The sequence below is a fragment of the Rhizobium sp. 16-488-2b genome (genome assembly GCF_017741815.1).
GTDB lineage: Bacteria > Pseudomonadota > Alphaproteobacteria > Rhizobiales > Rhizobiaceae > Rhizobium.
Genome location: NZ_JAGHMF010000031.1, coordinates 1 through 115,343 on the forward strand (window position 1 = coordinate 1; position 115,343 = coordinate 115,343).

Annotated in this window: 102 protein-coding genes and 5 pseudogenes (1 of these 107 running past the window's edge); 73 read left to right on the forward strand and 34 right to left on the reverse strand. The window is 59.0% G+C overall.

What is annotated here, in order from left to right; all coding sequences use genetic code 11:
• On the forward strand, nucleotides 1-850 hold an 850-nt coding region (locus J5286_RS22320), incomplete at its 5' end, for a methyl-accepting chemotaxis protein (RefSeq protein ID WP_209215384.1).
• Nucleotides 851-970: 120 nt separating this feature from the next.
• Here J5286_RS22320 and J5286_RS22325 read toward each other — a convergent pair.
• Nucleotides 971-2,059 carry an ROK family transcriptional regulator gene (locus J5286_RS22325; protein ID WP_042474633.1) on the reverse strand — a complete coding sequence of 363 codons (1,089 nt, stop codon included), beginning with the start codon at nucleotides 2,057-2,059 and terminating at the stop codon, nucleotides 971-973.
• A gap of 81 nt (nucleotides 2,060-2,140) precedes the next feature.
• The gene (locus tag J5286_RS22330) at nucleotides 2,141-2,809 is read right to left on the reverse strand and encodes an SGNH/GDSL hydrolase family protein (protein ID WP_309568442.1); all 669 of its coding nucleotides are present in this window, start codon (nucleotides 2,807-2,809) and stop codon (nucleotides 2,141-2,143) included.
• A 325-nt stretch (nucleotides 2,810-3,134) separates the two neighbouring features.
• On the opposite strand from J5286_RS22330, the gene J5286_RS22335 reads away from it, so the two are divergent.
• From J5286_RS22335 to J5286_RS22465, 27 genes and pseudogenes are all read left to right on the forward strand, one after another.
• Complete coding sequence (locus J5286_RS22335) at nucleotides 3,135-4,166, forward strand: ABC transporter substrate-binding protein (RefSeq protein ID WP_374188768.1); 1,032 nt, start codon at nucleotides 3,135-3,137, stop codon at nucleotides 4,164-4,166.
• An 86-nt stretch (nucleotides 4,167-4,252) separates the two neighbouring features.
• Nucleotides 4,253-5,749, forward strand: a complete 1,497-nt coding sequence (locus J5286_RS22340; RefSeq protein ID WP_174158352.1) for a sugar ABC transporter ATP-binding protein — start codon at nucleotides 4,253-4,255, stop codon at nucleotides 5,747-5,749.
• Between the two features lie 24 nt (nucleotides 5,750-5,773).
• Nucleotides 5,774-6,736 (forward strand): ABC transporter permease, encoded by a 963-nt coding sequence (locus J5286_RS22345; RefSeq protein ID WP_209193604.1) that lies wholly within the window; start codon nucleotides 5,774-5,776, stop codon nucleotides 6,734-6,736.
• 1 nt (nucleotide 6,737) lies between these two features.
• A complete protein-coding gene (locus tag J5286_RS22350) occupies nucleotides 6,738-7,691 on the forward strand; it encodes an ABC transporter permease (protein ID WP_209193605.1) in 954 nt (317 codons plus the stop codon).
• Between the two features lie 19 nt (nucleotides 7,692-7,710).
• Nucleotides 7,711-8,394 carry an SGNH/GDSL hydrolase family protein gene (locus J5286_RS22355; protein WP_209193606.1) on the forward strand — a complete coding sequence of 228 codons (684 nt, stop codon included), beginning with the start codon at nucleotides 7,711-7,713 and terminating at the stop codon, nucleotides 8,392-8,394.
• A gap of 80 nt (nucleotides 8,395-8,474) precedes the next feature.
• On the forward strand, nucleotides 8,475-9,977 hold the full coding sequence (glpK, locus tag J5286_RS22360; RefSeq protein ID WP_174158356.1) for a glycerol kinase GlpK: 1,503 nt from the start codon (nucleotides 8,475-8,477) through the stop codon (nucleotides 9,975-9,977).
• A 17-nt stretch (nucleotides 9,978-9,994) separates the two neighbouring features.
• Nucleotides 9,995-11,530, forward strand: coding sequence for a glycerol-3-phosphate dehydrogenase (gene glpD / locus J5286_RS22365; protein ID WP_174158357.1), 1,536 nt, complete (start codon nucleotides 9,995-9,997; stop codon nucleotides 11,528-11,530).
• Nucleotides 11,531-11,593: 63 nt separating this feature from the next.
• Entirely contained in the window at nucleotides 11,594-13,552 is a 1,959-nt protein-coding gene (gene acs, locus J5286_RS22370) for an acetate--CoA ligase (RefSeq protein ID WP_209193607.1), read from the forward strand.
• A gap of 23 nt (nucleotides 13,553-13,575) precedes the next feature.
• Entirely contained in the window at nucleotides 13,576-14,160 is a 585-nt protein-coding gene (locus tag J5286_RS22375) for an adenylate kinase (RefSeq protein WP_209193608.1), read from the forward strand.
• 882 nt (nucleotides 14,161-15,042) lie between these two features.
• Nucleotides 15,043-16,419 (forward strand): annotated as a pseudogene (locus J5286_RS31760) (methyl-accepting chemotaxis protein); the annotation flags it as partial.
• A gap of 94 nt (nucleotides 16,420-16,513) precedes the next feature.
• Nucleotides 16,514-17,521, forward strand: a complete 1,008-nt coding sequence (locus J5286_RS22385; RefSeq protein WP_209215385.1) for a class 1 fructose-bisphosphatase — start codon at nucleotides 16,514-16,516, stop codon at nucleotides 17,519-17,521.
• Entirely contained in the window at nucleotides 17,522-18,562 is a 1,041-nt protein-coding gene (gene fba, locus J5286_RS22390) for a class II fructose-bisphosphate aldolase (RefSeq protein WP_174158364.1), read from the forward strand.
• 15 nt (nucleotides 18,563-18,577) lie between these two features.
• A complete protein-coding gene (gene tpiA, locus J5286_RS22395) occupies nucleotides 18,578-19,330 on the forward strand; it encodes a triose-phosphate isomerase (protein WP_174158365.1) in 753 nt (250 codons plus the stop codon).
• Nucleotides 19,331-19,445: 115 nt separating this feature from the next.
• Nucleotides 19,446-19,634 carry a helix-turn-helix transcriptional regulator gene (locus J5286_RS22400; protein WP_245206669.1) on the forward strand — a complete coding sequence of 63 codons (189 nt, stop codon included), beginning with the start codon at nucleotides 19,446-19,448 and terminating at the stop codon, nucleotides 19,632-19,634.
• Nucleotides 19,635-19,708: 74 nt separating this feature from the next.
• Nucleotides 19,709-20,118 (forward strand): annotated as a pseudogene (locus tag J5286_RS22405) (helix-turn-helix domain-containing protein).
• 50 nt (nucleotides 20,119-20,168) lie between these two features.
• Nucleotides 20,169-21,095: a helix-turn-helix transcriptional regulator gene (locus J5286_RS22410; protein ID WP_245206670.1), complete on the forward strand. Its 927-nt coding sequence runs from the start codon at nucleotides 20,169-20,171 to the stop codon at nucleotides 21,093-21,095.
• A gap of 293 nt (nucleotides 21,096-21,388) precedes the next feature.
• A complete protein-coding gene (locus J5286_RS22415) occupies nucleotides 21,389-21,565 on the forward strand; it encodes a hypothetical protein (protein WP_037126275.1) in 177 nt (58 codons plus the stop codon).
• 176 nt (nucleotides 21,566-21,741) lie between these two features.
• A complete protein-coding gene (locus J5286_RS22420; protein WP_209193610.1) occupies nucleotides 21,742-22,770 on the forward strand; it encodes a DUF3991 and toprim domain-containing protein in 1,029 nt (342 codons plus the stop codon).
• Nucleotides 22,771-22,835: 65 nt separating this feature from the next.
• Entirely contained in the window at nucleotides 22,836-23,441 is a 606-nt protein-coding gene (locus J5286_RS22425) for a DUF1419 domain-containing protein (RefSeq protein WP_174158368.1), read from the forward strand.
• A 12-nt stretch (nucleotides 23,442-23,453) separates the two neighbouring features.
• A complete protein-coding gene (locus J5286_RS22430; RefSeq protein WP_174158369.1) occupies nucleotides 23,454-23,855 on the forward strand; it encodes a DUF3085 domain-containing protein in 402 nt (133 codons plus the stop codon).
• A 119-nt stretch (nucleotides 23,856-23,974) separates the two neighbouring features.
• Entirely contained in the window at nucleotides 23,975-29,080 is a 5,106-nt protein-coding gene (locus J5286_RS22435) for a helicase-like domain-containing protein (RefSeq protein ID WP_209193611.1), read from the forward strand.
• Between the two features lie 674 nt (nucleotides 29,081-29,754).
• Nucleotides 29,755-31,509, forward strand: coding sequence for a ParB N-terminal domain-containing protein (locus J5286_RS22440; RefSeq protein WP_209193612.1), 1,755 nt, complete (start codon nucleotides 29,755-29,757; stop codon nucleotides 31,507-31,509).
• A 96-nt stretch (nucleotides 31,510-31,605) separates the two neighbouring features.
• Nucleotides 31,606-32,082, forward strand: coding sequence for a UCP036055 family protein (locus tag J5286_RS22445; RefSeq protein ID WP_015084474.1), 477 nt, complete (start codon nucleotides 31,606-31,608; stop codon nucleotides 32,080-32,082).
• A complete protein-coding gene (locus J5286_RS22450) occupies nucleotides 32,079-32,972 on the forward strand; it encodes a DUF7007 domain-containing protein (RefSeq protein ID WP_174158371.1) in 894 nt (297 codons plus the stop codon). The genes J5286_RS22445 and J5286_RS22450 overlap by 4 nt, the downstream gene beginning before the upstream one ends.
• A complete protein-coding gene (locus tag J5286_RS22455; protein ID WP_081043887.1) occupies nucleotides 32,969-33,304 on the forward strand; it encodes a hypothetical protein in 336 nt (111 codons plus the stop codon). The genes J5286_RS22450 and J5286_RS22455 overlap by 4 nt, the downstream gene beginning before the upstream one ends.
• A 393-nt stretch (nucleotides 33,305-33,697) precedes the next feature.
• Entirely contained in the window at nucleotides 33,698-34,285 is a 588-nt protein-coding gene (locus J5286_RS22460; RefSeq protein ID WP_034523062.1) for a hypothetical protein, read from the forward strand.
• 313 nt (nucleotides 34,286-34,598) lie between these two features.
• Nucleotides 34,599-35,525 carry an ArdC family protein gene (locus J5286_RS22465; RefSeq protein ID WP_174158372.1) on the forward strand — a complete coding sequence of 309 codons (927 nt, stop codon included), beginning with the start codon at nucleotides 34,599-34,601 and terminating at the stop codon, nucleotides 35,523-35,525.
• A gap of 12 nt (nucleotides 35,526-35,537) precedes the next feature.
• Here J5286_RS22465 and J5286_RS22470 read toward each other — a convergent pair whose 3' ends face one another.
• The gene (locus J5286_RS22470) at nucleotides 35,538-35,852 is read right to left on the reverse strand and encodes a hypothetical protein (protein ID WP_209193680.1); all 315 of its coding nucleotides are present in this window, start codon (nucleotides 35,850-35,852) and stop codon (nucleotides 35,538-35,540) included.
• 122 nt (nucleotides 35,853-35,974) lie between these two features.
• On the opposite strand from J5286_RS22470, the gene panD reads away from it, so the two are divergent.
• From panD to J5286_RS22490, 4 genes are all read left to right on the forward strand, one after another.
• Nucleotides 35,975-36,427, forward strand: a complete 453-nt coding sequence (gene panD, locus J5286_RS22475) for an aspartate 1-decarboxylase (RefSeq protein ID WP_174158374.1) — start codon at nucleotides 35,975-35,977, stop codon at nucleotides 36,425-36,427.
• A 570-nt stretch (nucleotides 36,428-36,997) separates the two neighbouring features.
• A complete protein-coding gene (locus J5286_RS22480) occupies nucleotides 36,998-37,306 on the forward strand; it encodes a DUF736 domain-containing protein (protein ID WP_209193613.1) in 309 nt (102 codons plus the stop codon).
• A 315-nt stretch (nucleotides 37,307-37,621) separates the two neighbouring features.
• Nucleotides 37,622-37,786 (forward strand): hypothetical protein, encoded by a 165-nt coding sequence (locus tag J5286_RS22485; RefSeq protein ID WP_174158376.1) that lies wholly within the window; start codon nucleotides 37,622-37,624, stop codon nucleotides 37,784-37,786.
• A gap of 325 nt (nucleotides 37,787-38,111) precedes the next feature.
• Nucleotides 38,112-38,285 carry a hypothetical protein gene (locus tag J5286_RS22490; protein ID WP_174158377.1) on the forward strand — a complete coding sequence of 58 codons (174 nt, stop codon included), beginning with the start codon at nucleotides 38,112-38,114 and terminating at the stop codon, nucleotides 38,283-38,285.
• 58 nt (nucleotides 38,286-38,343) lie between these two features.
• Here J5286_RS22490 and J5286_RS31640 read toward each other — a convergent pair whose 3' ends face one another.
• The gene (locus tag J5286_RS31640; RefSeq protein ID WP_309568445.1) at nucleotides 38,344-38,682 is read right to left on the reverse strand and encodes a WGR domain-containing protein; all 339 of its coding nucleotides are present in this window, start codon (nucleotides 38,680-38,682) and stop codon (nucleotides 38,344-38,346) included.
• 391 nt (nucleotides 38,683-39,073) lie between these two features.
• Between J5286_RS31640 and J5286_RS22500 the strand changes: the two genes are divergently transcribed.
• The 4 genes from J5286_RS22500 (at nucleotide 39,074) to J5286_RS22515 (ending at nucleotide 43,676) form a co-directional block, all read left to right on the forward strand.
• Nucleotides 39,074-39,364, forward strand: coding sequence for a hypothetical protein (locus tag J5286_RS22500; RefSeq protein ID WP_174158378.1), 291 nt, complete (start codon nucleotides 39,074-39,076; stop codon nucleotides 39,362-39,364).
• Nucleotides 39,365-39,421: 57 nt separating this feature from the next.
• Nucleotides 39,422-40,501, forward strand: a complete 1,080-nt coding sequence (locus tag J5286_RS22505) for a substrate-binding domain-containing protein (protein WP_348529307.1) — start codon at nucleotides 39,422-39,424, stop codon at nucleotides 40,499-40,501.
• A 140-nt stretch (nucleotides 40,502-40,641) separates the two neighbouring features.
• The gene (locus J5286_RS22510) at nucleotides 40,642-42,951 is read left to right on the forward strand and encodes a methyl-accepting chemotaxis protein (protein WP_234909968.1); all 2,310 of its coding nucleotides are present in this window, start codon (nucleotides 40,642-40,644) and stop codon (nucleotides 42,949-42,951) included.
• 410 nt (nucleotides 42,952-43,361) lie between these two features.
• Nucleotides 43,362-43,676, forward strand: coding sequence for a hypothetical protein (locus tag J5286_RS22515; RefSeq protein WP_174158379.1), 315 nt, complete (start codon nucleotides 43,362-43,364; stop codon nucleotides 43,674-43,676).
• 241 nt (nucleotides 43,677-43,917) lie between these two features.
• Here the strand turns inward: J5286_RS22515 and J5286_RS22520 are convergent, their stop codons facing one another.
• From J5286_RS22520 to traC, 4 genes are all read right to left on the reverse strand, one after another.
• On the reverse strand, nucleotides 43,918-44,343 hold the full coding sequence (locus J5286_RS22520) for a thermonuclease family protein (RefSeq protein WP_245206681.1): 426 nt from the start codon (nucleotides 44,341-44,343) through the stop codon (nucleotides 43,918-43,920).
• Nucleotides 44,344-44,587: 244 nt separating this feature from the next.
• Nucleotides 44,588-46,516, reverse strand: coding sequence for a Ti-type conjugative transfer system protein TraG (gene traG / locus J5286_RS22525; RefSeq protein WP_209193616.1), 1,929 nt, complete (start codon nucleotides 46,514-46,516; stop codon nucleotides 44,588-44,590).
• Nucleotides 46,503-46,718 carry a type IV conjugative transfer system coupling protein TraD gene (traD, locus tag J5286_RS22530; protein ID WP_174080901.1) on the reverse strand — a complete coding sequence of 72 codons (216 nt, stop codon included), beginning with the start codon at nucleotides 46,716-46,718 and terminating at the stop codon, nucleotides 46,503-46,505. Before traD ends, traG begins: the two co-directional genes overlap by 14 nt.
• 4 nt (nucleotides 46,719-46,722) lie before the next feature.
• The gene (gene traC / locus J5286_RS22535; RefSeq protein WP_209193617.1) at nucleotides 46,723-47,019 is read right to left on the reverse strand and encodes a conjugal transfer protein TraC; all 297 of its coding nucleotides are present in this window, start codon (nucleotides 47,017-47,019) and stop codon (nucleotides 46,723-46,725) included.
• 254 nt (nucleotides 47,020-47,273) lie between these two features.
• Between traC and traA the strand changes: the two genes are divergently transcribed.
• The 5 genes from traA to J5286_RS22560 all read left to right on the forward strand — a co-directional run bounded on the left by traA (nucleotide 47,274) and on the right by J5286_RS22560 (nucleotide 54,736).
• Nucleotides 47,274-50,600, forward strand: coding sequence for a Ti-type conjugative transfer relaxase TraA (traA, locus tag J5286_RS22540; RefSeq protein ID WP_209193618.1), 3,327 nt, complete (start codon nucleotides 47,274-47,276; stop codon nucleotides 50,598-50,600).
• 26 nt (nucleotides 50,601-50,626) lie between these two features.
• Complete coding sequence (traF, locus tag J5286_RS22545) at nucleotides 50,627-51,163, forward strand: conjugative transfer signal peptidase TraF (RefSeq protein ID WP_245206671.1); 537 nt, start codon at nucleotides 50,627-50,629, stop codon at nucleotides 51,161-51,163.
• Nucleotides 51,153-52,316 carry a conjugal transfer protein TraB gene (locus J5286_RS22550; RefSeq protein WP_209193620.1) on the forward strand — a complete coding sequence of 388 codons (1,164 nt, stop codon included), beginning with the start codon at nucleotides 51,153-51,155 and terminating at the stop codon, nucleotides 52,314-52,316. Before traF ends, J5286_RS22550 begins: the two co-directional genes overlap by 11 nt.
• 16 nt (nucleotides 52,317-52,332) lie before the next feature.
• Entirely contained in the window at nucleotides 52,333-52,950 is a 618-nt protein-coding gene (locus tag J5286_RS22555) for a TraH family protein (RefSeq protein ID WP_209193621.1), read from the forward strand.
• A gap of 205 nt (nucleotides 52,951-53,155) precedes the next feature.
• The gene (locus J5286_RS22560; protein WP_209193622.1) at nucleotides 53,156-54,736 is read left to right on the forward strand and encodes a Fic family protein; all 1,581 of its coding nucleotides are present in this window, start codon (nucleotides 53,156-53,158) and stop codon (nucleotides 54,734-54,736) included.
• A gap of 45 nt (nucleotides 54,737-54,781) precedes the next feature.
• Here J5286_RS22560 and J5286_RS22565 read toward each other — a convergent pair whose 3' ends face one another.
• Nucleotides 54,782-55,012 (reverse strand): helix-turn-helix domain-containing protein, encoded by a 231-nt coding sequence (locus J5286_RS22565; RefSeq protein WP_174080908.1) that lies wholly within the window; start codon nucleotides 55,010-55,012, stop codon nucleotides 54,782-54,784.
• A 212-nt stretch (nucleotides 55,013-55,224) separates the two neighbouring features.
• Here J5286_RS22565 and J5286_RS22570 point away from each other — a divergent pair, with 212 nt between their 5' ends.
• Nucleotides 55,225-55,548, forward strand: a complete 324-nt coding sequence (locus J5286_RS22570; protein WP_174080909.1) for a transcriptional repressor TraM — start codon at nucleotides 55,225-55,227, stop codon at nucleotides 55,546-55,548.
• Nucleotides 55,549-55,550: 2 nt separating this feature from the next.
• On the opposite strand, the gene J5286_RS22575 is transcribed toward J5286_RS22570, so the two are convergent.
• From J5286_RS22575 to traI, 13 genes are all read right to left on the reverse strand, one after another.
• A complete protein-coding gene (locus tag J5286_RS22575; RefSeq protein ID WP_174080910.1) occupies nucleotides 55,551-56,255 on the reverse strand; it encodes an autoinducer binding domain-containing protein in 705 nt (234 codons plus the stop codon).
• 329 nt (nucleotides 56,256-56,584) lie between these two features.
• A complete protein-coding gene (gene trbI / locus J5286_RS22580) occupies nucleotides 56,585-57,883 on the reverse strand; it encodes an IncP-type conjugal transfer protein TrbI (protein WP_209193623.1) in 1,299 nt (432 codons plus the stop codon).
• An 11-nt stretch (nucleotides 57,884-57,894) separates the two neighbouring features.
• Complete coding sequence (gene trbH / locus J5286_RS22585) at nucleotides 57,895-58,335, reverse strand: conjugal transfer protein TrbH (RefSeq protein ID WP_209193624.1); 441 nt, start codon at nucleotides 58,333-58,335, stop codon at nucleotides 57,895-57,897.
• A gap of 2 nt (nucleotides 58,336-58,337) precedes the next feature.
• Nucleotides 58,338-59,150 carry a P-type conjugative transfer protein TrbG gene (gene trbG / locus J5286_RS22590; RefSeq protein WP_097623599.1) on the reverse strand — a complete coding sequence of 271 codons (813 nt, stop codon included), beginning with the start codon at nucleotides 59,148-59,150 and terminating at the stop codon, nucleotides 58,338-58,340.
• A gap of 17 nt (nucleotides 59,151-59,167) precedes the next feature.
• A complete protein-coding gene (locus J5286_RS22595) occupies nucleotides 59,168-59,830 on the reverse strand; it encodes a conjugal transfer protein TrbF (protein ID WP_174158391.1) in 663 nt (220 codons plus the stop codon).
• A 20-nt stretch (nucleotides 59,831-59,850) separates the two neighbouring features.
• Complete coding sequence (gene trbL / locus J5286_RS22600) at nucleotides 59,851-61,038, reverse strand: P-type conjugative transfer protein TrbL (protein ID WP_174158392.1); 1,188 nt, start codon at nucleotides 61,036-61,038, stop codon at nucleotides 59,851-59,853.
• A 4-nt stretch (nucleotides 61,039-61,042) separates the two neighbouring features.
• On the reverse strand, nucleotides 61,043-61,216 hold the full coding sequence (gene trbK, locus J5286_RS22605; RefSeq protein WP_209193625.1) for an entry exclusion protein TrbK: 174 nt from the start codon (nucleotides 61,214-61,216) through the stop codon (nucleotides 61,043-61,045).
• Nucleotides 61,210-62,013 carry a P-type conjugative transfer protein TrbJ gene (gene trbJ / locus J5286_RS22610; RefSeq protein WP_209193626.1) on the reverse strand — a complete coding sequence of 268 codons (804 nt, stop codon included), beginning with the start codon at nucleotides 62,011-62,013 and terminating at the stop codon, nucleotides 61,210-61,212. The genes trbK and trbJ overlap by 7 nt, the downstream gene beginning before the upstream one ends.
• The gene (locus tag J5286_RS22615) at nucleotides 61,985-64,441 is read right to left on the reverse strand and encodes a conjugal transfer protein TrbE (RefSeq protein ID WP_209193627.1); all 2,457 of its coding nucleotides are present in this window, start codon (nucleotides 64,439-64,441) and stop codon (nucleotides 61,985-61,987) included. Before J5286_RS22615 ends, trbJ begins: the two co-directional genes overlap by 29 nt.
• Nucleotides 64,442-64,452: 11 nt before the next feature.
• Complete coding sequence (locus tag J5286_RS22620; protein ID WP_174158396.1) at nucleotides 64,453-64,752, reverse strand: conjugal transfer protein TrbD; 300 nt, start codon at nucleotides 64,750-64,752, stop codon at nucleotides 64,453-64,455.
• Nucleotides 64,745-65,128: a TrbC/VirB2 family protein gene (locus tag J5286_RS22625; RefSeq protein ID WP_174158397.1), complete on the reverse strand. Its 384-nt coding sequence runs from the start codon at nucleotides 65,126-65,128 to the stop codon at nucleotides 64,745-64,747. The genes J5286_RS22620 and J5286_RS22625 overlap by 8 nt, the downstream gene beginning before the upstream one ends.
• Nucleotides 65,118-66,095, reverse strand: a complete 978-nt coding sequence (gene trbB, locus J5286_RS22630) for a P-type conjugative transfer ATPase TrbB (protein WP_174158398.1) — start codon at nucleotides 66,093-66,095, stop codon at nucleotides 65,118-65,120. Before trbB ends, J5286_RS22625 begins: the two co-directional genes overlap by 11 nt.
• 10 nt (nucleotides 66,096-66,105) lie before the next feature.
• Complete coding sequence (gene traI, locus J5286_RS22635) at nucleotides 66,106-66,729, reverse strand: acyl-homoserine-lactone synthase (protein WP_209193628.1); 624 nt, start codon at nucleotides 66,727-66,729, stop codon at nucleotides 66,106-66,108.
• Nucleotides 66,730-67,116: 387 nt separating this feature from the next.
• Between traI and repA the strand changes: the two genes are divergently transcribed.
• The 5 genes from repA (at nucleotide 67,117) to J5286_RS22660 (ending at nucleotide 72,210) form a co-directional block, all read left to right on the forward strand.
• Nucleotides 67,117-68,331 carry a plasmid partitioning protein RepA gene (repA, locus tag J5286_RS22640; RefSeq protein ID WP_042474938.1) on the forward strand — a complete coding sequence of 405 codons (1,215 nt, stop codon included), beginning with the start codon at nucleotides 67,117-67,119 and terminating at the stop codon, nucleotides 68,329-68,331.
• On the forward strand, nucleotides 68,328-69,350 hold the full coding sequence (gene repB / locus J5286_RS22645; protein ID WP_209193629.1) for a plasmid partitioning protein RepB: 1,023 nt from the start codon (nucleotides 68,328-68,330) through the stop codon (nucleotides 69,348-69,350). Before repA ends, repB begins: the two co-directional genes overlap by 4 nt.
• Before the next feature lie 155 nt (nucleotides 69,351-69,505).
• Nucleotides 69,506-70,720 carry a plasmid replication protein RepC gene (gene repC / locus J5286_RS22650; RefSeq protein WP_174080960.1) on the forward strand — a complete coding sequence of 405 codons (1,215 nt, stop codon included), beginning with the start codon at nucleotides 69,506-69,508 and terminating at the stop codon, nucleotides 70,718-70,720.
• 341 nt (nucleotides 70,721-71,061) lie between these two features.
• On the forward strand, nucleotides 71,062-71,505 hold the full coding sequence (locus J5286_RS22655) for a transposase (RefSeq protein WP_042474931.1): 444 nt from the start codon (nucleotides 71,062-71,064) through the stop codon (nucleotides 71,503-71,505).
• An 84-nt stretch (nucleotides 71,506-71,589) separates the two neighbouring features.
• Nucleotides 71,590-72,210 carry a hypothetical protein gene (locus J5286_RS22660; protein ID WP_209193630.1) on the forward strand — a complete coding sequence of 207 codons (621 nt, stop codon included), beginning with the start codon at nucleotides 71,590-71,592 and terminating at the stop codon, nucleotides 72,208-72,210.
• A 300-nt stretch (nucleotides 72,211-72,510) separates the two neighbouring features.
• Here J5286_RS22660 and J5286_RS31320 read toward each other — a convergent pair.
• From J5286_RS31320 to J5286_RS22680, 5 genes and pseudogenes are all read right to left on the reverse strand, one after another.
• Nucleotides 72,511-72,921 (reverse strand): annotated as a pseudogene (locus tag J5286_RS31320) (site-specific integrase); the annotation flags it as partial.
• Between the two features lie 132 nt (nucleotides 72,922-73,053).
• The gene (locus tag J5286_RS22665) at nucleotides 73,054-74,010 is read right to left on the reverse strand and encodes a hypothetical protein (RefSeq protein ID WP_209193631.1); all 957 of its coding nucleotides are present in this window, start codon (nucleotides 74,008-74,010) and stop codon (nucleotides 73,054-73,056) included.
• A 566-nt stretch (nucleotides 74,011-74,576) separates the two neighbouring features.
• Nucleotides 74,577-75,641 (reverse strand): tyrosine-type recombinase/integrase, encoded by a 1,065-nt coding sequence (locus tag J5286_RS22670; protein ID WP_209193632.1) that lies wholly within the window; start codon nucleotides 75,639-75,641, stop codon nucleotides 74,577-74,579.
• The gene (locus tag J5286_RS22675; RefSeq protein ID WP_174080926.1) at nucleotides 75,641-76,027 is read right to left on the reverse strand and encodes a type II toxin-antitoxin system VapC family toxin; all 387 of its coding nucleotides are present in this window, start codon (nucleotides 76,025-76,027) and stop codon (nucleotides 75,641-75,643) included. The genes J5286_RS22670 and J5286_RS22675 overlap by 1 nt, the downstream gene beginning before the upstream one ends.
• Nucleotides 76,027-76,284, reverse strand: a complete 258-nt coding sequence (locus J5286_RS22680; RefSeq protein ID WP_042474909.1) for a type II toxin-antitoxin system VapB family antitoxin — start codon at nucleotides 76,282-76,284, stop codon at nucleotides 76,027-76,029. Before J5286_RS22680 ends, J5286_RS22675 begins: the two co-directional genes overlap by 1 nt.
• 169 nt (nucleotides 76,285-76,453) lie before the next feature.
• Here J5286_RS22680 and J5286_RS22685 point away from each other — a divergent pair, with 169 nt between their 5' ends.
• The 9 genes from J5286_RS22685 to J5286_RS22725 all read left to right on the forward strand — a co-directional run bounded on the left by J5286_RS22685 (nucleotide 76,454) and on the right by J5286_RS22725 (nucleotide 89,894).
• Complete coding sequence (locus tag J5286_RS22685) at nucleotides 76,454-77,407, forward strand: DUF1403 family protein (RefSeq protein WP_245206672.1); 954 nt, start codon at nucleotides 76,454-76,456, stop codon at nucleotides 77,405-77,407.
• Nucleotides 77,408-77,409: 2 nt separating this feature from the next.
• A complete protein-coding gene (gene scpB, locus J5286_RS22690; RefSeq protein WP_042474905.1) occupies nucleotides 77,410-78,096 on the forward strand; it encodes an SMC-Scp complex subunit ScpB in 687 nt (228 codons plus the stop codon).
• A gap of 272 nt (nucleotides 78,097-78,368) precedes the next feature.
• Complete coding sequence (locus J5286_RS22695) at nucleotides 78,369-79,430, forward strand: nitrilase-related carbon-nitrogen hydrolase (protein WP_209193634.1); 1,062 nt, start codon at nucleotides 78,369-78,371, stop codon at nucleotides 79,428-79,430.
• Between the two features lie 120 nt (nucleotides 79,431-79,550).
• Nucleotides 79,551-80,873 carry a M20 family metallopeptidase gene (locus J5286_RS22700; RefSeq protein WP_174158402.1) on the forward strand — a complete coding sequence of 441 codons (1,323 nt, stop codon included), beginning with the start codon at nucleotides 79,551-79,553 and terminating at the stop codon, nucleotides 80,871-80,873.
• A gap of 47 nt (nucleotides 80,874-80,920) precedes the next feature.
• Nucleotides 80,921-82,318: a hypothetical protein gene (locus J5286_RS22705; protein ID WP_209193635.1), complete on the forward strand. Its 1,398-nt coding sequence runs from the start codon at nucleotides 80,921-80,923 to the stop codon at nucleotides 82,316-82,318.
• 330 nt (nucleotides 82,319-82,648) lie between these two features.
• The gene (locus J5286_RS22710) at nucleotides 82,649-82,906 is read left to right on the forward strand and encodes a M20/M25/M40 family metallo-hydrolase (RefSeq protein WP_209193636.1); all 258 of its coding nucleotides are present in this window, start codon (nucleotides 82,649-82,651) and stop codon (nucleotides 82,904-82,906) included.
• Nucleotides 82,907-83,325: 419 nt separating this feature from the next.
• The gene (locus J5286_RS22715; protein WP_052365249.1) at nucleotides 83,326-83,961 is read left to right on the forward strand and encodes a hypothetical protein; all 636 of its coding nucleotides are present in this window, start codon (nucleotides 83,326-83,328) and stop codon (nucleotides 83,959-83,961) included.
• A 51-nt stretch (nucleotides 83,962-84,012) separates the two neighbouring features.
• Entirely contained in the window at nucleotides 84,013-86,619 is a 2,607-nt protein-coding gene (locus J5286_RS22720) for a PD-(D/E)XK nuclease family protein (protein WP_174158404.1), read from the forward strand.
• On the forward strand, nucleotides 86,616-89,894 hold the full coding sequence (locus J5286_RS22725) for a UvrD-helicase domain-containing protein (RefSeq protein ID WP_209193637.1): 3,279 nt from the start codon (nucleotides 86,616-86,618) through the stop codon (nucleotides 89,892-89,894). Before J5286_RS22720 ends, J5286_RS22725 begins: the two co-directional genes overlap by 4 nt.
• 9 nt (nucleotides 89,895-89,903) lie before the next feature.
• Here the strand turns inward: J5286_RS22725 and J5286_RS22730 are convergent, their stop codons facing one another.
• Nucleotides 89,904-91,322 carry a UvrD-helicase domain-containing protein gene (locus J5286_RS22730; protein ID WP_234909973.1) on the reverse strand — a complete coding sequence of 473 codons (1,419 nt, stop codon included), beginning with the start codon at nucleotides 91,320-91,322 and terminating at the stop codon, nucleotides 89,904-89,906.
• Entirely contained in the window at nucleotides 91,309-93,027 is a 1,719-nt protein-coding gene (locus J5286_RS22735; RefSeq protein WP_174158407.1) for an ATP-dependent nuclease, read from the reverse strand. The genes J5286_RS22730 and J5286_RS22735 overlap by 14 nt, the downstream gene beginning before the upstream one ends.
• A gap of 338 nt (nucleotides 93,028-93,365) precedes the next feature.
• Between J5286_RS22735 and J5286_RS22740 the strand changes: the two genes are divergently transcribed.
• Both J5286_RS22740 and J5286_RS22745 read left to right on the forward strand, forming a co-directional pair.
• Nucleotides 93,366-94,394: an AAA family ATPase gene (locus J5286_RS22740; RefSeq protein WP_165586813.1), complete on the forward strand. Its 1,029-nt coding sequence runs from the start codon at nucleotides 93,366-93,368 to the stop codon at nucleotides 94,392-94,394.
• Nucleotides 94,282-96,813 (forward strand): S8 family peptidase, encoded by a 2,532-nt coding sequence (locus J5286_RS22745; protein WP_178132793.1) that lies wholly within the window; start codon nucleotides 94,282-94,284, stop codon nucleotides 96,811-96,813. Before J5286_RS22740 ends, J5286_RS22745 begins: the two co-directional genes overlap by 113 nt.
• Before the next feature lie 51 nt (nucleotides 96,814-96,864).
• Here J5286_RS22745 and J5286_RS22750 read toward each other — a convergent pair whose 3' ends face one another.
• Nucleotides 96,865-97,185, reverse strand: a complete 321-nt coding sequence (locus J5286_RS22750; RefSeq protein WP_209193638.1) for a hypothetical protein — start codon at nucleotides 97,183-97,185, stop codon at nucleotides 96,865-96,867.
• Between the two features lie 329 nt (nucleotides 97,186-97,514).
• On the opposite strand from J5286_RS22750, the gene J5286_RS22755 reads away from it, so the two are divergent.
• The 5 genes and pseudogenes from J5286_RS22755 (at nucleotide 97,515) to J5286_RS22775 (ending at nucleotide 103,285) form a co-directional block, all read left to right on the forward strand.
• The gene (locus J5286_RS22755; RefSeq protein ID WP_042474879.1) at nucleotides 97,515-98,774 is read left to right on the forward strand and encodes a cytochrome P450; all 1,260 of its coding nucleotides are present in this window, start codon (nucleotides 97,515-97,517) and stop codon (nucleotides 98,772-98,774) included.
• 74 nt (nucleotides 98,775-98,848) lie between these two features.
• On the forward strand, nucleotides 98,849-100,024 hold the full coding sequence (locus tag J5286_RS22760) for a cytochrome P450 (RefSeq protein WP_174080940.1): 1,176 nt from the start codon (nucleotides 98,849-98,851) through the stop codon (nucleotides 100,022-100,024).
• Nucleotides 100,025-100,174: 150 nt separating this feature from the next.
• A pseudogene (locus tag J5286_RS31325) lies at nucleotides 100,175-100,835 on the forward strand (transposase); the annotation flags it as partial.
• 483 nt (nucleotides 100,836-101,318) lie between these two features.
• Entirely contained in the window at nucleotides 101,319-102,257 is a 939-nt protein-coding gene (locus J5286_RS22770) for a hypothetical protein (RefSeq protein WP_174080942.1), read from the forward strand.
• Nucleotides 102,258-102,847: 590 nt separating this feature from the next.
• Nucleotides 102,848-103,285, forward strand: a complete 438-nt coding sequence (locus J5286_RS22775; RefSeq protein ID WP_042474874.1) for a VirK family protein — start codon at nucleotides 102,848-102,850, stop codon at nucleotides 103,283-103,285.
• A gap of 1 nt (nucleotide 103,286) precedes the next feature.
• On the opposite strand, the pseudogene J5286_RS31765 reads toward J5286_RS22775, so the two are convergent.
• Nucleotides 103,287-103,437 (reverse strand): annotated as a pseudogene (locus J5286_RS31765) (type II toxin-antitoxin system HipA family toxin); the annotation flags it as partial.
• A gap of 354 nt (nucleotides 103,438-103,791) precedes the next feature.
• Complete coding sequence (locus J5286_RS22780) at nucleotides 103,792-104,046, reverse strand: hypothetical protein (protein WP_245206673.1); 255 nt, start codon at nucleotides 104,044-104,046, stop codon at nucleotides 103,792-103,794.
• 644 nt (nucleotides 104,047-104,690) lie between these two features.
• Between J5286_RS22780 and virA the strand changes: the two genes are divergently transcribed.
• Entirely contained in the window at nucleotides 104,691-107,180 is a 2,490-nt protein-coding gene (virA, locus tag J5286_RS22785; RefSeq protein WP_209193639.1) for a two-component system sensor kinase VirA, read from the forward strand.
• Nucleotides 107,181-107,283: 103 nt separating this feature from the next.
• Here virA and J5286_RS31330 read toward each other — a convergent pair whose 3' ends face one another.
• Complete coding sequence (locus J5286_RS31330) at nucleotides 107,284-107,844, reverse strand: plasmid pRiA4b ORF-3 family protein (RefSeq protein WP_234908540.1); 561 nt, start codon at nucleotides 107,842-107,844, stop codon at nucleotides 107,284-107,286.
• 8 nt (nucleotides 107,845-107,852) lie between these two features.
• The gene (locus J5286_RS31335) at nucleotides 107,853-108,218 is read right to left on the reverse strand and encodes a plasmid pRiA4b ORF-3 family protein (RefSeq protein WP_309568444.1); all 366 of its coding nucleotides are present in this window, start codon (nucleotides 108,216-108,218) and stop codon (nucleotides 107,853-107,855) included.
• Nucleotides 108,219-108,571: 353 nt separating this feature from the next.
• Between J5286_RS31335 and J5286_RS22795 the strand changes: the two genes are divergently transcribed.
• The 9 genes from J5286_RS22795 to virB9 form a co-directional block, all read left to right on the forward strand.
• A complete protein-coding gene (locus tag J5286_RS22795; protein WP_042474864.1) occupies nucleotides 108,572-109,309 on the forward strand; it encodes a type IV secretion system lytic transglycosylase VirB1 in 738 nt (245 codons plus the stop codon).
• Nucleotides 109,309-109,674 (forward strand): pilin major subunit VirB2, encoded by a 366-nt coding sequence (virB2, locus tag J5286_RS22800; protein WP_042474862.1) that lies wholly within the window; start codon nucleotides 109,309-109,311, stop codon nucleotides 109,672-109,674. Before J5286_RS22795 ends, virB2 begins: the two co-directional genes overlap by 1 nt.
• A complete protein-coding gene (locus tag J5286_RS22805) occupies nucleotides 109,674-110,000 on the forward strand; it encodes a type IV secretion system protein VirB3 (RefSeq protein ID WP_042474859.1) in 327 nt (108 codons plus the stop codon). The genes virB2 and J5286_RS22805 overlap by 1 nt, the downstream gene beginning before the upstream one ends.
• On the forward strand, nucleotides 110,000-112,369 hold the full coding sequence (gene virB4 / locus J5286_RS22810) for a type IV secretion/conjugal transfer ATPase VirB4 (RefSeq protein ID WP_042474854.1): 2,370 nt from the start codon (nucleotides 110,000-110,002) through the stop codon (nucleotides 112,367-112,369). Before J5286_RS22805 ends, virB4 begins: the two co-directional genes overlap by 1 nt.
• Before the next feature lie 16 nt (nucleotides 112,370-112,385).
• A complete protein-coding gene (virB5, locus tag J5286_RS22815; protein WP_042474851.1) occupies nucleotides 112,386-113,048 on the forward strand; it encodes a pilin minor subunit VirB5 in 663 nt (220 codons plus the stop codon).
• A gap of 100 nt (nucleotides 113,049-113,148) precedes the next feature.
• Nucleotides 113,149-114,036, forward strand: a complete 888-nt coding sequence (locus J5286_RS22820; RefSeq protein WP_042474849.1) for a type IV secretion system protein — start codon at nucleotides 113,149-113,151, stop codon at nucleotides 114,034-114,036.
• A 54-nt stretch (nucleotides 114,037-114,090) separates the two neighbouring features.
• Nucleotides 114,091-114,237, forward strand: coding sequence for a type IV secretion system lipoprotein VirB7 (locus J5286_RS22825; RefSeq protein ID WP_374190072.1), 147 nt, complete (start codon nucleotides 114,091-114,093; stop codon nucleotides 114,235-114,237).
• Nucleotides 114,224-114,937: a type IV secretion system protein VirB8 gene (locus J5286_RS22830; RefSeq protein WP_042475081.1), complete on the forward strand. Its 714-nt coding sequence runs from the start codon at nucleotides 114,224-114,226 to the stop codon at nucleotides 114,935-114,937. Before J5286_RS22825 ends, J5286_RS22830 begins: the two co-directional genes overlap by 14 nt.
• On the forward strand, nucleotides 114,934-115,343 hold the beginning of the coding sequence (virB9, locus tag J5286_RS22835) for a P-type conjugative transfer protein VirB9 (RefSeq protein WP_042474844.1). It continues 472 nt past the right edge of the window; only the first 410 of its 882 coding nucleotides appear in the window; its start codon is at nucleotides 114,934-114,936; its stop codon lies off the right edge, out of view. Before J5286_RS22830 ends, virB9 begins: the two co-directional genes overlap by 4 nt.

Consider the following 115,343-nt stretch of genomic DNA (forward strand, 5'->3'; position numbering starts at 1 on the left):
GCTCGATCAGCTGCGACAGGATTTCAACGGTTCGCTGACGCGGCTGCAGGCGACGATGCGCCAGATCCGCGACAATGTCGAAATGACCCAGGGCAACGGCAACCAGATGGGCTTGTCGGCTGCGGTTCTTTCCAAACGTACCGAACAGCAGGCTGCTTCGCTCGAAGAAACGGCCGCCGCCATCGACGAGATTACCGTCACGGTTCGCTCGTCGGCGGAGCGTGCCAAGGATGCCGACCAGATCGTCCGCCAGGCCAAGCGCAGCGCCGACGACTCGGCGATCGTCGTCAACAATGCGATCGACGCCATGGGCCGCATCGAAGAAGCCTCCCGTCAGATCGAACAGATTACCGGTGTCATCGACGAGATCGCCTTTCAGACCAATCTTCTTGCCCTGAACGCCGGCGTCGAGGCAGCTCGTGCCGGAGAGGCTGGCAAGGGCTTCGCTGTCGTTGCCCAGGAGGTGCGCGAACTGGCGCAACGCTCCGCCAAGGCAGCCAAGGAGATCAAGGTCCTCATCAACAAGTCGACGACCGAGGTCAATACCGGCTCGCATCTGGTGCAGGAAACCGGCGCGGTCCTTGCGAAGATCAGCACCCAGATTGTTACCATCAGCCAGCACGTCGAAACGATCGCCCGTGGCAGCCACGACCAGTCGAGTGCCCTGCAGGGGGTCAACTCCACCGTCAATCAGATGGACCAGATGACACAGCACAATGCGGCGATGGTCGAGGAGACGACGGCCGCAAGCCGCGAACTCGCCTCCCAGGCCGACAGCCTGCTGGGGCTGGTTCAGCAGTTCAAGATTGAAGGAAATGGACGAGAATTGGGCTTGCATAGGGCTGCCTGATTTGCGGTAGTCCAAATGGATTTAGCGCCCTCATCTTCGTCGAAGTCAGTTCTGGGGCCGGCAACCAAAGTTGCCGGCTGGATGAGAATTTGCCCGGACGCTGATGGCCGCCCCGATCAGTTAGACACCACTCTCGACCATGAACCTTGACATGAACGGCAGACTTGCCGCGCCGACTGCCTTTGGTGCGCTCAAGATACTCGTTGGCATGACCGCGACCTCGGGAACCAATTTCTGTAGCGAGGCGCACACATTCCGAGAGACACTCGCCGGCACAAATGAAGATACGATAACGGCTTCCAGCTCGACAAATTGGGTGAGCGACCTGACGATGCCGCGCATCTTTTCCGCGAGTCTGCCTTCCCATTCGAGAACCAGGCCGTTCTCCGGCCACGGTGCAAGTGGTTGCCAAAGATGATCCGTCGGCGCACCCGCGGCGGTCAACATGGTTTCCAGTGACGCCGCGCCCACATCGAAACTGACAACAGAATTGCCGTGATGAATCTGGTGCTTCAAAACCAGCCGGCTGTGGAGGTTCGCGCCAATGTAAAAATAGAGATAGTCGGAAAACGGCTTGGCAATGCCGAACATGCTCTCTCCGCTGGCTGCAGCGGTGATGTCGTTCTGCACGAACACCGAGTATCCGGTGAGCTCCTCGACTTCCTTTTGCAGAGAGTCGAAATAGGCTTTCTCCTCACGACCCTCCGATGCGCTCGACGGCAGAGCCAGGCCAATACCGGCCAGCCGCTTTTGAGCATTCTTCGGAACGATGTTCATCGCCTGCCGGATGGTGTCGATGAACATCGTTTGGTTGCTATCGCGCTCGGGTTGCGGATTGGGAAGCTGCATATGATAGCGAACGGCGCCAACGAAATCGATCAGAACGACGTCCGTCCGCTTCAGGCCAACGCTGATGCCAATCGAGAAGGCCCCCTCGGGGTTGAGGGCTACTGGAACGGTTGGCGGCCCAACACGTCCCTTTTGTGCTTCCCCTTTTTGAACCAACCCCTCTTGTTCCAGCGATCTGACGAGCACCGAAATCGTCTGGGCGGAGAGACCTGTCCGTTCGCCGATCTCCAATCTGGTTATCTCGCTGTTTTGAAGGAGCAGCGACAGCAGCAGGCGTTCGTTGTAGCTGCGCACGCTCACGGCGTTCAGGCCCGTCGCCCGATCGGCAATACGCAGGGGATTGGGTGGTGCAAAACGCATATCAGGCATCAATGCGATCCTCGCCGAGTAAGGCATAAAGATGAACCGGCATCCATTTGTCGTGTCGTTGCGGCAATATCATCATCTCCAACCGATCGCCTCGACTTCCCTGGCCAGCGCTGTTCCCAAGGCTTCATGCGCTTCCCGGTTGATGTGAAAACCATCGCGAGGATCACACGACGCGACGGTCGCGGCGTCAAAGAAGTGGACTTCGAGCGAATCGGCAATAATTTCAAACTCAAGGGCGAGACGCCGGGATTTCTCCTGGGCGCCGGAAAATATGGGTTCCCATTCCTTGATATCGTCCAGCATTGGGGGCGGAGCAACCACCATGATTTCGGGGGGCTTGCCGCCCGGGCCGGGCGCCAGTTCCCTGATATCGTAGACCAGGCAGCCAATACCCATCGCCACTTCCGAGGGTGGTTGGCCGAAGCGCGCCTTCAGGTCGTTCGTCCCGAGCATGATGATGACAAGGTCGAGGATCGCGTGGCTCATGAGGCACGGACGCAGGTAGGATCGGCCGTTCTTCATCGTTCCTTCGATCGGATCGTCGCGAACCGTTGTGCGGCCACTCAAGCCTTCCTCGATGACGTACCACGCGCTTCCAAGCTCCCGTCTCAAAACTCCAGGCCAGCGTTCGTTTGGCCCGTATCGGTCGAGCGGCGAACCCCCCGGAATTTGGCCATGCGTATTCGAGTCGCCGTAACATAAGACTGACCGCATTTCCTCCCCACCTTTATGGCAAATCATAAAGACGCATGAACATTCTCTGGGGATTATGGCCTTTGTCGATCTATGGCGCAAGTTTATTGATATTCATTCAATCTGAATAATTATTGACAGCGTTTTAGAGGTGTGGCATTTCTATGAATGGGAGAGCAAGATTTCCAGGAACTGAACATAGCCAACCCCAGTCATCCAATGGCGTTGGCCCGCGACTAAAGCCGCTTCAGCGGCCTGGATAAGTGCGTCTCCGTGTCAATGGAGATCCGACGTCGATGAGGACGACGGTGTTTGTGCAAGGGAGGAATTCTCAGTGAACGGCTATCTGAAATCTATTCTCGGGGCGACGCTTGTGGTGGCATCCACCGCGGGCCCGCTTTGGGCTGATGACGTCAAGTTCATGGACGGCATCACGCCGCGAGCTGGCGACAACCCGCAGACCGAAGCTGGCAAGTACAAGAAGGATTGCGGCTGGGTCATCGGCATGAGCGACTTTGGCGTCAACGCCAATACCTGGACGGTCCAGGTCGCTCACGAGTCCGAGGCTGCTGCTGCTGCCAACAAGTGCATCAAGAAGTTCATCCTGCTCGACGCCGGCTTTGACCAGAAGAAGCAGGTTGCCGACATCGAAGATCTGATCGCGCAGAAGGTCGACGCGATCATCGTCCAGCCGGTCACTTCCACCTCCGCCAACGCATCGATGAAGAAGGCGATTGCTGCTGGCATTCCGGTCATCGTCCATACCGGCCGCGTAGAGACGGACGATTACACGACAGAAATCCAGGGCGGCGCCGAGCACTTCGGCAAGGTGATGGGCGACTGGCTCGTCAAGACGGTCGGAAACGACGGCAAGATCTGGGTGCTGCGCGGTCTCGCCGGCCATCCGGAAGACACCAACCGCTACAATGGTCTTCTGGAAGCGCTGAAGGGCACGAACGTCAAGATCGTCGCCGAAGAGCATGGCGATTGGCAGTATGACAAGGGCAAGAGCGTCTGCGAGACCCTCTACCTGAACAACCCTGATGTGAACGGCATCTGGTCGTCGGGCGCCGACATGACGCGCGCCTGCGTCGACGTCTTCAAGCAGTTCGGCGCCAAGATCCCGCCGATCTCGGGCGAAGGCAACAACGGGTTCTTCGGCCAGTGGATCAACGACGGCTTCGAGTCGATCTCTGCAGAATATTCGCCGGCCCAGGGTGCCGAGGGCGTGCACGCCGCGATTGCTCTGCTTGAGGGCAAGCAGCTCTACAAGCACTACGACTACAATCCTCCGGGCTGGGATCTCGAGAAGGTCAAGAAGTATTACCGCGACGATCTCTCCGCGAACGTCTGGTGGCCGTCTCAGCTCTCCGAAGACGATCTGAAGAAGTATTATAGCAAGTAATCATTCTCCCGCGGCGCGTCCGCCGGTTTCGTTCCGGAACCGGCGGATGGCCACCGGAACGGAATTGCGTGATTTGGGAGGAAGCAATGGCCAACCTTGTGGAAATGTCGAACATTTCAAAATCGTTTGGCGGAAGTCTGGCACTTGACAGGGTGTCGCTGGAGCTCTTGCCGGGTTCGGTGCATGCCCTGATGGGCGAGAATGGCGCCGGTAAATCGACCCTCATGAAGATCCTTGCGGGTGTTCATCGGCCAGACAGTGGCGATATCTTCAAGAACGGCCACAAGATCTCCTTCGTCAATCCGAAAGAGGCACTTGATTTCGGCATATCGACCGTCTTCCAGGAAATGACGCTCCTGTCGAACCTCACGATCGCCGAAAACATGTTTCTCGGGCGTGAGCCGGTCACGCGCTTCGGCACTGTCGACTACAGGCGCATGAATGCCGAAACCAGCAAAGCGCTAAAGGAGCTTTCGCTCGACCTCGATCCGCGGACCCTTGTTTCGAATCTCAGCATCGCCGAACGGCAGTTCGTCGAGATCGCCCATGGCATCAAGGCCGATGCCTCGATTTTCATTCTCGATGAGCCGACGGCTGCTCTCAATGCCGCCGATGTCGAGATCATGAACAAGCATATCCGGCGACTGCGCGATGCGGGCAAGGCGATCGTCTATATCTCGCACCGGATGGATGAAATCTTCCAGATCTGCGACACGGTCACGGTCCTGAAAGACGGCAAGCTGGTGGGCACGCGCCCCCTTTCCGAAATGACGCCGACATCGCTCATCGCGATGATGGTCGGTCGGGAATTGAAAGATCTTTTCCCGGCAAGAAACCCATCGGCAGCCGGCGAACCGATGCTCGACATAAAGCACTTCAAGATCGGTGCGGCGACGAAGCCATTTTCGCTGCATGTTTCCAAGGGTGAGATTGTCGCTCTGGCGGGGCTGGAAGGACAAGGGCAGCAGAAGCTCATGCGCTCGCTCGTCGGCCAGTTCCAGCCGTTCTCCGGAACCGTCACATTCCAGGGAAAGTCACTTGCGTTGCCGGTGCCAAATGAGAACGGTATCCGCAAGCTGCAGCAGATGGGGGTGGGTTTCGTTCCTGAAGATCGCAAGGAAGAGGGTCTGTTTCTGAACCTTCCGATTGCGCACAATATCGAGATTGCCCTGCATTCGGCAAGGATGGGTTTTTCCGCCGCGAAGAATTATCGGAAGGTCGTTGCGGAGACGATCAAGCGGCTCAACGTGCGGACGATCAACGTGTCTGCGCCCGTTGGCGCCCTCTCCGGCGGCAATCAGCAGAAAGTTCTGCTCGGCCGCTATATCGCCGCCAATCTCGATATCCTCCTCATTGAGGAGCCGACGCGCGGCGTCGATATCGGAGCCAAATCGGAAATTTACAAGCTGCTTCGCGACTTCACGCAGAACGGCGGGGCCGTGCTGGTCCTGTCGAGGGAAACTGTCGAACTGATCGGCCTTTGCGATCGCATCTATGTCGTCCATGGCGACACGGTCGTTGCAGAGATGCCCGCCGCCAGGGCCACAGAGCACGACATCCTCGACGCCGCCCTGAGCGCGTAAGCGCCAAATTAGAGAACCAATCCGATGACCAAGACTCTTTCAAGACTATTTTCGGGAAGCCAGAATCGCCAAGGTCTCTGGATCGTTCCCTTGCTGATCACCATCGTCCTCAGTATTGCGCTGATCGTTCAGACAGACCAGTTCCTCAACAGTGAAAACCTGTTCAACCTGATCGCCCAGGCAATGCCGCTGATCATCACGGCGGTCGGCCAGCTGTTCGTCATCCTCGTCGGCGGCCTCGACCTTTCCGTCGGATCGCTGATCAGCTTCACGACAGCCATACTGGCGTTGGACGCCCCGGGCTACATTACGATACCGGCAGTCTTCCTGCTGGCGGCCTTGCTCGGCCTGACCAACGGCATTGTGATCACCCGTCTCAACGTCCATCCGATCATCGCGACGCTGGCGATGCAATATATCGTGCTCGGAGCTGCGCGCATCTTGCGTCCCGTCTCCGGCGGGACCATTCCGGATGTCGTCATCAGCTCGGTCTCGGGGTCGTTCCTCGGCATCCCCATGCCGATATTCTGGGGCATTTGCGTTGCCCTGGTCGCCTGGAAATTGCTCTACGGCTCACGGTTCGGACTTCATCTCTTCGCGATCGGCGGAGGCATTTCCAGCGGCATGGAAGACGCCACACGTAACTTCGGTGTGGCCGACAAGCGCAATGTCATCCTGGCCTATGTCGCCTGCTCGTGTTTTGCGGCTCTTGCCGGCGTGTTCCTGGCCGGCCGCATCGTGTCCGGCGATCCGAATGTCGGTCTTCTCTTCGAGCTCGATGCGATCACTGCCGTCGCCATTGGCGGCACGCAACTCTCCGGCGGCGTCGGCAGCCTGCAGGGAACGATTATCGGAGCCCTGGTGCTAGCGCTCCTCTCCAACGGCATGAATCTGGTCAACGTTTCGCCGTTCATTCAGACGGCGATCAAGGGCGGCATCCTGCTGCTTGTCGTCGGTTTCCAGACACGCAAGAAGATGGGGCTCTAAAATGTTAGGCTTCGCGAACAATCCCGCAATTCAGCGAATGCTCAGGGTCGCGCCTTCGTATTACGTTTTTGCATTGCTTCTGCTCGTTCTATTCGTCTCGCGCCCGCAGATGCTCAATGCAAATGTCATGGGGATCTTCATTCGCCAGGTCGCCCCTCTCGGCGTTCTCGTCCTCGGACAGCTGCTCGTCATGCGCGTCAAGAGCATTGACCTTGCAGGCGGCGGCATCATCCTGCTCGTCAACTATTTCATTTCGTCGAACCTTCTTCCTGGAATGTCGGCGACAGGTTTCGTCCTGCTGGCGCTCTTCACCGGCACCGCAATTGGCCTGTTCAACGGCTTCATGGTCGGCAAGCGGCGTGTCTCGGCGGTCATTGTGACCCTTGCCGTGAGCATCATCCTTGTGGGTGCCGTCCAGTTCCTGTCCAGCGGCAAGCCGCCGGGGAACGTGCCGACCTACTTCAACACCATCTACAATGTGAAACTTGGTCCCCTGCCGCTCCCGGTTCTGTTCTGGGTCGTGCTGACGGCGCTGTTGTCCCTGCTTCTGTCGAGAACGGTGTTCGGGCGCTACGTCACCTCCGTGGGTGCCAATGCGGAAGCCGCGCACTTCTCGGGCGTTCCCGTCGAACGCACGGTTGTCGTGGCGCACACACTCGCAGGCCTTATCGCCGGCATCGCCGCCCTCGTTCAAACGGCGTCGATTGCGGTCGGAAGCGTTCGTGTCGGCCTGGATCTTCCGATCCTGTCCGTTGCGGCGACCATTCTCGGCGGCGTGGTGTTCGGCCGGGGGGAAGGTGGCGTCTGGGGGCCGTTCTTCGGTGTCCTTTCTTTCGCGCTCCTCTTTGTCGTGATGACGTCCTTCGGCGTCAGCGACTCCGGGAAGCTCATCGCGCAAGGTCTCATCATCCTGCTTGCGGCCATTTTCTACGGCCTCAAGGCACGCAACTCGTAGTTATCGGAGGAATAACGATATGGCAGAGAGCCGCTCAATACTGTGTTTTGGGGATTCACTCACATGGGGATGGATTCCGGTGCCGGAATCGTCCCCTACCCTCAGATACCCCTTTGAGCAGCGCTGGACCGGCGCCATGGCAGCGGCGCTGGGTGACGGCTATGCGATCATCGAGGAGGGCTTAAGTGCCCGCACGACGAGCGTCGAGGACCCCAACGATCCCCGGCTGAACGGAAGCGCCTATCTGCCGATGGCGCTGGCCAGCCACCTGCCGCTCGATCTTGTGATCATTTTGCTCGGCACCAACGATACCAAGTCCTACTTCCGCCGCACGCCCTACGAGATCGCCAACGGCATGGGCAAGCTTGCAGGACAGGTTCTCACCTGTACCGGCGGTATCGGCACGCCCTACCCTGCGCCGAAGCTCCTGATCGTTTCGCCGCCGCCGCTCGCTCCCATGCCTGACCCATGGTTTGAAGGCATGTTTGGTGGCGGTTACGAAAAGTCCCTCGAGCTCGCAAAGCAGTACAAGGCGCTCGCCAATTTCTTGAAGATCGACTTCCTCGACGCTGGCGAGTTCGTCAAGACCGATGGCTGCGACGGGATCCATTTCTCTGCCGAGACGAACATCACGCTCGGCCGGGCAATCGCGGCGAAGGTCGAAGCGATTTTCTCACAAGAGGCGAAGAACGCTGCAGCTTAGCAGTCTTCCGCCGCCGGCCGCCAGCGTCTCCCTCCCAGGACGCTGGCGGTCCCCTTCCATCAACAAGATTTGAGGCTTCCATGACCGGCTATGTTCTGGCGATCGACCAGGGGACAACGTCCTCCCGTGCCATCGTTTACGGCCCCGATGCCCAGCCGATCGCGATCGATCAAAAAGAGATATCGCAGTCGTTTCCGAAGTCCGGCTGGGTCGAACACAACGCCACCGAAATCTGGGAGTCTGTGCTTGAGACCTCCCGCAATGCTCTAAAGCGGGCAGGCATCGAAGCGCGGGACGTTGCGGCAATCGGCATCACAAACCAACGCGAAACATGCCTTGTTTGGGAGCGGTTGACCGGCAAGCCAATTCATCCGGCGATCGTCTGGCAAGACCGACGGACCTACGGCGCATGCGAGGTTCTTCGCGCAGACGGGTTTGGTCCGCTGATACAGGAAAAAACCGGCCTTTTGCTGGATCCATATTTTTCCGCCACGAAGATCGCCTGGATCCTCGACAATGTCGAGGGCGCGCGACGGGCGGCCGAGGCCGGTCAGTTGCTCTGCGGCACGATCGACACCTATCTGACCTGGATGCTCACCGGCGGCGCTGTGCACGCGACGGACGCAACCAATGCGTCGCGAACGTCGTTGTTCGACATTCGCGAGAACCGCTGGGATGACGAATTGCTGGGCGCGTTCAGAGTCCCGCGGGCTCTCCTGCCCGAGGTGAAGGATTGTGCTGACGATTTCGGCCAGACGATTGCCGGCCACTTCGGCGCTCAAATTCCGATCCGGGCGCTTGCGGGCGACCAGCAGGCAGCCTTGATCGGCCAGGCCTGCCTCAAACCCGGGATGCTAAAGTCGACCTATGGAACGGGTTGCTTCGTGGTCCTGAATACCGGCGACAAGATCGTCCAATCAACCAACCGCCTGCTTTCGACCATCGCGTACCGTCTCGATGGCAAAACGACCTACGCGCTTGAGGGGTCGATCTTCATGGCGGGCGCTGCGGTTCAATGGCTCAGAGACTCCTTGAAACTCATCAAGGAAGCGGACGAAACAGGCCGCCTCGCGCATCTTGCTGACGAACAGGAAGACGTCTATCTCGTTCCAGCGTTCACCGGGCTCGGTGCGCCGCATTGGAATTCGCAAGCCCGGGGAGCAATTTTTGGCCTGACGAGAGGGACAGGAGTAGCCGAGCTTTCGCGGGCGACCCTGGAATCCGTCTGCTATCAAACGCGCGATCTCCTCGAGGCTATGGCGTCCGACTATCCGATGGACGTCCGAGGTGCGACCCTTCGCGTCGATGGTGGGTTATCCGGCAGCGATTGGGCCATGCAGGCATTGGCCGATTGCCTCGGAAGCGTCATTGAGCGATCCCCAACTCAAGAAGCCACTGCCTACGGAGTTGCAGCACTCGCGGGCTCGCGCGCGGGCGTTTGGCCAGATCTGACAGGCTTTGCAGCGAACTGGCAGGCCAAGAGCCGGTTCACCCCAAACCTCAACATTGACGAGCGGGCACGACGCTACCGGAAATGGCGTGCTGCCGTTGCAAGCACGCTTTCCTATGCGGCAACGGCGTGACGTCACGGGAGATCGATATGGAAGACAAAATCCACGACCTGTTCGTAATCGGCGGCGGTATCAACGGCTGCGGGATCGCGCGTGATGCGGTTGGTCGAGGCTATTCGGTGGCGTTGGCGGAGATGAACGACTTCGCTTCCGGCACCTCTTCAGGCGCCACCAAGCTCATCCATGGCGGCTTGCGCTATCTCGAACACTACGAGTTCCGACTGGTGCGTGAATCGCTGATGGAGCGCGAGGTGCTCTGGGCGATGGCGCCGCACATCATCTGGCCGATGCGCTTCGTGCTGCCCTACCAAAAGGGCGGCATCCGTCCGGCCTGGCTGATCCGGCTTGGACTGTTCCTTTATGACCATCTCGGCGGCCGCAAGCTGCTGCCCCCGACTGCGGTTCTCGACATGCGCCGCGACGAGGCGGCGAAGCCGTTGAAGGCGCTCTTCACCAAGGCCTTCGAATATTCCGACGGCTGGGTCGACGATGCCCGGCTTGTGGTCTTGAACGCCCGTGATGCCAGCGACAAGGGCGCGCTGGTCATGCCGCGCACCAAAGTGGTCTCGGCGCGGCGCGAGAACGGGCTCTGGACCATCGAGACGGTGGATACGGTCTCCGAGATCGCGACGGTTCACCGCGCGCGCATGCTCGTCAACGCGGCCGGTCCCTGGGTAGACCATGTCATCCGGGGAGCCTTCGGCAAGAACGAGGCCCGCAATGTGCGCCTCGTCCAGGGCAGCCATATCGTCGTGAAGAAGAAGTTCGAGGGGCCGCGGGCCTACTTCTTCCAGAACCCCGACAACCGCATCATTTTCGCCATTCCCTATGAGGACGAGTTCACGCTGATCGGCACCACCGACCGCGACTATTCCGGCGATCCGAAGGATGTCAGGATCTCGCAGGACGAGACGGACTATCTCTGCAAGGCGGCGACCGAATACTTCAAGGAGCCGGTCAGGCAAGAGGATATCGTTTGGACTTATTCAGGGATACGGCCGCTATTCAACGACGGCGCTTCGAAAGCGCAAGAGGCGACGCGCGACTATGTGCTTAAGCTCGAGGGGGCTGACGGCAAGGACGGCAGGACGGCGCCGCTTCTCAATGTCTTCGGCGGCAAGCTCACCACCTACCGGCGTCTGGCCGAACATGCGCTGGAGAAGATCGGCGAGGCGATCGGCGTGAAGGGTGCCCCGTGGACGGCAAAGAGCCATCTGCCGGGCGGCGACTTTCCGGTCCAAGGCTACGAGGCCGAGGTGACCAAGCTTCATAGCGCCTATCCGTTCCTCGCGGCTTCACATGCGCGCCGGCTTGTCCGCCGCTATGGCACAAAAGCACCCGTTCTTCTCGGCACTGCCAGGAAGATCGAGGATCTCGGCCGGCATTTCGGGTCGGACCTCTACGAAGCCGAAGTGCTCTACCTGATGGAGCACGAATGGGCACGCACAACGAATGACATTCTCTGGAGACGCTCGAAGAAGGGGCTGCATCTCAGCCACAGCGAAGTGTCCCTTCTTGACCATTTAATCTCTGAAGTCATCCAGCGGCAGGTCGCCGCGCAGTGAGATTTTTTGGTGGGCCATAGCATCGATCATGCTGGGCCGCCGCCTGACGTTTGAGGAGTTTTAATGTCGGAGAAGATTTATCCGGTTACCAAGCCGGTGCAGCGCCATGCGCTGATCGGCAAGACCGAGTACCAGGAATGGTACGAGGAGAGTGTTGCCGGCCCGGAGCAGTTCTGGGGCAAGCACGGCAAACGTATCGATTGGTTCAAGCCCTACACCAGCGTAAAGGAGACCTCGTTTACTGGCGACGTCTCGATCAAATGGTTCGAAGACGGTGAGACCAATGTCGCCTACAACTGCATTGATCGGCACCTGGAGACGAGGGGCGATCAGGTCGCTATCATCTGGGAAGGCGATGATCCCTCTGTCGACAAGAGGATCACCTATAACGAACTTTTCGAGCAAGTCTGCCGCTTCGCCAATGTGTTGAAGAAGCATGGTGTCCAGAAGGGCGACCGCGTCACCATCTACATGCCGATGGTGCCGGAAGCGGCCTATGCGATGCTCGCCTGCGCCCGTATCGGCGCGATCCATTCCGTGGTCTTCGGCGGCTTTTCGCCCGAGGCGTTGGGCGGCCGCATCGTCGACTGTGAATCGATCTTCGTGATCACTTGCGACGAGGGCATACGCGGCGGCAAGCCGGTTCCGCTGAAGGCCAATGTCGACAAGGCGATCGACATCGCTGCGCGCGGTCATGTCATGGTCAAGAACGTCCTGGTGATCCGCCGTACAGGCAGCGCGGTGGGCTGGGCGCCAGGCCGCGACCTCTGGCATCACGAGGAATCAATCACTGTTTCGGCCGACTGCCCGCCCGAGCCGATGAGTGCGGAAGATCCACTTTTCATCCTCTATACTTCGGGCTCTACAGGCAAACCGAAGGGTGTGTTGCATACGACCGGTGGCTATCTCGTCTACGCCTCGATGACGCACGAATATGTGTTCGACTACCAGGACGGTGACATCTACTGGTGCACGGCCGATGTGGGTTGGGTCACCGGCCACTCCTATATCGTCTACGGGCCGCTGGCGAATTGCGCCACAACGCTGATGTTCGAGGGGATCCCGACCTTCCCCGATGCCGGCCGCTTCTGGGACGTCATCGACAAGCACAAGGTCAATATCTTCTATACGGCGCCGACCGCGATCCGCTCGCTGATGGGCGCCGGCGATGATTTCGTCAAGCGCTCCAGCCGCTCGAGCCTGCGTCTCCTCGGCTCGGTCGGCGAGCCCATCAACCCCGAAGCCTGGGAATGGTACTATCATACGGTCGGCGCCGGGCGCTGCCCGATCGTCGACACCTGGTGGCAGACGGAAACCGGCGGCATCATGATCACGCCGCTGCCGGGCGCGACCGACCTCAAGCCCGGCTCCGCCACCCGCCCCTTCTTCGGCATCAAGCCGGAGCTCCTGGATGCGGAAGGCAAGCTTATCGAAGGTGCCGCCGACGGCAATCTCTGCATCGCCGACAGCTGGCCGGGTCAGGCACGTTCGGTCTATGGCGACCACGAGCGCTTCATCCAGACCTATTTCTCCACTTACGAGGGCAAGTATTTCACTGGCGACGGCTGTCGCCGTGATGCCGACGGCTACTACTGGATCACCGGCCGCGTTGACGACGTTCTCAACGTCTCGGGTCACCGGCTCGGCACGGCGGAAGTCGAGTCCGCCCTGGTTTCGCATCACCTCGTCTCTGAGGCAGCCGTCGTCGGCTATCCGCACAGTATTAAGGGTCAAGGCATCTATTGCTATGTCACGCTGATGGCGAGCGGCCAAGGGTCCGAAGAGTTGCGCCAGCAGCTGGTCAAGCACGTCCGAGCGGAAATCGGCCCGATTGCTTCGCCGGACAAGATCCAGTTCGCGCCGGGCCTGCCGAAGACTCGCTCAGGAAAGATCATGCGCCGCATCCTGCGCAAGATCGCCGAGGACGATTTCGGCTCGCTGGGCGACACTTCGACGCTTGCCGATCCGGCTGTCGTCGATGATCTGATCGCCAACCGGCAGAACAGGGCCGAGGCAGCGTGAGACCGAAGGAAAGGACTTACCCCATGAGATTGATACTAATGGGCCCGCCCGGCTCCGGCAAAGGGACGCAAGCCAAGCGCATCTGCGAAAAGCTCGGCATCCCGCATCTGTCGATGGGCGACATCCTCCGGGCCGAGGTAGAGGCGGGAACGCCTCTCGGTTCGGCGGTCGCGGCGACGATGGCAGCTGGCGGGCTCGTTTCCGATGACACCGTCTCGGCGATCGTTGCAAACAGGATTGCCAGTCCGGAAGCAGAGTGCGGATTCGTGCTCGATGGGTTTCCGCGCACGATCTCGCAGGCTGCCGCGTTGGATCAGTCGCTCGGTGAGCATTCCTTGACGGCCGTCATCGAGCTCGTCGTCCCGGAGGAAGAACTCTACGACCGTATCTGCCGAAGAGCGACGGAGTCCGCCGGCGCGCGACGCGCCGATGACAATGCCGCGACGTTGGAACTGCGCCTCCAGGCGTATCGGGCAGAGACCCTTTCGGTCAGTGAATTCTACAAGGGTCGGTGGCCGTACTTTCAGGTCGACGGTCTTGCCGCTCCTCAGGACGTAACCGCCCGGATTCTGGAAATCCTAGAGACGGCCGCGACGGAATATTCATGAAACATTACTAATTCAAGATCGATTTTACCGGATATTCATTCACTCAGAATAATTATTATTGGACCTCGTTATCTTGGGTGGAGAATCATGAGCATTCATTTTGACTTCCTGCTATTGCGCGGACCGATCCGGACCAAAATCTTCTGCCTGCTGACGCCGATACTTGTCGGCATCGCGGGCTTGAGCCTCGTCAACTATCTTTCCGGCAACATGCTGAATACCCAGCTTGCCAGCAGCTCGAGCGGGATGGTCACGCTGTCGGCGATCAAGCAGGCTCAGGACGGGATGAACTCCTTCCTGCTCGAGGCGACGGAAGCAAAGCGCGATGCGCTGAAGGCGCTGCTCGCCGACCAGAGCGCCAAGATATCGACGAGCTTGTCCTTCGCTCAAGAACAGGATGAACGACAGAGCCTGCTTGCCGCAGGGACGATTGCTGAAGAGGTCTCAAAGACAATCGACGGCCTCTGGGAAATGCACAGCGACGAAAGGAAACTTCGGGAGGGGATTTCCAGCGATCTCTCAACCTTGTCGGATGTGCAGTCCAAACTGCAAACCTATTTGAACATCCCCGCTGACCAAGCGGCAGCACAAGCGGCGACGGCGGAAACGCTGAACAAGATCAACTCCATGAACTATGAACTTCGGATCGCCTCCTCCGATTTTCTAGGTGGAATGAATGAAGACACCCTCAAGAAGGTAAAAGGTCGCCTCAAAGGGCTGGGCTTCTATCTCAGTAAGGTGAAGGAACAGCACGCGGCCAACGGTCCCATCCAGGAATTGTCCGATAAGGCCGTTGCGGTGATTGGTCAGGCGCAGGAGGCATTCGATCAGCTCCTCGTCAAAGTCGAGGCTCGTGACGCGGCATTCAAGGCGGCGAGCGCCAGGATGAACGACTCTTGGAACAAGATCCTCGAGTTCGCTCAAGTCCAGCGTGATCATGCCTCCGTCGCACAGGATCAGGCGCAACATATATCCGTCGTGACGACCGTGCTTGCCCTGCTCTTTGGTTGCATCGCTGCTTTCCTGCTGCTCAGAACCATCAAGTCTCCGATCGAAGCGCTGACCGCATCGATGAAGGCGGTTGCGTCCGGAAAACTCGACGAAAAGATCGGCAGCGTCGAAAAACGCGACGAGATCGGCGAAATGGCGAGGGCATTGGACGTATTCCGTAACAACGCGCTCGAAAAAATCCGCGTCGAAAGTGACGCGGAACAGTCGAGGTCGCTGATGCGGCAACAACGCCAGGAAGACGATCTGCGCAAGACCCGCGATGCGGCTGCCATCAGCAGCGCGGTCGAGGCGGTTGCGTCCGGCTTGCACAAACTTGCGGGCGGAGACCTCACGGTGACTATCGCTCTCCCTCTCGACGGAGAGCTCGATCAGCTGCGACAGGATTTCAACGGTTCGCTGACGCGGCTGCAGGCGACGATGCGCCAGATCCGCGACAATGTCGAAATGATCCAGGGCAACGGCAACCAGATGGCCGAGGCGGCTGAGGATCTTGCCAAACGTACCGAACAGCAGGCTGCTTCGCTCGAAGAAACGGCCGCCGCCATCGACGAGATTACCGTCACGGTTCGCTCGTCGGCGGAGCGTGCCAAGGATGCCGACCAGATCGTCCGCCAGGCCAAGCGCAGCGCCGACGACTCGGCGATCGTCGTCAACAATGCGATCGACGCCATGGGCCGCATCGAAGAAGCCTCCCGTCAGATCGAACAGATTACCGGTGTCATCGACGAGATCGCCTTTCAGACCAATCTTCTTGCCCTGAACGCCGGCGTCGAGGCAGCTCGTGCCGGAGAGGCTGGCAAGGGCTTCGCTGTCGTTGCCCAGGAGGTGCGCGAACTGGCGCAACGCTCCGCCAAGGCAGCCAAGGAGATCAAGGTCCTCATCAACAAGTCGACGACCGAGGTCAATACCGGCTCGCATCTGGTGCAGGAAACCGGCGCGGTCCTTGCGAAGATCAGCACCCAGATTGTTACCATCAGCCAGCACGTCGAAACGATCGCCCGTGGCAGCCACGACCAGTCGAGTGCCCTGCAGGGGGTCAACTCCACCGTCAATCAGATGGACCAGATGACACAGCACAATGCGGCGATGGTCGAGGAGACGACGGCCGCAAGCCGCGAACTCGCCTCCCAGGCCGACAGCCTGCTGGGGCTGGTTCAGCAGTTCAAGATTGAAGGAAATGGACGAGAATTGGGCTTCTCAAGCGCAGAGGAACTGTCGCACCAACCGGCCAGCCAAAGCGCGGCTTGAGGTTGCAACCGAATTGCACATGGCGGGACAGGAACAGCGTTTGAAGCGGAGTAGAGAAATCGGATCCCTCGGGATTCACATGACAGGTTGAAACATGACGATCCCACCAGACACCGAACTTGGCGCTTATCTGCTCCAGAGGAAAGTCGATCCTGACTTGGCAAGCTTGGTTGAAAGCATCGCAGCGTCTGCGACCGTAGTTGCCGACCATCTGAAGGAAGCAGCCTTTCAGAACCATATTGGCAGCGCCGGGACGACGAATATCCAGGGTGAAGATCAGAAGCTCCTCGACGTCTTGGCCGATCGGGTGTTTCGCGAAACATGCGGAGACGCGACGTCGCTCGCTGCCTATGTTTCGGAGGAGGCGGAGGAAGTCACGTGGTTGAAAGCCCCTGCCGCTGGCGACCTCATCCTTTACGTCGATCCATTGGACGGCTCATCGAACCTTGAGGTGAACCTTTCCGTCGGCTCGATCTTTGCCGTGAGCCAGGTCCAGGCAGACGGCGACACCAATGTTCTGCGCAAAGGCCGGGATTATCTCTGCGCCGGCTATGCCATCTATGGGCCGTCCACGCTCTTCGTGATCACATTCGGCCTCGGCGTGGTCGGTTTCACGCTGGATCCATCCGATGGGCAATTCAAACTAACCAATGCTCAGATGCGCGTGCCACCGGAAACGAACGAGTTTGCCGTGAACTCCTCGCGTCAACGTTTTTGGGACGAACCGATCCGCCGCTATGTCGACGAATGCCTTGCGGGATCGGCTGGGCCACGCGGCCAAGACTTCAACATGCGATGGACGGCCTCCATGGTCGCCGACGTCCATCGCATTCTCACGCGTGGAGGGGTGTTTCTCTATCCGGCGGACGAATCCAATCGTCGCGCCGGTGGCAAGCTGCGCCTGATGTACGAAGCCAATCCCATGGCGTTCCTCATCGAGGCGGCCGGCGGTGCAGCATCCACCGGAACCGAAGACATCCTTCGCATCCAACCACAGGCTCATCATCAGCGCGTGTCGGTCTTGCTCGGGTCGAGCAACGAAATCGAACGCCTGGTGCAACTTCACCAAATCCATCCCTCGCAAGAGAAGATCGGCTCTTAAATGGCTCTCATCACCCTTCGTCAATTGCTCGACCATGCCGCCGAGAATGGCTACGCCATCCCGGCTTTCAACGTGAACAACATGGAACAGATGCTTGCCATCATGAAGGCTGCGGCCCGCACCGACAGCCCGGTGATCATGCAGGCAAGCCGCGGCGCTCGTGCTTTCGCAGGCGACGCGACGCTGTCGCATCTGATCCGCGCCGCAATCGAGATGTATCCGCACATCCCAGTGTGCATGCATCAGGACCACGGGAATTCGGCGTCGACCTGTATGTCGGCTATTCTTGCAGGTTTCTCCTCCGTGATGATGGATGGATCCCTCTCGGAAGATGGCCGCACGCCTCTCAGCTTCGATGACAACGTCGCCGTCACCTCCAAGGTGTCGGAAATGGCGCACCTCGTCGGCGTGTCGGTCGAAGGCGAGATCGGCCATCTCGGCTCGTTGGAAAGCGGCCGCGGCGAAGCGGAGGACGGACATGGCTTTGACGGCGAGCTCAGCCGCGACATGCTGCTGACGGATCCCGAAGAGGCCGCCGAATTCGTACGCTTGACAAACGTGGATGCTCTCGCCATCGCCATCGGCACGTCGCACGGCGCTTACAAATTCTCCCGCAAACCGGACGGTGACATCCTTTCCATCAAGCGCCTGAAGGAGATCCACGTCCGTCTGCCCGATACCCATCTCGTCATGCATGGGTCGTCGTCGGTGCCGGCGGAACTCCAGGAACTGATCAACGCGCATGGTGGCGACGTGAAACCAACCTATGGCGTTCCGGTCGAAGAAATCCAGGAAGGCATCCGACACGGCGTTCGGAAGGTGAATGTCGACACGGACCTCAGATTGGCGTTTACGGGAGCGATCCGCCACGTCTTTGCCCTTCATCCTGGCGAGTTCGATCCCCGCAAATACCTCGCCCCAGGCATCGAGGCGATGGCAGCGGTCTGTAGCGACCGATACGAGCAGTTCGGCGCCGCCGGACATGCCTCCGGCATCAAACCCCTGCCGCTCGCCGAGATGGCGAAGCGCTATAGCCACTAATTTGGGGATAAGACCTTGAGCAACTCTCCCCGCCGGCTCATCGTCGGCAACTGGAAAATGAACGGACTTACGGCCGATCTCTCCGAGATCGAAGAGGTCGCATGGAACATCGGTGAACTGAGTGCAGACGTGGCTATATGTCCTCCGGCAACGCTTCTGCAATCCGCCGTGAGGATAACCGCCGGAAGCCGGATTCTTCTCGGCGCCCAGGATTGCAGCGCTCAGGAAGGTGGCGCTTACACCGGCGACATATCCGCCCGCATGATCGCCGACTGCCGCGCCCGCATCGTCATACTAGGTCATTCCGAGCGGCGGCAGTATCAGTGCGAGACGGATGCGATCGTCAGGCGCAAGGCCGAGATCGCGCTCAGCGCCGGCTTGATCCCCGTGATTTGCGTGGGCGAGACGGAAGCGGAGCATCTCCGCCAGGAGACCCTCGCCGTCCTAAAAAGCCAGCTGCAGGATTGCCTGCCCGCCGCGTTAAACGAAACCGCCGTGGTCATCGCCTATGAGCCGGTCTGGTCGATCGGGACCGGACGCGTGCCGGACCAAGGCGAAATCCTTGCCGCTCATACCTTCATCCGATCCAGTCTGATCGATGCCTATGGATCGGTCGGTGCTCAGCTGCGGATCCTCTACGGTGGATCAGTCAAGCCTGAGAATTCGGCCGAGATTCTTGCTCTTGAAAACGTCGACGGTGTTCTGGTCGGCGGCGCAAGCCTGCGCGCCGCGAGCTTTCTTCGGATCTGCGAGGCGACCGGGACATAGGCCACCCGCCCGTCTGTTGCAGAAGCCCGAGACAAACCAATAGGGCGGATCGTTCGCCCTATTGCTCGAGGATGAAATAAACACCAACGAAAGCAGGTTGGTCATGGAACATTGGATGCTTTCGCCCATCGAAAAGACCTGCCTTCGATGGGTGTCGATGGGAAAGACTGTTGATGAAATCGCCCTGCTCCAGGGCAGGAGCGTCATCGAAATTGAAGGATTTCTCGAGCAAGCGCTTGTCGCACTCGAGGCAAGCACGATGCAGGAGGCTCTCGAAAAGGCAAGCCTTTCGAAGCCCGACTGACGTTGGCCGCAGGATGGCGATCAGCAAACCCACGATCCTTCAACGACAGGTATGGCGATGAATTGACCAATCATGTGAAAAATCAGAATGCGACCAAAACACCGAGCCCGATCGATGTCGAGGTCGGGGCAAGGATCCGCACAAGGCCAAGCTTGCCGAGGCTTTGGGCGTGACGTTCCAGCAGGTCCAGAAATACGAAAAGGGCATGAACCGCGTCGGCGGGAGCGGGTTGCCCAACGTCGCGAATGTGCCGGGCGTGCCGGCGTCGTCCTTCTTCAATTCCGAGACCCGAGACGGACAAGCTAAAAGGCTGAGAGGTTCCACCGCGGAAACAGGACTGGGCGCCTTCCTCCAATCCGACGAAGGCAGGGATCTCAAGGGCGCATTCGCCAGGATTGCGGAACCTGCGGTTCGCCGGCAGGTCATATCCCTCGTCAAGGCAATGGCTGCGACGGCAGTGAACGGTCCCCGGGGGGACGTATAGGTTCGGGTCGATCCTGTTTCGCCGCGAGCTTGAAGATTTGGAGAGTTCTATTGCATCATACTGCACTCCGACACGGTGACATGGTGCAAGCCGGCCCGGCGGGTCCGCTGGACCGCGACCACGTGTGTTCCGCAGGAGATACACACTACATCCTCGGCCGTTTCAGCGCCTGGAAGGGAAAGTGCCGTTCAGCCCTGAAACTTGGCTTCGATGACGCGCCCGATGCATTCGTTCTTTACCTGCCCTCCTCGAGTGCATCGGAGATGCGTTCCGGTTCGCCGCGTTTCCTGTCCACCCGAGCAACAGGTTTTCTGGAAGATCTTGCGCACTTCGACGAGCTGACTCCTCATGAACATTCCAGCTATATCGGCTTGTCCTTCGAAAAGGCGGCAATGGTCCAGCAAGTGAGTGAACTGCTGGATGGTCCCGTCACGACGGATCTCGAATTCGATCGTATTGTCGATCTGACTTCCGAGAAAGGATTGCGGTTGGCGGCGCTCGGCCATCTTGTCTGGAGTTGCCTCAATCTTTCAGAAGCAGATCGACTGTCACCGGCTGCCATCGAGCGGCTGTTTCAGGCGACGATGATCGCACTTTTGGAGGTCGCTCCTAACAGCTACATGCCGCGACTGGAACAGTCGGTCTCGCCCGCTGTCCCATGGCATGTGAAACGCGCCATCGACTACATGCATGCAAACCTGGCCCAATCCATCACGGTCGCCCTGATCGCAGCCGAGACCGGTACGAGCGTCAGGGCATTGCAGGGGGCCTTCCAACGGTTCAAAGGCACCACGCCTTTGGGCTATCTCAGAGCGATTCGCCTCGAAGCTGCCCGTAGAGCTCTCATCGGCGATCGTGGCTCCCGATCGATTGCTGACGTTGCACGCAATGCAGGGTTCACCCACATGGGGCGGTTCGCGGCGGCCTATTATCAAGCTTTCGGCGAAACGCCTTCGGAAACGGTCCGGATGCGCTGAGTTTCCGGTCGAGCGGTAGCGAAGGCGGAAACGATCGTAGGTGCTGGGGCGGCGGGAAACTGCTGCAGATTCGATAGGCGTGCGTGGATCCTTTATCTCCAGCGGAAGCAGCCCAATCCCGCTCTTTTGTGATGGCGTCCTAGCCCGGCGCCGGATCTTCCACGATCAACCCGTAAAGGGTCCACTAGCAAGCTGCGGCCGCTTCGGCTTCGCCTCGCGGTGATCGCGCCCGCCGTCGGGCCTTTTGAGGAGCCATCGAGCGGGATTGGCCCGCTCCCGAAGGAGCCTCTCACATGTCGCACGATCTTTCCCTCGCTCAGTCCCACGCCTTCCAGCTCTCCCGCGACCTGATGGTCCCGGTCACCCTTTTCTCGGTCGATGGCGAGTACGGCGTGCTTCCTTCCGACGAGATCGACGCCGACGACGATCTCGAGATCGTCCACGAGTTCTTCCCTTGGCCGGCTCATTGAGCCGCTTTGCCGTTCGGGGTGCCGCTCGCGAGCGGCAGGCCGCAAGGGAGGCTGCGCCGCGGGCGGGTATTGCATGATCCGACAATTGTCAGCCGCGCCCTTGCCGCCTTTGCTCTTCGCGGCTGGTGGAAGCGCGCCCGCGAAATGACGGGCAAGGAAGGCAAAGAGGAAAAAGCATGAACAGAAAGGATATAGAGGCGCTGCGCGACCAGGTGAGTTGTGCCGCCGTTCTTGAGCATGCGGGCTTCGCCATCGATGCGAAGGAGAGTACCCGTCGGGCGGTCAAGTTTCGCCGAGGGAGCGAGATCATCATCGTCACCCATGAGGGGCGCGGATGGTTCGACCCGTTGAGTGATGCAAAAGGCGATGTGTTCGGACTTGTCGAGCATCTCGATCATGTCGGCTTTCTCGAAGGCGCCGGGAGGGTCGCCGACCTCGTCGGTTTCGCGATCACCGAGCCGGAATGGCTGCCTTCGAGGCACGATCAAGGATTCGATCTCGCTCTACCTGAGCGTTGGCAAGGACGTCGTCGTCCGTGGCCCGGCTCGTCGACATGGGCTTATCTCTACGGGGACCGTTTCCTGCCGGTCCCTTTGCTCCGCGCCGCGATCAGGCAGGACCGCCTTCGGGAGGGTCCATGTAGCAGCATGTGGGCGGCGCATACGGACCATGCCGGGATTGTCACCGGCTGGGAGGCGCGAGGGCCTGAGTATCGGGGCTTTGCCTCCGGAGGAACGAAGGTTCTCTTCCGTCTCGGGCCGGAGACAGCGTTGCGCCTGGCCGTCACTGAAGCTGCGATCGACGCCATGAGCCTTGCCGCCATCGAGGGGCCGCGGGACGGGACGCTGTATCTCAGCACGGGCGGCGGATGGTCGCCGTCAACGGAGGGGGCGTTGCGGCAGTTGGCCTCGCGGCCCGATGCTCTCCTCGTCGCCGCGACAGACGCCAATCCCCAAGGAGAGATGTTTGCCGAGCGGTTGCGGGCGCTCGCTCACGAAACCGGCTGCGACTGGTCGAGGCTCCGCCCGCCCGAGGAGGACTGGAACGAGACCCTGAAGATCAGGGAGAAAGAAAAACGGGAAAGAAAGGAAGGCGGCGTGCCGCATTCGCGCCGCCCGCGTCAAGGGAAGCTTCGCCCGGCGGAGCCGGCCCTTGACCCGGCCGGCCGCGATGCCGGCGGCCCGGAAGGTGTCATGAAGGACTGAAGAGGATGGCAAGGTCGGAAGGACAGTGCTGCGCTTCGGTCCGAAACCATCCGAAGGAGCCGCAGATGAATCCCTCTCCCACAATCCGCAAGGTTTTCCAGGGCGTGGCCTCACGCCAGCAAATGTTCCTCATGTTTGACCGGCACGCCCAGCGTCCGAACCGTTGGGAGGGTGACGCCTCGCCGCTCTATGCCGGCGAATGGTTTGAGATCGGCGAGGGCGAGCATGACTATATGTTCGAGATCCTGCCACCGCTCTGGATCCGCGGCGCGATGTTTGCAATGCGCGAGTTTCTGACTGGTTCGGTGACATCAGTGTTCTTCGCCTTGCCGATCGATGGCGCCATTCGACATTTTCATGGCTATTGCGACCTCTCCGACGGGCAAGCGGCCGAGCGCATGCGCGTGGCAATCATCGAGCGTGAGAGCCGGCCCGTGCGCGCCATGACTCGCGAGGAACGCCTGGAACACATCTGGAGCATCGCGGCGGACGACTATCGTGGCTTTGCCGGCGATAGCTGGGAGGAAGCCGCGCGCGGCAAGCGCACAATCGTGCTCTTCGGCAGCAAGATGGGCCGCACGGTAAAACTGCTGGACGATCTGACCGACGACGAGGTCGCAGGCAAGCTGCCGGTGCAGCTGCGCCACCTCCCCTCGCCAATCGCCGCGTGAAGGAGGTACACCATGCTTTCCTTCCCGCTCACATCCGTCCGCCAGGTCATCGCCCGCGGTCGTGCCGACGCGGAAGCCCATGGCGGCTTTCGCAATCCCTATTACGGCCTGCGCCCTGGCAAGGACGAAAAGCCGGGCCTCTGGCTCGTCGGCGACCAGGGCGTCTACCTCCTGTCGAACGGCAAATTGCCAGATGGTACCAAGCCTTTGGTCGTCTATGCCGAGGAATGCGATCCCCGCACCAATGATGACTGGTTCGACGTCAAACGCCGAACCTTCGGCGGCGACGACGGCGTCGATTTCATCGATGCGGAACAGCTGGAAGCCATGATGACGGCTGCTCCGGAGGCGACGCACCTTCGTATCGTATTTCGTCAAGACTCGATGCAGCTCAGCCTGATCGCGAAGTCTTAAGGCAATTCGCGACCAGTCCGGCCCGTTTGGCCACCAAACCCAAACCCCCTGAGTGTCCTTCAGTCCCGCAAGTAGCTCCCGCGGGGTGATGACGCTCGCCATTTCCCGAGGAAAATTTCATGAGCAACAATCCCTTCACTCTCGACGTGTTCGGCGGCAGCGCGCTCTCGTCCGGCCTCGGCCTTGGTGTCACAGCGTTCGGCGTCTTCGATACGGTCGCCGCCAATGACGACGACCCCGAACCGCCGCCGCCCTCTCCCGCGCCGGCCTTGCCGGTCGCGACGATAGAACATCCGGTGCCCCGGCGGCAGGGCAACCGGTGCAACTTCTACCTCGACGATGCGGATCGAGGCTTGGCCGCATCCTGGAAGGATCGCGCCCGCGTCAATGTTGCGGCGATCCTGATCGCGAGCAACATCGAGAAGCAGGATCGACCAGCCACTCCGAAGGAGCAGGCGCAACTCGTCCGCTTCACCGGCTTCGGCGCGAGCGAACTGGCGAACGGGATGTTCCGCCGTCCTGGCGAGCTCGATTTCCGGAAGGGCTGGAGTGAGCTCGGCGGCTCGCTCGAAAGTGCTGTTTCAGATGCTGACTACACCTCACTCGCCCGCTGCACGCAATATGCCCATTTCACGCCGGAGTTCATCATCCGGGCAATCTGGTCGGGCTTGCAGCGCATGGGCTGGCGTGGCGGCCGCGTGCTCGAGCCCGGTGTCGGTACGGGCCTGTTTCCAGCTCTCATGCCGGCGGCGCTTCGCGACAGGACCTTCCTCACCGGCGTCGAACTCGATCCCGTCACCGCCCGCATCGTCAAGCTGCTTCAGCCGAAGGCGCGGATCATCAACGGCGACTTTGTGCGAACCGATCTGGCGCCGATCTATGATCTCGCGATCGGCAATCCACCCTTCTCCGATCGGATTGTTCGCTCTGACCGGACTTATCGCTCGCTCGGGCTTCGGCTGCACGACTATTTCATCGCCCGTTCGATCGACCTGCTCAAACCCGGCGCGCTCGCCGCCTTTGTCACCAGTTCCGGGACGATGGACAAGGCGGACCCGACGGCGCGCGAGCACATCGCCAAGACCGCCGACCTGATCGCGGCGATCCGATTGCCGGAGGGTAGCTTCCGCCAGGACGCCGGCACGGATGTCGTGGTCGACCTTCTCTTCTTTCGCAAGCGCAAGGTCGGCGAACCGACAAGCGATCTGGCCTGGCTCGATCTCGAGGAGCTGCGGCCCGAAAGCGAGGACGAGGGCGCAATTCGCATCAACCGCTGGTTCGCACGGCATCCCGGTTTCGTTCTCGGTGATCATGCTCTCACGTCCGGACCCTTTGGCGAAACCTACACCTGCCGGCCGCGCGCCGAGGAAGACCTGCAGGCGGCTCTGCTGCAGGCCATCCGGCTCCTTCCCGAAGGCCGCTACGATGGCGAGCCGACCGCGATCGACATCGACCTCGAGGATGAGCTCGGCGAGATCATCGATCTTCGGCCCGAGAACCGACAGATCAGGGAAGGAAGCTTCTTCATCGACATCAAGCGCGGTCTCCTGCAGATGGTCGGCGGATCTCCGCAGGCGGTGAACGTACGAAAAGGGCGATCAGGGGAAGGCCTGTCCGAAAAGCACGTCGGCATGATCAAGAAGCTGATTCCGATCCGCGATGCGGTGCGCGAGGTGCTGAAGGCCCAGGAACAGGATCGCCCATGGCGGGATCTGCAGGTTCGCCTGCGCGTCGCCTGGTCGAGCTTCGTGCGCGATTTCGGACCGATCAACCACACCACGGTCTCGATCACCGAGGACGAATCCGGCGAGATGCGCGAAGCGCACCGCCGTCCGAACCTGCAGCCGTTCCTCGACGATCCCGATTGCTGGTTGGTCGCTTCGATCGAGGATTACGACCTCGACACCGATACGGCGAAACCGGGTCCAATCTTTTCCGAACGGGTCATCGCGCCCCCTGCCCCGCCGGAGATCACCAGCGCCGCGGACGCGCTAGCCGTCGTGCTCAACGAACGCGGTCGCGTCGACATCGAGCATATCGCCGAACTGCTGCACCGGAATGCCGATGCGGTCGTCGACGAACTCGGCGATGCGATCTTCAGGGATCCCGCGGACGGTTCCTGGCAGACCTCGGATGCCTATCTCTCCGGGCCGGTCCGCACCAAGCTTGCTGAGGCCGAAGCTGCTGCGGCGCTCGATCCCGTCTTCGGGCGGAATGTTCGCGCGCTTCAGGCGGTGCAGCCCGCCGATCTTCGTCCCTCCGACATCACCGCGCGCCTCGGTGCGCCGTGGATACCGGCGAGCGACGTCGTCGCGTTCGTGAAGGAGATGATGGGCGCCGAGATCAGGATCCACCATATGCCCGAACTCGGGAGCTGGACCGTGGAGGCCCGGCAGCTTGGGCTTACTGCGGCCGGCACATCGGAATGGGGCACCAGCCGCCGCTATGCTGGCGAGCTGCTGGCCGATGCGCTGAACAGCCGGGTTCCGCAGATCTTCGACATCTTCAAGGATGTGGGTGGCGAGCGGCGTGTTCTGAACGTCGTCGATACCGAGGCCGCGCGCGACAAGCTGCAGAAGATCAGGCAAGCCTTCCAGAACTGGGTCTGGACAGATCCGGATCGCACCGACCGCTTGGCGCGGGTCTACAACGACCGCTTCAACAATATCGCGCCTCGCAAATTCGACGGCTCTCATCTGAAACTTCCCGGCACCTCAGGCGCCTTTGTTCTTTATGGGCACCAGAAACGCGGCATCTGGCGGATCATCTCCTCCGGCTCGACCTATCTTGCGCACGCCGTCGGCGCCGGCAAGACGATGACGATGGCGGCTGCGATCATGGAGCAGCGCCGCCTGGGGCTTATCGCCAAGGCGATGCTCGTGGTCCCCGGCCATTGCCTGGCACAGGCTGCCCGCGAGTTTCTCGCGCTCTATCCAAACGCCCGCATTCTCGTTGCCGACGAGACGAATTTTACGAAGGACAAGCGCGCCCGCTTCCTGTCACGCGCGGCGACGGCCACCTGGGACGCGATCATCATCACGCATTCGGCGTTCAGATTCATCGCCGTGCCGTCTGCCTTCGAACAACAGATGATCCACGATGAGCTGGAACTCTACGAGGATCTGTTGACAAAGGTGGACAGCGAGGACCGCGTCTCGCGCAAGCGCCTCGAGCGGCTGAAGGAAGGCTTGCAGGAACGTCTGGAAGGGCTTGCGACCCGCAAGGATGATCTGCTCACCATCGCCGAAATCGGTGTCGATCAGATCATCGTCGATGAGGCGCAGGAATTCCGCAAGCTTTCCTTCCCCACAAACATGAGCACTTTGAAGGGTATCGACCCGAACGGCTCGCAGCGCGCCTGGGACCTCTATGTAAAGTCTCGCTACATCGAGACCAAAAACCCCGGCCGGGCGCTCGTGCTTGCCTCGGGCACGCCGATCACCAACACGCTCGGCGAGATGTTCTCGATCCAGCGCCTGCTCGGCCATGCAGCGCTGCTCGAGCGCGGGCTGCACGAGTTCGATGCCTGGGCGTCCTGCTTCGGCGATACCACGACCGAGCTGGAGATCCAACCGTCCGGTAAATACAAGCCGGTCAGCCGCTTCGCGAGTTTTGTCAATGTCCCGGAACTGATCGCCATGTTCCGAGCCTTTGCTGATGTCGTCCTGCCTGCGGATCTCCGCGAGTACGTCAAGGTGCCGGATATCTCCACGGGTCGACGGCAGATCCTCACAGCAAAGCCGACGCCTGCCTTCAAGGCCTATCAGCAGATCCTCGATGCCCGCATCAAGGCGATCGAGATGCGCGAGGGGCCGGCGCAGCCCGGCGACGATATCCTGCTCTCGGTCATCACCGACGGCCGCCATGCGGCGATCGATCTCCGCCTCGTGATACCGGCCAACGACAACGAGGAGGCCAATAAGCTCAACCTTCTCGTCCGCAATGCCTTCCGGATCTGGAAGGAGACGAGCGACGATACCTACGTCCGGCCGGACGAAAAACCCTTCGAGCTGCCGGGTGCCGCGCAGATGATCTTTAGCGATCTTGGAACCATCAACGTCGAGAAAACTCGCGGCTTTTCGGCCTACCGCTGGATCCGTGACGAGCTCGTGCGGCTCGGTGTTCCCTCGTCCGAAATCGCCTTCATGCAGGACTACAAGAAGACCGAGGCCAAGCAGCGGCTGTTCGCTGACGTGCGCGCCGGCCGAATTCGGTTCCTGATCGGATCGTCGGAGACGATGGGAACCGGTGTCAACGCCCAGCTCCGGCTCAAGGCGTTGCATCACCTCGACGTGCCGTGGTTGCCGTCGCACATCGAACAGCGCGAAGGCCGCATCGTCCGGCAGGGCAACCAGCATGATGTCGTCGACATTTTCGCCTACGCCACTGAGGGCAGTCTCGACGCTTCCATGTGGCAGAACAACGAGCGAAAGGCCCGCTTCATCGCCGCCGCGCTGAGCGGAGATACCTCGATCCGCCGGCTCGAAGACCTCGGTGAAGGGCAGGCCAACCAGTTCGCGATGGCCAAGGCGATCGCTTCCGGCGACGAGCGGCTGATGCAGAAGGCTGGCCTTGAGGCCGATATCGCGCGACTGGAAAGGCTGCGCGCCGCGCATGACGATGACCAGTACGCGGTCCGTCGGCAGATGCGCGATGCCGAGCGTGACATCGAGGTCTCAACCCGTTGCATCTCAGAGATCGACCAGGACATCCAGCGCCTTGTTCCGACAGGCGGTGATGCCTTCGCCATGACCGTGCTGGGCAAGGTCCACCATGAGCGTAAGGAGGCCGGTCGCGCGCTGATGAAGGAAATCCTCACGCTCCTCCAGCTCCAGCAAGAGGGCAAGGTACACCTCGCATCCATTGGCGGCTTCGATCTCGCCTACGACGGCGAGCGCTTCGGAAAGGGTGACGGGTATCGCTACGCCACCACGCTCCAGCGCACTGGTGCCGCCTACGAGATCGATCTTGCGGTCACCGTCACCCCGCTCGGCGCGATTTCCCGCCTCGAGCACGCGCTCGACGGTTTCGAAGAGGAGCGGGAGCGCTATCGCCATCGTCTGGATGAAGCGCACCGGCGGCTTGCCTCCTATCGTTCCCGCGAAGGCGGCACCTTCGCCTTCGCCGACGAACTTGCGGAAAAGCGCCGACAGCTTCGCGACGTCGACGATGCTCTTGCAACCGCGTCCGCTCAGAACGACGACGCCCCGGCGGAGGCTGCTTGATCTGGATCAGCGGTTTTGATGCAACGCAGCATTTGCATAGCTGCGTTGCACAATATTTGCTTTCCTTCCGATCGAAATTTGAGCATAGTGCTCACAGCTGATGCACATGGCGGATTTCCTCCCAGTGCCGCCGCAGCAGCTGTTCCCCTCTGGAGGTTTAAATTACCTTCACATCTAAAGGGCCCGAGTTTTCTCGTGGCCCTCTTTTTTTGTCCTGATTTTCGGCCTGTCGATGCGACGCCCATGACGTTCGCGTCGCCGACGGCCTCACCGCGCTCAGGACATCAGCTCGACACGCTCGATCGTTTGGATCAGTCGCGCTCTCGCATCCTCCGGGTGGTTCAGGACAGTCACGACGTCGGAGAGGCTTGAATCCTCCAAAAAGTGTGAGCGGCAGCGTCCCGAAGGATGGAGGACCAATAGAAGGAGGAGGAAAAAGAAACCGGTCGCTGACCGGTCCGACCGTCGCCGCTCGCGCTCAACCGCCGCCTCCGCATCCCGGCCCCTCGACCTGCGCAGGGCTGTCAGCCCCGCGTGTCCTTCGCGGCAGGGACGCTCGGCCGCAGTTGCGCCGGCCCGCCCGCCCTGCGGTCCGGGAGGTGTCTTCGAAAGAAATGAAGACAGGAAGGACCGGCAAGAGAGCCGCGTCCCGCATCCCGGAGAAGGAAAATCCCATGCACATCATGAAGGTCGATCCGCGCTCGTTGAAGGACAACCCGGACAACACCCGCCAGTCCAAATCCACTCCCCAAGCCGATGCCCTGTTGCTCGCCACGATCAAAGCCGTCGGCATCATCCAGCCGCCTGTCATCTTTCCGGAGGTCGGTGGCGGGAACGGCTACGTCATCGAAGCTGGCCATCGGCGCACCCGTATGGCCATTGCCGCAGGCCTCGAAGAGATCGAGGTTCTCGTCGTCGAAGCCGCTAACGACAATGGCGCCATGCGGTCGATGGTCGAGAACATTGCCAGGGAGCCGCTCAACCCCGTCGACCAGTGGCGCGGCATCGAACGCTTGATAGCGCTCGACTGGACCGAGGAAGCAATTGCAGTCGCGCTTGCCCTGCCCGTCCGGCAGATTCGCAAGTTGCGCCTGCTCGCCAACGTCTTGCCGGCAATGCTCGACCAGATGGCGCTCGGCGACATGCCGAACGAGCAGCAGCTTCGGACGATCGCGGCGGCACACCTCGATGAGCAGAAGGAGGTCTGGAAGGCGCACAAGCCGAAGAAGGGCCAGCCTGCCACGTGGTTCCAGATCGCCAACGCGCTGAGCAAGACCCGCATGTATGCAAAGGATGCGAGCTTCGGCGACGATCTCAAGGAAGCCTACGGCATCGAATGGATCGAGGATCTGTTTGCCCCCGCCAATGAGGACAGCCGCTATACCACCAACGTCGAAGCCTATCTCGGCGCCCAGCAGGAATGGATGACGAACAATCTGCCCAAGAAGGGCGTGATCGCCGAGGTTACGCAATGGGGCGAGGCGAAGCTGCCGCAGAAGGCAAGCCGCGTCTATGGCAAGCCAAGTAAGGGCGACCACACCGCCATATACCTCGATCGGAACGGCAAGGTTCAGACCGTGCACTACCGGATGCCGGAGGAAAAGAAGACCGGGGGGAAGGGAGCGCTCGTTGGAGGTGGTGCCACCGCTGGCGACGATGTGACCGACGCGCCGAAGCAGCGACCTGATGTCACGCAAAAGGGCCACGACATGATCGGTGACCTCAGGACCGACGCGCTGCACGAGGCGCTCGCCCGCGCACCGATCGAGGACGATACGCTGACGGCGCTCCTCGTGCTCGCTTTTGCCGGCCTGAATGTCCGGGTCGACTCCGGTGCAAACGACACCGTCTTCGGTCCGAAGCGGTTTGCGCGCCATGCGGTTCGGCTGCTCGACGGCGACGGCAAGCTGTCCTTCGACATCGACACGTTGCGGATTGCCGCCCGCACGATGCTGGTCGATGTGCTCTCTTGCCGCCGCGGCATGTCGAACAGCGGTATCGTCTCGCGCATTGCCGGCGAGGCCATCGGTGCGGATGGATATCTCCCGAACATGGGCACGGAGGACTTCCTGCTTTGCCTGTCGCGGCAGGCGCTTGAGACGTCGTGCAAGGATATCGCGGTTCTGCCGCGCCCAAAGGTCCGCGAGACCCGTGCCGCCCTCGTCGAGCACTTCAAGGAAGGGCATTTCGTCCATCCGGCAGCCCTGTTCGCTCCCGATCCGAAGGAACTTTCCGGACTGCTCAAGCAAGGCGAGATCGTCGAAGAGGAGGACACCGTCACCTCCGACGAAGCGACGGATGGTCTTGTAGACGAGCTTGCGGGCGGCAGGGTTGCCGGCGATGCGGCCGATCTCGACGTTGCCGATCCGCAGGTCGGTGACGACGCCGCCGACGAGGACGAAGCCGCCTACGGGATTGCGGCCGAATAGCCACCCTCCCCTTTTCATCCGATCGACACCCCGCCGCCGGCCATCACCGGCGGCGGTCTCGTCTCCATCAACAGCAGAATTTCAAGGAGATAACTGATGTCTGCGTCCCTGATCTATGACCTCGCTCCGATCGGCTCCATCGTCGCCTGGTCCGACGGCAACCCTCGCCCGCCCGAGCGTTTCAAGAAGAAGCTGGCTGCCTGGCAGACCCGAAACAGCAGCGGCCGCCTGATCCGCAAGGAAGGTCCGCGCCAATCCGGCAACTACGCCTCGCCGGGGTATTTCACGCTGCATGAGGCGGATTTTGGCGGCAGGAATACCGTCGTCATGCGCATTCACCGAACCTTCGGTCTCGATTCCGATCTGACCTTCAAGGTTCTGGAGCGCCCCGCGCTCGGTTCTATCCGCCTCTTCGATCGCGCTGGTGCGAACGCGGAGCTCGTCCATCTCGCCGACCATCGCGAAGCGGCCGTGGCCTGGCTGAAACAACACGGATATCCGAACGCTGTCCTCGGGGAGGTGACCGCCGACGAGGTTGCGGCTGCTCATGTCGAAGGGAGAGTTGCCGCATGAGCACGCCCGATCTTCAATACGACATGGTTCCGACCGCCGACGACGCGGCGGTGGAATTCGGCGTTAGCGCGGCAGGCTTTCCGGTCGCCCGGATCGCCGATATCCTCCTGGCAATGGTGCCGGCGCGTGATGGCGTCAGCTTCCTCGCCAGCGCCTGGCGGATCATCCGTCCACTTTCAGAGCTGACGCGGGAGGATTTCCACGGTCACGAAGGCCGCCTTGAAGATGAGGCGGCGTTTCGCACCCGTGTGGTCGAGACCGCACGGCACAAGCGCGAACTTTCCGATCTCGGGCGGATCCTGACCCGTATTGCGACGAATACGCCATGGGGTCCGTCGCAGCTCGCGACCATCTATGCCGAGGGGATTGTCTCCCATATGACGGCCGGCCATGGCGGGTTTCATCTGTCGGCCGAGCGGAATCTGCGGGTGTCTTCCTTATTGCGAAAATCCTCGCCCTGGTACGAGGAGGATGCCGAATGGGCCATCGTCGCTCACAGCTTCCCGGACCTGTTCACGGCCTATGAGCGCAAATGTGCCGAGGAGACGATCCGCAACAGCTGGCCGTCGGCCTGGGAGGCGATCCACGGCCGCGAACTGGCGCCCGGCCAATCCAGGACAAAGGACCGGGACGCCTTCGAGAGCGAGCATGCCCGTGACTGGATTGTGATCTCCGCGGTCTTTTCCAGCCACCATGCCGACATGACGGAGGTGATTGCCACACCGGGCGGCATCCGGGACCACCGCGCCGATGAACGGCGCTTTCTCGTGCCGAGCTGCGAATACGCAACCCGCGGGCCATTTCGCTTCGTCATCGAAGAGCGGCGTCACGCTGTCTATGACGGCCCTTCGGACTTCATCGGCTGGCGGCAGCGGAGGACCGGAGCATGAACCCGGTCAATCCGTGGGTGCTCCTTTCACGTATGGAGGTGGCGCGGCGCGAAACGCGCCATCACCTCGATCTCGTCCATCGGCAGATCGCCGCGCGCGCCGAGCGCCTGGCCGTAACCGAGAAAGCGAAAGCCAGGAACCGTAGGCACAAGCGCTCCGGCTCGCGATGGAGCCGGTCCGATGAGGTGCTGTTGCAGGATCACGTCGATCGGCTGACCTTCGGGCGTCGTGGCGAAATCGAGGCGCTCGCCCGGAAGCTGGAGCGTCAGGATCGCGCCATCACCACGATGCGGCTGAAGCTCGGCGAAGTTGCTTGGCGACAGGCTGCATGAGAGGCGGTCGCCGGAGGCGTATTGGCGGAGAGCACATCCCGCGTGTCCGGCGAGGGTCTTTGCGAGGATGGCCATCGGTTTCGGCATTCGGTTTCGGGGTGCAAGTTCCAACCACGTGTCGGCCTGCCCTTCGTGTTCGTTGCGGTCTGAACCGGCGGTCGGTCGTTTCAATGCCGCTATCGCGCCGCGGAGCGGCCAGGACAGCCTCACTTCGCAAAGCGAGCCCGCGCCCTGCGCAGGGTGCCCCCGCTTGGCCGCAAGCCAGCTCTGCTTGCTCAGCCGTCCCGGACCTGTGAAAGCGCCCGTCCCTCGCCGGTTCCTTTTGACCGCACCGAAGGGCAGACCGGCACGAGCCGGAGCCGCTTCGGACGAAACCGAAGAAAGGAAACCGATATGGCCAAGCCCGCGACTTCCAACCGCTCGTCCGCTCGCGTCGTGCAGCTCCGCAAGGGCGCCACCCTCGAAATGGTCCGCCTCACCTGCCCCGACAGCGCGCAAGCCCTCAAGATCGCTGAGAGCTTCGGGACCGCCGTGGTCGACAGCGACGGGATCCGCGATGAGCATGAGCGGATGGTCACTGCGAGTTCGGCAAGCCTCGCCGAAGGTCTCGGTGAGAAAGCGATGCAGATCCATCTCCAACGCATCGTCGGCGCCTTCGTTGGATCAGCGCATGGCGCCGGTCAGTTCTACTCCCGCGCGGTATCGGAGGCCCGCGACGCCACAGCCAAGGCATCGAACGATGCCCGGGACGAGGATCTCGACGGCCCGGTCGGATATGACAGCGCCGCTCAGCGCAAGCGTGAGTTCGCAGCCGATATGGGCGTTCAGGCCCATGCGCTTCGGATGGCAGCCGAAGGCGCCGTCGCGGCCTACGAGCACGTGGTCGGTGAAACCTGGAAGCCGTTCGATCGCCCGGTCGACAATCCGGGCGCTTCACTTGACCGCAAAGCGGCCGATGCGCAAATGGCGGCGCTCGGCTGAAGCCATCGAGCGGGGCATCCGCCCCGCCCTCCTTTTTTATTCCGGATTGCGTCAGCCGGCTCCACTCCGGGGCCGGCCTTTCCGCATGTCCATGCCTGAGCCTACGGAAAGGCGGAGAAAGGAGTTGAGGAGATGGCCGATCGCGGCCCGTCCCTGTCGCCGGTCCTGCAGGAGCCGGCCTGTCGCCGCAACGGCTTCGCCGTCCTCCACGCTGTTCCGGCCGTTCCGGTGCCCTGCAGGCCATTCCGCTCCTGCCTTCGGACCTCCGCGACGGGCCGCGATCGGCGCGGCCCCGGAAAAGGAGATTTTGGACATGAGCAGGAAAGCCGAAGGCGAGCGAGCCGACATCTATACGAGGATTACCGACCGGATCGTCGCCGATCTGGAGAAAGGGGTTCGTCCCTGGATGAAGCCATGGAATGCCGCGAACACCGAAAGTCGGATTACCCGGCCGCTACGGCACAACGGTCAGCCCTATTCGGGCATGAACGTGCTCCTCCTATGGTCCGAGGGGATGGCGAGAGGGTTTACCTCTCCGATGTGGATGACCTTCAAGCAGGCGCTGGAGCTCGGCGCCGCGGTTCGCAAAGGCGAAACCGGCTCGACCGTCGTGTTCGCCAGCCGCTTCACCAAGGCGGAGACCGACCGCAACGGCAACGATGTCGACCGGGAAATTCCCTTTCTCAAGGCATATTCCGTTTTCAACGTTGACCAGATCGACGGATTACCGGACCACTACTACCATCGTCCGACGCGAGCCCTCGATCCGGTTGATCGGATTGAAAATGCCGATCGTTTCTTCCGCAACACAGGGGCGGTCATCCGGCATGGCGGATCACAGGCATATTACTCCCCGGCGACCGACCACATCCAGATGCCGCCGTTCGAGAACTTTCGCGATGCGCCTTCCTATGTGGCGACCCTCAGCCATGAGAGCGTGCATTGGGTCGGCGCCCCGCTTCGGCTGAACAGGGATCTCAGCCGTTATCACAAGGATCGATCCGAACGCGCCCGCGAAGAGCTGATCGCCGAACTCGGTAGCTGCTTCTTATGCGCCGATCTCGGTATCGCTCCGGAGCTGGAGCCGCGACCGGATCACGCCTCGTACCTTCAATCCTGGTTGAAGGTTCTTTCAAATGACAGGCGTGCCATCTTCCAGGCGGCGGCGCATGCGCAGCGCGCTGTTACCTATCTTCACGATCTGCAGGGTACGACGGAAAACGCAAGCAAGGCAGCTTGAACGCGCCAGGCGTTAGCGACGGTCGTCGTCATCGGCGACGGCCGTCGGCGCTTTGTGTTTTGGTTCGGTTTGTGGATCCTCATTCCGTCTGAGGTCCAACTTTGCCCCATATCGATGCTCTCGTTGCATCGAATTTGGGTTTGCGGGACGATTTCCTCTCGACGAAGAACGGCTTTTCCTGCTGACGCATAAATCCTCCTGGGCGACGAATCGCGCCTGAACGATATCGCGCGCCATCAAACGCAACTGGCGGTCATTCCGACTTTTCATACCGACGGTTTCGAGGGCATGACGTCCAGCGCCATTGGCGACAAAGGGAATTTCCACCCTTCCCCACCTGTTCAGGTTGTTTGTAGGGAGCACAGTTCGCCGCGTGGGTTGTTGCGGAATGCTGCATCGCACAAATATAGGTAAGATTGCGAATATACTTACTGGAGAGGAGGCAGGTCGTGGAAAAGTACGTGGGCGCGAAGCTACATGGCATTCGAGTGACCGACGCGAAACTGAACTACCACGGCTCGATCACGATCGATGCGGACTTCTGCCGGGAGGTCGGTCTGAAACCGCTGGAATATGTGGAGATCTGGAACAAGATGTCCGGAGCGAGGATCAGCACGTACGTGCTCTATGGTGATCCCGGCTCCAAGTGCTGCATTCTCAACGGTGCGGCAGCTCGCACGTGCCAGCAAGGCGATGAGATTATCATCGCATCCAGCGTCTTTTGCGAAGTCGATGACATCATCAAGCTCAAGCCACGCGTGCTGGTCTTCGGAGAAAACAACGAAATAGTCGACAGGATCACCTACGAGGTCTTTCGCCGCGCGGACAACTCTTTGGATATGGCAGTGACGTCCGAGCTTTCCGATAATAGCTACGGATTTCCTGCCTCCATTTCCGCATAGCACTGCGACACCCGAAAATTGCAGAGCCCTGGTTATGGCCAGTCGACGCCGATTGCCTGCCACCTCGGCGTCCTGGATCGACATAGGCAGCTCAAGCTACTTCGTCCCTCGGTGATGGCGGCCATGACGCCCTGCGGGAACCAGGATCGTAGGCGTTGGCGTAATCGATATCGTGGCCGGCCGCTCGGAAGAATCTTATGCAGTAGGCCAGAGTTCCTCGACGTTTTCCGAGGCGGTTTGCCGTTCGTCCGTTTTCCGCCATTGCTGTTGACCTTCGAGGGGGACCATTGCCACGTCCCTTAGCCGGTTGTTAGCGGCGCTCCATTTGCGGGCTCGATGAGGCATGTCTGACCGGAGAGCGGCTTCGCCTCGATCGTCCTCCCGCAACGGCCGTCCGCAACTTTCTTCCCCTGTCGGCTCCGCCGCCATTCCTCGCGAAGCAAAAAAGCCGCTCCCGGCCGCCCTCCATTTCATTGCGGCCCTTCAGGTGCGGTCCGATCGTCCCCGGTCCTTGCGACAGCCATCGAGGCCGCAATGGCGCGGCCCGAAACAGCAAAAGGAACTTGGACAATGGCTACCATCGGCACCTTCACCTCCACCGAAAACGGCTTCTCCGGCTCGATCCGCACCCTCGCCCTCAACGTCAAGGCCCGCATCGCCCGCGTCGAAAACCCCTCCGACAAGGGGCCGCACTTCCGCATCTACGCCGGCAACGTCGAGCTCGGCGCCGCCTGGCAGAAGACCTCCGAACAGGGCCGCGACTACCTCTCGGTCAAGCTGGACGATCCGAGCTTCCCCGCTCCGATCTACGCCACGCTGGCGGAAGTCGAAGGCGAAGACGGCGTGCAGCTGATCTGGTCGCGCCCTAACCGCGACTGACCTCCTCAAGGCTCCGCCCGATCGGCGGAGCCTCCGCCGTCAAAATGCGAAGCCGGCACCAGGCGTCGAGCCCGGTCCCGGCTTTTTTTGTGCCACACGGAAACGGGAATAGCCGCACAGATCGCCCGATGGTGCCGGGCCGGGATGGCGGCCTCAAGGACGAGCGGTTCCCCCAATTTCGCGCCGCCGCCTGTGGCGCCAACACGAAATCGGCTCCCCCACCCGCCGGTTCCACCGGTCGCGTTGCGATCCCTCACCCCGCCATCCCGACCCGCCCTGCGAGCTCATCTTTCACGATCTCAAGGAGATGAGACCATGACGATCGAACAGCACATCGAAGAACTGCGGGCAGAGCTGAACAACGCATGCGGTGCGGCCGAGCGCCGCCAGATCGAGGGCGAGCTTGAACTTGCACGGGCCGAGCTCGTCGTGCAACTGGCCGAGCAGGTCGGTGCCATCGAAGCCGACCCGCCCTTCTGAGGCGGCTTCCCCTTCTCATTTTCAGAGCCGAGCTCCGTTCGGCAATCACCGTCCCCGATTTCAGTGCTTTCCGCCTGAGAAGCACCGCGCCGTCGCATCTCTCCTTCCGACACAGCTGTCATCTACGTCAGGGTATGTTGCAGCCCCTACCTCACGCCGCAACCTTGCGCCGCCAGAATTTTCCCCGCCGCATGCGGCTCCTCGCGCAATCAAAATTCAGGCGGCTCCAGGTTCTCCGCTCCCGCTTCGACCGTTCCGGTGCGGCCCTCTTTCGAGGTCTGCTTTCGATCCCCGCGATACCAGCAATTCGAAAGGAGAACCAACAATGCAACAACTCGCAAAGTTCCTCGCAGACACGGGCCGCCGGCTCCGCAATCTCGGCAAGGTGATCAGTCACTTCTTCCGCAAGGGAAAGCTCGGCCTGAAGCTCGCAATCAAGATCCCGTTCTTCGTCGAGATCGAGTTTTCGTTCGGGACCGACTGGGACCGGCGCAAATGACGCAAGGGTCGCCACGGCGACCCTTTTTTTACTGCTATCTGCCGCCGGTGGCCTGCTTTTAGCGCATAGCGCGATGGTCGGCCGCCCTCGGTCGGTAGCCACGTGTTCTCTTTTGCCGCGTCAGATCGAGGAACAGGCTGACCGCCTCTTCCTCCCGTTGGAAATGGTGGACCTTTGTCTGCCCTGACGTTCCTATCCTTCCCCACCTTCGCGTCAGACAAGTTTCCCCGAACAAGGAAACCGAAATCTGCATGGCATAGAAACGAGCCATGTTCCTGGCTGGATCCGATCGCTCGACATAGAGCTGGTAGGGTTGCGTGACCATGCACACAGAATCGCCGATCCCTGCCAATGCGTCCAACGACAGTTTTGAATCGGTGAAAGCCTGTCGATTCATCGCCGTGATGTTTCGCGAGACATGGGGGACTAGCTTGGCGAGACGGCTCAGCCGCACGGCTCTACTCGCTGGCGCTCCCGGAGCCCGAGACGGTCTCCGCGCATTCGCGTGACGCTCCTCTCGCGGATGGCACGGCGCCGTTCTAATCCGAGTAATCGTAATATCCCGGCTCCGACGCACCGGCCCTGAACGTCATTCCGGGAATGATCCGGCGACATCGTTAAGACTTTAATCTAATATTCATTCTCTCTGAATAACTATTATCCCACGATCGGGTTGGGCGGGACGAAGTCGTGCGGATCAGGCTCGATTCCTCTGTCGCAAGGGTCCATCCGGGATGGAGTTTTCGGCAACCGATCGGGATTTGCTGGGGAAATAGGAAGTCTAAGGCATGGCAGAAATTATCGACTTTCCCTTGGAACAAACGTACAGCGCGCAGCAACGCGCGCTGATCGAGAGTGCGGAGCGAGAGGGTGCACGCTTTCTCAAGGCGGCCGAAAGTTTGCTTGGGGTTCTCAAGCAAGCCCAACGAACGCAGGCGGCAATTCTCGCATATCAAGCCGAAATGAAGAGAAGTCGGAGTGAAATCACTCCGCACGTGGACAGTCGCAATGCGGGTGAAAGCCCTGCGTCTCTCGACGTCTGTCGCGGTAGCAACATCCGATATGCATCCGCTGACTGAAGTTGTTCAACCGGTTGGTGATCGCCGCCATCGTCAAGATACGTGAGGGAAAAGACCGTGCTCGGGTTCGAGAAAAAGAAACAATATGCTTTCCTACTAGGGGCAGCGCTTCTCCTCGGCCATGGTGCGAGAGCGGAAGACGTCGACTTGATGACCGGCGTAGTCGCTCGTTCAGGCGACGAGGGCACGATACCAGCCGATAAATTCAAGAAGGCGAGCCCCTGGAAAATCGGAATGAGCCACTTTGGTGTCAACGCCAATACATGGGCTACTCAAATGGCTGCCGAATCGCGGGCGGCTGCCAAGAGCGATCCGCGCATCTCGCAGTTCGTGGTGCTCGATGCCAATCTCAGCCAGGCCAAGCAAATTGCCGATATCGATGAGCTAATCGCCCAGAAAGTCGACGCCATCATAATAACGCCGGTTTCACCGACTTCCGCGGACGCGGGCATCGAAAAAGCAATCAATGCCGGCATTCCGGTCATCGTCCACACGGGTCTCACCAAAACCGACAAGTACACCGTCGATATTCAGGGCGGCGGCGAGAACTTCGGAAAGGTCTCGGGCGAGTTCCTGGTCAAGGAACTGGGAGGCAAGGGCGATATCTGGGTCCTGCGCGGACTTCCAACCCATCCGGAAGACATCAATCGCTACAAGGGACTCCTCGAAGCCATCAAGGGCACAGATATCAAGATCGTTGCCGAGGACGCCGGGCTTTGGTCGTATGATTACGGCCACAAGGTTTGCGAGACATTCTATCTCGAAAACCCCAAGGTCGACGGCATCTGGTCGTCGGGCGCTGACATGAGCCGCGCCTGCATGGATGTCTTCCAGCAATATGGCGCAAAGGTTCCGCCGATCACCGGCGAGGTGAACAACGGCTTTCTTCAGAAATGGATCGAAAGCGGAGTTGATGCTGTCGCCACCGAATACGGGCCGGAACAAGGAGCCGCGGCTGTTCGCGCCGCCGCCGCGCTGCTCGAGGGCAAAGCCATCCACAAACGCTATGTTTATGAGCCGGACGGCTGGGACATCCAGAAGGCAAAAGCGAATTACCGTGCTGACCTGTCAGAAAAATTCTGGATGCCAAGCAGTCTGACCGACACCGACCTCAAGGCCTTGTACGGCAAGCCCTGAACGCTTGCCTACCCCCGACGTTGGCTTGGTCCGGCGAACGTCAGAAGTCGAGGTCATCAGTGTAATTACTCAACCCACTCTATCGAGCGTGGCGGGATCAGTGTGCCCGCGGTCGCTCCGATTCCAAGGAGCCGTCTCCCATGACACCAGCAGCAACGAAATCCAACGACCGACGTAATTTCGGGATTGCCGGACGCTTGACGGCGGCTTTTGTCGGCATTGCGGCCCTCGCAGCCATCGCCGGGGCCTCTTCGTCCTGGTATTCGATGAAAAGCTCCGGCATCGTCAAGGAGCTCGGCGATCGAACACTCCCGACCGTCACCGAATCCCTCGCCTTCGCGCAAGAAAGCGCCATCCTTCTCGCAGAGGCGCCCAATCTCGTCTATGAGCCGGATCTCGCTTCGCTCGACGCAAGTTCGAAGCGCCTGGAAGCAATCCTCGCCGGTCAAAGCCGTCGACTGACGGCTTTGCGCGACCTTGGAGTGACGGCGGAACTACTTGATTCGGTGGAAAAGACGAGCCAAAGCCTCCAACCAAAGCTCAATCAGCTGACATCCATATCTTCCGACCGGATCAAGTCGAAGTTTCACATGCAGGAGGGCGTGGCCAGCGCTCTGTCCCGTTACAAGTCTCTGGCGTCCATGCTACGCAACGCACAGGCCGGAACGGCGGACACCAGCATCGATCGATCCCGCGCCCTGACCGACCTCCAGATGGCGGCCGCCCAGATATCGACGCTGATATCGGCCATACCAGATGCGCCAGAGACCGAACTACCCGCTATCAAAGATCAATATGATACCTCCGCCAAGGAGATTGACAGCATACTGGCTCGCCTGAAAGCCTCAGGCGGCAGTGCAGCGCTGCAACAGCTTGCCACGGCTCTCCTGAACGAGGGCGGAGGTCCCGAAGGGCTGTTTGCGCTTCGAGCCGACCAGGCCAAGCTCAATGGCCAGATCGCAGATATGCTGAATGATTTGACGGTGACCTCCATCATTCTTGGAGTCGACGTCAAATTGATTGCGGCGAAGGAAAAGCAAGCTGCCCGAAATGCCGCGGAACTGTCTCGGGGAGTGACCCAGCAGACTGTCGCCGTCAATGCGGCAACGAGCTTCCTCGTGATTGCAGCCGCCCTCAGCGCCCTATTCTACGTCCGGCGCTCCGTCACGCGGCGGCTGATCAGGCTCGCGACCGTTATGGGCCGTATCGCCTCCGGTGATCATTCCACTCAAGTCCCCATGTCCGGCCGCGACGAGATCACCGACATGGCCGGCGCCGTCGAAGTGTTCCGTGCCAATGCCGTCGCCAATATCCGCCTCGAACAGGAAGCAGAGGAGCAGCGCAACCTGACAGAAGAGGATCGGCAGCGTAAGGCCGAGAGCGATCGCGTCCGGGCAGAGGCAATGGCACAAGCCACGCAGGGTCTCGGCGAAGGGCTGAAGCACCTTGCCAACGGAGATTTGACCTATCGGCTTTCGCAGACTTTTGCTGCCGAATTCGAGACGCTGCGCGCCGATTTCAACGGTGCCGTCGGCCAGCTTGCCGAGACCCTGAGTGCCGTCGCGGACGCGGCAAACGCCATTGACAGTGGCAGCCGCGAAGTCAGCGGCAGCGCCGATGACCTGTCCAAGCGCACCGAGCAGCAGGCGGCGTCGCTCGAAGAAACGGCAGCTGCCCTCGACGAGATCACGGTGAATGTGGCCAATTCGTCCAAGCGCGCCGATGAAGCTCGCAAGATCGCCGCCCAGGCCAATACCAGTGCCGCCCAGTCGGGCCAAGTGGTGGCGAGCGCTGTCGACGCCATGGAAAAGATCGAACAATCGTCGAAGCAGGTCTCCAACATTATCGGCGTCATCGACGAAATCGCATTCCAGACCAATCTCCTTGCGCTCAATGCCGGCGTTGAGGCGGCCCGAGCCGGCGACGCCGGCAAAGGCTTCGCCGTCGTCGCACAGGAAGTTCGCGAACTGGCGCAGCGCTCCGCGAAGGCTGCGAGGGAGATCAAAGAGCTGATCCGAAACTCCTCGGTCGAGGTGCAGAATGGCGTCAAGCTCGTCAGCGAGACCGGTGCCGCCCTGAAAACAATCGAGGGATACATTGTTACCGTCAACCGGCATATGGACTCGATCGCGACATCGGCCCGGGAACAGTCGGTCGGTCTCGTGGAGGTGAATACCGCCGTCAACCAGATGGATCAAGTCACCCAGCAGAATGCTGCCATGGTCGAGGAAAGCAATGCCGCGAGCGCGACACTCGCTGGGGAGGCCCGCCGGCTTCGCGACCTGATCAGCCAGTTCCAGTTTGGCGAGCAGATGCGCCGGCAGGCTTCCGTCACCGAGGCCGGCCCATCCAACCGGCCCGTCGCATCGCCGGCGCGCCGAATTGCGGGTGCCGTGGCGAGGGCCTTTTCCGGCAACGTCGCCGTCAAGCAGACCTGGGAAGAATTCTGAGCAAAGGCGCCGACCGCACCTTCATCTGGCGAGCGGGAGGCGCCGCTCGGTTCCATTTGCCGTGCTCCCAAAGGCCGAACGTCGTTTGGGAGCACCGATCCTCTGGCGGCAGGAAACCCCGCCAGTGACCAATGTCGTTGTACGGAGCCAGCCAGAGCGTCCTATCGCCAGCAGTGCTGGCAAGCGGTCGCGTCCCTTCAGGACGCGGTTCTATCTCTCTCAGACACCCCATTTTGCACCCGCCGTTCCGGCGTCAAGGACATCGCGGCCACTCCAATTTTCCCTGCGCCGTAAGCGGCACAGGGAAAATCGGTTCCTCCGCTCGCCGCACGGCGGCCGCGTTCCGCGCTCCCTGACCCCTCACGGCTACGGTGCAGACACCTTTCGTCAGAAACGAAAAGGAGACTCTGATGACAAAGCATCAAAACACCCACCTGGTTGGCGAAGACAAGAAGCTACCGGATCAACGGCCGAACTGGCTTGAAAGTTTGCGCCGAAATTTCGATGCGGAGGTGCATCTTCCCGCCGATATCTCTCGCGAGTTTCTGTCTGCGGCGCTGCTTTGGGCGATCGGCAACAAGGTCGATTTCGGGTTGTTCCACGAGGCCGACGAGATCATCATTGCGCACTTCGGCGGTGATGAGATCTACCTCCCGTCCCGGTGGTCCGACAAACGATGGCACATCGGCCTTGAGGACAAAGAGCCTTTTGACCCGGGAGATTGAGGCCGAGACCAGAGGCGGCTCGCCGCCTCGGGTCTTTGCCTTTCGCGTGAGCCGTTTCCAGCCGGATCGACCGGCCGAAGCGGCTATGAAAGAGGGGCTTTTGCGCCCCTCTCAACCTCACCCCATGAAGGAAGGGCGATGCCCCTCCTTCAAACTTCCTCGCATGGGGAAAGGGGACGGTTCCCTCCTCCCTTCCCCAAACCCCTATCCCTCTCCCGTGCAGGAAAAACGATGATGGCTGTCACAGCCCCTGGCACCATCCGTGTCGCGCCCCATCCCATGACCGGGCGAGGCCTTCCTTGATCAAAACATCGCCCAGCGAGTTGCCCGCGCGAGACACGGTTCGAAGTTTGCGTCCATACTTGTCCTCGTCACGGAACCCGGCCGCCAGAGAGAATTTTCCAGCGTTGAGCAGCGTCAACAGGCGGGATTTCGCCGCTTCACCTTTCATCCGTTCAGCCTCGCAGCGGGGCGGGCTGAGTTCAGGCGTATCGATATCGGCAATGCGGATTTTCTCGCCCCCGAACCAGAAGGTGTCGCCATCGACGATGCAGTTCGTCCGATGGCTGTCGCCGCACAACACGAATGGCGCAGACAGCATATCTTGCCCCGGCGTTCTGGCGAAGGCTGCGATGCTGTCGAGATGGCCGCTGCGCTCGAGATACAGCCAACCGGCGGCGCCGATCACCACGGCCCAGACAATCGCGGTCGGAATGCCTCTGCCGCGATCGGGACGGTGAAGACCCGGCGTCGAGCGCGACGCGTTGAAGCCGGCGCGATTGTTCGCGATCTTCCGGTTTTTCCTGAACGGTAAGACGTTCTTTTGCACCAAGCTTTTATCCCCCTTCGCCAGCAGACGTTACAGTCGGTTTGGTTTCATCGGCGTTTACCGCAGGCGTCGAATTTGAAGCTTACTTCCCCCTTCCGCCGATCGCATGAAACCGGTTCTCGCCGACGCAGGCCCTCATATCAACCCGCCGGAACCAGATGGCCCGGCCGCATCTGAGCGGCGCATTGCCGGCTGTGAAGACGATCTGTTCGTCCGCCCGCATGCGTAGGACTTCGTGCGGCTGAATCAGCGGTCGAGCCGCGAGCTGCTTCGAGCGCGTTCGTGACGACCCTTTCGCTTGGAAACTGCGGCTGACCTGGTCGATCTCGACCGTGGTCATGCCGCAGCGTTTCGATATGTACTCGGCAGTCTCCGGATCGTTGATCGCGGCGAACGAAATCCAGCTGGCACTCTCAAACCATTTGCTTGCTGCGTCCCGGCCGCCATAGGTCTCACGCATCTGGCCGATCGACTGATAAATCATCGTCAGCGTAATCCCGTATTTGCGGCCGGCGTCGCGCGCGGTCTCGATGATCCGCATGTAGCCGAGGCGCGCGACCTCATCGAGCAGAAACAGCGCGCGCCCATTGAGCTGTCCGTCGCAATTGTAAATCGCATTCAGGAACGAGCCGATGATGACTCGCGCAAGACCCGAATGGGTCTCCAACGTCTTGAGGTCGATGTTGATGAAGACGTCGGTGTTTCCCGCGGCGATATCGCTGGTCGAGAATTTCTTTCCCGACACGAGGGCGGCATAGTTCGGATAGGAAAGCCAGTGCGTTTCCTTGACCGCATTGGCATAGACGCCGGAGAAGGTTTCCGGCGTCATGTTGACGAAGGCGGCGACGTTCTCCTTCACGAAATCCGAGCCGGAATTGTCGTAGATGTCTTGCAGCCGCTTGCGCAATGTCGGCTCCGGCTCCGAGAGATTCATGCGCACCTGCCGAAGCGTCTGCTCCGTCTCATCCGTGTGACCAGACAAGCAGACATCGGCGATGAGCGCCGTGAGCAACTGCAGCGCCGATGCGCGAAAGAAGTCGTCACGGACGCCGCGCGCGCCGCCGCTGTCGCTCATGATCCATGACGCGACGGAGGCGATATCCTCTTCCTTCGTTCCGCCGAAACGGCCGACCCAGTCCAGGACATTAAAGCCGATGTCTGGCTTCTTGGGATCGAGGACGAACACGTCTCTCCCCGCTCCGCCGCGATGCGCGGAGACCATCGGTGCGACCTCGTTCGACGGATCGAGCACGATCAATGTACCACCCCATTTGAGTGCCGTCGGGATCGTCACCGACGTTGTCTTGAAACCGCCGGAACCGGCAAAGACGATTCCGTGCGACGAGCCGAAAGAGCCATCGAAGCATAGTAACGGCGACTTGCCGCCGGCGCCCCAGGTTTCCGCGTTGTCGGATCGAAACGCTTGTGATGCAACGCTGTCCTTGTCGACCCGATAATGCTCGCCAATGACGATACCGCCAGTATCGGGAAACAGCTTCGCCGCTTCCGTCAGTTTCATCCAATCCGCTTCGCCATGGAGCGCCCGCTTGCCCTGAATGCGTTTCGGCTCGACACGTGCGAACGCCGCATTGCCGATGAGCACAACGCGGAGTGCGAAGCAGGCACACATGAGTGCTACGCCCGCTCCGATCGCCGTTGCTGGATCGAGATAGACCAAGACCGACTTGTCGGCGTTAAGCGCCTTCGTGAAATCGGCAAGGCGCATCGTTTCGCGGGTAGCCGCGATCAGGATCGTCCCGCTGCATCCGGCAAGGACACCCCAACCTGCCTGCTTGACGTTGATCGAGCCGGCGCTCGCGAACAGGAACAGAATTCCGATCGCCGCACTGGCACCATAGGGCAAGGCGATCCCCGCCCGCCCCCATGCCAGTCGCGCAGCCTCGGTCTTGCCGAAGCCTGAAAGCCACTGCTCGATCCCGGTCATTCCGATGACGACCAGGATCATCAACGTCCCTGGCACGACGACGAGCGCAATCCTATTGATCGTCATTGCCGAAGGCCTCCACGCCGATTGCCGTGAGCCTGGACCGCTCGCCCTCGTCGCCTTTGATCCGGCGGGCGGCATCGAGAAGCGCGCCCAGCAACAGCGCGCGCTTCTCGTAGCGCAGCCCGGCTTTGACGATCAGCCCGCCGAGCTCGATCTTTTCGCGCGTGTCCTTCTTGCGGGCATCGGATGTCATCGTCCTCGCCATGCGCTCAAGCCTCGCCAGCGCTGCCCGCGCCCGCGCCAGACGCGTCCTCCGTGGTCGACGCTTGTCCGCTGCTGTCGCCGGCGCCCTTCTTCCCTCCGGTCGTAGCGCCATGCCCTCCCCGAAATCGCTTGGTCAGTTGCTCAAACGCTGCCTGAAGTTCCGCCTCGTCGATTTCGATCTCGCCAAGGCCCGCCTTGAGCGCGACCCTACCTATCCGCTCGGCTTCCCTGGTCTCGGCGAGCTTGAGCTGTTCCTGCAGTTTTGCGATTTCGTCGCGGATTTTCGAGGAAGGCTTCTTCATGTCCGATCGTCTCCTGGGTGAGAAAGCTTGTCTTTCGAACCCAGTTTTTCGGAACAGAGTGCGGAACGCACTACTGTGAATCCTACAATCGCCAAGGGCGATGCTTTCGGGAATGATCCCGGCCGTTCCGAAGGAGCGGCTTCCAAGGGCGCAATTATACGTCGCTGGCGCGACGTGTTGCTGAGAGAGGCTGGTGGGGCCGCCGCTCCTGACGAACCCTTTGATTTCGTTCGCAACCGGGAAAGAATTCCGCCGTGGCCGTCCCTCACTTCTCCGTCAGCGTCGTCGCCCGTGGCTCCGGCCGCAGCGCCGTCCTGTCGGCGGCCTACCGGCACTGCGCCAAGATGGAGTTTGAGCGGGAAGCCCGGACGATCGACTACACGCGAAAACAGGGGCTCCTGCATGAGGAGTTTGTGATCCCCGCCGACGCGCCGGATTGGGTTCGCAGCATGATTGCCGATCGCTCGGTGGCCGGCGCATCCGAGGCCTTCTGGAACAAAGTGGAGGGCTTCGAGAAGCGATCCGACGCGCAGCTCGCCAAGGACGTCACCATAGCCCTGCCGCTTGAGCTGACGGCGGAGCAGAACATCGCGCTCATGCGCGACTTTGTGGAGCGGCACATCACCGCGGACGGCATGGTCGCCGACTGGGTCTATCACGACGCCCCCGGCAATCCCCACGTCCACCTCATGATCACATTGCGCCCGCTGACCGAAGACGGTTTTGGTTCGAAGAAGGTCGCGGTGCTCGGCCCGGATGGCAAGCCAATCCGAAATGACGCCGGCAAAATCGTCTATCAGCTGTGGGCCGGTGGCACTGAGGATTTCAATGCGTTTCGCGACGGCTGGTTCACCTGCCAGAACAGGCATCTGGCGCTTGCGGGTCTCGACATCCGCATCGATGGCCGTTCCTTCGAAAAGCAGGGTATCGACCTCGAGCCAACCATTCACCTCGGCGTCGGCGCTAAAGCCATCGAGCGCAAGGCCGAGCAATCCAACCACAAGTCGGAGACCTCGACTCCCAAACTCGAACGCATCGAGCTTCAGGAGGAGCGCCGTTGCGAGAACGCCCGCCGCATCCAGCACCGTCCGGAGATCGTGCTCGACCTGATCACGCGGGAGAAGAGCGTCTTCGACGAACGCGATGTTGCGAAGGTGTTGTATCGCTATATCGACGATGTCGCTCTGTTCCAAAGTCTGATGGTCCGCATTCTGCAAAGTCCGGAAGCGCTCCGGCTCGAACGCGAGCGGATCAACTTTGCGACAGGTATTCGGACCCCCGCGAAGCACACCACGCGCGAGATGATCCGGCTTGAAGCCGAGATGGCCAATCGCGCGATCTGGCTCTCCGGTCGCGCCTCCCATGGCGTCCATGAGGCGGTGCTGCAGGCGACCTTTGCGCGCCATTCCCATCTGTCGGATGAGCAGCGAACGGCAATCGAGCATATCGCCGGGGCCACGCGGATCGCCGCCGTCATCGGCCGTGCGGGCGCCGGCAAGACCACGATGATGAAGGCTGCGCGCGAGGCATGGGAAGCAGCAGGCTATCGTGTCGTCGGCGGCGCCTTGGCGGGCAAAGCGGCCGAGGGATTGGAGAAGGAAGCGGGCATCGGCTCCCGCACATTGTCGTCGTGGGAGCTTCGCTGGAACCAGGGTCGCAACCAGCTCGACCACAAGACGGTGTTCGTGCTGGACGAGGCCGGCATGGTGTCGTCACGGCAGATGGCGCTGTTGGTCGAAGCCGTCACCAAGGCCGGCGCCAAACTCGTACTTGTCGGCGATCCGGAACAGCTTCAACCGATCGAAGCGGGTGCCGCCTTCCGCGCCATTGCCGATCGCATCGGCTATGCAGAACTCGAAACAATCTATCGTCAGCGCCAACAATGGATGCGCGATGCCTCGCTCAATCTCGCTCGTGGCAATATCCGCAAGGCTGTCGACGCCTACACCGCTCATGGTCGAATGATTGGTTTGAGACTGAAGGACGACGCGGTCGAAAGCCTGATCGCAGCGTGGGACCGCGACTACGACCCTTCGAAGACCAGCCTGATTCTCGCACACCTCCGCCGCGACGTCCGAATGCTTAACGATATGGCGCGCGCCAAGCTGGTCGACCGCGGTGTCGTCGAAGACGGATTACCGTTCAAGACCGAGGACGGAACCCGCATGTTTGCCACAGGCGACCAGATCGTGTTCCTCAAGAACGAGGGCAGCCTTGGCGTCAAAAACGGCATGCTCGCAAAGGTGCTTGAAGCCGCACCTGGCAGGATCTTTGCGGAGATTGGTGACGGCGTGCACCGCCGCCAGGTCACGATCGAGCAGCGCTTCTATAACAGCCTCGATCACGGCTATGCGACGACGATCCACAAGAGCCAGGGCGCGACGGTCGACCGGGTGAAGGTGCTTGCTTCCCTCTCGTTGGACCGGCATCTCACCTATGTGGCTATGACGCGCCATCGTGAGGATCTCGCCGTCTACTACGGCAGTCGGTCGTTCGCCAAATCCGGCGGCCTCATCCCGATCCTGTCGCGTCGCAACGCCAAGGAGACGACCCTCGATTACGAGAAGGCGTCGTTCTACGCCCAAGCGCTGCGCTTTGCGGAAGCGCGGGGCCTTCATCTTGTCAACGTCGCCCGCACGATCGCACACGATCGCCTCCAATGGGCCGTCCGGCAAAGCTCGAGGCTCGCCGACCTCGGCGCCCGACTTGCCGCCATCGGCGCGGCAATCGGACTGGTCCGTGGCGGCAACAACCAATCCATCCCGAACACGATCAAGGAGGCCAAGCCCATGGTGTCAGGTATCACCACCTTCCCGAAATCGCTTGAGCAGGCTGTCGAGGACAAGCTCGCCGCCGATCCCGGGCTCAAGAAGCAATGGGAGGACGTCTCGACCCGCTTCCAGCTCGTCTACGCGAAGCCGGAAGCTGCCTTCAAGGCGATCAATGTCGATACCATGTTGAAGGACCAGTCGGTCGCGCAGTCCATCCTGGCAAGGATTGCCGGCGAGCCAGAGAGCTTTGGCGCGCTCAAGGGCAAGACCGGTCTTCTCGCCAGCCGTGGCGACAAGCAAGACCGGGAAAAAGCGGTCGCCAATGTGCCGGCGCTCGTCCGAAATCTTGAACGTTACCTTCGTGAGCTGGCCGAGGCCGAATTGAAACATGAGACGGAGGAGCGCGCGGTCCGGCTCAAGGTTTCGGTCGACATCCCGGCGCTCTCACCATCTGCCAAACAAACGCTCGAACGCGTTCGTGATGCGATCGATCGCAACGATCTCCCGGCTGGCCTCGAATACGCGCTCGCCGACAAAATGGTGAAGGCAGAACTCGAAGGTTTCGCCAAGGCGGTTTCCGAACGTTTCGGGGAACGGACCTTCCTGCCTTTGGCTGCGAAAGACACGAGCGGCAAGACTTTCGAGACCGTCACAGCAGGAATGACGGCCGGCCAGAAGGCGGAGGTCCAGTCTGCGTGGAATTCCATGCGGACGGTCCAGCAACTTGCTGCTCATGAACGGACGACCGAAGCGCTTAAACAGGCGGAGACGATGCGTCAGACGAAGAGCCAAGGGCTCTCCCTGAAATGACGGCGGGAACTGGAACGCGCCGGTCGATGACTACGCAGCAGCGACGAGCCGTTGTGGTTCTGCCGATGGCGGCAGTGGCCGCCATCCTGCTGGTGGTGACTGCCGTCGTCGGCGGCTACCGCATCAATCTGACACCGAGCGAGCCACTCGGCCTGTGGCGCATTATGCCGCTTCATCGACCGGCAGCGGTCGGCGACCTCCTGTTCATCTGCCCGCCGGAAACGGCGGCAATGCGGGCAGCGAGGGCTCGCGGCTATCTCCGTTCCGGTTCCTGCCCGGGTGGGGTCGCACCGTTGATCAAGACAGTGATCGCCGTCGCAGGACAACACGTCGAAATCGGCGCCAGCGTAAACGTGGAAGGTCGGGAAGTTCCCTCTTCCAGTCTTGCCCAACGAGACGGAAAGGGACGGCCGTTGGCGCCGTTTATGAGCGGCACCATACCGCCTGGATATGTCTTTCTGCATTCCGCGTTCCCCGGCTCCTACGATTCCCGATACTTCGGTCCGGTGCCTACTCCGGGGATTCTCGGTCTGGCGCAGGAGGTCCTCACCTATGCGCCGTGATTACCTTCGGCCGGCGCTGCTGATATTCGCTTCGATCGCGATCGGCGTAGTGGGCTGGAGCGGCCATGTGTTGCTTCTACCCGTCGCGCTGGGGTTTCCGCTTCTGTGGTCGATCTCGCGAACGAGATTTGTGGCGGCACTTGTCTCTGCCGGATATTTCCTGGCAGCAGCACGTGGTTTGCCGCAAGGCGTAGCGGCGTTCTATTCGTCGGACATCTGGCCGGGCCTTCTGCTTTGGCTGTGTGCGTCTTTGAGCTTCGTTGCCGTGCATACGGTCGTCTGGACGGAGAACAGCGGAGTTCGTCCGTTTCGCTATCTTCTGGCAGCCATCATCATGTCGATCCCGCCTTTCGGTATCACGGGCTGGGCGCATCCTGTCACCGCCGCGGGTGTTCTGTTCCCAGGGTGGGGATGGTGGGGACTTGGGCTTATGACAGCTGGCCTTGCGGGCCTCGTAACCCGCATCTGGCCAGCTGTCGCCATCGCCTTCGCAGGCCTTTGGCTGTGGTCCGCCGCATCGTGGACCGAGCCGGGTCTACCCAATGGCTGGCGCGGTGTCGACCTCGAATTGGGCGCTTCGCTCGGTCGGGACGCCGGTCTTCACCGCCAGCGTGACCTGATCGCAACGGTGCGGAATGCGGCCAGCGATGGCGCACGCTTTGTGGTGCTGCCGGAAACTGCGCTCGGTTTCTGGACACCGACCGTGGCGCGGCTTTGGACGAGCGCGTCCGGCGATACCGATGCGACGGTCATCGCCGGCGCAACGGTGCTCGATGCCGCCGGCTACGACAATGTCCTCGTCGCGATCGACAGGAAGGGCGGCCGCATCCTTTATCGCGAACGTATGCCGGTTCCCGGATCGATGTGGCAACCGTGGCGGTCCTGGTTCGGGGAAAGTGGCGGCGCAAGGGCGGATTTTTTTGCGAATCCGGTCGTCCCGATCGGTGCCAGCCGGGCAGCGCCGCTGATCTGCTACGAGCAACTGATCGTTTGGCCGATCCTTCAGTCCATACTCCACGATCCGGATTTTGTCGTCGCCGTGGGAAACGGATGGTGGACCGAAGGGACGTCGATTGTCGCCATTCAGCGCGCCTCTGCCACCGCATGGGCAACGCTCTTCGGAAAACCGCTTGTTATTGCCTTCAACACCTGACTGCCTAGGAGACACCATGCTCGACGCCGCCCTGATAAAAGAATGCGCAGACCCTTCCCTCAAGCCCGCGATCGTCGAGCAGTTCGTGATGGCAGCGGGCTCGGATGATCCCCTCGCCGTTACCGTCAAATCGGGCGGCCGATTGATACTCGTTCCGAAAGCGGCATCGACTGAGGAGGCGCTGGCAATCGTACGCCAATATGCTGGTCAGGCCGTCGTCCGCGTCGGCCTGACGCAGTTTCCCGCTGGGGTTGGAGTCAAGGAAGCGACCGATTTGAAGCCCGATTTAGTCGACCCCTGCCAGAATCTTCGCAAAGGCACGGCGATGTTCGCCAAGGTCCTCAGGATCGTTGCGAAATGGTATGGCAACCCCACGAGCAAAGACGTCTTCCCGCAGATTTTTGAGGATGCGGTTTACGCATGGAAAACCGGTGAGTTCGAGGGCGTGAGCGTGTTTCAGGCGGAGGATCCAGGAACAACGGTTGGTGTTTCGCAGCAAAGTAGAGAGAAGATCCCCGCCGAGGAGGGGGAGGACGTTGACGCAAAAGCAAGAGAGGAACAGCCAGAGGCGGAGCAGGATGCTGGGCGCGCGGGGATACGGATCGATCTGTCGCGCATTGGTGGTCAGCAATAGCATTGAGTTCAAGGCGGAATCTTAGTTTGAGTCCAATGCATAAAATTAGTGGGACTCAAACGCATTAAACTAGTGCGATTCAAAAGCGTGAAACTAGTGTGACTAAAATGCAGGATATTAGTGTTTGTCAAAGGCGTCAAATTAGTGCAACAACAATGCACGGAAGTAGTGGTCCACTACTCACACATCGTCGCCGGAGGCCAACGTGGCGAAACCCAACGAACTGCTCGCGGCATCCCTGGCTGAACTGAGGGGAGTGACGCAGAACGGCACCCGATCGGTGGTAAAATCCGAAGAGCTCAGCCGTGTCCACCGGGAACGACTACAGGGCAACGGGTTCCTTGAAGAAATCATGAAGGGCTGGCTGGCGGTGAACTCGCGACCATCGGCCAACAACAGGATAGATGCGGCCTGGAGCACCGTCTACTGGGAGTTCGTTGCCAGATACCTGGACGACCGTTTTGCCGACGCATGGCGGCTCTCCGCGGAGGCATCCGTGGCTCTATGGTCCGAAAACCATTCCATTCCTGGGCAGGTCATCGTCAGAAGCCCGAAGGCGAACAACCAACTTGTGAAACTACCGAGCAATACGTCGCTCTATCTGCTGCGCTCAAAGGAAAACGAGCCCGCCGAGACGAGAGAACGATTGAGATTGATGCCGATGGAGGAGGCGATTTGCAATCTCTCGCCGGAGTCGTGGAGAACGTTAGCGACCGATGTCATCGCGGTCATTGGCTCGATCCGTGGAACAAGCACGCTGCTGCAATATCTTCTGGACGGCGGCCGGAGCCACGTTGGCGGTCGCATCGCAGGAGCCCTGCGCCATCTTGGCCGCACAAGGGACGCGGACACGATCATCAAGACCCTGGAATCGGCCGGCTACAACCCGCACGAGGACAACCCTTTCGACCCGGCAGTCGATCTGGTCACGCTGGATGCGAGACGAACTCAGGCGCCGTCCGCTACCCGGATCAAGAACCTCTGGGCGAAAATGGGGAAAGACGCCCTCAATCACATCGGATTCGAGCAAGTGCGTATCAACGACCGGGACGGATACATCTCGGACATTGATGAGCGCTATGTGGCCGACGCCCTGAACTCGCTTTCGATCGAGGGTTACGAGGTGTCGGAAGAGCTGATCCGGAGGGTACAGGACGGTCAATGGAAACCGGACGAGGACGCGCAGGACTACGAGACCAAGAACGCACTCGCCGCCAAGGGATACAGATTGGCCTTTGAGGAGGTGCGCGATGACATCAGAAAGATTCTTGATGGAGCACCTACCGGCGAACTGCTCGAGGCACGGCACCAGGATTGGTTCCGAGCCATGTTCAGCCCTTCGGTAACCGCGGGTATCATCAAGGCGCACCAACTCGCGGGTTACCGACCACACAATGTGTATTTGCGGGGATCCTCGCATGTCCCCTTACCGCCAAACGCAATCGCCGACGCCATGGACGCACTGTTCGAGAGCATTTTGCAGGAATCCGACGCGCGCGTGAAGGCAATCCTCGCTCCGTTCCTGTTCACCTATATCCACCCATTCCCGGACGGGAACGGACGCACGGCGCGCTTTATCATGAACGCGCTTCTTGCCGAATGCGGAGCGCCGTGGACGGTCATTCCTGTCGCGCGCCGTGACGAGTACATGAATGCCCTGGAAGAGGCGAGCGGGCACGAAAACATCGCGCCGCTGACGAGATTTGTGTCGGAACTCGTCAACGCGCCGCCACCTTCCACAGAAGCCGGTGCCAGCCACAAAAGCACCCAGAGAAAAAGGGCATAAGTGGCCGCTCCTTGCCGCGTCTCTTTAAACGGGGATGACCCCGAGCTAAGAGCTGATGCCCATGTCGTTTGATCTTGTCACAAGCTCCGCAGGTTCGACACTCAGCGCCTGTGCGATCTGGCCGAGGACTGTGATCGTGGCGGACATTTCGGCGCGCTCGATTGCCCCTATGTGCCGAACGCTCAGGCCCGTTCGGTGCGCGAGTTCCTCTTGCGTCAATTTTTTGACATGACGTATTCGACGCAGATTGATCGCCATGACCTCTCTGAGATCCATGACTAGAGCGGAGCCTGAAATGGAACTATTATTCCAGGAACTATAGTTCCGATTCGACGTTGCACGTGCTATTGCTCGTCCTGCCTGTCGCCAGGACCGCTAAGACGGCCAAAGGAACTATGAGAGACATATCAGGCATTATAGCCTAGACGACTGTTGCGCAGAGCGATTTCGTCTCGAGCGTCGGGTGATTAAAAAAGGGAGTAGAACGGGTGAGCGACGTCAACTCGTCTGAGATCAACGACGAAACAAAAAAACGCCGATCCTGTTTTGGTTCTATGGAGAAGTCAGAACTGGAGACTCTGGCGATCGCCGCGATCAGAGAGCACCGCCGACTTATTGTCGCCGACGAAGCTGTCTACGAAGAGTGGACGAGCGCGTCATCCGATCCTGCGGTCTCGAGCGCCGTACTCGAGACCTTGCAGCGAGAATATATCGCGCGCCAAGAGAAGTCCGCAGCCCAGCAGGAGGAGCTCTCGGAAATCATCGATGCGCTCGGCTATGTCCCCGACGTTGCTCCAGATGCCGACGATTGACGCTATAGCAGGCCGTGGTCCTTGGCGATCGCGACGAGGTGGGGAACGGTCGCCGCTTCAAGTTTCTCTCGCGCCTTATCCAGGTAATGCTGCACTGTCCTTGGATTGATTCCCGTCAGGATCGCGGTTTCAGGCGCGGTTTTCCCTTTCGCCGCCCACTTTAGACACATTGCCTCTCTGGGGGATAGCAACCGCTTCGGCGGAACAATTGTGGTCGCAGCAAGCATCTTCAGGCGGTAATGGATCGCCAGAACGGCGCGGACCGCTTTTTGACCATCCTGAAGCTTTGAAACATCAGCCGCCGGGGCTGAAGATGCAAACGTCAACATCATCGTTGAGCCGAAACTGCCTTCGACTGGTATAGTCACCCCACTGCGAATGCCGTGATTGATCGCCTGGTCCCGAAAGCGCCTGAGTTCGGAGGCGCCACGAGCGGGCCAATCATCGGCCGTCCATGGAAAGATCTCCATGCGAGTCTTCGCTTCCCAAACCACCGGGTCGATGCGGGAATAGTGGCTTTCAAGATAAACGCCCTGCCATTCTTCCGGATAAGAGTTGAATGTGCGGATTTCCGATCCCTCAGTCTGCAGATACGCAAAACGCTCGAAGCCACATGCGTGCGCAAATGTCTTCAGAGCGCGTTTGATCATACGTTCATCGTGCGCGGCTTCTGTCATATCGATGAGAGAGCGAAGGTCACCGTCCACTGACTTTTCTCCTACTGCGCAGCTGCGAGCCTCCCACTCGCCGCGCCTGCTGGCGCCGCGAGTTACAGGTGCCACCGTTCGGCCAGCCGGAGCCACACGGGACATCGAACCTTGGCTGCGAATTCTCCGTCCTCATTCGTTTCCGATGAAAACACAGTTGCCTCATATGCGAAGCATATCCACGGTCGTTGCAACTGATAGGTCTACTCACCTCTACCGAGTATTCAAGTTCTCACGATCTAAAATATGATTATTTGATGAAAGATTTTACCGAGGAATAGCTCTGTCGCCACGCGGTAAAATAGGGCAATCTCAAGGTTCCGCGCGCCTTAGCGACCGCCATAGGTCGACGGGAAAATAATGTCCTGATCGACCAGAACATTGAACTTGTAGCCCGGCCGGATTCGAATTGTCGGTTGAACGTTCAGATTCTTCGAGATCGTCTCTTCCGCGACTCGGCCGAATGACTCGGCAAAATTCCGTCGCGCTGCATCCGAGGCCGTGTCCTGCGTCGCGAGCGTCGAACTCTCAGGCATCGACATATCGATACCCGTCCCGATGATTGCCACCAAGGCTGCGGAACCGAAGGTCCTCCAAAGGTGGCGGTCGACCTTGTCCTGGAAGCCGCCATACCCTTCAGCGTCGGTGCCCGCCATACCACCGATCTGCAGCGTGGGCCCATTCGGAAAAATGAGGTCCGTCCAGACGACGAGTACGCGTTCCTGGCCGAAGGACACCTTTGAATCGTAGCGACCAAACAGCTTTGCGCCCTGCGGAATGAGAAGGCGGTAGCCGGTTGCGCTGTCGTAGACATTCTGGCTGACTTGAGCGGTGATCCGCCCAGGCAGGTCGGAATTGAGGCCCGTGATCAGTGTCGCCGGGATGACCGAACCGCGCTTCAATTCATTGGGTGACATCTGTGGCACGACCTGGTTTGGCAGGTAGCCGAGATCCTTGATGTCCTGATTGAAAAAATCCTCTTTCGACGTCTGGCCGTTCTGATCGACGTTCTGTCCCATCAGGCCGGATTTCATGGCGGCGGCATAAAGGTCTGATGGACTGTTTGCCGCGACATTTGTCGGCTGACGGCTGGCGTCGTTGGTGGAGTTTGCGGCCTTCTCGATATCGGAGATGTCAACCTTCAGCGGCGATTCAAGCGCCGTGGAGCGAGCCTGGAGACGCGCCATCCGCTGGCGCTGGGCTTCGCGCATATATTGTTCATCCTGCTCTCGCTTCAGGCGAGCCTTCCACTCCTCTTCGGATTCGACCCTTTGTCGGCGATCGTGTCGATCTGTTGGTTGGCGCTCGACGACCGGCTCCAGCTTTTCCTTTTTCTCCGCGACGACGGGCGTCGGTTGAAACACCTCCTGCTTTTCTGGGTCACCGATAATGCCGTCCGTGACACCCCGCTTAAGCTGGTCGCCGAAACTGGTCGCAGGGCTGTTGGAAGCACCCTCGATGTCGCCACGATGGAAGGAAAGCCCGCGCAGCGACAGACCAATCACAACGACGCCGACGAACAGCACGATGACGATGATGGCGACGATGATCGGCAGGCGGTTGAGCCGGCGCATGCGCTGCTGATCGTCGGCTTGGCCCAACGTGCCAAGCTGGAGCGACTGGACCATGTTAATCTCCGTCAGTTGCGCTGTATGATTGAAAGGGGACTGGCCGGCACAGCGCCGGCCGCCGTCGGGGTGTATGCGCGGCCCAGAGCGATGGAAGGCGTCGAGACCTGCGCCAGCACCTGTCCGTCGAAGCCCTCGATTGCATAAGCAAGCACGACCGGCTTGGCGTCTTTGGCGATCTTGCCGTCCGTGACGACCGTGTAGCCCCACCCCTTCAGCGCCGCCTCGAGGGCGGATGCGAACTCCGATGTGTCCGTCTCCATTTTGATCGTGGTCGTAGCACCCGCCGGGCCGATCTGCTCGGCCAGACGGCTTGCCATGTCGCCGGCGATGGCGCTTGCAGCCGGTCCGGTGACGGTCACCGGGGTCGAGCTGGTGGTCAGTGCCTGGTCGGCCGTTTGGCAACCGGAGAGCAGCGCGGCCGCGATGAAGAATGCGAATAGCTTCCGCATGGTCAGCCACCCCGCCGGATGGTGATCTTCTGCTGCCGCCAACCGACTCCCGAAACGAGGATCGCCTTGTCGATCGCATAGTCGACGGTCATCATGTCGTTCTTCATGCGATAATTGACGATGCGATTTTGACCGCCGGAGACGACGAAGAGCACCGGCGCGTCCTGGCCGGAGATCGATTTCGGGAATTGGATGTAGGTCTTCACCCCGTCCGAATAGACCCGCTTCGGTTTCCACGAAGCACCGCCGCTGATTGAATAGGAAAAGTTCAGCTTGTCCGGCGCGGTGCCCGGAATGCCGCCCGTTTCGAGACGAGCGTTGATGTCGGCGAGCTTGGTCGACACGTCTTCCGGATATTCGAAACCAATGCGCGCCATGTACTGGCTCGGATGGGACTTGAGCTGGATATGATAGGTGCGCCGTGATGTCGTCACGACCATTGAGGTGAGAAGGCCTGGCTCCGATGGTTTGACTATGAGATGGATCGCCTGTCCGCCTGTGGCCCCCGAAGTGGCCGGCTCTACCTTCCAGCGCACGGTGTCGCCGACGAGGACGTCGCGAACGATCTCGCCACCCTGAAGTTCGATGTCGCAGACCTGTAGAGGAGAGCAGACGACGGACGGCTGGGTCTCGCCGAACAGAAAAATGACCTTTCCGTCCGGACCAGTCGTGACCAGTCCAGGCGTGCCGCGCCACTTTCTGGAAAGATTTGTTCCTTTCACCTCGTTGCTCGTCATGCTTTGCGCCTGCGCGCCCGCCGCAAGCAAGAGTCCGGCCATGCAGCCGGCGGCTGCGATCAATCCCGTTTTTTTCATTGAAAGAATCCCTGCCCTTAAAGCTGTGCCGTCCAGTCAAAATCTCGGACGTAGAGGCCGATCGGATTGAGGCGGATCGTCGCCTCATCCTGTGGCGCGGTGAGCGTCACCGTTGCGATCCCGCGGAACCGCCGCGTGCCGGTTTCCTTGCCCTTGCGGTCCCGCTCGTATTCCGTCCAGTCGATCTGATAGGTTTGGTTCGAGAGCGCGACGATGTTGTTGACCTCGATGGCAACTGTCGAAGACTTCGCCTTCTCGAATGGAGAATTGCCTCGAAACCAGTCATTGACCTTCTCCGTCGATGGATCGGACGTGCGAAGAAGGGCGTAGGTGCGGTCGATATATTGCTTCTGCACCACCGCATCCGGCGTGATTGAGCGAAAGCTTGTGACGAAGTTGCCAAGTGTGGCGCGCACCACGCGGACATCGGCATACTCGATCTGCTCGGGGAAACCTGCCGTGACCGCAGTTCCGAGCTTGTCGACCTCGACGATGTAAGGCACGAGCCGCACCTGCGTGCTCAGATACATCGCGTAGCTGAAGCCGATGACGGCCATGACGAGACCGAGGACACCAACAATGCGCCATGCGGCTGCGGCCTTCACATAGGAGCCATAGCGTTCGCTCCATTCCTGGCGGGCGGCAAGATACGGGTTTTCCGGGGCGCGGTTCGCTGCCATTTATTCTTCCCTTGTCTCGATTACGGTTTGTCGTTGCGTTCGGGAGGAGGCTTCGGTCCGCTATGACCGCCGCGCTGTTGATCGAGCTTGGCGTTGGCCAGTCCGAGAATGGACCCGGCATAAGCGCCCGGAGAGCCGATTGCCTTTTCCTTCGCGGCTGATCCGGCTGCTTGCGCGCCGGAACTGAAGCTCGCACCCATGCCGCGAAGAGCGGCACCTGCAACGGATGAACCGCCAGCTCGTGCGGCTTGTGCCGCCGCGAAACCCGCGCCGGCAGCGCCGGCGGCGAGGAAGCCAGCCCCGGCGGCAAATGATGCGGCTTGCCCGCCGTGGCGGATCGCTTCCATTCCTCCGGACACCGATGCGCCCTGGACAACGCCCTGGATGATGTTCGGGACATACATGGCGATGATGAAGACCACGACTGCAATTCCAGCAATGGCAAGAGCGGTTTGAAACTGGTCGCCGATATCGGGCTGATTGGCGAGGCCGATCAGCACTTCGGAACCAATGCGAGAGATCATGACGAGTGCCATGAGCTTCATCCCGACGGAGAAGGCATAGACCAGATAGCGGACTGCAAAATCCTTGGTGAAGGACGAACCACCAAGGCCGAGCATGATCATGCCGGCAAGCAGCCCGATATACATTTCGACCATGACCGACACGAAAATCGCGGCGACGAGAGAAAATGCGATGACTGTCACAACCATCGCGAACGCGGCCGAGATTGCCAGCGCATTGTCTTCGAAGAGGCCAAACTGAACCTTCTCCGACATCTTTGTTGCAACTGCGAGTCCGGCGTTGAACACGTCAGCTGGTGATGCCGTCCCTCCGCCGGCGCCGATCTGGAACAGACTGTCTACAACCGCCTTGGCGAAGGTTGGTCCCTGCGCCAGCACGAACGCGAAGAAGCCCACGAACATGATCCGCCGCACCAGTTCGGCGAACCAGCTGTCCAGCGAGGCTGACTGGATCGCGAGCCAGACGGCCGCGATGCCGATCTCGATCGTTGCGAGGATCCAGAAAAGGGATTTCGCCGCGTTCATGACGGTGGTTTCCCACCCCTTCGCAGCGGTCGTAATCTGGCTCTGGAGGGACGTCAAGACGGACCCCTCTTGCGCCAGCGCCGGCTGGGTCGTCACCACCGCAAATGCGACAATCACCATGGCCAACCGGAGCTGATGAAGTGTCGTCGTGTCTGTCATCCGATCACCATTCGACCTTCATCTTCTCGCCGCCCGATGTCGGGTATTCCTTCGAGCCGAAGAACTTCGCCCTGCGCTCCTGAACTTCCTGCTTTTCGGAGATCAGGAACCAAATTCCGGCACTTCCGACTGCCAGGATAGTTGCAACTGCGATGAGGAGTGCTTTCGTTCTCACCATTCCACCTTCATTTTCTCGCCGCCTGAAGTAGAGGGAGCCGTCGCACCGAAGAATTTCTCTCGCCGCGCCTGTGCCAGATCCTTGTCGGTCTGCTCCGTCTGCAGCGAGGTTCCCATCATCGTCATCTGCTGAGATACGAGGCCGCGAAGCTTCTGCATCTGGGCAACCTGCTGAGCGGCGATCTCATGCCCGACCTGCAAAGCCTTCATCTGCCCGTCAGCCGTCTCGGACATCGACCGCAACGAGGACATTGTGTCTTCCTCGCTATCGAACTGGTCGGCCGTGAGGCTCGCCGCCTTCAGCGAGCTGGCGATCGTGTCGCGGTTGGTGTCCGACCAGGACTGATAAGTCGAGGAGAACGTCGCGTTGTCCGGCAGGTTGGTCTTGAGATCGGCGTAGCGCTGAAAGCGCTGCTGAAGAATGTCGTCAGCGTTGCCCATGGAAAATGAGATACTCTGACCTTGGTCGACGATACTGCGCAGCTGGTTGAGATCGCTTTCTACCTGTCCCCAGACATGGTCAGGAAGCTGCGCGGTGTTTTGCAGCATGTTCTCGTAGATCTTCAGCTGGTTCTGGATCTGCTCTGCAAGCTGGCTGATCTGGGTCAGCTGATTGTCGACCTGGATGCCGGAGCTTTTCATGAGATCCACGAGCTGCGCATTGTTGGCGAGCTGCGTCCATTCGGTCGCAGCGCCGGTGGCTGTACCGGCTTGCACAGAGCCTGCAGCTCCGATCGTGAGAGTGGCGGCCGCCAAACAAGCGAGCCATCTATTCGAACCTGAGTAGCGATGCGGCATCGTGAACTCCTCTCGTTTCAAGCCAGTGGATCGGCCAGTCGTGGCCATGTTCGGATTTCAGTGCGCGGATGCGCTTGAGGTCCTCTTTGCCCGACGCGCCGACAAAGCTCAGCGCGACTGGCCCAAGCGACATGTTGAAGAGCCGCCGGCCCTCTGGCGTGGCGACGTAGTATTCGCGCTTCGGCATGGCGGTAGCTACGATCTCGATCTGCCGCTCGTTGAAGCCGATGCGCTCGTAGAATTCGCGCGTCCCCGGCTCGCGAGCGGCGCCATTCGGAAGGCATATCTTTGTCGGGCAAGATTCCTTCAGCACGTCGATAATCCCGGACCGTTCGGCATCAGAGATCGATTGGGTCGCAAGAACGACGGCGCAATTCGCCTTGCGCAGCACCTTGAGCCACTCGCGAATCTTGTCGCGGAAGACAGGGTGCCCGAGCATCAGCCACGCCTCGTCGAGCACGATCAAGCTCGGCGACCCATCCAAACGCTTCTCGATCCGGCGGAATAGGTAGGTCAGCACTGGCACGAGATTGCGTTCGCCCATATTCATCAGCTGCTCGATCTCGAAAGTCTGGAAGGCGCCGAGTGTGAGGCCGTCCTCTTCCGCATCGAGGAGCTGGCCCATCGGGCCATCGACGGTGTAGTGATGCAATGCGTCCTTGATTTCGCGCAGCTGCACGCCGCTGACGAAATCCGAGAGCGACCGACCGGATGCACTCGCCATCAGTCCGACCTGCCGAGAGATGGCGTTACGGTGATCGGGTGTGATGGTGACACCCTGCAGGCCGACCAGCATCTCGATCCATTCCGTCGCCCAAGCCCGGTCAGCGTCACTTTTGAGATCAGAGAGCGGGCAGAAGGCCAACGCTCTCCCCTCTTCCGCATTGTCGCCGCCGATCTCATAGTGATCGCCGCCGGCTGCGAGCGTCAGGGGCAGAAGTGAATTGCCTTTGTCGAAGGCAAAGATCTGCGCATCTTCGTACCGACGAAACTGCGCGGCGATCAGGGCCAGAAGCGTCGACTTGCCTGAGCCGGTTGGACCGAAAATCAGCGTGTGGCCGACATCATCGACGTGCAGGTTCAGACGGAACGCTGTCGATCCGCTCGCAACCTGCATCAAGGGTGGGGAATTCGGTGGGTAAAAGGGGCATGGCGCGACCGGGTTTCCGGACCAGACCGAATTCAGCGGAATCAAGTCGGCGAGATTGGCGGTGTTGATCAGCGGCTCACGGATGTTGCAATACCAGTTGCCCGGCAAGCTGCCGAGATAGGCGTCGGTGGCGTTGAGCGTTTCGATCCGCGCCCCGAAACCTTCCGCCTGGATCAGCCGCCGGATCGCTTCGGCCTTTTCCTGCAGTGCTTCGCGATCGCTGTCGAACAGCACGACGACCGGCGTGTAATAGCCATAGGCCACCAGCTGCGACGAAGCCTGTGCGATGGCATCCTCCGTCTCGACCACCATGGTCATCGCGTCCTGGTCGACGGATCGACTTTGTGTCTGGAATATCTGGTCGAAGAACGGCCGGACCTTCTGCTGCCATTTCTTTCGCGTGCGTTCGAGCTTTTGCCGGGCCTCCTCGGCATCAAGGAAAATGAAGCGCGATGACCATCGATAGGTCAGCGGCATCAGGTCTAGGCTGTTGAGAATACCGGGCCAGCTCTCGGCCGGCAGACCGTCGATCGCAACGACGCCCAGGAAACGGTTTTCGACCTTTGGCGTCAGTCCGTGCTCAAGCTCCGCGGTGGCGATCCAGTCGAGATACATGGGAACGTCGGGAAGCCGGATTGGATGGCTTTCCCCGGTGGTGCAGAACCGGGCGAACTGCAGCAGCTCGTCATACCGGGCAATTCGCTCCCCTCCCCTCTCGACCGTTTCACGAGTTTCCATTCGCCGGATCGAAAGTGTGTTGGCAAAATACTGCTCAAGCTCGCGCACCGCGTTTTTGAACACGAAAAGCACCGTGTCCGCGTAGGATTTTTTCCGGCTTTCCTCATCCGAATAGATGTATTTGCTGAGAGCAGTCTTCTTGGACTCGAGCGGCCGGTAGGTCAGGATTAGCGCGTGCTTGCTCTCGAAATGCCCCTGGTCGCGTGCGAAATGCGCCCGACGCTCGGCATCGATCGCCCGGGTTACCGGGTCGGGGAAATGGCAACGGTCTTCTGTGGGATAGTCGACTGTCGGAATACGGATAGCCTCGACCTGGATCATCCAGCCGCTTCCAAGCCGCGACAGAACGGCATTGATCTGCCTTGATAGCTCGTTGCGCTCAAGATCAGTCGCACTTTCGGAGTCCGGCCCGGCGAAGTACCAGCCAGCCATGAGGCTTCCGTCCTTCAAGAGGAGGACACCATTGTCGACCAGGCCGGCATAGGGAACTAGATCGGCGAATGATGGGCCGGTCACCCGGAAGCGTTTGAGAGCTACCATGGCCGGCCCCCTCAATACCGGCGCCACGGCGAGGTGGTCGCCTTGTAGTAGGGCTTGTAGGAAATGTGCCTGATATAGACTTGCCGCATCAGTGGGTCGGACTTCGCCATTATCCTGAGCAGCCCGACGATCACGACCCAGACGGCGACGCCGAAGATCGCCGAATAAGCCGTAAGCACGACGAAGATCAGGATTACGGCTGCAAGACCGATGATCAGCACCAGCTCCCGGTCGGCGCCCATTAGCAGGTTCGGGCGCGAAAGCGCGCGATGGATGCGGTTACGCCGCAGGCCGGACAGGGACTCAGCCATGATCTCCCTCCCCTCCTCTATTCGAACCAATTGACGTGATCTGCTCGTCGGTCAACCCGATCGAAGCGCCGGTTGCACCGAACAGGCCGACAATATTGGTGGCGCCGAGCAGGATGCCGGCGACAAGAACGACGTACACAAGTCGCCGCGCGAAATCGTTGAGCTCGCCGCCGAAGATGAGCATGCCGCCGGCAATGGCCACGGCTGCAAGCGCAATTGCGCCTGCGACCGGGCCGGTTATCGACTCCTGAATCTGCTGCAGTGGCCCTTCCCATGGGAGGCTGCCGCCGGAACTGGCGAGCGCCGGCGCGACAGAGGCAAGAAAGATTGGCCCCGCCACGAGCGCGGCGGCGATGAGGGTATGCTTACGCGACATGGCGCGCCTCCTGTTCTTCGGTGGGTTGATCGGATTCGATCTCGTATTGTCCGTTGATGAACCGCTCGACTTGAATGATGTCGCGAACAAGCCGCCCGCGCGGCGTCCGCTCAATCGAAATGACCAAGTCGACGGCCTCTCCGATCACCTCGTGCATCGGCTGCTGGCTTGCCTCGGCCGTGAGCTGCTCAAGACGGCGTAGCGCCGACATGGCGGTGTTCGAGTGAATGGTCGCTACGCCGCCCGGGTGACCCGTGTTCCAGGCCTTGAGTAACGTCAGGGCCGCGCCGTCGCGAACTTCGCCAACGACGATCCGGTCGGGGCGCAAGCGCATGGTGCTCTTCAAGAGCCGGGCGATGTCGATCGAATCGCTGGTATGGAGGAGAACGGCGTTCTCGGCCGCGCATTGGATTTCCGCGGTATCCTCAAGAATGACGAGACGATCCTCCGGCGCCGATTTGACGATCTCGTTGATCACCGCATTCGCAAGCGTCGTCTTGCCCGAGCCCGTTCCCCCGGAAATGATGATGTTGAGCCTCGCGGAGATCGCGCTACGGATCGTCGAGGCCTGGTATTCAGTCATCACGCCGGTGTGAACATAGTCTTCGAGCGGAATGAGGCGCGATGCCCGGCGTCGAATCGTGAAGGCAGGCTTGGCTACAACGGGGGGCAACAGACCCTCGAAGCGGTGGCCACCGATTGGCAGCTCGCCGGAGATGATTGGCTGTTCCGTGTCGACCTCTGACTGAAGCGCGTGCGCCACTGAGCCAATGACCATCTCCGCGGCAGCGGATGACATCTCGCCAGCGGGCGCAACGCCGTGACCGAGGCGTTCGATGAACAGCCTTCCGTCCGGATTGAGCATGATCTCGACGACAGTCGCGTCGTCCAGGGCAACACAAAGCTGATCGCCGAGCGCCTCCTGAAGTTTGCGGACAAGCCTGGGATGAGAGCGAAGCTGGTTCACGGATGTCTCCTTACGCTGCCTGGCTGAGAGGGCTGAGTTCAGAACGGTAGTGGGAAGGACGGAGCCTGAGGAACGTCTCCGCATTGGCGGGCAGCGTGCCCGCCACGGCCATCGTCACGCCGATCTTCTTCGGCTCGCCCAAACGCTGCAGCGGCCATCCGACGCGAGCAAGGATGCGCTCGAATCGGAGATCGGTCACTGTGACAATCTCGGTGTAGCCATTCGCGAAGCACCATTCGATGATGCCGGCGAACATGGTCAGCGTGGCCTCATGGATGGAGCCGTCGCCCCTCCCCTCCGCTAGGGCCGTGTCGACGCAGAAGCGGGAACTCTCGATCATCGCGGCATGAGCGTTGAGTCGACCGTCGGGGAGAAGCGACGGGAAAACATCAGCCACCATTGTCGGACCAAGCGAAGGAAGGAGCCGCGCGCACCCTGCCATTTGGTCGCCGTTAGAAATTGCTAGGATGCAGGTCGGCATCAGAGCGTCAAAAGCATCCGATTCCCGGCCATCGGCAACATCGACCTCCCAGCCTAGCCGGTCGGCGAAGACACGCGCGCGCAGCTGATGATGGCATTGGAGGAGCTGAGCTTCCCGAACATTTCGTGGATTTGAGATCGCCAGAACCTGCATGGATTTCTCCGTCGTCGTTGGTCGGCGGGGAAATCAGCACGGATCAGAATCTAGGGATAGTTGTAGGATCCTACAAGGTAGGATTCGGCTGAGTCGCATGGGCGAGTTGGCTTAGACTGGACGACGGCGCGTAGAGCGTGACCTCTTTTTGGGTTACGATTGTAGGATTGACAGTAAAACAAAACATGAACACTGCCAAATGGCAGTCTTTCTAACGCAATGATATTAAAGGTAAAACGAATTTCTTTGGAGTTTCTCGACTTGCGCGCGTAACCTTCTGTTAACCTAAAAGCTCTTGCCCAAAAAGCAGAATCGGCGCTAACTGCCAGCGGCGGAACTTTTCCAGTTTCGCGAAAAAAATCGCCACTGGCAAGGAATGGGTTTGAGATGGCGAAGTCCGTCGTAAGAGCAGCGCCTGTAGTTGAAGGGTTGACGACCTTGATGGAGCGTCATGCAGACGCGCTCTCCAGTCAACTTCAAGCGCATCATCTCAAGGTCTTCCCGCCGACTTCCGAGAAGGGCATTCGAACGTTCGGGCCGTCGGAGGCATCTAAGTTGCTCGGCGTCGGTGAATCTTACCTACGACAGACGGCTTCGGAAATGCCTGAGCTGAATGTAAGCATGAGCCCGGGCGGTAGGCGGAATTTCTCAATTGAAGATATCCATACAATCCGCAAGCACATGGACCAGGTCGGCCGTGGGAACCGACGCTATCTACCGCATCGTCGAGACGGCGAGCAGCTTCAGGTTATCTCCGTTATGAATTTCAAAGGCGGGTCGGGCAAGACGACCACAGCCGCACACCTAGCACAGTATCTGGCAATGCGCGGGTACCGGGTACTGGCGATCGATCTCGATCCTCAAGCAAGCCTTTCCGCACTCTTCGGCAGTCAACCGGAGACGGACGTTGGTCCGAACGAAACGCTTTATGGCGCCATTAGGTACGATGATGAGCAGGTCCCGATCGAGCAGGTTGTCCGGGGAACATACATTCCCGACCTGCACCTCATTCCCGGTAACCTCGAACTGATGGAGTTTGAGCACGACACCCCGCGCGCGCTGATGAAGCGCAAGGAAGGCGACACGCTCTTTTACGGTCGTATCAGTCAAGTGATCGAGGACATCGCTAACAACTACGATGTCGTCGTGATCGATTGCCCTCCCCAGCTCGGCTACCTCACGCTTTCGGCTCTGACAGCAGCAACATCGATCTTGGTCACTGTCCATCCTCAGATGCTGGACGTGATGTCTATGAACCAATTCTTGGCGATGACTTCGAATTTGCTTCGGGAAATCGAGAACGCTGGCGCTGAGTTCAAGTTCAATTGGATGCGCTACCTCATCACTCGTTTTGAACCGAGCGATGGGCCGCAAAACCAGATGGTCGGCTATTTGCGGTCGATATTTGGCGAGAGTGTCCTCAATTTCCCGATGCTGAAAACCACGGCAGTGTCGGACGCTGGTCTGACAAACCAAACCCTTTTTGAAGTCGAGCGCGGGCAGTTCACACGATCGACTTATGACCGGGCCTTGGAGGCGATGAACGCCGTTAATGACGAGATCGAAACTCTGATCAAAAAAGCATGGGGTAGACCCACATGAGCCGGAAACACATCCTTGGCGTCTCGACAAACACTCCCGACACGCCATCCGTGGATAATAGGTCTGGAAAAAGCCGTTCGATGCCGCTTCTTGGTGTGGCGAGGAAGGACCGTGATCCGGCCACGAAGCTAACGGCGAACATTGGCAACGCACTACGTGAGCAAAATGATCGCCTTAACCGTGCCGAAGAGATCGAGCGGCGTCTCGCTGAAGGTCAGGCAGTGATAGAACTTGATGCCTCGACGATTGAGCCGTCTTTCGTGCAGGATCGCATGCAAGGGGAGATCGACGGTCTTCTTGCTTCGATCCGGGAGCAAGGACAGCAGGTCCCGATCCTTGTGCGACCGCATCCGAACCAGCCGGCCCGATATCAGGTTGCCTTCGGCCACCGCCGGCTGCGGGCCGTTTCAGAACTGGGACTTCCGGTCAAAGCGGTCGTCCGCGAACTGACGGACGAGCAGTTGGTCGTAGCACAGGGTCAAGAAAACAACGAGCGCGAAGATCTTACCTTCATCGAAAAGGCGCGCTTCGCACACCGCCTAAATAAGCAGTTTTCTCGGGAGATTGTCATCGCCGCGATGTCGATCGACAAGAGCAATTTATCGAAGATGGTTTTACTCGTTGATGCCCTCCCCTCTGACCTGATCGATGCGATTGGCGCTGCTCCTGGTGTTGGACGGCCCAGTTGGCAGCAACTTGCGGAGCTGGTTGAAAAAATCTCTTCACCGGCCGACCTGGCGAAATATGCGATGTCGGAGGAATTGCAAGCGCTGCCATCGACAGAACGGTTCAAGGCGGTGATTGCTAATCTCAAGCCGGGCCGGGTCGCTCGCGGGCTTCCCGAAGTCCTGTCCACCCCTGACGGCACCAGAATTGCACAGGTAACTCTGAGCAAGGCCAAACTGGAAATTACAATCGATAGGAAGGCGACGCCTGATTTCGCGACCTTCGTGATCGAGCAGGTGCCGGCGCTATATCAAGCGTACCGCGCCGAAAGCCAACGGAAACAGGGAGAGTAACCCGCAAAAGAAAAGAGCCTCCTCAACGTCGCCGTCGTGGAAGCCCTTCTGTCTCTCTAGCAAGAACAGAATCGCATTTCCTCGAATCCTCGTCAAGAGTCTTTGGCGCCGTTTTGGTGAGCTCATTTCCTTTGCCTGCTGAAAGGTGAAAGATGATGCAGACGGGAAGTGTAACGACGCCATTCGGGCGGCGGCCGATGACGCTTGCGCTGGTACGGCGCCAGACTGCGTTGGCCGAAATCAAACACGGCAAGACTGCGGATAAGTGGAAAGTATTCAGGGATGCTTCCGCCGCCAAGGATCTGCTTGGGATCCAATCCAACAGCGTCGCGGTTCTCGACGCACTGCTGAGCTTTTATCCAGACAAAGAGTTGCGCCAGGACGCACAATTGATCGTCTTCCCATCGAATGCTCAGCTTGCGCTTCGAGCGCATGGAATGGCCGGCGCAACTTTGCGCCGGCACATCGCCATGCTCGTGGAGTCGGGCTTGATCGTCCGGAAGGATAGCGCCAACGGAAAACGTTACGCTAGAAAGGATGGCGCGGGCCAGATCGAGAGCGCATTTGGCTTCGATTTGTCGCCGCTCCTCGCGCGGTCTGAAGAGCTAGCGATGATGGCACAGCAGGTGATGGCCAATCGGGCGGCCTTCAGGAAGGCCAAAGAGAGCCTGACGATTTGCCGACGAGACGTTCGGAAGTTGATCACTGCAGCTATCGAAGAGGGCGCGGAGGGCGACTGGCAAGCGGTCGAGGACGTCTATGTGGGGCTTGTGGGCAGAATTCCGCGCGCTCCGACGCTTGCTGACACCACTTCAATCCTCGAAGAAATGCTGATGCTTCAGGATGAGATAGTCAACCGATTGGAAATTCGAGAAAATTCAGAAAATAATAGCACCGATGCTGCTCATAATGAGCAGCACATACAGAATTCAAAACCCGAATCCCTAACTGAACTTGAACCTCGCTCCGAAAAAGAGCAGGGCGCTAATCCGAGTGAAACCCACCGGTCAAGGAGCGAGCCGATAAAAGCATTCCCCCTAGGAATGATCCTGAAGGCATGCCCGACCATTAGCGACTACGGGCCTGACGGGGCGATTGCTAGCTGGCGTGATCTCATGCAGGCCGCAGTGGTAGTTCGATCTGCGATGGGGGTGAGCCCGTCGGCTTACCAAGATGCGAGTGACGCGATGGGACCGGAGAATGCGGCAGCAGCGATGGCGTGCATTTTGGAGCGAGCGAACTTCATCAATTCGGCCGGGGGCTATCTCCGACATCTGACACGGCGGAGCGAGCTCGGGGAATTCTCCCTCGGCCCGATGATAATGGCGCTGTTGAAAGCAAACGGGCAGGGGACACTGCGGGTTGGCTAGAATTAGTGAGTACGCAGCAGGATGGTCTGTGGTCAGCTGACCACAGACCTAATAGGTTGAAAATATAAGCCTTTTTAGAATCGGCAGCTGAACGTCGGATTCCTGCAGAACCAGGCTCTGCTCTGATTAGAAGCTTATAAGACTGCTCGACAAGCAGCGAAGGCCCCGTGCCGTCGTTGACCGTGGAGGAGAGCCAGCCTCAACAGACAGCCGTATCGGTGAGTGTTTTGCCGATCGAGGGATGTAACGCGGAATTCTTCCTATTTTACTACCCCAGGCATATGCGTTGACTCCTGGGTCGAGCTGGGAGACAAAGCAATAACCCACACAGAGGACGACTAATGGCTGACGAAGAGATTCAGATTCCGCCGGACGGTACTGTTGCTGCTGAAATTGAGCCGGATGCTCCGGAAAGTAAAAGAGCAAAGAAAGTAAGAGCCGAAACGTCCCACACGGGTTCGTTCAAATTGGTGGAGCCGAAAACCCGCGGACGCAGCAATCAAGAAAAACTGGAAATGATCGGCCAAGTCGAAGCTCAGGTCGCTGGCGGCGTAATCTTGAAGGACGCCGTTAAAATCGTGGGTATTTCTAATCAAACCTATTATCAATGGAAGAGAGCCATGGTTCAACCCGTCTCACAGAGACCGGCCGTGTCTGTGTCGGGAGACGATGAACTCGCCGAGTTCACCCAACTCGAGGAGGAAAATCGGCGGCTTAGAAAGTTGCTCTCTGAAAAGTTGCGCGCAGAAAACTCCGACCTACGCAAAAGGCTCGGAATGAATTAGCGGCTTTTGGGGTCCCTTCGCTTAATCACCTTGCCGCGCATCACTCAATGAATGCCTTGAAAAAAATTCCGCGCATTCAGATCGTTGCGCTATAATACAATCCCAATCTTCTGGCACATGAAAACACTACGATCCAAATTCGTCATCGAATATAAGACGAACAGACGCCAAGCCAAGGTTCGACCAACATCGATCTGGGGCAATCTGGATTTGCAGGCGGCAGCCCACGCGGTCGCGGCCGACGGGGTCGTGCCGAAGGTAAATGTGCCGCAAGTCCCTTCAGTCCTGGAGAAGGTTGCCGCGGCAAATTCCGACGTGGCCACCACGTTTGCTCAGATTGACATTAAAGATCTTCCGGGGAGGCCTTCCGAAACATTATCACTGAACGATGGTGGCATCGAGCCGGTAGCTATAGAGGGCAACGCGTTTAATGCCGGGCCTTTGGTGCAGGAGGAGCGAACCTCGGTGCCGTCGCGGGCTCCGAGGTCTCGAGCGAAACTGCGGACAAAAGGGCGGTCCCCCGGCACCACAGAATGTGCTGCAGTCCTCGGTTATCGTCGCGATCCCTCTGTGCAGTCCGGCTCGGAGGACGAGCTTGCTGCTGTCGAGGCGGAAAACCGTCGTCTGAAGCGCCTCATGATCGTAAAGCTCCGTGAGGAGAATGACAGGCTCAAGTCCGCGCTTCGACGATTTTGGAGCGCCTGAGCGCGATACGGGTCAAACTTGCTTCAGCCCTAGAAAGCGGGCAAACAACGTGGAGTGGCGCCTAATGATCGCGGCGCTCGAGCATCGCTAAGCGTCGTCAGCGCCGCTGAGATGTTGAGGCGCTGAGTTTTTGCAAGACGGAAAATCGGATATGTCGAGGTTGACTTTGTGGCTCATTCCGGGAGCTCGTCGTCCGGCAGCTTTGTGGTGCTGACCGATATAGCCACAGGCTGGACTAAATACGTGCCGTTGGTTATGCGAGAAAGTGGAGCCGGTGATGCTGTCCGCGAGGATTGCTGGGAAGCGATCGCGTCGCCATTGATAGCGTGGGTCATCTCCGCAGAGGCGTGTGCCACCGGCTTGTGGACGTAGCATTCATCGACCTCGGCGGAAGACGCCAGCCCATCGCGCAGCGAGTGGCCAGAGAATTGGAAGGCGCGCTCTATGTTGCTCGGATCGCCACGAACGCCTGCAGCCAATGCAGCACACTTCAACCGAGCCACTTCCTTGTCGTTCAGCCGTTCCGGACCGACCGACTTTCCCTGTCCCATGACGCGGCGGAAGAGGGGCCGGGGCGAGCTTGATCCAGGTCTCGACAGCGGTGGCGGGGCAGGTCGGATCTGAGGATCCGCGGCAGATCTCGAGGTCGCGCCAGCCGGGCTTGCCGCGCAGGTCGAGGATCATGTTCTTGTAAAGAAGCCCGACCCATCCTCCATCTGCTTGGTAATGATAAGGTATACGGCCCGCGACGAGCGTTTTCCATAAGAGAAGCGGTTGGTATTCCGTTGAGAGTCTTGTTAAACGAACAACGCCAAAGCCTGACATGCTAGATAGCTTCGCTGCCTATCGTCCAAATTCTGATCGCCTTGTACGTTCTCGTCCTAAGTCCCTACTTTGGTGGGTATCAATGGTGCGCTTAACTAAATCCGCTAAATGTACCTGGATTTCGATTGCGTTCGTCATGCGAACGAAATCACTACTCTGACTCTGTGTCACCCGCTCTTGGATCGATTTTTCGATTTCAGTTATTATATGGTCCAAACTTGACGAACGGGAGCCAGATGCTGTGGCAGCTATTCTCTCTTCCCATTTTGTAAGGCGTTCACGTCGAAGCTCAGCTCGTCTCTGGCAGATGGAAGTTGCTGCATTCAAAGCCCAACGCTGTCCGGTGGCTTCCAGGATTGTCTGTACCATCTGTCTTTGCAGGGGAGTCATTTGAATATCTGCTTCGACAAGCGCTATCCCGCCCGCGGCGATGTGCATGTGACTCATCCCTTGAAGATCGTCTGAGAAATATTCAAAAGATTTTTGCAGAATGGCGTTGCTTTCGGTGCGATTAAAAGTCTTAAGGTTGTGGGCTAAGCGTCCAATCGCCCAAGCTTGATCCAATCCGTGCTCCATGTCCATGACATGCGTCACGAGCTCACGTTTCCTGTGTGACGGTTGAAAATGTAGTGTCGCCTCAACAGCTTCGATGCGAGTATGTGCATATGCTTTGTGACTCTGAGCGTTGTCACTAGGATGATCAAAGCCCGCTTCTGGAATTGCAGTGCGATAAATCACGTCGATTGCTTTGCCTAACCGACTCAAATTGCGGTACAAAGATCCTGTCTTTTCATCATTCTCAACGGCGTTGTAGAGTTGCTTGCTCGTACGCCGCAGCGCATTCAAAGATTTCATCGTTTCTAGAGGATCAACGCTCACTAAGCAGTTAAGAATTTCACCTACAGTTTCTGGAGCTAAACGATCGAGAGCGTTCGAACTGCTTCTGGCTTGACGAGATGCATCCTGTCTTTCCATGTTACCATACCTAAATCATCGCAATACGCTTCATGTTACCTAACGCCTCCCACAATGTATTGTTTAGTCTGGTTACACATGCAATTGAAACTGGGCGGTATTGGGTTAAGGTTCGAGCGCTGATACCAGGCAGCAAAATATTTCCATTCCAACACATAGACCTCGCGCGCGTTGGCGGAGCTTGCCACCTTCACGTTGCCGCGAGGACGGCGTCCCAGGGCTTTCGAAACGAGCTGAGCCTGGTCGGCAACGAGAGGGGGAGGGGTGCGATCGACACCTGCAGCGCTTTTGCGCTCGTGCTCGGCGTGTTGCCTCTTGCCCAGGCTACGGAGCTGAGCCTGCGGCATAGAACGCTTTTGGCACTGACGTGATTTGCCACGATGCTCGGGATATTCTTCGCGCCACTGTAGCTCGCGACGATCAGCAGGCTCTCTCGAGGAAAAGTCGGTTCCGCTGAACTGTCTTCACCGGCCTGTACCGAAGGCCGCTATGTCGATGACAGTGATACGCCAAGTGTCCGTCTCTGCTCGGGGTGTATAGACCTCAATTGTAACAGAGAGCCCGTGTCATAACCCGGCGGCCCTGGTGAGGTTGACACGGAAGCGGTCGCGCCTTCTCTGATACCGCCGGGTCATTTCGGCCGAGGCATGGCCGAGTTGCTTTTGCACATAACGTTCGTCGACTTCGGCAGAGGAGGCAAGGCCAGCCCGCAGCGAGTGGCCAGCGAATTTGAGATGTCGTTCGATCTCCGCCAGATCGCCGCGAATACCGGCAGCCATAGCGGTGCGCTTGACCAGGCGAGCGATCTCTTTGTCGTTGAGACGTTCTGCGGCAACGGATTTGCCTTGGCCGGTGACGCGACGGAAGAGGGGACCATGGGCAAGCTTGGCGAACTTGATCCACGTCTCGACGGCCGCGACAGGGCAGGTAGCGTCGGACGAGCCACGACCGACCTCAACCTCGCGCCATCCGGTTTTGCCGCGAAGAGCGATGAGCATGCCTTTATCGAAGATCTCGATCCAGCCACGACCGTCCTCGGTCTGATCGACTTTAAGGTCAAGGCCGACGATTTCCGAGCGCCGAAGGCCGCCGGCATAGCCGAGAAGTAACATAGCCCGATCCCGCAGACCGCGAAGCGTACCGCGATCGAGCGTCGCGATCATCGCGACGAGGTCTTCGGCCAGGACAGCTTCCTTTTGTACCGGCGGACGGGCATGGCTGTTGCGGATGCCGGCCATTACGGTGGCGATGTGCCGATCCCTGCGATCAAGGGTTTGGCCACGCTGGGCAAAATTCCAGGATAGCGACGACAGGCGGCGCTCGATCGTCGATACGGCGTTCGGTTTCATGCCACGCTCTACCGCTCCAGAGGCACAGGCGGTGATATAGAGGCCAACGATTTGCGGGTCCGGGGCGAGGGGCGACAGATCCTGGCGCCGGCACCAGGCGGAGAAATGCTTCCAATCGGCGGCGTAGGCACGGCGCGTATTGGCCGAGCTCGCCGCCTCAACGTAGCCCCGGGCGCGGTCGGTAAGGTCTTGGAGGTGCGCCTGCAGGCCGGCCGCTGGCGGCGGGGTAGGGGAGGGAACACTACCGGGTGGATGGTCGTCGAGTTTCGTGTCGCTGCTCATCACGCCGCCTCAACGTCGGTTTGCGAAAAGTCGTTGCCAATGAAGAGTAGGGCTTCATCGGCGCGTTTCGCCAAGGCGTAGGAACAGCAGTCGGCAAAATTCAAGCCGGCCGGATGGCGGCCCTTGCCGTAGGTCAGCCAGGCTCGTGTTGCCATATCGACCAGATCCGCGTCGATCGGTATGATGTCGGCCGCGACCTTCGTCAGCCACAGATCGATCTCCGCTAGGGCATGCTCACCGCGGCGGCTGACCAGCACCATGCGTGCTTCGAGCACGCAAGTTGCCGGCACCAGGCGAACGGGATCCGAAACCAGGGCTTTTTCCAGCCGGACAGCGTCGGGCTCGTTGCGCAGGATGGCGACGATGGCGGAGGTGTCGATCACCATCAGTTCGGAATTCCGTGCTCGTCGTAGCCGATGATGTCCTCGTCGCTGCGACTGTCGAGTTCCGGTAGTCGCGCCACGCGTTCGCGGATCGCCCGCAGTTCGCCGAGTAAGCGCTCTTGTGTACCGTCGCCGTGGCCGAGGCGATGCAGCCGCTCGCTCAGGGCCTGGTGGATGGCGGCGGTCTTGCTGATCCCCTGGCGGCGTGCGAGCTCGTCGGCCAGCGCGACGGTGGCCGGGTTTTTGATGTTAAGGGACATGAGAGGCTCCGAAAATCTACCTTTTATTGATTTTCTACCCTATGGTTGAGGGGTATGTCAAGCACGTCCGATAATGCAACATTATCGGACGTAATAGTGTGGGGACGGGCGGTGCGGTTTTCTTCGGGATTACTGGCACAAAGTGCGCACATCAACTATGCTTTCTCGCATGGATTCGCCCGCATCAGCCCCACCACCTGCCCCGATCTGGTCGCACACCCTGCCAACCTGGGCACTGCCGCGCGGCCACGAGACGAACGAGGCCGACGCGGCCTTTGCCGCCGGTATCGCTCTGAAATCGCTTGACGATCTGATCCGCGCCGACCCGCCCTGGCTGGGCTGCTGGCGAGATCGCCTTGCTCTCAAGTCGGCTGCCGGCGCCGCCAGGATGCACGGCCGCAGCGAGAACGAAACCGCCCTTCGCGACGCGGTATTGCTCACTGCCCCGGGCGACGATTCCGGGCCGGGCGGAAAGCTGTTTCTGGCCACACGATCGCTGACCCGCCGATCCGGCACGCCGGGGTCGCCCTTCGTGAAGGAGCTCGCCGATTTAATGGACCTCCGGTGGGATGAGGGTCTTGCCTCGATCCTCGATACGGTCGATTCTGCGATCCAGTCCGGGCGAGCAGCACCCTTCGCAGTGGCGGACCTGATAACGGGGATCTTTGCCGTTCGTCCGGACGCAGAGGTGCTGGCCCTGGGCCTGGCGGATGTCGTGCTCTCCCAAAAGCTGAAATGGCCAAGACCCGTGCCGCTGCTGCTGTCCGAGCGCTACGGCGCCGCCTTCCGCACGATCGGCGGACGCGGGCGTGTGCGGCCAGGCGATCCGGCTTATCCGCGCGCGGTCTGCCTGGCGTTGGTCGAGGGTGTCGAGGCGGCGCTTCGCTCTGCTGCCGATATCGATCGGCGGGCCAGCCGGCTGCTGACTGTGGCGCCGAAGCTGCGCACCAAGGGTGCCGGATCGGTGATCCGCAAGCTGTTGAACGAGGATGCAGTGCCAGCCTCGGCGCCCGGCAGCAATCTGTCGCGCTGGGCCGCCACCCGGCTGTTCGAGCGTCTAGAAAGTTTTGAAGCGGTGCGAGAAGTTTCAGGCCGCTCATCATTCCGCATATTCGGATTATGAAGATGGCGAAGTCCGCGGCAACTCAAACTCAAAGGCGACCATCGCGAGACCGACAGCAGGACGTTCTCTTTGATCGCGAGCTCGAGGATCTGCCATCGGGGTTGCGTTGGCGGGAATGGATGCTGCGGGTCGAGGCGGTGATCTTTGCTTCGGCCGAACCCGTCAGCCGCGAGACCCTGGCGCGGGTGGTCGGAAGAGATTGCAGCATCGATCTGCTGATCGACGATCTTATCGCGGAGCTGGGGGATAGACCCTACGAACTGGTGTCGGTCGCCGGCGGCTGGCAGCACCGTACACGACCGCGGTTCGCCGAGACGATCCGCGCTTCCTCCGCGCCGACAAGGGGAGGGGCGGCGGAATTCTCGGAGTTCGAGGCGATGGTGCTGATGGCGGTGGGATATTTCCAGCCGGTGACAAGGAGCGAGTTGTCGAAGATTTTTGGCAAGGAGGTCAGCCGCGATACGATCGCCGCACTCCGCGGTGCGGGGTTTCTCGCCTCCGGCCCCCGCAGCCCGAGTCCCGGCGCGCCGTATACATATGTGACGACCATGCACTTCCTCTCAGCCTTTGGATTGGAGACGCTGCGGGATCTTCCCAACATGGAAGCGCTCGAGGATGCTGGGCTGCTAAGTCGAAAGGCGCTTGAAAACACGGGCAGCGAGCCTGAGGGCGACATTCTCGACGAATGAGACTTGATCAGTCAGTGCGTATTCATCGAGCCGATTCAAAATTGTTTGCCGGCGGCGGTTCCTGCGTGTCCTGCCGCTCGATATTCGACCGATGCTATTTCCTCCTTCGAAGGGACGGCGGTTGAACGGGTGAAGCAATGCTTGGCTCATGTCATGGTTGCATTCCGGCAAATTTGAGATCACGATAGGTTGGGGATTGGCAGAGCATCATTGGCGGCAAGCGTGTCCCGTCATTTTGGGCCGATATTTGCTGCATGATCGGGGGATCGGGGATGTTCGTTGGCTGGCAGGGTATCAGAGCGATAGTTACCTTTGCTCTGCTCGTGTCGGGTTCGCCGGCGTCGAGAGCGGCTGAGTTAACGGTCGGCCTTGTGCAACTGAGAACTGCCGACGCCGGTAATTTCCAAGTTATGAAGGCGTTGGCTGTAGAGGCTAAGAACCAGGGTGCAGAATTAGTTGTATATCCGGAGGCCTCGGATCTGGGATGGCTCAACCCGGCAGCCTTTACCCAAGCCGAGCCAATCCCCGGCAGATATAGCGCCGCCTTTGCGTCCATCGCTTCAGAACTTGGGGTCTGGGTTGCCGCGGGGCTCACGGAGCGGGGACCAAAAGCTGGTCCTGGTTCCAACCCAGACGCATTTGAGGCTTATGATGCCGGAATTCTCATCAATCCCAAGGGGCAAATCGTCATCCATCATCGACAGTTTAACGTCGTACAGAACGCCTTTGACCCCGCTGCCTGCCAATCCATCCTAAACCGACCACAATGCTCGTACACACCGGGTGAAAAAGACGACATCAAAATTGCCAGGACCCCATTCGGCAGGACGGCAATTCTCGTTTGCGCGGACGCCTATACTTACGCGCCAGCTGCCGCACTTGAGCAATTGAAGAAGCTCACACCAGATTTCGTCATCGTGCCATGGGGCGTCACCGCGGCGGCGCAAAATCAGTGCGGCGGCAAAGGTTTTAATGCAACAACATATGCTTCCGAAGCGGCTGCCTATCTCAAATCCGCCTTTGTCGTGGGTGCAAACGCGACAGGCGAACGTTCGTACGGTCGCTTCCTTCCATCCGTGTACTGCGGCGACAGCGGCTACGCTTCGCCTTCAGGAGATGCGGTCGAAGCGACGCCGACAACCTCCGCGTTAGTATTGGTCCATATTCCTGACAGCTTTCAGGCGCCGGCACCCCTCGTCACAAATGAAATGTCCGCAGTTCACTTGTGTCCTGTAGTTTGCAACTCGTTTGCTTCCGCTTGGAATCATCAATGGAAGGCTACTGACGCCGGCCGTGGGGGTAGCTGTGGCTGCATTCCCGACACCGGACAATGAGATCAACAAGGTTATCCGCGCGGTGACAGCCGTATGACCGACTTGGTTCGATTGGCCGTCGCAAGCTAACGGAAATTGCTCGACGCTGGCCGCCCATCAGGGGCATTTGAGGGAGTTTTCATGAAAATGATTTCGAAGTCCAGCGGGCGAGGAAGGGTCAAGAAATTTCTCCAGATGGAACGGTTCAAGCCTGTCCATGCTGTTCTTTTTGCCGGTTTCCTCTTGGCAGGCGCGCCAGTTTATGCAGCCGAAACCGGCATCGATCCGAACGAGGCCCTCGAAGCCTACGTTTACCTTCACCGGAATCCAGAGGTCGGCAAAGACCTGCCTAAAGCCCATGACTACATTGTCGGGCGGCTGCAGGCCTTGGGCGGCTTCTCGTTTGAAAATGTGCCGTCTTTGCCATCAGCGGTCATTGCCATCCTCGATAGCGGTAGACCTGGGCCGATAATCGCGCTGCGTGCTGATATGGATGCTCGTCGCCTGGATGTTGGGGATGAACCTACGAGCCACGATCCGCAGTCTCAGTTGCCAGGGCTCATGCACAATTGCGGTCACGATGCCCATAGTGCAATGCTTCTTGGTGCGGCCGCGGAACTACACGCGCATCCGGAGGAATTCAAAGGTAAGATCGTCTTCCTGTTCCAGCCGGCCGAGGAGGTCAAGGGAGGCGCCGACGACATTGTTGCTGATGGGATTCTGACGCGCCTTGGCGTCCGGGCTATTTTCGCACAGCATGTCGTCGCAGAACAGGCCGTTGGCGAAGTGACTGTTTCGCAGGGCTCGGCGATGGCCGGCAGCAACACCTTCAAACTTACGTTAAGCGGGACGGCTTCGCACGCCGCGATGCCTTACGAAGGCGCAGACCTTGGCGTAACCTCAGCCAAAATCATTCTTGAACTTGCCAACCTGCCTGCGCGTGGGTGGGATTCATCGAACCGTCCCGCGGTAATTTCGGTGACAAAGATCAGCAGCAGCTCCAACTCGATCAATGCGACCCCTGCAGAAATAACGATAGAAGGGACCCTTCGGGCATTCGAGCCCCTTGGAGACGTGGCAATTTCCGGATCACTCAACAATCTCATTGCGGTCAGGATCGGGGCGCTTGCGCAAGTCTACGGCGCAAGCATTGATTGGCACGTAACGCCCGGCACGCCGCCCACCATCAACGATGTGAGTATTATTCGCAGCCTGGCGACAGATCTGGGAACCGAGGCGGGTGTAAAGTTAGCCGTGTCGACGGACCGCTTCATGACCTCGGAGGATTTTGCATATTACGGACTGCAGTTGCCTGCGGTCTATTTCGGACAAGGCATCGCGAAGGACGGATTAGGCGACGTCGGGGTTCATCAGCGAGAGTTCACAATCCACCCGGACGCCCTCCCAAATGGCGTTCGGTTTCTGGTCGCGCTTGCGCGGCTTGCAAGCGAAAGACTTCACTGAACTCATCGAAATTCACCCCGGCGCAATCCGCGCGGAAGGAGGGACCAATGTCGGTCGTCGTAGCTGCCATCATCGCCGGCGCCACCGCGGGAATAACAAAGGTTGGAGGCGAAATCGTCTCTGACCTTTATAAGGCGCTGAAAGGAAAGATTGCCGAAGTCGCCCAGTTGGACCTTTCCAGCATCGAGGAGCAGCCGGAGGACACGCACGAAAGGATGGCACTGGAGGGCGAGGTAAAGGGGGCCAAGCTTGATACTGTTGCCGCGGTCATTGAGGCAGCCAACCGTGTGATAGAGGCTACGATAAAGCAGAAAGTGCCGATGGACGACTCTTGGCTTGTCGATGTCGAGACGCTCGTCGCGAAAAAGGACATCATCTTCCGCGACATGGATACGGAAGCGTTGTTGCTCAAAGCCAGATCCGTTCGCACTAACGGCCAATTCGTTGTGGAAGGTATCAAACAAGGACGCTCCCGGCAGAAGGCAGAACCCTTGCTTCAGGTTGGCCAACTGCAGGCCAACAGCGTCAGCGTGCTCCAAACGATAATCAACGCAGTTCCGAACTGGCTCAAGATCGTCATCGTGGTCGGCGTATCCGTTCTTATCGTGAAGTTCGGCTACGACTACTTTTCGAGACGTGCCGCTTTCGACGCGGCTGTTGAGCGTGTGTTCAGCCAGCAAGGGGACGGGTACATGTCCTCTGTAAATTCAATGCTGAATCTGCAAGCCAGCATTAGAAACACGAGAGACAACGGTTTTTGGACTCCGCTCACAGCGCAATGGAGCAAACATATCGGCCGACTGGAGGGGTTTTTTGAGCCAATCGCCACAGGACTGACGACAGGGACGATGTCGCCCGCCGGGTCCGCGCAGCGAATTTGCCCGGCCGTTGAAAATGTCCTCAAGGCCCATTACGGAATGCTTGCGAGTATTTCCAAGGTGCCCGGTATTTCGGTCAATTTTTCAGCTGGTACCGGAACCTCTGAGCTGTCGATTTTCGGCCCAGTGGTCTCCATTCCGAGCACGCGCGAGATCGAAGTCGTCTATGTCCAGGCTTGCGACGGAGACCTTGAGACGATCAAAAACCCTCCCGACCTGCGCACCGCGCAAGAAAGGCGGCACGATACAATTGGCGCGATCGATGAGCAGATTGAGGAACTAAGGCGTCTGAAGCAGACTGATATTACCGCCGCACGTGAAAAAGCACGTTCTGATTTCGTATCAGCGGTTGCCAGGTCATATATTCGAATGGGTATGTATCGAGTGGATGCCATCGACAAAGCCGAGCAAGAATATGACGAGGTTTACAACGGGTCTGGGTCATTCAACTACTTGGAGCCAGGGATAAACGACGCTGTCGACAGAATAAAACAGATAAAATCTCTCGCCTCGCGTGATTTCGATGGCGAGATTAAAGCCCTTGAAGCGCAAAAATCAGTTCTCTGAACCGCCATGGCATTCCATGCTGGATCGAGATACCTGAGCCGCCAAGTACTTTGCAGACTGGCTGAACGATCAGTTTATTTTGCACCCCGCTGGGTCGGACGCGACGAAGTTAATACCTTTGCCTTGAGGCTTTCAAGAGTCGGGCTCACGGCGGAGATGAATAGGGGTTGAGCAGCAACGGCTACCGCTGGCGCATTCGGAAGCTGTCCATCTTATGCAGCCGTAAGCGATAGAAAGGCGAATGCGGATCGTCTTGTTTTGGCAAGCGGCTGTTCCGTTAACCACAGGCGTCCACTCGCGCGAGCGTCATACCGGGCTGCTGCGACGGTGGTGTTCAGAAACCTTTATCCCGCAGTCGTCTATCATCCGGCCGAAACGGCGTTGGCTGTGGAGGCTGCCCGAACTGTCTTGGGAGAGGACTCCTTCGATTCCGACCACTCGCAGCTCATGGGCTCGGAAGACTTCGCATTCATGCTCGAAGAACGACCTGGAAATACTGCGCTCCTTGACAATGGCAGCACGGCGGGGCCGCACGACCCTGCCTATGACTTCAACGACGCAGCCATCCCTTATGAGGTCGCTTACTGAAGAGGGTTGGTCGAGACAACCTTGTCGCTGTAAAATCTAGAAATTCGGCCTCTAAATCGTGATCGCCGCTTGCATACCAACCGCGCGCCGGCATCATCGGGGACTGACATGTCCTCTGATCAAAGTGATCCTGCTGCAACAAGGCGAGACAGAGCGTGCGCGACACTTGAACGAGCAATGGCTCTGAAATTCGTGGTAGACTGTTTATGGCTGGTCAGGTCATGTCGGGACAAACACCTTGAATTGCGCGGTATCATTTCGGTTGGGTTGCTTTTGATGAGGATGATGTGACGGCCGGTCATGGGCGCCCTTCTTGACTCCATGGGTCAAACGGCCGGTAATGCGCTCAGGTTTTTAAAAGCAGTGGACTCTGCGACACTCGCCGCAGGTCGATCTTCCGTGGCAAACTAGGATTCGACGTGCAGCTACAAGCTAAAATAACCGATTTCAGCGAGTTCGACATTCTGCCGGTTTTGAAGAGGCCGTACGAGGAACGGGTGATCGATCCGACCTGTGGCACAGCCGGATTTCTGTTTCATGCCGCGGAGTATTTCGACAAGCTGGGCACCTACGAAGAGCAGAAGTCGAACTGGCAGGCGCGTGAGCGCGAGGAACGGCGTTTCAGGCTGCAATCCGCCCGACGTATGGCACGGACAGCGCACCGGATCGCCAGAGCGTCGCTCAAGAGCGCAAGCCTACGATCCAACAAGGTGAAAACCATCGACCTCTCCGAGGAAGAACTCGCTGCCCACGTTCTAGAATTGTTTGCCGACCAAGGAGGTCGCTGCAAACTATCCGACCTCGCTGTACAATTTGATGGGGCAATAGCTGATCCAGAGATGGCGTGCTCTCTCGACCGCATCGACAGTGGGGGAGGTTACACCCGAGGCAATCTACAGGTCGTCTGCAACTTCATCAATCGGTGGAAGAGTGATACCGACAATTACAAGTTCAAGCAGCTGCTCGCGCTCATCAGGTGCCATGCTCCTCAGCAAGAGGTGATAGCTCCGGCAGACCGGTTGTCGCCCGGGTGGGTCCATACGCATCGCCTCTGACCTAAAATATTGGTGAAACCATATGAACGGGAGCGTTTGGAGGCGAAGAACATGCTCATTCATACCGTGGTTGTCGATGGGGCCCTAGCGTTGCGGATGCAGCGGCTCGCCGCTGCGTGCGAAGGCGCGATCGGCCGCCAGATACTAACGCTTCCCCTTCTAGCTGCTCGGCTCGCGGGCGGCTTTATAGCGCCGGCGTCACAAGAGATCTTATATCCCGCGATACGAGCAGCTCTTGACGCCGGAGCGTACGAAGACATCGGAAAGGTTGCCGGCCTGCCTGGGATGCCATCTGCTGTACTCACCGCCCTCCGCAGCTGGTGGGACGCCGGCATCATAACTGGAATTGCGGACAACCCCCGCCTTCGTGACTTTACGATGCTGGAACGACGTGTGAGAGAGGCGCTGCCTGCGGGTACACTTGCCCCGCCAGATCTCGTTGAAGCGGCGCTGAAGCGTCTGGACCACGCTCCAAAACTTTTGGGTTCGGTCACGCTTCACGAGGTTCCCGACATCAAGCCTATCTGGCACCAGCTCATCGTGCAGCTCTGCGGTGTTGTTCCAGTGCGATGGGTCGCTTCGGCTCATTGCCGGCGGAGCTGGTTCCCGGGAAAGACGGAAGCTTTGCCGGCCGGCCGCAGCCTGCTCGCCGCCGCCGATGTCTGCGCCGATCCGCGAAGCGAAGTGCGAGAGGCGCTACGCTGGGCGCGGGCGCTCATTGCGGAAGACGGCATATCTCCAAGCGAAATCGCGGTCACAGCCACTTCGCCGACAACTTGGGACGATACATTCTTGGTGCTTGCGCGCGAGGCCGGGCTTCCATTGCATTTCAGCCATGGCGTCCCGGCTTTGGCGACGCGCGAGGGCCAAAGCTGCGCCGCGCTCGCTGATGTTCTACTGAGGGGTCTCTCGCAAGAACGTGTGCGCCTCCTGTTTGCTCGAATTTCTCCAGCGCGTCACAATATCCCCCTCGACTGGGCAAAGGGTTTACGGCGAAGCGCTGCTCTGTCGAGTCCGCAGCATTGGCGGCACGCCCTCAAGAATGCGCGGGCCGAGCGGGCAGATGGAGAAGTGGCTGAAAAAGCATTGTTGCCGGTTATCGAGCTTCTCGCTCGCGGTATCCTCGAGGCGGATCGCGCGGGACATCTTCTGTTGCGTGGGTCGGCGCTCACCTTGTGGCAGGATGCCCTGCGCATGGCGCCTCCCCAAGCAGTGGAACTCTCGCTCCAGGCTCTCCGGGTCGATGACGGGAGAGAGCCCGGCAGCAGCGTCGTGTGGGGACCGGCTCGTCATCTAGCCGGCGCCTCTCGCAAGCATGTCCGGCTTCTTGGCCTCGAAGCAAACGCCTGGCCGCGCCAAACGATCAAAGATCCGTTGCTGCCGCAGCATCTTCTCGACAAGATTAGGCTTCCGTCAGCTGATATAGCCGACGAGGACCGAAGGATGCACAACCTCATCGTAAGTCAGTCTGACGGCTATGCGCTGTCACGCGGACACAGGAGTGCGACGGGTGCGCTGCAAGCCGCGAGCACGCTATGGCGCCGCGATCAGGAGCGGATCGTGAGCAGGAGCGGCATTCCTAGGCACGCCTTCAGCGAAAGCGATCGCCTGTACGCAAGACCTGCAGATGCAGGCAAGCAACGGCAGGTTCGGTCTAGCCGCGCCTGCTGGCGGGCTTGGCAGGACAGCGAGCGACATACAATGCATGACGGCCTGGTTCGAGCGAACCATCCTTTGATCCTGGATGCGCTCGCGGAAGTACAATCCACGACGTCCCTAAATCGCCTCCTTTGCAATCCGCTCGGGTTTGTCTGGGAGTACGCGCTTCACTGGCGTGAGCCCAATCTGGACCCCCAGCCACTGGCGCTTGACCATCGCGCGTTTGGAGAACTCGTCCACGCCCTCATTGGAGGCGTTCTCCGCGACGGTGCGCCGATGAATGCCGATGAGATCGAGATCGGTCTAGCGGATGAAGCAAGGCGACTGGGCGACGCATGGCCAATCGCACGTGCTGTCCCACCGGGTCTGCTATGGCGCCATACCATGACAGTGGCCCGCGAACGCGCATCCCGCGGGTTGAGAGATGCTCTTGGAGAACCTCGTGGCATGAGTTGGACGGAGCTCACATTCGGGGAGCCCATCGACGGGCCTCATCCTTGGACAACGCTTTCGCCAGTCTCGGTGGGAGCGACCGGTATCGCATTTCGCGGCAGAATCGATCGGCTCGACGAGGACGGGTCTCGAGGTACGGCCATCATAACCGACTACAAGGCAGGTGCGGCGCCCGAGCGGAAGAAAACTATCGTTTTCAATCGAGGAACGGAGCTGCAACGCGTTTTCTATGCTCTGGCCGCCAGATCGTTGCTGCCGGAGGTTCGGAACGTCGAGTCTCGGCTGACCTATCTCAGGAACGAACCCGCCCGCACATTGAGCTTGGTCCACGACGAACTCGCAGCTGCAATCGAGGAAGCCATCACCTTCACAGCCGCCGGTGTCGAACTTCAGAAGACCGGGCAGATTGCGCCGGGTCCCCAGCCGGAGTTTTTTGACCCGATTTCGATCGCGCTGCCATCCGACCTGGACGTCTATCGTCGTACCAAGCAACGTCCCTTCGCGCAGGTGAACAGCCCGCTATCCAAGCTTTGGAGCAGTCCGTGACCGCTGACTTAGATGCTCGCAGACGCGCGTTGACAGACTTCATATCCAACATCCTGGTCGAGGCAGCCGCTGGCACCGGTAAGACGTCGTTGATGGCTGCCCGTGTTGCGATGATGATAGCGAGCGGGATTGAACCCTCAAAGATCGCCGCGATCACCTTCACCGAACCGGCGGCAAGCGAGCTTGAAGCGCGAATTCGTTGGACGATTGCGGAGCTCCGCGCCGGAAAGATCCCGCCGGCGCTTGCAAAAATACTCACTGAGCCGTTGGACGCGGATGCGCTTGCTCGTCTCGAGGCCGCGGCTCCGCGCCTCGACGAAATCACGGCGACGACAATCCATGGCTTCTGCCAGGGCATCATCCGCTCGCACGGGCTCGCAGCGAGTCTGGATCCCGGATCCAGAGTGATTGATGCGACTGTCGCCGAGGCTCTCTTCGACGAAGTGCTTGCCGAGTGGCTGAAGGGCAAGCTCGCGGACAGTGCCGACGAAGATGGAGCGATCGCCACCCTGGCCAAGGACGACCCGCTTGGCGTTGTCGAGCGCGTTCGCGAGCTTGCCATATTGCGCCGGGACCATCGTACCGCGAGCGCACCTGCACCTGATTTTTCATCCCGGCCGGATCGGACATTCACCGATGCCGTCGGGGCGTTTTCCCGGTGGCACGCGGCTGGTCCAGCCGAGACTGGCACAGCAGACCTGATCGATGACCTAGAGCGTCTGGCCGCATTCTATAACGGGGCCCTGGTGAGTACCGCATTTCCAGAGCTTTGGCGCTTGACGCAGCCTCCACGCATCGAAGCGATGTTGCCGCGGTCCATCGATCTACAGCCCTATCGCAGAATGGCGGCCTGGAAGAGTGTCCTCGGAGCGGTCGAGGGCCAGCGCCGCGGTGAGGAAGCGTCCGCCCGCTACGAGCAGGTAAGCGCGGCATACCGCGTCTTGATCGGGTCGATTGCCCAGAGGCTTGTGCACGAACTGGCCGCGGCCTTGAGCGAAGTGATCGATGCGTATGAACTTCGCAAGCGTGATGCTGCGGTGCTGGATTTCGATGACCTTCTGCTTCAGGCGCGGCTTCTCGTTTGCGACCATACGGAAATTCGCGAATGGCTCGCGTGGCGCTACTCGCATCTTCTCGTCGATGAATTCCAGGACACCGACCCGCTGCAGGCCGAGATCTTGTTTTTCATCGCGGCAACCTCGCCTCCCACTCGCTGGGAACAGGCTCAGCTTCGGCCCGGCGCACTGTTTCTGGTCGGCGATCCCAAACAGGCCATCTATCGGTTTCGCGGGGCCGACATCGAAGCTTATGCCGTGGCCAAGTCGGTGATCGCAAAATCAACGAATGGCTGCCTGCTTGCGGTCACGGCTAATTTCCGGTCCCGGGCGGAAGTGCTTAAACATGTCAACGAGGTTTTCCAGCAAGTGCTGGCCAAGCCGGGACAGCCCGGCTTCGTACCCTTAACGGCTACGGTGAACCCCCCGCCGCTGCCATTTCCAGCTGCGGCGAAGCTCACGATCGACGTGCCACGCGATGCCCGGGCAGAGGAGCAGCGCGAGGCGGAGGCGGAGGCAGTGGCCGAACTTTGCGTACGCCTGATAGGGGCACTTACGATCACCGAAGCAGACGGGACGGAGCGTCGCCTTCGCGCAGGGGACATTGCCTTGCTCGCGCCCACCCATACCGATTTATGGCGTTACGAGCGCGCCCTTGAAGGACAGCGGGTCGCTGTCGCCTCTCAGGCAGGTAACGCGCTATTCCGGCGGCAGGAACTGCAGGATATTCTGGCTCTGGTCCGAACCTTGACCGATCCCTTGGACACACTCGCTTTTGGCGCGCTTATGCGCGGCCCGCTTGTCGGAATGAGCGATGAAGAGTTGCTCGATGTCACGGCGGCACTCAAGCCTGATGCGGATGGACGCCGGCGATTTCAGTTGCGGACGGTGGCTGACGACGTTGGACACTCCCTCGCTCGTGAAGTGCTTGTCAAACTCCAGGGTCTGCACCGTCTCGCCGCGGAACTCACACCCATGCAATTGCTGGGGTACGCGATCGAACGCTTGAACCTCCGCGTGGTGATGGCAGCGCGTCATGGCCAACGCAACGCCCGAGCACTGGCGAACCTCGACGCAATTATCGAGCTCGCCAGGCCCTATGGAGTCGCTGGCCTGCGCGCGTTTGCGCTCGATCTCCAGCGGGGGTGGGAGCGAAAACGCCGCCACCCCGAGGGACGGGTGGACGTCTCTGGAGACGCGGTCGAAATCGTCACGATGCACAGCGCCAAGGGGCTTGAATGGCCTGTCGTCATTACGGTGAATTCGTCAACTCGTTTCAAGCCTCAGGACCAGTTTGTGTATCGCCAATCGGACGATACCCTTCATTGGATCGTCGGCGGCATTGAGCCGCCCGACTTGGCAGCCGCCCGCAACGAGGAGGAATTCCGCGAAGCGAGGCAGCGTGAACGGCTGTGGTACGTTGCGACCACCCGTGCCCGCGATCTGCTCGTAATCCCCGATCTGCCAGGAGCGTCGTCGCGCTCGTGGTCGAGGGTCATGGATCTGGGACAAAAGCGCCTGAGTGAGCTTCAGACTGACATGCTGCCTGCGTCCGAAGTGACCACTGCTAATGTCCTAACCAACGAGCAGACCGATGCGATCTTCATCGCCGAGCGCGAGCGCATCGTGGCTGCCTCGGAACCAATTCTCTGGGACCGTCCGAGCGAGCGCGATCCTGACCGCAGCGCAGACACGATCGACAGCTTTGTCGTGGATATTACGGCGGATGGCCAGCGAATTGTCGGGGCAGGCGCCCTCCGCGGTACCGTTCTTCACAAGCTCATGGAGGAGCTTCTCAATGGTGAATTGTCCGATAGTGAGGACGAGGCCATCCGGCGCGCAGGCGAACTGCTTGACCAACTGCAAGCCGTTGTCGATGACGACGCCATCGAGCGCAGGCCGGATCCTGCCGAGATGGGGAGAACGGCGCTGCGGACATTGCGCCTGCCCGAGCTTGAGCCGTTCGTCGGCAAGCTCGTACCCGAAATTCCGCTATGGGCCGCAACCCCGCCACGCTATCTTGCCGGCCGAGCGGACGCGGCCTGGGTCGACGATGACCGGATCGCCCTGGTCATAGACTGGAAATCGGATGTGAACCCGGATGCGCCTGCACAGGGTGCACACGCGGCACAGCTCCGTGACTATCTGAGCGTGACCGGTGCTGAACGCGGGGCCGTCGTTTACATGTCAGCTGGGCATGTCTCCTGGATCGAACCGTGAGTCCCGTGATCACCAGACAGGATTGAGTATCGGGGAGGAGGAGCAAACGATCACCCGGCTAGATCCACGCGTCATCGCGACGTAGAGGTTTCGAGCGTTGAGAGCAGCGGCGTTCAGAACAACGGAGACATCGGCTTCAAGGCCCTTGAGTAACAAGGTGCTGCCGACGGAGCGTCTGGCAAGCGGCCGCCCGACCAACCGCGACTGCTCGCGGATCGCAACAGTCGCCTCCCGGAAGGATGGTCCCCCTGGGGAGGCGGCGAGCTGCAGGGCGCGCTGTGCCGCGGCAAGCACCGCCGGACGATAACACCGCACCCCACCCGCCCTGTTGATAGACACCAAAAGGTCTGCAACCGCGCTGAGCGTTCGCTCCTGCTCGAACACAACGGCCGCCTGTTCCATGTCGGACAAGGCACGGCCAAGGCTGCCCGACCGGGCGGCAGTGATCGACCGCACAAGGTCATCGGCTGAAAAATTGCTCATCAGATTTTCTGCAAATCCGGCGGCCACTGACAGCGCTTCCGGGCGGCTGACATCGAAGGCAGCGCCAAAGTCAATGAGGTCACGCAAGTCTACGGCCTCCACAGTGACGGCACCGTCGACCTGACGTGCGAAGCGGCGCTGTCCAGCCGGGTCGGTGCTGTCGCCGATAATAAGCACCTTCGCGTCGCCAGGGACTTGTACCGCGGCCGCCGCGAGACGAAGCGTATCATCGCGCCGGCCGTCGAGCTCGATCCACTGAACTGCAGCCGGTGCCATTCGCAGATCGATCGGTGCGCCGCTGGCGAGTTGGGGCCGGAGAGAAAGCAACCAGCTGCCCAATTGGGCAGCTCCGGCATTGTTCCAACGCCACGGAGTTGTCAGTTCCCCGACGACCGGGAAGAACGCCAGAACCTCTGAATTCCAGTCCGCTAGACGGTCGGCCCCGAAGCCGAAGATGGATTGGAAGGGGTCTCCGACGATCGCTGTCGGCAGGCTCTGCGCAAGCCAGGCTACGAGCGCATGCTGCCGGATCGAGCAGTCCTGATACTCGTCGACGAACAGCCTTTCGTAGCTGGCGGCGAGGATGTCGTTCACATGTCCGGCGGCGGCGAGCCGTGCCGCTGCATCTCGGATGGCCTCATAATTCGGCCGGGCACCGGTTATGATCCGCGGATCGTGCCCCGCGCGCTGCGGAAATGTTGAAATCAGCCGGATGGCAAAACCATCCAACGTGGCTGATCGATAAGAGTTCGGCTTCACCCCCGCCTTTTCGAGACGCCCACGCAGAGCTGCAACACCGGCATTGGTGTGCGTCAACACCAGTACCGGTTTCGCGCCGCTGTGCCGCGCAAGCGCGTCCGTAATGAGCTGCGTCTTCCCACAGCCAGCAGGCGCTACGACAAGTCCCCGCCCGATTGCATTCAGGTCGATTTCACCGGCTGCCATCTTCAATCCAATCCAACACGCCATCCATTACACTCGTGAGACTGGCATTGGCGGCAGCATAGGAAGGTCCGACGATGGTCCGTCCGGCGGTCTCCATGGTTGTAATGGTCTTAAGCCAGCCGAACCGCGCCGCAGCATTCCCCAGGAGCGTTCGGCTGGCGGCATCGAAGCCATTAATCAAAGCGTCGGTTTCAAGAACAATCAGCGACGTCGAGCTGTTCGAAATCGTCTTGATATGCGCGTCGATAAGTGCGCGATCTTTTGCTTCGACCGCAAGCTCAAGGAGTTGCGCGACGGACGCGTCGGACAAGGCAGCAAACAGCTCCTGCTCAAGCGCCCGCCCCCCGCCCCAGGCGAAAACCTGCCCTCCGCCGGCGAGGAAAGCTGCTTCCGCGGCTGCAGGCGCGGCTTTGTCACTATCGCGCAGGATGGCGACGCGGTATCCAAGGGACTGCAACGCGTTGGCGCGGCTGAACGTCTCATCGCCATTGCCGTTGACCAGCGTGGCGCCGCAGGCGGCGAGAGATAGTTCACCTGTTCCGGTAAAATGTTGATCCAGCCCGCGCATAAGGCCGATCTCGCTTCCGCCTTCACACACAACGATGGAGGTGGCAAGCAGGGCATGGGCGTGAGCCCGGATCGTCCCCTGCACGTTCCCTGCGTCGCTGGCACGGGTCACGACGTGTTCGTGATCCTTATGTCGGACAATGTGGAGCTGGTGAGCGCTCAGTTCGGTGACGGTCGTTGGTGAATGGCTGGTCGCGAACACCTGCATCGGAGGAACTTCTTCCTTGGCACCGAGCGCCCCGAGCAAGCGGATGATGCGGTGCGGCTCAAGACCGTATTCCAGTTCATCGATCAGGAAGGTCGTTGCCTTCTCTGCAGCTTTCCGCTGCAAAGCGGCGATCAAGAGACGCGACGATCCCAAGCCGAGCGACCTTAGTGGAATACCGCTCTCGTCGTGCAGCGAGATCGACCCGCCCGTAAAGCTGATCGAACCGGCGTCGATAAGGGCCTGCACCGCCGCACCGACAGGAACGCCCATCTCATCTGCAGCGGCGGTGACGATCTTCAACGAACCTTCCAACTCCTTGAGTTTCTCCTGATCAAAAGCATCACGCATCTCGCGCGCCAGCCGGGTCAGTTCACTCGATGTATCTGCCTTGCCTTCCGTGATTTTGCTCAACACCGAGCCACGCCGCCACGTTAGGTGTGAGTCGCCCGCCCCACCGAGCCGCGCCGGGGCGATCCGGGTGCGATCCGCCCAACTGAGGTTGCGCGTTCGTCCCGCTGCCTGCGCGCGCGGCGACACGAGCGACCATTCCGGCTCCAGGTCGCTCTGTACGGTGAGTTGCAGGGTCAGCGCCGTTTCTAGCCCGGCGCCTGGCTCCGCCTCCACGATTCCCGTCACCGCGTTGAAGCCCACAAGGAAGTCGCCATACGCGTCGATGTTCTTGAGCGGATCATCGAGGGCGCCAAGGGTAACCGAAATGCGGATAGGCTGATTAAAGTCGATCCCGTGGAAGTCCGTATCCGTGAAGGACAACGATCGCCGCGCGCCGAGGCATAAATCGATCGCGTCGAGAATAGTCGACTTCCCGCTGTCACCCGGACCGACCAGACAGTTTACGCCGGGTCCTGGCAGCCATCGAAGCTTTTTAATTGCGCGAAAGTTCGCAATTTCTAGCAGCCGAACTGCGGTCATGCCGCCCCCCTTAACAATTGCGTTTTCCGCGATAAGCTTCTGCCGCCAACCGTGGTTAAACCCGGGTATACGGCGTGCTATTTCTGCCCGCGGCTGGATTAGAAATTACACTCATGGCGAGTGATTGAGAACAGGGCTTTTCCATGTGTGTGTTGGCGAGGTGTGAATTTCATGTATAGAAGTGCGAGAGGTGCGCGGGAGAAGACTTTTTCAACTATTTGGGTTACGATTCGCGTGACCGCGAGTTTAACTCCAGAACCCTCAGAAACGCGATCGATATGGCACGAAGCGACCTCCTCATTTCCCTTGTACGCGCCGGAGCGTCCGGCGATCGGGCAATGCTGAAATCCGCAACGGAAGCCCTGGTGGCTGAGGAGCGTGCACAGAACCATCACATCGTCGCCGATAGACTCGAGCGCGCTCTATCAACGGTCGCCGTCACGCCACCCGCGCTGACGGCCGCCTCCAGTCCTGCCGGTTCCGGAAAGGACACGATACTCGAACTCGAGCCGCGACTTCAGCTCAATCAGCTGATGCTTCCGCTTCCGGTGGAGCAGGGCGGCCGTCAACTCATCGAAGAGCATACTCGCGCCGATGTCTTGCGCGCTCATGGCTATGAGCCGCGCCATCGGGTTCTGCTCTCCGGTCCACCCGGTAACGGCAAGACCTCCTTTGCTGAGGCTGTGGCGGAGGCACTCGGGCTACCGTTTTTTGTTGTCCGATACGATGCGCTGATCGGAAGCTACCTCGGCGAGACGAATGCTCGTTTGCGCAAGCTATTCGACTATGTCCGTACACGGCCGAGCGTTCTGTTCTTCGACGAGTTCGACTCGATCGGCAAGGAACGTGGCGATACCCACGAGACCGGCGAAATCAAGCGGGTCGTCTCGTTCCTCCTGATGCAGCTCGACCAGCTGCCCAGCTACGTCGTCGTGATCGCCGCAACCAACCACGCCGAGCTGCTGGACCGGGCAGTTTGGCGACGCTTCCAGATGCGGTTGGCTTTCCCGGCCCCGGACCGGCAGAGGATCGGAGTTTTCCTCGACCACATTATCTCGCAATGGCCCGATGCGCCTAAGGCTGCGGCGAAATCGATCGCCGCGAAATTGGGTACCGTAAGTTTTGCAGAGGCTTTGGATTTCTGCCAAAACGTGCGAAGACGACAGATATTGGGCTTGGGGGAGCTTTCCATCGACGATGCACTTCGTTCAGAACTGGACCTCTGGGCAACAAGAGTTAGCCCCGAGGTTTTGAATGGCGAGCGATCCGACCAAACCGATACTGAGACTGCATCCGAGCGCTCCGCAGCCAAGAGCACCCGGCCGTCAAGCGGTCGTACGCGGCCCTCAACCAAACTCAACCGCTGACCAGAACCAGCGATTTGGCGCGAAATTTCAACGTCTTACCGACGTGCTGCAGCGCGACCCGGCAGGGCTTGCACTTCGCGCTGATCCGTCCGCGCTGGCGCCTGAGCGACTTCTCGTATTCGAAGTGAGGGGGAGCATTTCCGCCTTTGCACGGGCAATCAACAACGTGCCAGGCCTCGAACTTATCGACGAGGAAGAGTTGCCGGGCGATGAGGACAAGGCACCCGTTGCCTACTTGCTTGTACCGGATTTGCGGGCACTGAGGCAGATAGAGTCGCTATGGCGAACCTGGGTGGCGGGCCGAGTGTTACCACAGGGCTTTACACCATGGCGCGACGTCTTTGCCTGTCTTCGCGACCTTCGTGTTTGGGGTCCTACCGATCGCGTCCAGCGATTGGACGCGGATGTCCTGACTGAGGAGATCGAAGGTCGGGCCGACGACGAGCTTGTTCCTCTTGAAATCGAACTGGTGTTCCGCGCGTCTCCTGACGCAGGTGCGATCAGTGAAGCGATGGTCGTGGAGGCGATCGGGCAGAGTGGTGGCCGACTTCTCAGTCGCGCCAGACTGGATGACATTGCCTACCACGCCATCCTTGCCGAATTGCCAGTGGCAGCAATTCGGATGGTCGTGGAACAGTCTCCCGCCAGCCTGGCCGGTGTCGAGCCTATCATGCACATTCGCCCGCAGAGCGTCGTCGAGGAAATTGACGCCAATGATATTGTGCCGGCTGCTCCTGCGCCGGCGATGGGACCTGTCACCGTCGACCCTATCCTTGCGCTTCTCGATGGTGTCCCGGTCGCGGGTCACCCGCTGCTGCAGCCCTATTTGAGTGTGGAGGACCATTTCGGGCTTGAGCCCGGCGCTGTCGTGGCGCAACGATATCACGGGTCGGCCATGGCCTCCCTTTTAGTTCACGGGGATCGCAACAAGCCGGAGCCTCCGCTGCCTCGTCAGGTGCACTGCATTCCTGTTCTCGGCGACAACGACCGCTTTCCGCCGGAGAGGCTGATCATCGATTTGATCTATCAGGCTGTCATCCGAATGCGCGCGGGCAATCAACCCTCGGCTCCACATGTGATCATCATCAATATCTCGCTTGGAAATGTCCGGCGCCCATTCTACGGTCAGCTGTCGCCCTGGGCGAGACTTCTCGACAGGCTGGCATATCGCTTCGGTATCCTTTTCCTCGTCAGCGCGGGCAATATAACGACACAATTCCCCGTCGCGGCCTTTGCAAACAGGGTCGCGTTCGAGGATGCCAACGCCGATCAGCGCGCGCGCGGCGTGATCAACGCGGTTGCGGCAGTTGTCGCCGACCGTCGATTGCTCTCCCCGTCCGAAACGATCAACGGCTTGACCATCGGCGCTCGAAACCTGGATTGGGTGCCGACCGCTGAGCGAGCCTTGGCACGCGTTAACGTAAACCCCTATTCCGAACTCGACATTGCAAACCCGTCCAGCGCGCTAGGGCCTGGATTCGCAGGCTCCGTTAAGCCAGATATACTTATGCCGGGCGCACGAGAGCACCTCCGCGTCGTCGCCAGCGCGGAGAGCGTCACGGTCGCACCTGCGGGCGCAAGTCGAGGAGCGGGCCTCAAAGTTGCCGCACCGCCACGCCCTGGCCTTGAGAATGCCGAAGGGTTCACAAATGGGACGAGCGCAGCAACGGCACTTGCTTCCCGAACGGCACATCGCATCCACGATGCTTTGGAGGCGGCCTATGGTCAGGAATTTCTGCAGCTGACGAATACACAACGAGCTATTCTCATCAAGGCTCTGCTTGTGCACCCAGCGCGCTGGCCGAATGCGGCGGCTGGCTTGGTCAAAGAGCTACTAGGGCCGTTCGGCCAGGGTCAGGCTCCACGTCAAAAGGACAACATTCGCCGCTTCCTCGGATATGGCCTGTTCGACAGCGACGATGCCGTCGCCTGCGCCGCGGACCGTGCCACCTTCTGGTGTGTTGGTTCGCTCGGGAGGGAGCGCAGCGTCGATGTGCTGGTGCCGATACCGGCGGCGATCGGCGGACAGGCACGCGCTCACTCGGTTTCTGCTACATTGGCTTGGTTCACACCGGTCGTGCCCGGTCGGAAATCCTATCGCGCTGTTAGGATGAAGATCCTCGATCCGGCCGAGATCGCGGGTCTTGGTGTTTCCGCTGACGCATGGCAACCAGATGGAAACCAGACCAATCGCGGAACCGTCTTTACGCGGGTGTGGAGCGGGGCTCAAGCCGCGGTCGTCGCCGACGGTATGAGCTTGCGATTGAAAATTCAAAGAGAACCCGATCCCGCCGGCGCCGTTGACGAATTGGTTCCGTTCGGTCTTGCGGTTACCCTGGAAATGCCTGGCGAGCTGAGAATTTACGATCAGGTGAGAAATCGCGTTCAACCGCGTCCGGCGCAACGAGCCGCTCCATAATTAAGGAAGTAGACATTGTGGTCGAAATACCGTCAAACTTCATTGGCGATTTCAAGGTTGGGGACAACCTTGTTTACAACGCTGGCGTTCTGCGCTCGCTCTGTGACCATAATGGCGGCGGCGGCTTGAATAAGCTCGTGATGGTGCAGGTCGGGGCCATTCGAGGCCGCGCTGGGCCAAATCATCTACCGCGCGCAGAATTTCTATCGCGAAGGCGTCCCTAACATCGACGAAGCCGACCGGCAGGAAATCGAAGGCAAAAAGATAGACAAGCTCAACAACATCATCGATGTGATGCGCAAATATGGGCTGCTCGACGAGCTCGGGGCAGGCATCTATGACGAGCTCCACACCCTTCGCAAATTTCAACAAGGTCCATATTCAGGATGATAATCAGGATGTACCGCGCGATGAGGCGGTAACCGTCATGTCTGCAATGGCCAATTGCAGAGACTGCCTTCAATGATGGCATTTAGCCCATACGCCGACATTCGGACGGCTACTTCCCATCGGCGGCCTCTATATGAGGATACCGCAGCTGAAGGATAAATTTGATCATATTACAGATGAAACCATATTCAAATATGTAGGCACATCCTTTGTTGCTACCTTGAGCTGAACGTAACCCCCTAAAGCCAAGGCTTTGAACTTCTGTATCTTTTATGCCTTCCTTAGATTGTCATTGCTGAAAGTGTGTTACAATGATCGCAAACGGGTCCTCCAACAATCCCCAGACCGGGCAGCAGTCTAGAGACGTTACGCAGCTCGATCCTGGCGCTGTTCCTGTAAGCAGGCTTGATGCTGAAGGTCATGAACTCTTCGCAGAATGGCGACCTCGGCGCCCGTTCCTTCGACGAGAGGACGGCGTCTTTCTGGTTCTCCGTGCGGATGATATCATTCTGCTGGGCACCGATCCACGTACCAGGCAAATAGAAACAGAACTCATGTTGTCTCGTGGCGTCGAAGGCGGTGCCGTCTTCGACTTTATCCGCTATAGCATGCTTTTTTCGAATGGCGAGGCACATTCGAAACGGCGCTCAGCCTTTACGAAGACCTTCGCATTCCGGATGATTGAGGCACTGCGCCCGGAGATCATGAAAATAACGGAGCATTTGTGGGACGATTTGCAGAAAGTTGAGGATTTTGACTTTGCTGAAATGTATGCTTCGAAATTGCCTGCTCTAACCATCGCAAGTGTGCTTGGCTTGCCATCTGAGGATGCGCCTTACTTCACGCAACTTGTTTATAAAGTTTCACGCTGCTTGAGTCCTTCATGGCGAAAAGAGGATTTCGCGGAGATTGAAGCTTCTGCCATCGAGCTCCAAGACTATGTTCGGGCAGCGGTAGCGGACAGCAGCCGTCGTATAAGTGACGACTTCCTCTCGAGCTACTTGAAAGCGGTGCGAGAAGAAGGAACGCTGTCACCCATCGAAGAGATCATGCAATTGGTTCTTCTCATACTCGCGGGAAGCGATACAACGCGTACCGCGATGGTGATGTTGACGGCTCTTTTGCTGCAAAATCCTGCTATCTGGTCCTCGCTATGTCGCGATCAGTCCGGCGTCGCAGCCGCAGTCGAGGAAGGCCTCCGTTTCGAGCCACCAGTTGGGTCTTTCCCGCGGCTAGCGCTCGAAGATATTGATCTGGATGGGTATGTGTTGCCAAAGGGAAGTCTCCTAGCCCTAAGTATCATGTCCGGCCTCAGGGATGAGAGACACTACGAGCGTCCGGAGCTTTTTGACGTAGCGCGTAAACAAATGCGTTGGCACCTCGGATTTGGTGCGGGTGTACACCGGTGCCTCGGCGAGGCTCTGGCGCGGGTTGAATTGCAAGAAGGACTTAGAACCATTTTGCGCCGCGCGCCGAATCTTGCCGTGACGGGTGACTCGCCACGGATGATGGGTCACGGCGGTGTACGGCGGGCCACGGGAATGACGGTGAAGTTGAGTCTCGACCAGTGAGCTCAATCCGCGCTGCTCGCTCGGCGGAAGGATGGCGTGTCACGCACTGTCTTAGATGAATTGGGAGGATTCTCATGCAATTGGCGCCAGTGGATGGTGTAACGACGATCGACGACCTTACGCTTGATCCCTATCCGATTTATCGCCGAATGCGCGCGCAGACCCCGGTGGTGCGTGTCGCCTCGGTGAAGCGGACGTTTTTGACTAAGGCCTCCGATACCAAGATGGTGAAGGATGATCCCGCGCGCTTCAGTTCTAATGACCCCAGCACACCGATGAAGCCGGCCTTTCAGGCCCATACTCTGATGCGTAAGGATGGAGCGGAACACGTCCGCGAAAGAATGGCCATGGCCAAGGCCTTCGCCCCCAAGACGATCGCGGAGCACTGGGCGCCGATCTATCGGGACATCGTGAATGACTATCTTGATCGCCTTCCGCGCGGCGACACCGTAGATCTATTTGCGGAAATCTGCGGCCCGGTGGCCGCCCGCATCCTGGCTCATATCCTTGGAATTTGCGAAGCATCCGACGCGGAGATGATACGTTGGTCGCAGCGGCTCATTGACGGGGCGGGCAACTTCGGATGGCGTCCCGAGCCCTTCGAGCGGTCGGACGAAGCCAATGCGGAGATGGACAGGCTATTCGATATCCTTGTCGAAAAGCACCGGGCGGAGCCGAACCCCTCGGCTTTCGCGATCATGGTGAACGCGCCCGATCCCATACCCATGAGCCAGATATATGCCAACATTAAGATCGCCATCGGCGGAGGGATCAATGAGCCTCGCGATGCTCTCGGCACGATTGTCTATGGATTGCTGACCAATCCCGAACAATTCGAAGAGGTAAAGAGGCAGCAATGCTGGGGGCAGGTCTTCGAGGAGGGAGTGCGCTGGGTTGCGCCGATCCAGGCGAGTTCGCGCCTCGTGCTGGAGGACACGGAAGTTCGTGGTTTTCTCATACCGAAGGGCGATACCGTGATGACCATCCAAGCCTCTGCCAATCGAGATGAGGATGTCTTTGAGGACGGAGAGCGCTTCAATGCCTTCCGCAATGGGAACGCGCATCAGTCCTTCGGTTCAGGACCGCATCACTGTGCCGGTGCGCAAATCTCGCGTCAAACCGTTGGGGCAATCATGTTGCCCATGCTGCTTGAGCGCTTTCCGAATATGGCGCTGCCTAACCCGGACGCGGTGCAGTGGCGCGGGTTTGGCTTCCGCGGACCGATTAATCTTCCAGTTACGCTGATATGATCGGTAGCTTCTGTCGCATCACACCTAAGTCGTCCGATGCGGCTATTTCGGGTTGGCTCTTTGAATTACAGCAGCAGTCTATAGCCTAATATCAACAGCGGTAATCAGACCGCAATGTTAAATAGCGCCGCGCATAATTGACCTGTTCCGCCCGGCCATGTGAAGAAATTAACGAGTCAGAAGCGGTGCGCGCTGCAAACTGCGCGCAAGCTTCTGCAGGAGAAAGCAATTGCCATCGCGAATGACATTCGCGGCCTCTTGCGCAATTTTGAGCTCAAAGTTGGTTTAGTTGGGACGGCCGATCTCGAGGATAGGGTCCGCGAGCTCACAGAAGACATTCCCGATCTGGCGGAGATCATGGCCGCGCTCCTCACCACCAGGCAAAAGCTGCGTGAAGAGTTTTCCCGCCTACATCGGAAAGTGTCAGAAATCGCCAAGGGTAATGCGATCTGCAGACGTTTAATGACGGTTCCTGGTGTCGGCCCGGTTACGTCGCTCGCTTTATGAGCACGATCGACGTTCCTGCCCGCTTCAAGAATTCGAAAGCCGTTGGGCCATCCCTCGGATTGACCCCAGTTCGCGGCGATGAAGCCATGCGAGTGCTGCTGTATGAGGCCGCACAAGTCATGCTGCGACGGGGTCCCAGAGATGGTCCTGGCTCAAAGCCTGGGCCATGCAGGTTGCCAAGCGACGCGGCCGGCAAAAACCGATTGTCGCGCTGGCGCGCCGCCTTGCTGTGATCACGCACCGCATGTGGCGCGACGGAACAGAATTCCGTTGGAAATGGGCGAATATGCCTGCGTCTGTCTGAGAGGAGTCTGGAAAGATTCCGCTAACCGGTGGAAAGGCGCCCCTGCGGGACGATGGATGAGGTGAGCTCGCTGGGCTCTTCTGTCGATCGCTTCACCGCAGTCAGAACGCGCAACAGATTTGGGCCATCTCATTCTACTGATCCCATGCTGGGAGGGCATGCGCCGATCCCGAAGAGAAGCGAGGGCCCGCGAGAGACGTCGAACTGTCGAGAAGCTGAAAGCTCAAAAGCGCTTGACCTCAACACGCTGAACAAAGGACTCCTGAAACGATATGCCTTGGGGTTGTAGAACGCTTGCAATCTTAAGTTAGACATTCTTACGAGCGGGTCACCCCAGTCATTTGTGGATTTAGATCCCAAGCCTGTACCCATATCATTGGACTAAATTATAAGTTGTACATTACAAAAATAATACAATAAAAATTGAGACTCGTTCTTTATCGAAGTAGGCTTCGGATGATTTAGGGAAAAGGAGTTTGGATAATGGAACCCAGCCAACGAAACTTCAATGACGAACCTGGTGCTTCTCATGCAGAAGTCCGTTCCATTTCGGCAAGCACAGGGTTGCCTTCCGAGCTTTGGGCTAAGGTTGCGACTTATATTCCCACGCCGGACCCGGTGGAAACGGCACGGAATCTCGGAAGCCTGGAGCGTGCAGGGCGGGTAGGTCGCGAAGCCGTTGGAAGTGATCCTGTCGGAAAATATCACGCTCGCATGAAGCGAATTGGCGCTTCTGCCAAAGCCGTGTTCGATACGGTCATTCCTGGAGATCAATTGCCTGAGTGGGAAGTGAACAGACCTTCTCCGACAGCTAGAACGCGAGCCGTCGGATCAATTCTTAAATTCCAATCTGAAGCGGGAAAATCGAGATTTGTCGTCAATATTCTCAACTTGCCAGAATCTGCTCAATGCGATGCGATTCTCAGCGTCATAAAGCATCTGGATGATCTTGGCGAAGTTAACAAGACACGCCTCATCGAACGCTCCATCGAAATTTTGCATCTGGATCCTCCTCTGACTTGGAATATGGGCCAGAAATGCCCTGCGGCCGACGTGCTGGTCCAAGGCGAAAAGTACCTGAATGCGGACCAACAAGCTCGAATACAACAAGAGAGGAATGATCGTCCGCGACTATCTCCCCTGTTTCGCCGAGCCACTGAGGATTTCGAGGTTCAAAAAGCAATGGATGCAAATCCCAGAAGATATAGGGATGCGGCGGAGCCGGAAGTCAGAGCTGTAGACGCAGTAATTGAAGCAATCGAAAGGTATAGCGCGTCCGTAGCAAGAGGGGGACCAACTGCTATCGGACTTCTAACGGCCAACGAAAGCTTTGAGAAAAATATTAATGATGCCTACACTCGTACAAAGGCCGAACTAGATGCTTCTTCGCGTGACAGAAGTCGGTCCGGATTATCGCGATAATTTCCTGGATCGACGGCGCTGCTTGCGTCGCTCCACGGCATCAGGTTTGGCGTCGTCGCCCCTGGCCCAGTTCCGGATGTCGTTTGACAGGTGCATGTAGAGTGTACCTGTTGGAGCCGATTTTTGCCGATGGTCGCCTTGGGAAAAAGAAAGGTTTCGGAGCCCCGTGAGTGTGGGCAAATAAACGAAACATATGCGGGTGTGAAAATTCTAACAACGGTGGCAGCGCAACCGAGCCGCCTGCTAACCGACGACTTTGCGGTTGCGCTTCTTACCATCGAAGGATCCATAATGTACCGAAGCTCCAGGTTGCGTGCGGTTTGGAGTATGGATCGCCGATGGCGCTCGGAGCTTTATCGAGGATCCTTCGCCCTCAATCCTTCACGCCGAAAGAAACCGGTGAAAATGTCGAAAGAACCCATCCCAGTGAAGTCTTCGTCCCTACTGAGAATTCCTTCTCATTAGGCTGGCGGAACGACTGCAAGACGGGATCTGGTAGTAGAATCGACCTTCTCAGCGCTGCGCGCAATCTCCATTCCTTGGTATCGTGATGCTCTCAATTCTTTTACTCGTTCTAAAATGGATCAGCTATGAAGCATATCGTCCCAACCTTGTTCGGGGTACTCTTGGCTACAGCGGTGAATGCTGCCAACGATCTTCATGTGCTCGCGACTTTTCCCGAGATTGAGCTCGCCCTGACAACTGGCAAGCCGGTGAGTGTCGCGATTGACTTAAGTTTATGCACTCCCGCGAACGGCGTTACACCGCCGACGAAGACGCGTGGAGGCATCCGAATAGAGGGGTACAGGATCACAGCTGACGGCACCCTTGCGTTTGCCGACCAGCACTTTACGATTGATCGTGACGGTGAGCCCATTCTTCAATTTCTTCGCTATCACATCAGGTTGGATGGCAATGCCGAACTCACCATGGTCGTATTCAAAATGCCAAGCTATGAGCGAAAAGGTACCAGTTTGGTCTACAATTGCGCAATCAGTCGTGGATTGAGTTTCTTCGCTTCAGAGTGATTTGATTGCCCCGGAGAATCTGCTCGGTAATCTAGCAGCCGGCCGAGCTCGATCAGGGCAGGAATACCATCTCGGATCGGTGCCTGAAAAACTTCACTGCCAACCCCAGCGGAAGCGGAGTGCGCCAAGCCGGCCTCGTCGGCGACGCCGAGGGAAGAGCGGTCTTGTCGTTATACGATGCCGGCGGCTACCCATTATATGCCCGTTAAGGTTCCCATCGACTTTTTTACTAGCTTTCGATGTCCCGGCCGTAAAGGTTCGCAACCGTTGAAGCCTCCGTACCCAAACCGTCCTTTGCTTGCGTCGCATCGATGTCGTCCATGGTATGCCACCCGCTCGCGGGCCTATGGGTGGATTTGCCAGCGCTGGTGACATTGATACCACGTTAATTTTTCGTCCGCGTCGCGACAAATTTCATGATGACATATGAAAATCCAATAGAGTTGGGTTTCAAACCAGGGCGTGGCGGCCGGTTGGAATTTTCCCAAGTCCACCGACCGTTATTCTTACATGCCGAGCTGGCGCTCCTTGTCCTCCCCCTCGCTCACTGCGAGATGCTCGTATAGCTGGATCGGATAAAATAGTTCGGAGCCAAAAGCAAAATCGAGGAGCAATTGTTCGAAAAAGGATCTCTTCGTTGACGTGGGACGCGGCTGATGGTCGGCTAACAATTGTAGGCTGGGTAGGGATACGCCGTCGATGGTTACCAATCGCAGGTGTAAGTCGCTGCGCCGCTTGTCTGTTTTCTTTTGGTGTTCCATGTCATCGTACTCCTTGTGTAAGCCTACCGATGATATGTGCAGCCCATCTGCAGTATGATGATTACAGGGGAGCGCAGATTGGTTTCAAGCGTAACCCAATTAGCCTGCCATAAGTTATGGCAATTGGTCAGGATTGGGCGCCGTATCGCGCTACATTTGTAACTCTGCGTTTCTGACGTTGCGTGCTGCTGCGGGTGACCTAAACGAAAATGCGTCTGAAGAATATTTCATTGATATGCACATGAAATAGCCAGTTGGGTTTCAAATATCGCCGATGTCCTCGCTCTTTCGTAGACGACAGCCTTTGGAGCGCTATGGACACCACTTTGTTTCCGCCGCCCCGCCACGACATTACTCGCCGCTCGTAGCATAGCAATTTGCCCTGTCGACGCATGATCAGGCTCTTGGTTATCTCGACGATTTCATTTTTTCTCGATGCAAACCCCGACATTTGACCAATTCGATCCTATGAGCCACCGCGGAGTCAAAGAGCACCTCGGCAGCCAGGAGAAGCCATAGCCAAGGTTGTGTTTCAATTGAAACAAACTGAGTCGACGTTTGTGATTTCAACCCCATTTACAAAGCCTACCGTGCGGCCTATGCGCCGCCGGAGTGGGAGCGTTGGCACGAGGAAGTAAGTGCGGATGAACGGAAGGTTTTCGCCGACTCGGCAAGATTTCAAGCAAGGCGCCAAGCCTTGGTCTATCCTGGCCCTGATAGTTGCCGCAATGATTTTTGCCTTAGTGGCAATTCAGTGCTGGCAGGACAACGAAACCAATCGGGCAATCCTGACCCAATTGCGCGCAATTAACATCGACAGTGCCTCGCTGCAGCGGGATGTACTCGGCGCTCACGCTGGTTTGGTGGCGAACTACCGCCCCATTATCTCCAGGTTGGCAGCTTTGCGGAAGAACCTCGAAAATTTGAAGCGACTATTTGAACAATCCCATCTTGTGAGCGGCAACGATTTCTCTCAACTGCTAGGCCAGCTAAAGGTGTCTGTGGATACGACCGACGCGGCGGTCGCAGCGTTCGGAACGCAAAACGTGCTCCTGCAAGATTCACTGGCCAGCTTCACTCGTGCGCTGAGTATTCCTCCCAGAATGCCGTCGACGGATCGGGCGGTCGAAAAACCGATCGAATTGGCCAGCCTGATGCTGCAGTTTATGCGTCAGCCAAGCGCAGCTCTTTCAGCGGAGATCAGTCAGGAACTCGATAGGCTCCAAAATTCACGCGATGGGGATGAAGCTCCGGCGCGTATACTTATACGTGAGGGTCGCATTGTCTTGTCGCTTCTGCCCCGGGTGAACGATGCGGTAAACATGATTCAGACCTCTGACACCGCGGAGATTGCTGAAAGGTTGCAGCGTAAGTGTTTGGAGGCCTATAGCTTACAAAACGCGAGAGAGCAGCGGGCAAGGATCTTCTTGGGTTCCGTTTCGGTGGGCCTTTGCATCTACATGATCTCACTGGTCTATCGGCTGCGCCGGAAAACGGATTGGTTAGCGCGGCGTTTGGATTACGAAGAGCTAATCAAAGAGATTGGCGTTTGCTTTGAAGGTGGTGGGGCCACCACGTCATCCGCGCAAGCTGCGCTTGGAATTATTCGGCGCTTCTTTAATGCCGATTCATGTGCGTTAGCATTGGTGGAACATGGTGATAGGTGGGTCGTCGAGAGCTTCACTGCGAAGCTGCCCGAGCCCGTCTGGAAAGATGTGGCGCTACGCGAAATGGTTTCTTTTGCCAAAGCGGACGAACGTGCGTCGGTGTTTCGCATCATGTCGACCCAAAACGTCGGCTGCTTTTCTCCGGAGATTCCAGGCCTTTCGATATTGCTGGCGCACAAATCCACGGATCAACTGATAGCGATTTGTTCGCTAAGTTACCAAAGCTATCGTCTGCGACCTTCTCCGGGTGAAATTCAGCTTCTTGAGCTCGCTACCGCCTGCCTCTGCCATTACATCGATGTTCGCCGCAAGCAGACCGAATGCGATATTCTGGAGAGGCGATTAGAGCATGCGGAACGCCTTCAGGCAGTTGGCACACTTGCCGGTGGAATAGCGCATGAATTCAACAACATTTTGGGGGCAATCCTCGGGCACGCCGAAATGGCGCAAAACACGGTGCCTCGATCATCTGTCATCCGGAGATACATTGACTATATCATTTCGTCGGGCGACAAAGCCAGGCTCATTATCGATCAGATCTTGACGCTGAGCCGAAAGCTGGAATGCGTGACAAAGCCGTTTAGTGTCTCAGATCTAGTGATGGAAATCGCTCCTTTGTTACGCGTTGCATTGCAGGGTAGCATCGATATTAATTTCAAGTTTGATGACAAGCAGAGCGTGATCGAAGGAAGCCCGCTTGAGCTTCAGCAGATGCTTATGAATCTTTGCAAGAACGCTTCCCAGGCCATCACAGACGATGGACAAATCGACATCATAGTTGGCCGAACTTTTGTATCGAGACAGAAAATACTGGCGCATGGTGTTATGCCAGCCGGCGACTACGTTCTCCTTTCTGTCAGCGACAACGGTGAAGGCATTGCCGAGGACGTACTACCCCACATTTTCGAGCCTTTCTTTACAACACGTGCTCGCAGCGGCGGTACTGGCCTGGGCCTCGCTACCGTGCATGGCCATATCAACGGGCTTGCGGGATACATCGACGTTACCTCAACTATCGGGCGAGGGACGCGCTTTGACATTTATCTACCCCCTTCCTCTAAGGAGCCAGTCAGCCCCGACACGTTTTTTGGCCGCGGTAAAACACCGCGCGGGAGCGGGGAGACTGTGGCACTAGTTGAACCCGATCCCGTCTTGAGGGAAGTGTACGAAGACAAGATTGCCGCTCTGGGTTATGAACCGGTGGGTTTTAGGGCATTTGAGGAGTTTCGTGAATGGATTTCAAAAGGCAAACAAGCCGATCTGGTTCTGGTTGACCATTCGTCCCTTCCCATCAATCAGAGTGAAACCGCTTTGCATGCGGCTTTGAAGACCGCGTATATCATCACTGGAGGAAATGACCTTAACATGTCCCTTTCAAGGGATGACATGACAACTGAACTTTTTCTGCCCAAGCCTATATCTTCCAGAACGATGGCGCATGCGATTCACACTAAAATCAAAACATAGAGTTGACAAATTTGAACGAGGGCAATCCGAACATCTGTTCGGCGCGGCTCGATATGAGATTACATAACCAGATCAATAGTACAATCCAAGTGATCAGGGCGCGCTAGTAATGGTTTGTCGCGGTCGTTTTCTGCAGATAGTTCGGGCGGCTGCTGGGACCGGAAAACGGGCGACGATTGCTGAAGTCTTTTCGGTAAAAGGCGAGCCGTTCGCTAAGCTCGGACGTCCCACCATCGTCCTGGGGGGACAAGTAGCGAACTTTTGGATGACGTAATTGGCAAAAGTCTTCGCCCTTATTGGGCATCGCGTCTATGTACCTGGGGCGATGATGCCATGAGGTATCGAGTTGCGATAACTCACATTGAATGCCGAGTTCTCCGGAGGTGTGATCAACGTTGTCGGTGCTGACTTTTCGAAAAGCCCCTTTACAAGGTTCGACGCCGAACGTGGTTCGCGACACGGCCTCGACGATATCGATGCTGATGTCGGCGGGATCAAAGCGGCCGCCATACCAGCGCTCAAGCTGGCGACGCTGAGGAGGCGTGCCTGCCATGGGGTGCCGCGGCTTAGTCATTGCGTCCAGGAACTCCGCAAAGCCGGATGTTCCGCCAATCATCGTCCGGCGGCGCCCTGTGCTCACCAACGAGGAAGCGCGGATATTCAAGGGCTGGATTACCGTCCTCGATGGCCTGCATTGATGGAGTGCTGCCAGTCATCACCGAAGTTGTAGGTATAGGTGACGGTCGAGACACCGCGATCGACCAGTGCTCCAATGCGAACGTTCCGAGCGGCATTAGTCTTTCGGGTGTATGCGTCATCAGGATCCGACACATCATATCGTCTACCACCAGCCTCAAATTCGAAGAGATGATAGTCCTCGAACAACATCAGAGCCCGAATGCCGTCGTGTAGATCCTTTAGGCTCAAGTTAAGTGGCACCTCGACCCTGCGCCAGATCACTGGTTCCATCCCGTTAAGTTGGACATGCAGTCGAGCAATGCGATCGGAAAGGGTCATGAGACCGTGGTTGAGTGTCATCTCTCTAAGGGGAGCAATTTCTCAATCTGCATGAGTGGTGTGCACCGGTCTCATACCCTGATCTGGCCCTTAAATCAGCATTTCCCGTGTTTGGCATTGCGTCCGAAGACTACCCTCACGGTACGGTACGAGATCTTACGTCGGTGGGATTAGATCGTCGCCATTGTCTCAGGGGTGCCGTCTTTTGCCGTCGCGTGCCTAATACCTTGAAAAGGAGTTCTCGCTTCAAATGAAATAGAAAAGAAGAAATCAAAAATCCTAGAGTAACCAACCCACCCGATGATCGTGAACATCAAATGGCGCATCTCTTCCAACCGAAGGGCTGTGTTGGTTATCGATTGGGGAGATAAGGAATGTTCAGGGCAACGGGGCCACTGTCGATCGTCTTATTGGCCTCCGTGTGTTCGTCGAGCGAAGCGGCGCCACTCTCATTTGCCGAGTTCGATTATTTTGCCCGCGAATGCGCGCCATCAGTTGCGCCATCTACCCTTGCGGCGATTGCTAAGGTCGAGAGCCTCTTTGATCCGCTTACGGTACATGACAATACCACAGGCGAAACGCTTCACTGGCAGAATCACGCACAAGCAACGCAGGTCGTGATGGACCGTCTCGACGCGCGGCATTCGCTGGATGTTGGCCTCATGCAGATCAATTCTCGGAATTTTTCCGCGCTCGGTCTGACACCTGGCGGTGCCCTTCAAGCGTGCACGTCATTGTCTGCCGCCGCAAACTTGCTTGCTCGTCGGTATGCTGGGGGCGAAACGGCCGACGAAGAGCAATTGGCGCTTCGCCGGGCAATCTCCGCCTACAACACCGGTGATTTCACGCACGGTTTTGCGAACGGCTACGTGCGAAAAGTTGAAACGGCCGCTCAACAGCTCATCCCTCCGTTAACCGAGCGTCAAAAAGACGATCGTGAGAAAGCGAGATCCGAAGAAACATGGGATGTTTGGGGTTCATACAAGCGCCGTTCTCCGGAGGGCGGGGCTGGCGGTTCATCTGGTCCGCCACCGCCGCCAGAACCGGACAACCGCAAATCCGAAGACAACAATCAACTCTTATTCGACTTAAATGAAGGAGGTCAGCAATAATGCGATGCTTTGAGAGATACCGTGTACATCTGAATCGCCTCTCGATCTCGAACGCGATGATGCGCATTGTGTCTGGCTATGCGCCGAGCGTGGGCGGTGCAATGGGATGGAGCATTTTCTCCTCAGGGCCGGCCGCAGCCCAATCTGCGGGTGGCGGTACTGACCCAGCCACAATGGTTAACAACATATGCACGTTTATCCTCGGTCCGTTCGGCCAGTCACTCGCTGTTCTCGGCATTGTGGCCATCGGAATCTCTTGGATGTTCGGGCGAGCTTCGCTCGGTCTCGTTGCCGGCGTCGTCGGCGGCATTGTCATCATGTTTGGAGCTAGCTTCCTCGGCAAAACGCTGACTGGCGGTGGTTGATGGATGATTATCTAGAAGAAGCGACCCTTTACCTGGCGGCGACACGGCCCGCATTGTTTCTTGGGGTGCCGCTGACATTGGCGGGGCTATTCATGATGTTTGCTGGCTTTGTCATAGTTATCGTTCAGAACCCGCTCTACGAAGTCGTTCTCGTGCCCTTGTGGTTCGCGGCGCGGCTCGTCGTGGAGCGAGACTACAATGCGGCCAGCGTCGTTCTGCTGTTTTTGCAGACGGCAGGAAGGAGCGTTGATGGTCTGATTTGGGGCGGCGCAAGCGTTAGCCCAAATCCGATCAAGGTTCCCACGCGAGGGAGAGGAATGGCCTAATGCTCGGCGCAAGTGGCACGACCGAAAGATCCGGTGAGGTCTATCTCCCCTACGTTGGGCACCTCAGCGACCATATCGTCCTTCTCGAAGATGGATCGATCATGACGATGGCGCGTCTTAACGGCGTTGCCTTTGAGCTCGAGGATACTGAAATGCGCAATGCACGTTGTCGTGCATTTAACACGCTGTTGCGTAATATCGCTGATGATCATGTGTCAATATATGCTCACCTCGTACGTCACGACGATGTGCCACCATCGGCGCCGCGACACTTCCGTAGCGCTTTCTCCGCGAGCCTAAGCGAAGCTTTTGAGCAGAGGGTGCTCTCCGGCCAACTCCTTCGCAACGACCACTTCCTTACGCTAATCGTGTTCCCCCGAGCGGCGCTTGGAAAAGTCAGGAGGAGGTTCAGCAAACTCCATAGAAAAAAGGAAAACGATCTAACAAGTCAAATCAGGAACTTGGAAGATCTTTGGCATGTTGTCGCTGATGCTCTCGAAGCGTACGGCCTGCGTCGGCTTGGCGTTCGTGAGAAGCAAGACGTACTTTTCACGGAGGTTGGAGAAGCGCTGCGGCTAATAATGACTGGTCGATTCACGCCGGTTCCGGTCGTCAGCGGCTCACTGGGCGCTTCGATCTATACCGACAGAGTCATTTGCGGCAAGCGAGGGCTCGAGATCCGAACGCCAAAGGACAGTTATGTTGGATCTATCTACTCGTTTCGCGAATACCCGGCAAGGACGCGACCGGGCATGCTCAATACCCTATTGTCTCTCGATTTTCCACTTGTTCTGACGCAGAGCTTCTCGTTCCTGACTCGCGCGCAAGCGCACGCGAAGCTCAGCCTCAAGTCGAGCCAAATGATGAGTTCTGGCGATAAAGCCGTTACCCAAATCAACAAATTATCCGAGGCGGAGGACGCACTGGCGAGCAACGAATTCGTTATGGGGTCACATCATTTGAGCCTTTGCATATACGCAAACGATCTCAATAGTCTTGCCGACAGAGGTGCTCGGGCCCGGACGCGATTGGCGGATGCGGGAGCCGTTGTTGTCCAAGAAGGCATCGGCATGGAAGCGGCCTATTGGTCGCAGCTGCCGGGAAACTATAAGTGGCGCACACGTCCAGGCGCAATCACTTCGCGCAACTTCGCTGGTTTAGTCTCCTTCGAAAGTTTTCCCGAGGGGTCGAGCTCAGGTCACTGGGGCAACGCGATTGCGCGCTTTCGCACTAATGGTGGAACGCCCTTCGACTACATTCCGCATGAGCACGATGTCGGCATGACGGCGATATTTGGCCCTATCGGAAGGGGCAAAACGACGCTCATGACCTTTATCCTCGCCATGCTCGAGCAAAGCATGGTTGATCGCGGAGGTGCGGTTGTCTTCTTCGACAAGGACCGTGGGGGTGAGTTGCTGGTCCGCGCCACTGGAGGAACATATTTGGCACTCCGCAGAGGAGCGCCTAGCGGATTGGCGCCGTTGCGTGGTCTGGAAAATACGGCATCCTCGCACGATTTTCTGTGCGAATGGATCGTCGCGCTCATTGAGAGCGATGGCCGTGGAGGAATTTCTCCGGAAGAGAATCGCCGTCTAGTGCGGGGCATTCATCGACAGCTCTCATTTGATCCCCATATGCGGTCTATCGCGGGATTACGTGAATTTCTGTTGCATGGGCCTGCCGAAGGCGCGGGAGCGCGACTCGAACGCTGGTGCCGAGGCAATGCACTGGGCTGGGCATTCGACGGCGAGCTTGACGAAGTAAAATTGGATCCTTCGATTACTGGTTTCGATATGACGCATCTTCTCGAATATGAGGAAGTATGCGCTCCCGCCGCAGCATATCTCCTACACCGAATTGGAGCCATGGTCGATGGCCGCCGGTTTGTGATGAGTTGCGATGAGTTTCGCGCCTATCTGTTAAACCCTAAATTTTCGGCTGTGGTCGACAAATTCCTGCTTACCGTTCGCAAAAACAACGGGATGCTAATACTGGCAACCCAGCAACCTGAGCATGTTCTGGAATCGCAGTTAGGCGCCAGCCTGGTTGCGCAATGTATGACGAAGATCTTCTATCCGTCGCCTACCGCAGACCGATCGGCATATGTCGATGGACTGAAATGCACTGAAAAGGAATTTCAGGCGATCCGTGAAGACATGGCGGTAGGTAATCGGAAGTTTCTGCTTAAACGAGAGAGCGGAAGCGTCATCTGCGAATTTGATCTGCGGGAAATGCGCGAATATGTCGCCGTCCTGTCGGGACGCGCCAACACGGTGCGATTCGCGGATAGGTTGCGCGAATCACAGGGAGACCACCCATCCGCCTGGCTCAGCGAATTCATGGCCCGTTACCAAGAGGCAAAAGATTGATCAAAGGTAGGAAACTATGAAGACGACGCAACATATTGCAATGGCGTTGACCGTCAGCCTTCTTTCTGCTGGCTCCGCGCGGGCGCAGTTCGTTGTTAGCGACCCGGGGACGGAAGCCGAGACGCTGGCGACGGCGCTCACAACTGCTGAAAATCTCAGTCAGACTATAGCGATGGTTACAATGTTGACGTCGGCCTACGGTGTCACCGGACTGCTGACTTCGCTCAATCAGAAAAATCAGTATCCCTCGACCAGGGACTTGGACACGGAAATGTTTTCGGCGCGAACACCAATGTCGACCATGGCGCGTGCGATCACCACCGATAGAGATCGCGCCGTAGTTGGTGGCGACGCTGAAGCGGAACTGTTGCGGTCGCAGATCACCGGTGCCGCGAATAGCGCCGGCATTGCGGCCGACAACCTGGAGGCGATGGACAAACGCTTGACGGCGAACACCGAGACGTCGGCACAGCTTTCTCGCTCCCGCAATATTATGCAGGCAACCGTCACCAACGGTTTGCTTCTCAAGCAGATTCACGACGCAATGATTCAAAATGTCCAGGCGACCAACTTGTTAACGATGACCACCGCCCAGGCTGGCCTTCATGAGGCCGAAGAGGCGGCAGCTCAACGCAAAGAGCATCAAAAGACTGCGGTCATCTTTGGGGTCGCCCCCTGAGATTGCGCAACTTATTCGTGCTGTCCATCCGCACACTTCAGCATGCAAGTTTAGTGTATCCGACATTCCGCGACAAGCCAGTCAAGGTCAGGTCCAAACGATGAACTTCACGATTCCGGCGCCGTTTACGGCCATTCATACGATCTTCGATCTAGCCTTTACTACAGGCCTCGACACGATGCTTGGGACGATCCAGCAGGCGGTGAGCGCGCCATTGATCGCCTGTGTCACTCTTTGGATTATCGTTCAGGGTATTCTGGTCATGCGTGGCGAAATCGACACGCGCGGTGGTATCACTCGGGTGATCACGGTCACCGTCGTTGTTGCCCTTGTCGTCGGGCAAGCCAACTACCATGACTATGTGGTTTCAGTCTTTGAAGAGACGATTCCAAACTTTATTCAGCAGTTTAGTGGCAGTGGGCTGCCACTGCAGACCATTCCAGCTCAGCTGGATACGATGTTCGCCCTAACCCAGGTCGCATTTCAGAAAATCGCATCCGAAATCGGGCCAATGAATGACCAGGACATCCTTGCTTTTCAGGGGGCTCAATGGGTCTTTTACGGCACGCTCTGGTCTGCGTTCGGAATTTACGACGCCGTTGGCATTCTCACGAAAGTGCTGCTGGCGATCGGTCCGCTGATCCTCGTAGGATATATCTTTGATCGCACTCGCGACATTGCGGCCAAGTGGATTGGTCAACTTATCACCTACGGTCTCCTGCTTCTCCTGTTAAACCTCGTGGCGACCATCGTCATTCTAACTGAAGCGACTGCGCTCACCCTTATGCTCGGGGTAATTACCCTCGCCGGTACGACCGCGGCTAAGATCATTGGTCTTTACGAACTCGACATGTTCTTTCTGACTGGTGACGCGCTCATTGTCGCTTTGCCGGCAATCGCCGGCAACATCGGAGGCAGTTATTGGAGCGGCTCGACTCAATCTGCCAACAGCTTGTACCGACGCTTCGCTCACGTCGAGCGCCGCTAGGCGCGCGAAAAGATCGCGTCAATGGAGAACTCGATGAAATATTGCCTACTATGTATGGTTCTCGCTTTAAGCGGTTGCCAGACGAACGACAAATTGGCGAGCTGCAAAGGCCCAATATTCCCGCTGAATGTCGGGCGATGGCAGCCTACGCCGTCAGATCTTCAGCTCACCAACGCGGGTGGACGCCATGAAGGAGTCTGAATACGCCTTGTTGGTAGGGCGGGAAAGCCTAGCTGAGCACTACAAGGCAGTGGAGGCTTTTCAAACTGCGCGTGCGAAATCGGCGCGGCGTCTCTCCAAGGTCATTGCAATTGTCGCGGCCGTTGCGGTCTTAGGGAATGTTGCTCAAGCCTTTACCATTGCCACCATGGTGCCGCTGATCAGGCTTGTGCCAGTATATCTATGGGTACGGCCGGATGGCACCGTTGACAGCGAGGTATCCGTCTCGCGATTGCCTGCAACTCAGGAGGAGGCCGTCGTTAACGCCTCGTTGTGGGAGTATGTTCGGCTGCGCGAGAGCTATAATGCCGATACCGCCCAGTACGCCTATGACCTGGTATCGAACTTCAGCGCCCCAACAGTGCGCCAAGATTATCAGCAATTCTTCAACTATCCCAATCCCAGTTCGCCTCAAGTGATTCTCGGCAAACGCGGCAGGCTGGAGGTCGAGCACATCGCTTCGAATGATGTCGCTCCGGGTGTGCAGCAAATTCGCTATAAACGGACCCTCGTCGTCGACGGCAAAATGCCGGTGGTGAGCACGTGGACTGCGACAGTTCGCTACGAAAAGGTGACCAACTTGCCCGGGAGATTGAGACTGACCAACCCGGGAGGTGTGGTTGTCACCTCCTACCAGACATCGGAAGATACCGTTTCGAACGTAGGCCACAGCGAACCATGACGAAAAAAGCGTTTCTCATTCTGGTATGTTTACTTTTCGCCGCGACCGGCGCGAAGGCTGAAGACACGCCGGCGGCCGGCAAACTCGATCCGCGCATGCGCTATCTGGCTTACAATCCCGATCAAGTGGTGCGCCTATCGACGGCGGTTGGAGCCACCTTGGTTGTTACATTCGCGGCTAACGAAACGGTTACCGCTGTTGCCGTTTCCAATAGCAAAGATCTCGCGGCCCTTCCGCGCGGAAATTATCTTTTCTTCAAGGCTAGCCAGGTTCTGCCGCCCCAGCCAGTGGTCGTGCTAACTGCCAGCGATGCCGGGATGCGGCGCTATGTTTTCAGCATATCTTCCAAGACGATGTCGCGCCTCGATAAAGAGCAGCCCGATCTCTACTACAGCGTACAATTCGC

Coding starts and splice junctions, on each gene's coding strand:
- J5286_RS22805 (WP_042474859.1), top strand. CDS start 109,674: ATGGATGATTATCTAGAAGAAGCGACCCTTTACCTGGCGGCGACACGG.
- J5286_RS22490 (WP_174158377.1), top strand. CDS start 38,112: ATGCAACAACTCGCAAAGTTCCTCGCAGACACGGGCCGCCGGCTCCGC.
- J5286_RS31640 (WP_309568445.1), bottom strand. CDS start 38,682: ATGAATCGACAGGCTTTCACCGATTCAAAACTGTCGTTGGACGCATTG.
- J5286_RS22745 (WP_178132793.1), top strand. CDS start 94,282: ATGGCGAGCGATCCGACCAAACCGATACTGAGACTGCATCCGAGCGCT.
- trbI (WP_209193623.1), bottom strand. CDS start 57,883: ATGGTCCAGTCGCTCCAGCTTGGCACGTTGGGCCAAGCCGACGATCAG.
- J5286_RS22340 (WP_174158352.1), top strand. CDS start 4,253: ATGGCCAACCTTGTGGAAATGTCGAACATTTCAAAATCGTTTGGCGGA.
- J5286_RS22655 (WP_042474931.1), top strand. CDS start 71,062: ATGGCTGACGAAGAGATTCAGATTCCGCCGGACGGTACTGTTGCTGCT.
- virB5 (WP_042474851.1), top strand. CDS start 112,386: ATGAAGACGACGCAACATATTGCAATGGCGTTGACCGTCAGCCTTCTT.
- J5286_RS31335 (WP_309568444.1), bottom strand. CDS start 108,218: ATGACACTCAACCACGGTCTCATGACCCTTTCCGATCGCATTGCTCGA.
- J5286_RS22595 (WP_174158391.1), bottom strand. CDS start 59,830: ATGGCAGCGAACCGCGCCCCGGAAAACCCGTATCTTGCCGCCCGCCAG.
- J5286_RS22615 (WP_209193627.1), bottom strand. CDS start 64,441: ATGGTAGCTCTCAAACGCTTCCGGGTGACCGGCCCATCATTCGCCGAT.
- J5286_RS22620 (WP_174158396.1), bottom strand. CDS start 64,752: ATGGCTGAGTCCCTGTCCGGCCTGCGGCGTAACCGCATCCATCGCGCG.
- J5286_RS22435 (WP_209193611.1), top strand. CDS start 23,975: ATGAGCAACAATCCCTTCACTCTCGACGTGTTCGGCGGCAGCGCGCTC.
- trbH (WP_209193624.1), bottom strand. CDS start 58,335: ATGCGGAAGCTATTCGCATTCTTCATCGCGGCCGCGCTGCTCTCCGGT.
- virB4 (WP_042474854.1), top strand. CDS start 110,000: ATGCTCGGCGCAAGTGGCACGACCGAAAGATCCGGTGAGGTCTATCTC.
- traD (WP_174080901.1), bottom strand. CDS start 46,718: ATGGCGAGGACGATGACATCCGATGCCCGCAAGAAGGACACGCGCGAA.
- J5286_RS22780 (WP_245206673.1), bottom strand. CDS start 104,046: ATGGAACACCAAAAGAAAACAGACAAGCGGCGCAGCGACTTACACCTG.
- J5286_RS22510 (WP_234909968.1), top strand. CDS start 40,642: ATGACACCAGCAGCAACGAAATCCAACGACCGACGTAATTTCGGGATT.
- repC (WP_174080960.1), top strand. CDS start 69,506: ATGCAGACGGGAAGTGTAACGACGCCATTCGGGCGGCGGCCGATGACG.
- traC (WP_209193617.1), bottom strand. CDS start 47,019: ATGAAGAAGCCTTCCTCGAAAATCCGCGACGAAATCGCAAAACTGCAG.
- J5286_RS22375 (WP_209193608.1), top strand. CDS start 13,576: ATGAGATTGATACTAATGGGCCCGCCCGGCTCCGGCAAAGGGACGCAA.
- J5286_RS22775 (WP_042474874.1), top strand. CDS start 102,848: ATGAAGCATATCGTCCCAACCTTGTTCGGGGTACTCTTGGCTACAGCG.
- J5286_RS22420 (WP_209193610.1), top strand. CDS start 21,742: ATGAACAGAAAGGATATAGAGGCGCTGCGCGACCAGGTGAGTTGTGCC.
- glpK (WP_174158356.1), top strand. CDS start 8,475: ATGACCGGCTATGTTCTGGCGATCGACCAGGGGACAACGTCCTCCCGT.
- J5286_RS22355 (WP_209193606.1), top strand. CDS start 7,711: ATGGCAGAGAGCCGCTCAATACTGTGTTTTGGGGATTCACTCACATGG.
- J5286_RS22425 (WP_174158368.1), top strand. CDS start 22,836: ATGAATCCCTCTCCCACAATCCGCAAGGTTTTCCAGGGCGTGGCCTCA.
- traG (WP_209193616.1), bottom strand. CDS start 46,516: ATGACGATCAATAGGATTGCGCTCGTCGTCGTGCCAGGGACGTTGATG.
- J5286_RS22770 (WP_174080942.1), top strand. CDS start 101,319: ATGGAACCCAGCCAACGAAACTTCAATGACGAACCTGGTGCTTCTCAT.
- J5286_RS22555 (WP_209193621.1), top strand. CDS start 52,333: ATGCTCGACGCCGCCCTGATAAAAGAATGCGCAGACCCTTCCCTCAAG.
- J5286_RS22400 (WP_245206669.1), top strand. CDS start 19,446: ATGCTTTCGCCCATCGAAAAGACCTGCCTTCGATGGGTGTCGATGGGA.
- J5286_RS22665 (WP_209193631.1), bottom strand. CDS start 74,010: ATGGAAAGACAGGATGCATCTCGTCAAGCCAGAAGCAGTTCGAACGCT.
- traI (WP_209193628.1), bottom strand. CDS start 66,729: ATGCAGGTTCTGGCGATCTCAAATCCACGAAATGTTCGGGAAGCTCAG.
- J5286_RS22450 (WP_174158371.1), top strand. CDS start 32,079: ATGAGCACGCCCGATCTTCAATACGACATGGTTCCGACCGCCGACGAC.
- trbK (WP_209193625.1), bottom strand. CDS start 61,216: ATGGTGAGAACGAAAGCACTCCTCATCGCAGTTGCAACTATCCTGGCA.
- J5286_RS22730 (WP_234909973.1), bottom strand. CDS start 91,322: ATGGCAGCCGGTGAAATCGACCTGAATGCAATCGGGCGGGGACTTGTC.
- J5286_RS22825 (WP_374190072.1), top strand. CDS start 114,091: ATGGTTCTCGCTTTAAGCGGTTGCCAGACGAACGACAAATTGGCGAGC.
- J5286_RS22680 (WP_042474909.1), bottom strand. CDS start 76,284: ATGTCCCTTAACATCAAAAACCCGGCCACCGTCGCGCTGGCCGACGAG.
- J5286_RS22685 (WP_245206672.1), top strand. CDS start 76,454: ATGGATTCGCCCGCATCAGCCCCACCACCTGCCCCGATCTGGTCGCAC.
- J5286_RS22345 (WP_209193604.1), top strand. CDS start 5,774: ATGACCAAGACTCTTTCAAGACTATTTTCGGGAAGCCAGAATCGCCAA.
- J5286_RS22415 (WP_037126275.1), top strand. CDS start 21,389: ATGTCGCACGATCTTTCCCTCGCTCAGTCCCACGCCTTCCAGCTCTCC.
- J5286_RS22440 (WP_209193612.1), top strand. CDS start 29,755: ATGCACATCATGAAGGTCGATCCGCGCTCGTTGAAGGACAACCCGGAC.
- J5286_RS22735 (WP_174158407.1), bottom strand. CDS start 93,027: ATGACCGCAGTTCGGCTGCTAGAAATTGCGAACTTTCGCGCAATTAAA.
- J5286_RS22705 (WP_209193635.1), top strand. CDS start 80,921: ATGTCGGTCGTCGTAGCTGCCATCATCGCCGGCGCCACCGCGGGAATA.
- fba (WP_174158364.1), top strand. CDS start 17,522: ATGGCTCTCATCACCCTTCGTCAATTGCTCGACCATGCCGCCGAGAAT.
- J5286_RS22720 (WP_174158404.1), top strand. CDS start 84,013: ATGCTCATTCATACCGTGGTTGTCGATGGGGCCCTAGCGTTGCGGATG.
- J5286_RS22455 (WP_081043887.1), top strand. CDS start 32,969: ATGAACCCGGTCAATCCGTGGGTGCTCCTTTCACGTATGGAGGTGGCG.
- J5286_RS22550 (WP_209193620.1), top strand. CDS start 51,153: ATGCGCCGTGATTACCTTCGGCCGGCGCTGCTGATATTCGCTTCGATC.
- acs (WP_209193607.1), top strand. CDS start 11,594: ATGTCGGAGAAGATTTATCCGGTTACCAAGCCGGTGCAGCGCCATGCG.
- repB (WP_209193629.1), top strand. CDS start 68,328: ATGAGCCGGAAACACATCCTTGGCGTCTCGACAAACACTCCCGACACG.
- J5286_RS22565 (WP_174080908.1), bottom strand. CDS start 55,012: ATGGATCTCAGAGAGGTCATGGCGATCAATCTGCGTCGAATACGTCAT.
- J5286_RS22695 (WP_209193634.1), top strand. CDS start 78,369: ATGTTCGTTGGCTGGCAGGGTATCAGAGCGATAGTTACCTTTGCTCTG.
- J5286_RS22330 (WP_309568442.1), bottom strand. CDS start 2,809: ATGATTTGCCATAAAGGTGGGGAGGAAATGCGGTCAGTCTTATGTTAC.
- J5286_RS22740 (WP_165586813.1), top strand. CDS start 93,366: ATGCTGAAATCCGCAACGGAAGCCCTGGTGGCTGAGGAGCGTGCACAG.
- J5286_RS22830 (WP_042475081.1), top strand. CDS start 114,224: ATGAAGGAGTCTGAATACGCCTTGTTGGTAGGGCGGGAAAGCCTAGCT.
- J5286_RS22500 (WP_174158378.1), top strand. CDS start 39,074: ATGGCAGAAATTATCGACTTTCCCTTGGAACAAACGTACAGCGCGCAG.
- J5286_RS22795 (WP_042474864.1), top strand. CDS start 108,572: ATGTTCAGGGCAACGGGGCCACTGTCGATCGTCTTATTGGCCTCCGTG.
- J5286_RS22445 (WP_015084474.1), top strand. CDS start 31,606: ATGTCTGCGTCCCTGATCTATGACCTCGCTCCGATCGGCTCCATCGTC.
- trbJ (WP_209193626.1), bottom strand. CDS start 62,013: ATGCCGCATCGCTACTCAGGTTCGAATAGATGGCTCGCTTGTTTGGCG.
- J5286_RS22485 (WP_174158376.1), top strand. CDS start 37,622: ATGACGATCGAACAGCACATCGAAGAACTGCGGGCAGAGCTGAACAAC.
- J5286_RS22755 (WP_042474879.1), top strand. CDS start 97,515: ATGATCGCAAACGGGTCCTCCAACAATCCCCAGACCGGGCAGCAGTCT.
- J5286_RS22350 (WP_209193605.1), top strand. CDS start 6,738: ATGTTAGGCTTCGCGAACAATCCCGCAATTCAGCGAATGCTCAGGGTC.
- J5286_RS22460 (WP_034523062.1), top strand. CDS start 33,698: ATGGCCAAGCCCGCGACTTCCAACCGCTCGTCCGCTCGCGTCGTGCAG.
- J5286_RS22670 (WP_209193632.1), bottom strand. CDS start 75,641: ATGAGCAGCGACACGAAACTCGACGACCATCCACCCGGTAGTGTTCCC.
- virB2 (WP_042474862.1), top strand. CDS start 109,309: ATGCGATGCTTTGAGAGATACCGTGTACATCTGAATCGCCTCTCGATC.
- J5286_RS22820 (WP_042474849.1), top strand. CDS start 113,149: ATGAACTTCACGATTCCGGCGCCGTTTACGGCCATTCATACGATCTTC.
- scpB (WP_042474905.1), top strand. CDS start 77,410: ATGGCGAAGTCCGCGGCAACTCAAACTCAAAGGCGACCATCGCGAGAC.
- J5286_RS22385 (WP_209215385.1), top strand. CDS start 16,514: ATGACGATCCCACCAGACACCGAACTTGGCGCTTATCTGCTCCAGAGG.
- J5286_RS22430 (WP_174158369.1), top strand. CDS start 23,454: ATGCTTTCCTTCCCGCTCACATCCGTCCGCCAGGTCATCGCCCGCGGT.
- trbG (WP_097623599.1), bottom strand. CDS start 59,150: ATGAAAAAAACGGGATTGATCGCAGCCGCCGGCTGCATGGCCGGACTC.
- trbL (WP_174158392.1), bottom strand. CDS start 61,038: ATGACAGACACGACGACACTTCATCAGCTCCGGTTGGCCATGGTGATT.
- J5286_RS22515 (WP_174158379.1), top strand. CDS start 43,362: ATGACAAAGCATCAAAACACCCACCTGGTTGGCGAAGACAAGAAGCTA.
- glpD (WP_174158357.1), top strand. CDS start 9,995: ATGGAAGACAAAATCCACGACCTGTTCGTAATCGGCGGCGGTATCAAC.
- traF (WP_245206671.1), top strand. CDS start 50,627: ATGACTACGCAGCAGCGACGAGCCGTTGTGGTTCTGCCGATGGCGGCA.
- J5286_RS22760 (WP_174080940.1), top strand. CDS start 98,849: ATGCAATTGGCGCCAGTGGATGGTGTAACGACGATCGACGACCTTACG.
- J5286_RS22625 (WP_174158397.1), bottom strand. CDS start 65,128: ATGTCGCGTAAGCATACCCTCATCGCCGCCGCGCTCGTGGCGGGGCCA.
- repA (WP_042474938.1), top strand. CDS start 67,117: ATGGCGAAGTCCGTCGTAAGAGCAGCGCCTGTAGTTGAAGGGTTGACG.
- J5286_RS22465 (WP_174158372.1), top strand. CDS start 34,599: ATGAGCAGGAAAGCCGAAGGCGAGCGAGCCGACATCTATACGAGGATT.
- J5286_RS22675 (WP_174080926.1), bottom strand. CDS start 76,027: ATGGTGATCGACACCTCCGCCATCGTCGCCATCCTGCGCAACGAGCCC.
- J5286_RS22700 (WP_174158402.1), top strand. CDS start 79,551: ATGAAAATGATTTCGAAGTCCAGCGGGCGAGGAAGGGTCAAGAAATTT.
- virA (WP_209193639.1), top strand. CDS start 104,691: ATGAACGGAAGGTTTTCGCCGACTCGGCAAGATTTCAAGCAAGGCGCC.
- J5286_RS22480 (WP_209193613.1), top strand. CDS start 36,998: ATGGCTACCATCGGCACCTTCACCTCCACCGAAAACGGCTTCTCCGGC.
- J5286_RS22325 (WP_042474633.1), bottom strand. CDS start 2,059: ATGCGTTTTGCACCACCCAATCCCCTGCGTATTGCCGATCGGGCGACG.